Raw genomic sequence first — 91,696 nt, forward strand, 5'->3', positions numbered from 1 at the left:
GACAAAACTGCCGATCGCCATCGCCGCTGAGAACGACCGGTAACGCTAAAACCGCCCATTCTTGGTGTAGCGAAGAGCCCGCGCGGCGGCCCGGTTCGGCCTGAACGCCGGAAGAAGCCTAGCGGCTCGGTCTCAACCCAGAGTACACTCCGAGTGGATGTCGGCCCCAACCACCGATCGCGCGATCGACGCTAGATGGGGATGGTGGGTGAAGAAGAGGACCTGCGTCGATCTAGCGAGCTCCGCCAGCACTCGAAAACCCGCTTCGGACCGGTCGTCGTCGAAGTTGACGAAGAGATCGTCGGCTAGGAACGGCAGGCGCACGCCCGCTGCGACAGACTGCTCGACGGCGGCTAGGCGCAAGGCGAGGAACAGCTGGTCGGTGGTTCCCTCGCTCATGGCGCCGACTTCGACGACGGTCCTGCCGTCGTTACGGACTCCTAGGAGTCGCGGCGAGGCGGCGTCGCTGTCGATCCGCAGCGCCGCGTAACGTCCGATCGTCAGGATCGAGAAGAGCTCCGAGGCGCGGAGCAGCATCGGATCCTGGTGTTGCTCGCGATATCGCTCGATCGCCCAACGCAGCGTCACCGCCTGGGCCCGCTTCAGGATGTATTGCTCGGAAAGGACCGCCAGCTCTGCGCGGGCCTGACCCGCGTCCGTGGCAGCGTCGATGGCGCTCTCTCCCTCCTGCTCGAGATTGGCGAACGCCCTCCGTGCATCGCCGAGCCGGCCCGCCGCGGCATCCACCTCGGCGTTTAAGTCCGCCAGTTGGGATGCGAGCGTCTGCGTCTTGGCCGCTAGGCCGTCCGGATCGACGCCGTCGAGGGATCCGAGGAGTTCCGCAAGACCCTTGCCGTCGCCTGCCGATGTGATCGCCGTCTCAGCATCCGCGACCGCCCCCCGGAGTGCTCTGACCGCGCGAGATCGCGCGATGGCGGCCGCGAGCTCGTCGACGCCTTCCGAACCCGTCTCCTCCATCAGGCTCCTGAGGGAATCCATGGCCGCCGCTAACCTCGCATCCTCGGCCGCCACCTCTTCATTGCGGGCCCCCATTGTGGCCTTCAGTGCGTCGATGACTTTGGCCGTGGCGCGCGCGGAGGTCAGGCGGCTCCGTAGCGCGGTCAGCCGCTCCTCCGGATTTTCGGACACGGCGATGCCGAGGGTGTCGGCGGCCGCGTGGACCCTGGCGCCGTGGTCGGCCGCGTCCCTTTCCATCCCGTCGAGCCGTCCCTGCAGGTCCGATAGCGCCTCGATCTCGACGCGCAACTCCTCGAGTATGTCGAGCGCGGCGGTCGCGTTCCCGAGCTCGAGGTCGAGGCCGGTCTGTTCGAGCTGCTGGCGCCACTGGGCTTCACGGTCGGCCGCCGCGTCCTCGAGTCGCTTCCTGCGTCGACCGAGTGTGTCGGCGTCCTGCTCGATACGCGCCGCGGCGGCCTCGTCGAGCCGTCTCTGCTGCTCGGCCGCCTCGAGGTCGGCCCGCAGTCGCTCGGCGATCGCCAGGATGGGCGCGATCTCGTAGGCATCTGGCGGCGTGGCGCCTTCGGGGAGACATGATGCGAGTGCCTGTCGCACCTTGGCCCGGCGGACGTCGGCCGCCCCGGCCTCCGCCATCGCCGCGACGGATGCGGCGTACGCCGCCTCGGAGACGTCCCTCGCGGCGTTCCAGGCGACAAGGCGCGTCGGCTCCATCTCGACATGGCCCGCCGCCTCCAGCCTCTCCCGCCAGGCGCTTCGTTTGGTGTCGACGCGCTCCTCTGCGCCCTTCGCGCGGAGCTCCGCCTGCTCCGCATCAAGCATGAGCTTCACGACCCGGTTCTGCATGTCGGCGAGCCGGCTCGACTCGTCGGCCGCCGCGAACCGCAGGTCACTGAGCTGGTCCGCCTCTGCCAGGGTGGCTTCGAAGACGGTGACAGCTTCGTGCGGCGCGGCGACTGGCGCCTCGGCCAGGATGTGGTCGCGGAGCGGGCGCCAGTGTTCGTTGCGGGCGGTCCGCGCGCTCTGGATCTCCTCCGCGGAGACCGCGTTCCCGGAGGCGAGCTGTTCCATTTGGAGGGATAGGGCCGCGGCTTCATCCCGGGCGCGGCCGGCCTCGGTGGTCTCCCGCTCGGCTTCGGCCGAGAGGTTCGCCATCGCCGTCCGCGCTTCATCGATCTCCGCCTGTCCGATTCGGGGGAGCTCCAGGAGCGTCGCGGCGCCGCCGCTCCACGGCGCCAGCCGCGAAAGCGACTGTGCCAAGGTCGTCGAGGCTGTGTCGGCCGCCCTCCGCAGGGACTGGCAGCGGGCGTCGATGTCGGCACCGAGCGCGCGCGCGGCGTCGACGGCGGCGATGACCGGTCCCAGGTCCCTATTCGGATCATCGTCGGCCTTGCGCGGGATACCCGAGGCCGCCCTCCGCCGCTCGTCGAGCTCCTCCTCGCTCTGCGCGATTTGAGCGAGCGCCGACCTGTCCTCGACGTGCGAGAGCGCGAGTTCGCGCAGCCTCGCGCTGGCGATCCGTGACGGTGGATCGGCGGCCAGCGCGCCAGCCTCCTCCCGTAGGCGTTCGATCCGGCCCGTCCGCGTAGCGTGCTCGGTCCTGAGCCGGACCATGTCGCTGCTCGCCTTCGCGACCGCCCCCGAGGCGCTCACGAGCGCGTCGACGAGATCCGCCTGAGCCATTATTGCCTCGTCCGCCACAAGCGCGTCCACACGCTCGGCCGCTTCCTCAGCCAGCTTCGCCGCGGCGGCCTTCGCGCGGCCCGCGGACGCGGCCTCGGCCATCGCGGCTTCCGCGGCCTCCTCGCGCTGCGCAGCCAGCTCGATGGTCGCACCGTGTGCCTCGATGGCGGCCTGGTGTTCCGCCCGCAGGCGCGCCGACGGCGCGATCCGGCGGATCCGTTCCGCGCGGCTCATCTCGGCGAGCAGCTCGTCGCGCCGACGTTGGGCCTCGTCCAACGCGGCCTGCGCGGTCGCCACCGCCGCCCTCGCGTCGGTCCAGATCCTCGGTCGGAGCGACCTGTCGCGGATGGAACGCAGGCCCGCCTCAAGTTCGCGCTGGGCGACGGTGAAGGAGCGTCTGTTGGACGCGCGTGGACCCCAGATGGCGTCCGCTTCCTCCTCCAGCCGCGCCAGCTCGTCCGAGACTCCGGTCAGGCCGGAGCCGGCCGCAAACAGCGCCCGGCCAAGGTCGTTGCGGGCCTCGACCATGGCCTTGCCGCCGGCCCTCAGGCCCTCCTGGTCGAGGCTGAACGAGAGGCCGAAGGTCTCCCTCGTCTGTCCCCTGAGCATCGCGAGGAGCGCGCCCTCGTCGATCGGCCGGTCGTCCGGACCCAGGAGCGAGGCGTTTGGGGCCTTCTTGCGGCGGCAGGCGAGCGTGGCCCCCTCGTCCTCAAGCACGGCGCCGACCCGCAGTAGCGAGTAGTCGTACATGAAGTTGTAGGGCGATCGGACTGGGAAGCCGAACAAGAGATCCGACACCGCGGCGAGCGACGTGGTCTTGCCGGCCTCGTTCGCGCCGTAGATGACGTGCAGGTCCGGTTGGCCGTTGCGGAACGAGAGCGTGCAGTCCTCAAAGTGGCCGTAGCGCTCGAGCGACAGGTTTACGAAGCGCACCTACGCGTCCCCAGTTAGGCGCGACCGCAGCGCGAGTGTCGCCGTCTGGAGCACCGCCGTCCAGTCCCCGTCGCCCGCGGATCGCCGCAGGCCCTCGTCGTCGGCGTCGTCCGGCGACTGGCCGATCGCGGTCTGCGTGGCGAGCATGAACGGGGCGAGGTCCTCGGCGAGGAGGGCGGCGAGCTCCGGGTCGGTAGCCGCTTGTCCGATGAGGGACGACAAGTCGTCCCCAATCCGGATCTGCTGCGGTTGCGCGGGCGGCCCGACCAGCACTTTCACCCTTTCGATGAACAGGTCCGGCGATATCGACGCGGCGACCGCGCGCGCGTCGTCGCGGATCGATGACACGCCGTCGTGAAATGCGCCGACGTCCGCCGTCTCGCCGGTGAGCGACACGCGTGCGACGAGAGGCAGGCCTGCCGCATCGGCCTGCCAAGTGGAGAGGAGCGATGCGCGCATGAGCGAGGCCACCGCGTCCGTAGTCGCCCCGGTGCAGTCGACCTCGACGTGCGCCCAGCGGAGTACGTCCAGTTCGACATGCTCGATGGTGACGATCTGGGCGTCCTCCACCGTCACTATCACCGCGCCCTTAGGCCCGGTCTCGCGGATCGTGCGTCCCTGAGTGTTACCCGGGAAGACGACGTATGGGTCTTCTGAGACGACCTCGTGCTCGTGGACGTGACCGAGCGCCCAGTAGTCGTAGTGCTTGGACCTGAGGTCCTCCAGGCTGCACGGGGCGTACGCGGCATGGCCCTGGCGGCCGGCTAGCGCGGTGTGGAGCACGCCAATGTTGAAGTGGTGCTCGACCACGTCGGGATAGGCGAGGACGAGGTTGTCGGTAACGGCCGGCGTTGCGAAGCTCTGGCCGTGCACCGCGACGGCGAACTCCGGCAGGACATGAGTCTCCGGGCGCCTCGTCCCGAACAGCTTGACGTTGTCGGGCCAAGGGATGCTGCGCGTTAGCACCGACTCCGCGTCGTGGTTTCCGGACAAAAGGAAGACCGGGACGTCAGCCTGGGCGAGCCGACCCATCGCCCGCGCGAAGTAGAGGCCGGTTCCCATGTCCTTCCAGTCACCGTCGAACAGGTCGCCGGCGATCACCACGAAGTCGACCTCCTCGTCGAGGGCCCGCTGGATGAGGTTGTCGAATGCCGCCCGTGTCGCACCTCGGATGTCTTCTTCCGGAAGTCCCTCGTATCTCGACAGGCCGCGCAGCGGGCTATCGAGGTGAATGTCGGCGGCATGCAGGAAACGGAAGTCTGTAATGGCTCACCCCCATGCGTCGGCCGCGCATTCTTCATCATCACATCGCGCGCGCCAACATGCAGCACAGTTTTGATGCTGACAACTCGGCGTCATTGCACGCGCTCCTATGAGCAAACGTTGTCGATAGCTCTCAGATCTTCAGTCTGTGTTGCCATCATTCCTCGGCGCCCTCCGGCGGAATGCCCCAAGCTTTCGACGGCCGGGAGGTATCAGGTGCAGAGGCCCTTCAGCCGTTTTAGGTGGTTCCCGTCGACGTGTTCCATCATGGCGAAGAGCGCAGCGGCCGCTCCCCGCGTTTCCTCAAGGGTCATCGTCGAGAAGGTTAACAGGTCGTCGAGGTTGTCGGAGTGGGATTCGACCTGGGTGAGCCGTTCAAGCGCCGCCAGCCTCTCCCTGTCGAGATCCGGATAGTCGGCGCACAGTTTGTTGAGCTGGCCGGGCAGTCCTCCGCCACCCGGACTCTTGAAGGCGAGGAACACGTCGAGCACACGGCGGATCACGTTGGGCATCATGTAGCCGTGGTCGTCGTAAGCGTCGGGCTGCTCGACGAAACGCAGCACATGGCTGAAGAGAAAGTGGTATTCCGAGTCGTACTCGCGGAGCAGCTTCGACATCTCGCCTATCTTGGATGAGCGTCGGCGCTCTCCCTCAGGAATCGCGACGTCTATATAGAGAAACGTGGCGGTCGGATCCTTGCCGGCCGGAGGCCGTGCCTTGCCCTTCCAGGCCTTTCTAAACTCGTTCATGCACTGGAGATTGTGCGTGAGGACGAAGACCTGCGCGGCCTTCTCGAGCCTCGTCCTCACGAGGGAGCAGGCAAAGTTCAGCGCCTTGGTGTCGAGGCTCGAGACCGGGTCGTCCACCACCACGATGACGTCCTTGAGTTTCCGGTTGTCCGCCTCGATGGAGGAGATGAAGTAGGAGATCGCGATGGCTGTCTTCTCGCCCTCGCTCGGCGCGCCGGTGATCGGAGTACCATGGCGGTGCAGTTCATAGCCTTCGTCGACTGGATTAATGGTCAGCTCGCCGTGGCCAAGGTAGGCTGCGATCAGCTTGTTAATGACGGCGGCCGCGGGGCCGTGCGTCCGGATGCGCTGGCGCAGCTCGCTTGCCTTGTCCCGTAGGGCCGCGAGCGCATCGGTCTCGACCTTCAGGCTGGCGGCGGCGTCGCTGACGTCCTTCGCATTCTTGGCGTATTCCTCGCGGCAGTCGATGATGAAATGGCGGCGGATGGACGTCTCCGCATCCTCCTTCCGCTTCGCGAAGTCGGCGACTCCCTGGTTGTGCGCCGCGATCGTTTCGTTGACGCTCGCGACGCTAGCCGCCAGGTTCTTGGCTGTGGCGAGCACATCCGCCTCGGCGGCGACGTCCTTCATGTCCGCGGGAGAGGCGGGCCTCTCCAGCTTTGCGGACAGCACACCTTGCAGCGTGCGCAACTGCTCCGCCACCTGGCGCGCGTTCTTTGACGCATCCAGCCTCAGGTCCCTGAAGCCGGGCCGCAGTTCGCTGGCCAGGTCGTCAACCGCTGGCAGCTGGGCGGCCAGTTGGCTGATTGACTCTAGGAGACCGTCGAGACGTTCGGCAGTTCTTTTCAGGCGGGCTACGAACTGGTCTACCCTGTCGTCGAGCGCCGCCGCCAGCAAGGCGCGGCGTTCCACCGGGATCTCGTGCCCGCACAGAAGGCAGTCGGCCAGCCCGTGGGTAGCGTGGTATTCGTGGCCGTGCTTCAGCCAGAGGAGCATGTCAGGGTGCCGCTGCACCTCCTCGAGCGCCACCGTTGCGAGCGACTGGCCGCAGACCTCGGCGATGAAGCGGTAGGCGGTATCGATCGTGGCCTTGTCGAACGAAAGCGGGTCGAGGCGGGGCATCGGCTCGTCGAGCCTGCGGGTGTCCTCCGCGGCCTTGAGCTCATCATCCGTCAGCCTCGGTCCATCATAATCCTTCCACGTGTCGAAGTCCCGGGCGAGCGCCGGCGCCTCGTACTTGCGGCTACCCAGATGGAGGCGCGATGCGACCGACTTGGCGCGTTCGCGCTTGTAGCTGGCGAAGGTCTTGTCCGCAGCCCTCTCGGTTGTGGCCGCCTCCCCGATCTTCGCTTCTGCCTTGAGGATGTCGCCTTCAATTCTCGTCAGCTCGGCTGCGGCTTCCGCCTGGTCCGCGCCGATGTAGAACACCGGCCTCGCGCGCCCGGCGGCCCATTGAAGGTTTTGCTCGATGTAGTCCGAATTGAACACGAGCATTCGTTGCTCGAGCCCTTTAAGATTGATCGGGCACCCGAAAGCCCTTCCGTCGTCCAACGTCACCTCGAACGTGCCGCCCTGTGGGAGCTTCGCGTGCGGTTCGCCCGATTCGAGGCTCGCGAACATCCGCGACAGCGTGCTCTTTCCCGAGCCGTTGAACCCGTAGATCAGGTTGTAACGCCGAAAGTTCAGAGACGGGGTACGCGCGCCGCGATCGGCGTAGATCCCCATGCCATGCAGCGACTTGATGTTCGTGAGGATCCCCATTGCGGGAGTTCATTCCCCGCCGCGATTATTGTCAATCTCGAAGCGACCGTATGACCGATTGCAGTTGAGTCCGCGTCGCCGGCCGCAAGCTTCCCGAGACGGGGTGCACTGACTGCCGCTTCGTTGGCGAACGGTCGACTTGAGGCACCCTGCTGACCATCCGCTTCGGGGGAGCCAAACGGCAGCTTCTTGTCAGGAAAAGACGTTGGCGGTGGCTAATCGGGCGACCGAGTCTGGTCGACGATCGCCATTCCGACAGCGTGGCAGGTAGCGTCAATGGACTCGCTGAGCAGCGAACACTATCCTTGGCCGCAATGCTCCACCTCCACTGCACCAAGAAACTGCTAGATCGGATCAAACCCGAGATCGCTGAGCCAGGACAAAGCGACACCGCCCTGGGCAATTGGTATGCCACGGTGATGTTCTGGAAGCCGCAAGTCGCTTTGCTGGTTTCTGAGCGCACGCTGCTTCCCGTGCTTATGCCACTGGCCCCAGCGGCCACGCTCGCTCGAAGATTCCCTGCGCAATTGGCGCTGGTTCTGAAGGCGCACGGCGTCCCTTCTGAATTCATCGCGCAAGAAGTCTGGCGGATGGACAAGGTCCAATACGCAAAAACTGCGAACCGGAGCGTCGTGGGCATCCTCAATGAGTTCGTTAAGCAGGCCGAATTCTGGCTGGCCGCCTATGCCTATGAAAAGGGCGATGATGACGATCTCCTGGCGATTTCCGCCAAGCTAGCAGAGACGCCTTGTAGCCCGCTATACAAGGGCGCGATTTCGCCGGACAGAGCCCTTCATGAACTCGTGAGAGCTGGTGCTCGGGCATAGTCCGCTGACCGTTCACTAAGTGCAGCAGTCAGGCAGCACTCGACCGTCCGCACGGGGTTTATGCGATCAGGGGGGATCGATTGGCAAATCGACGATGCGGAAAACAGCCCCAGATCCGGCATCACGGACAAGGTCAACGCGCTGGCCATCCCAGTGATAGTCGAGGTGGCGCCCCTGCAAAGGATTTGACGCGCAGTCAGGGAAGAAGAGGGCAACGCATTCGCCGCCTAGGTTCCGAATGCTCGGATATACAATGCCATCGGATCCCGCCCCCCTCAGGTCCGCAGCGAGAGCTTGAGACGCAGCGTAGCTGTCAGGATCCAGCGCTGGAGCCGTTTCCGCCGCTCGAGATCGGAGATCATGAAGGCCTGCTTCGACTGACATGACAATTTCCCGGAATTGCGAGGTCCAGCCCGGCGCCTCTCGGGTTCGCGCCATGAAGTGGGCATGGTGGTGGATCGTCTCGAACAGTGCGGTTTCGAACCGATCGCCAACGTAGAGCACGCCGTAGCTGCCATCGGTAAAGCGGCTTGGCCGGTCGGTGCTGACGTGGGTGAACGGCACCATGAGGTAGGATGCCCCGTTTCCGCCGACGCGTCGGTCGACCGGAACCAGGTCAAGATTGCCAATCGTCGCCATGATGCGGGGATTGGTCTTCTGCTCTGCCGAGATCAGCAGCGGCCAGTCGGCTGGATCAGCAATGTCTTCGAACAGATCGATTGGCGGAAAGGCGCTGCGGATGATCCTGACAGCGCCCTTCCACTCAACTCGAGAAACGGGGATATCTGCCGCTCCGCTCACCAGCCACCGCGCTCAGCGTCGAGATAGCGACGCACCCGCATAATGTCGGTGAGTTCGCCCCCGAGCATCACGTCGAGCGCACTGGCTCCACCGAACGCATTGTTGGCCAACCTGATCCAGGAATAGCCACGGGTTGCCTCCGAGAAGATGATCCGAAGCGCCTTGTGGATGCCCATGAGGTTGGAGAGACGCGCACGCCCATCACGCGAAACGCGCCCGGGGCCTTCGGCTTTCCATCGCCGATAGGAACGCACCGGCATGTCGAGCAGGGTTGCTGCCTGCTCGTCGGTCAGTTCCCATTTGCCGAACAGATTGAGGACTGCCCGGAACATGGCAGCTGCCTCGTCCTGGGTAATCGGATCGGGCCGGAAGGCGGTAACAGCAGTGTCAACGGGTTGCAGAGCCAGCATGGCATTTCTCCGTATGGCATCATATATCCTTGATAATGCCATTTGGCAATGGATTACGCAGATGATACCAATCTAGCGATCACGCCCGCTGCGCCCTCGATCGGCACGAAGAGGCGCGTCTGGTAAAGGATGACCTCCGTAAAGCAGCCTTGAGCCTTGTACCAATCGAGGCGAGCCGCACTCCATCCGGCCAGCTCAATTCGCTGTGAGCCATTGACCAGGCTGCGCTTGACCATTAGCTGCTCACGGCCGGTGAACTCCATGGCTCGGCCAGTCGCCAAGACGGTCTGGACGATGTCTTCGGCGGAGAGCGATTGCTCGCGTTCCAGACCCAGCGCCCGGCACAGTTCCGGAACACAATGGACAGGAACCTCCCGGCCGAGGAGCGAGCGGCCATCCGCCGCCGAGATACGACTGACCCTCACGAAATCCGAAGGGAGCTTGTCCCAGACCGGCAGTAGGAGGCCCGTCGCAAGATAGAGGCGCTCGCGCTTGTGGCTAGTCCGCGCTTCCTCGACCTCGGCTGCCCAGGCTTCGCGAAAAGCGTCGATGGAGATATCCTCCCAGCTGCTCTCAGTGAGCTGATCCTCGGTGATATGGCTGCGCTTCAGCGGGCGCAGTAATTCGAAGCGGGCCACGCGCGTACCGTCATCGGCAAGGATGCTTCGGGCGGGCACCAGCAAGGCGACCCGACTTGAGCGGGCGTTCCGAACCGGCCGCTGTCGCTGGCCATTAAGGCCGTGAAGCTCCTCGAGCCGCTTCAGCGTGAGCGGCTTCAGGGCTCGGGCAATTTCCAGTTCCAGCAGATGGGTGGTCGCGCCCGATGCCGGATCGGTGCGCAGCAACGTGTCCGACAGGACCGCGAAGTCCTCGACTGCGATCGTCTCGAGGCCGAGATCGATTGTGCCGGCCTGCCGGGCGGCATCGATGCGCGCTTCGACCAGACCCATGAACTCGTCGAAGATGGCGTTCTGCAGGGCGATAGGAAGTGCAAGGATGCGATTGAGCCAACGCTGGATCGACGGCAGGTCATCGACCATTGAACCGTCGGGTGCTTCGATCCGAAGGCCCGTCAGCTCCTGAAAACGTCCGAGGCTTACCGCTTCGAGCTTTCCCGTGAACAACAGGCCGAACCAGCGATGGAGCGCCTCCTTGGCATAGATGCTTTCGAGATTGTCGGCCGGATCGAACAGGTTCTGGCCGCCAGTCTGGCGCTGCCCGCGCGTCAGAGCGCCAAGACTGTCCAGACGCCGCGCGATCGTTGAGATGAACCGGCGCTCGCCACGCACATCGGTCGTCACGGGCCTGAACAGCGGGGCTGATGCCTGGTTGGTGCGATTGGTCCGGCCAAGCCCCTGGATCGCGGCGTCAGCTCGCCAGCCCGGCTCGAGCAGGAAGTGGACGCGGCGGGCCTGGTTCCTGGCGGCAAGATCAGCATGGTAGCTGCGCCCCGTTCCCCCGGCGTCGGAAAAGACCAGGATCCGCTTCTCTCCATCCATGAAGGCCTGAGTTTCCGCGACGTTGGCGCGTGGCGAGCGGGATTGGAGTTGCTGACGACCATCGCGGCCGACGATCAGCCGACGCGTCCGGCCAGTGACTTCCGCCACCTGATCAACGCCGAAGCGTTCGATGATGGCATCAAGTGCAGTGGCGATGGGCGGCAAGGCGCAGAGCTGCTCAATCATCCGGTCGCGCGCGGCAAGTGCGGAGCGGCAGAGCACCGGTGCGCCTTGCTCATCACTCATCGGCTCGGAGCGAGGATTACCGTTTTCGTCGGTGAACACTGCCATCAGGCGAACAGGAAAGCTCCTGGCGAGATAGTCGATCACATATTCTTTGCAGTCGCAGTTTATGTCGAGCGTGGCGGCGGGAGGCGCAGGTTTCCTTCGGTTTTCCATGATTTCACTCCAGATAATTGCCTGACAAGGTTGAATGCTGGGGCCGTTAGGATTGTCGGCACCGCTGGAATGGTGCAGGTTGTAGAAAATCCCCGAGGCAGTCGTTCGTCGCTTTCAATCGAGGTCCCGATGCAAGGCTGTCCGCCATGGAGATCTGCCATGCCGAACAAACTGCCCAAGCGCCCCATTATCGTTTTTCTCGCAGGGATTTTTCTGGGCTTGCCCGGCGTCGCAGGCGCAGTGACATTGACGTCATTAAAAGGCATGGATCTCGAAGGAAGCTATGGCTCGTATGCGCCGCGTGGCGATTGCTCTCGAGGGGCGAGCCTTGAGATCAACGAAACCGGCTTTACTTTCAAAGCGTCTGGTCAGACTGTAAAAAGCACCCGGTTTGAGTACGCGGCTTCGTTTCTTGGCCCGACCTATGAAGGCGTTAGCGCGGTCTTTTTTCCTTTTCCTGTCAATGCCAACGATTTCGGACGCGTGATCTTGACGGTCAATGACGACGAAAAGCGAGGCGTAGTCCGCCTTGAAGCAGACGTCGCGCCTGGACAGCGCCTGGATCCGTTCAAGTCAGCGCTCGTGTCGCAATCCCCACTGCTCTTGTGCAAGGGGTCTGGGCCGGCATCTGCTGCTTCAAAAGCACCTCTGCAAGCAAGGCCAGTCTTGGGAAAACCGACGCCGCTAGCCTGGACCAATCTTGCGAGTTCCATAGGAAAATTCCAAAGTGATTCCGATCCCAACGGAATAGATCTTTTGACAAGTGGTCCGATAGCTGACGCGATACGTTCGCGTTTGGGCCGCAAAATAGACCTGCTGGCCAGCAATCTTTCGGCGATATCCGGTCTCCAACGACAAGGATCTCTCTATTGGGTTACGGGAAATGCGCCGCATCAAGGCGGTGTAGAGCAAGCCTATGTTTTGCTTGATGCAAATCGCCGTGCTGTTCAAATTGGCCTTTGGGAAAAGGGAAAGTTGACGGTCTATGCGCCTCAAGGAGGCCGCTTGCCCGTGCCCCAGGACATTGCTCGCCTGCTTATGGACAGCCCACCTGAGGACGCAGTGCCGCTGCCTGGGACTGCTTGGGAGGTCGTGCCGGTCCAAGGTCGCGCCCCAATGGCCTATGTCGATGTAGCTGCTTCGCCAAACATCAAGTCGTTTAGCCTGTTTTGTGAAGGCAACCGCCCCATGATGGCCATGCTCCTTAACAAGCCCGCGACGGTGCCGCGCGTTACGGTTACATGGAATTTTGCTGGTCGATTAATTGACATTCCGACCGGCCGCGCGAACGCTCAGAGCACGTTTTGGCAGGCCAACCTCACTGGTTCCCAACTCATTCCGATGCTTCTCCGTCAAAACGGTTCGGTTATGCTACGCATCAACGGCCGCCTCGAAGGCGAAGCTTTGTTGGCGGGAGCGCCACTGGCGCTTCGAACTGCGATGCGGACCTGTGTCAAATTTTGACATGACCTCCTGCACGTATTTCCTGAAGCATTGATAGTAGATCGTCGCTTTGCGGCTTGAAGCGCCCGGGCCTGATGGCGGGTGCGCCGTGAGCCGCGAGGATTTGCAGCTTCTCCTCGGGATCGGCGCGCAAATAGGTCTCGGTGCTCTGGATGCTGGCGTGGCCGAGCCACAATGCAACCTTGCGAATGTCCCCGGTCGCCGCGAGCGTGTGCATCGCACAGGAATGCCGCAGCACGTGCGGCGTAACCCGCTTGCCAAGGATCGACGGCTGCTTCGTTGCCGCGGTCTTGACGTGCTCGGCCAAACGGAACGCAAATCCGTCGCGGGTCATGGGCTGCCCGTTGGCATTGAGGAATATCTCGGCAGCTTGCGCGTCGGGCCGTATCGCAAGCCACGCGCGCAATACGAACTGGGTCTCTTTCCAGAGCGGCAGGACCCGTTCACGCCGACCCTTGCCCATGATGTGCACGGTGGACAGGGAGCGGTCCGGGAAATCGCGCAGCTGCAGCGTTACGAGTTCCGACACTCTCAGCCCGCCGGCATAGGCCAGATGCAGCATCGCGCGATCGCGGGTGCCAAGGCGTGTCCGGGGATCCGGGGCATCGAGCAAAGCCTTGATCTCGGCCCGGTCGAGGTAGTCGATCAGCGCCTTGTCGGTCTTCTTGGTCGGGATCGATCTGACGCGGAGGGCCAGATCCAGGCAGGCCGGAATCCGATACTCGATGTACCGGAAGAAGGACCGGATCGCGGCGAGCCTGCCATTGCGGGTCCGCACACAGCTGCCGCGCCCGGTCTCGACATGGTCCAGGAAAGCCATGATCATGTCGGGGCCGAGATCCTCGATCTCAAGATCGGTCGGCCGACGCTTCAGCCGATCGGCAGCGAACTGAACGAGGAGGACGAAGCAGTTGGCATAAGTCTTCACTGTGTGCGGGCTGACAGCACGTTCGCGTGGCAGATGCTCACGCAGGTATGCCGAGAGATGCGGAGCGAGCGCCGTCATGCCGCCTCTCCCCGGTAAAGCTGCTCGCTCGCAGCCGCAATGTCGCGCAGCAGCACCGGAGTGGCCTCGAGATACCAGTACGTGTTGGCGACCGACGCGTGCCCCAGATAGACACTGAGACCGGCCATGTGGTGAGCGATGGCCTCCCTGTCAGGTGGGCAGGACTCAAGGGAACGGACAGCGAAGGTGTGCCGCAGATCGTGGAGTCGCATGCCCGCCGTACCGGTTGGTCCACGATATCCGAGCTGCCGGGCCAATCTGACGAACACGACGTGGGCGCGCACCTTGTGCGGTGCCCGTCCCCGGATAGTGACGAACAGGTCGTTGCCCCTGGCCGCGTGCTTCTCGCGGAGGGCGAGATAGGCTTCGAGTGCTTGGCGCGTCGATGGCTGCAAGGCAATCAGCCGCTGCTTGCCAAACTTGCCGTTGCGGACGATCAGGCCATCCTCGACCAGATCTTTGCATTGTAATGCGAGGGCCTCGGAAATCCGGAGACCTGTCGCCGCCAGCAGCCCGAACAGGTAATGGTACGTGTGTGGGCTGATCGTGCCTTGGGGTGGAACGTCCAATGCAGCAGTCATGATCGCCCGCACCTGGTCCGGCTCAATGATGGTCGGCGTCGGGCGTGGCCGCTTGCCCCGACCGAAGACGCCGGCAGGCGGAACTTCGTGGCCTGAATCTTCGGCGTGAGCGAAAAGGCTGAAGTTACGTGCGGTGTCGAACCTCCGGCGGGCCACATATTGTGAGCTCGACGTATGGCACCAGTCGTAGATGCGCTGGACCTGAGTGTGCCGATCGCCGAAACCCCCGGCGTAGGCGGCGTACAGGCGCAGCATGCGTTCCTGTTCAGAGAACTTCAGCCCGAGGCTGCGATGCAGCGCCACGTATCTGGAAATGTGGATGTTCAGCATGACTGTTCTCCCGGCCAGGGCTGCGCGATCTTCATGAGCATCGGCAGATCGACCTTGGCGTAGATGGCAGTGGTCTCGGGCGAGCTGTGACGCAGGATGGTCCCGACGGACTCCAGGCCTGCGCCCGCGCGCAGCAGGTTGGTGGCAAGCGAATGCCGGAATATGTGCGACCCGGTCGGCACTCCTTCGATCCCACCGCGGTCGCGCGTACGAGCGACGATGCCCGCTATCTCAGCGGACGAGCGGAATGGCCGAAACGGTGCTTGTGCACGCAGGAACAGATGCTCTTCGGCGGCCTTCGGGCGGGCTGCCGCAAGATATGCCAGGATCGCGTCGCCAACATCCTGCGGCAATGGCAGGCGGTCCGGTCGACGCGTCTTGCCCTTGACCGTCAGGTGGCCGGATCGCCAGTCGATGTCGTCGAGACGCATGTTCTGAATATCGGCAGCCCGCAGGCCGAGCCTGGCGAGCAGGAGAATGATGGCCTTGTCCCGGACTTCCACCGGACGATCTGTCGGACAGGCCGCAATGATCCTCTCGATCGTTGCCGGGTCGACGTGGCGCGGCAGCGTCGAAAGGCGGTAGCGCTGTACTGATGGAACTGCATGCAACAATGCCGGCCGGCACTCGCCACGCACGACCAGAAACCGGATGTAGCTCCTCATTATCGTGACGAGCAGCGATGCCGACCCCGGCGTCTCCTTGCTTCGTCGTTGGAATGCGCTCCTGAGTCCGGCGGCATCCCATTGCGAAGGCTCGCCCAGCATTGGCATGAGCCGTCTGATATCGGTCCGGTAGCGCCGAATCGTCTCGTCCGTGGCGCCGCGGTGTTGCTTGAGCCATGCCAAGTAAGCCGACATGTGCGGGTCATCGTCCGCCACCGGTTCAACCAATGGGATGGCGCCCCGGCCTCGCAGGAACTCGACGAAGTGCCGTGCGCATCGCCGCCGCCGCTTGGTGCCCGTTGCGACCAACTTGCCCCGCTTGCGCCAGACCGGGCATCGGCAATCATGCGCTGCATAGTGGTCGATGATCGTGTCATCGATATCGATCCATTGGCGCCGCGCCATGCGAAGCCAGGCCACGAAATGCTCGGCCTCGGACCGATAGGCCTGTGCCGGTCCCTCGGCAAGTTGCAGGCGATCGATCGCATCGGAATAGTCGGCGAGGTGCCGTGGCAGATCGTCGATCCCGTCGTCGACTTCGACGTAGCCTTGATCTTCCAGGAACCGGACGAAGCGCCTGACCCTTGCTGCTTGGTCAGCCTTGTAGTGCGCTTGCTGCGCCGAATACCGGTGGCACCGGCACCCATGCTTTTCGAACCGCCGGACAGCCCGATCGTCAATCGTGCGGATGGCGATCCTATGCAGGCCCAGCCAATGCAGGAAATGGCGGACCGCCGCGCCATACAGAACCGCACAGCCTGACTTCTCGTCGAGCGACTGAGAGGAGAGGAATGTGGTGAGAAGGGTGCCGTGACTGGGCGGGTCTTCGACCCGGAGCGGGGCCGCTCGAAACGGCAATGATGATCTTGATCGCATGTTGGTTCCTTCGACTTGTTGAGGTCGAGGGAACCGTAATTATCTGGAGTGAAATCATGGAAAACCGAAGGAAACCTGCGCCTCCCGCCACCACGCTCGACATAAACTGCGACTGCAAAGAATATGTGTAATGTTGAGCTCAACATTAGACATATTCCCGAGGGGACAGGTCGATCTCCAGCGCTTCGCGTTCCTCGTCCGAGAGGTCGGCAAGCCGGCGGTCGAGCATGGCTTCTGCCGTCGAGACCAGCTGGACGACAACAGCCTGCCCATCGGCAATCGCCGCATCGATCGCGGGCAATAGGCTTGGGAGCTTCATCGACAGAAGCAGCTGCGCGAAGAAGCGCTGCTTGGTTCCCTCGAAGATCGACAGCGCTGCGGACTTGGCACCGGAGTTGAGCGTCCCCCCGGTCTCGCTGTCGACGATCCGAGTGGCCTCAAGCGCTTCGCGCAGGTTGGCGTGGATGATCGCCCAAGCCTCGGCATAGGCATCGTAGACCGCGATCTGATCCTTGGTCAGGCAATGCTCGAGGATTTCATACTCGACGCCGGCGAACGAAAGGGCCCGGGCCGTGTAGATGCCGAGTGATTTGAGATCCCGCGCGACCAGTTCCATTGCTGCAATTCCGCCATCGCGAATGTCGGCAACGAAGGCCTCGCGATTGGCAAAGGCGGTCTCCGGGCCCCAGAGTCCGAGGCGCGTCGCATAGGCCAAGTTGTTGACGTCGGACGCTCCGGTTGCCGAGGCGTAGAGCACCCTTGCCCGGGGCAGGAGGTTTTGCAGGCGCACCCCGGCGATGCCTTGCTCCGATCCCTTGACCTTGCCCCGCGATCCTTCCCCGCCGGCAGCGTTGGCCATGGCGTGCGCTTCGTCGAACACGATCACTCCGTTGAAATCGTCACCGGCCCAGGCGAGGATCTGATCGAGGCGGGTCGCGTCGTTTCGACCCGAACGCAGGGTCGGATAGTCGAACTGGGTCTTCCGCGTGAACCGGCGCATGTTCATGTCTTCGATCATGCGCTGACGCAGCGAAGTGGCGGGGGCATCGGACAGAACGGTGGTCATGGTACGACTCCTTGGTTGAAAGGAGCCGCGATCGTCTGCCTACTTCGCCCAGACCTCAACTTACGCTCAGGCCGCCGATCACTGGCCAGACCTCAAAACAAGCGCCACTCCCGCGCCAGCGGGTTCGTACAAGTCCCACTGCCGGTCCGTTGCAGCAGGCATCCAAAATCCTCGTCAACCGCCTGACGAGAATGCCATATTGATGACTTTACCGCCCTCTCGGATCATATCGAGGTGGTCGCTCCACCACTGCGCCATGCGGACACGTTCCTCCCAGTGCTTGCCGCGGTGGTAAACGCCACGGACTGCATTACTATCACCGTGAGCCAATCCTCGTTCGATCGCGTCCGGGTTCCAAAGGCCGCTTTCGTTCAGCATAGTGGATGCGGTGGCCCGCAGCCCATGAGCGGTGACCTCATCCTTGGTGAAGCCCATCCGGCGAAAGGCGGCATTCAAGGTGTTTTCGCTCATCGGTCGAACAGACGCACGGGCCGAGGGGAACACATACCCTTGGGTGCCGACCATCTCGGCGAGCTCTTTCAGGTAGCCAATTACCTGCTTTGAAAGCGGCACGGCATGAGGGCGCCGGGACTTCATCTTGCCTTCAGGGATCCTCCACACACCTTCTTCCAGGTCGATCTCCTTCCACTCGGCGTGCCGTAGCTCGCCAGGCCGGACAAAGACGTGGGGAGCGATCAGAAGGGCATATCGGGTGATGAAGTTGCCAGTGTAGTCCTGGATCGCTCGTAGCAGCCCGCCAAGCTCCTTGGGTTCGAGAATCGCGGCGTAGTGCTTTGCCTTTGGCGTGATCAGTGCCCCACGAAGCATTGATGTAGGGTCGCCTTTGCAGCGCGTGGTGGCAACGCCATACCGGAATACGCGGCTCGCAAACGACCGGGTCTTCTTCGCAGTCTCGTGCTTACCCTTGGCCTCGAGCCGCTTGAGAGGAGCGAGCACTTCAAACGGCTCGATCTCGTCGATCGGTCGGCTGCCAATCGCGTCCACCAGCTGCTCGAGAAAGAAGTTGGCCTTCACGATGGTGGCATCTGCCCTGCCACTCTGCACCATCATCTGATCGATGTACTCCCGCGCCACTGCCTCGAAGGTCTGGGCGGAGAGGAATTCGGCGCGAATCTTCTGCTTACGCTTCTCCATCGCCGGGTCGCCGCCTGAAGCGATCTTGTGCCGCGCCTCATAGGCTGTCTGCCTTGCCTGCTTGAGGCTGATCTCGGGGTAGGCACCGATCGACAGCTTCTTTTCGACCGGGCCGATCCGGTAGCGGAATCGCCACAGTTTGCCGCCGGCTGGGGAGACCTCGATGTACAATCCGCGGTCGTCAGCAACCTTGTAAGGCTTGTCCTTTGGCTTGAGTGCTCGAAGCCGAGTCTCGGTCAGCGGCATGTGCGGGCCTTTTCCCGATGTGGTTTTCGCAAAGGCCCGCAAAAGGCCCGCAAAAATGTGCGGAACCCCCGAGAAAAGGCGGGACGATCCGGCACGATCCAAGGGCCAATTCCCTTGGATTTCTGCGGGTTTAATACACTTTTTGGGATGTTCCGAGAAGAACAAATGGTGCCCAGAAGAGGACTCGAACCTCCACGACCTTGCGATCGCCAGCACCTGAAGCTGGTGCGTCTACCAATTCCGCCATCTGGGCACGGGGTAGGAGCGCGCAACTAGCCGCTGGCCTTGGGGCTGTCAACGCAGGAAAGCGGATAATTTTTGTGGCTTGGGCAAAAAGCCGGGTTATGGGCGATCAAGCCCTTTGCCTGACAGGATGCCCCGCCATGACCCATGCCGATTTCGTGCCGCCCGCCCTGTTTACCCGGCCTGACGGGGTGCGCCTTGCCTATCGTCAGCGGGGTGGCGCGGGGCCGACGATCGTCTTTTTGCCGGGATATATGTCCGACATGGAAGGGGGCAAGGCGATCGCGCTCGACGCTTGGGCGGCGCGCAGCGGGCGCGCGATGTTGCGGCTGGACTATGCCGGGTGCGGGGCCAGCGACGGGCGGTTCGAGGATGGCACGCTGGCCAGTTGGCGGGACGATGTGCTGTTGCTGGTCGATGCGCTGGTCGAAGGGCCGATGGTGCTGGTGGGATCGTCCATGGGCGGCTGGCTGGCATTGCTGGTGGCGCTGACGCGGCCAGAGCGGATGGCGGGATTTGTGGGCATCGCCGCAGCGCCCGATTTTACCGACTGGGGCTTTACCGAGGCGGACAAGGCGTTGCTGATGACCGAGGGGCGGATCGAGGAGCCAACGCCCTATAGTGACCAGCCCTATGTGACGACGCGGGACTTCTGGGAATCGGGGCAGGCGTTGCGGCTGTTGGGCGGACCGATCGCCATCGGCTGCCCGGTGCGGTTGCTGCACGGGCAGTGCGACGATGATGTACCCTGGGAAACGGCCCTGCGGATTGCGGCGCAGGCGCGTTCATCCGATGTGCAGACGCTGCTGGTTAAGGACGGCGACCACCGCCTTTCCCGCGACAGCGACATCGCCCTGCTGATCCGCACCGTCGCCAGCCTGCTGGATAGTCTCTGATGCCCTTTTTCCTGCCGCTCCTGTTCCTTGCGCAAGGCTATGACCCGGAAATCGAGGCGGTGATGAACCGCAGCCGGAAGGAGAAGCAGGAAGCAGCGGCGGCTGCGACTGCTGCGGCCCCCAAGCCAGCAGCGGCGCGGGAGGATGGACGGATTCCGGTTCCGGCCAAATATGCCGCGCCTTTTCAGGCCTGCCTGGATCAGGCGATCGAAGCGCCCGATGCAGGCGTCGCCTTTGCCCAGAAGTGGCGGATCGACGGCGGCAGTTTCTATGCGCGGCATTGCATGGGCTTTGCCTATGCCCGCGCCGAGCGCTGGGGCCCTGCGATCGTCGCGTTCGAGCAGGCTGCCGAGGAGGCGGAACGTAGCGCCGAAATGGCGCAGAGCGCGCGGCTGTGGGCGCAGGCGGGCAATGCGGCGCTGGCCAGTGGCGATCCGGCCAAGGCGCGGCAGGATTTCGATGCGGCGCTGGCGCGGGGGCTGCCGGATGGACTTGAGAAAGGCGAAGTGCATCTCGATCGGGCGCGGGCGCTGGTGGCGCTGGGCGATACGGCAGCGGCACGGGAATCGCTGGATGTGGCGCTCGGCCAGGCCCCAGGAGACCCGCTCGGCTGGCTGCTGTCGGCGACACTGGCGCGGCGGTCGGGCGAGATGGCCTTGGCGCAGGCGCATATTGCCCGTGCCGTGCAACTGTCGCCTGACGATGCGTCGGTGGCGCTGGAGGAAGGCAATATCGCGGTGCTGACACAGCATGACGATGTCGCGCGCTCAGCCTGGCAGCGCGCGGTCAGGCTGGCGCCGACGACAGCGGCGGGGAAGGCAGCGGCGGACAATCTGTCGCGATTGCCCGCCGCGGGCGCGGTTAAACCGACACTGAACTAGACATATGCAATGATTTTTACCGATATATATCTAAGCTATTGTTATTTAAGGTAAAAATCAACCGTTGTGACGACACGGACCTTTTTGTAGGGCGTATCGCTCGATCCGTCGCCGCCTTCGCCGTCGCGTGCGTCGATCGAGAAATAGCCCTGGGTCGCGCTTTTGATGCCGCCGACGCTGGTGCCGCTGTCCTTTGCGAATTGTTCGGCAGCGTTGCGCGCATCCTTGGTGGCGGCGGCGACCATCGGGGGTTTGAGGTCGTTCAATTTGGTGAAGCTGTAGCGCATGCCCGACCCTTCCTGCAGCGTCACGCCGCGGCGGACCAGGTCGAACTGTTGCGCGACGGCGCGCTGTGCGCGGGCGATGTCGGTGGTGCGCAGCAGCATCCGCTGGGTAATGGTGATGTTGTTGACGCCATTGTTGAGATACTGGTTCACGCCAGCGCCGACCGGGGTGAGGGCGTCAGGCTTGAAGCCCAGACTGGCAAAATAGGCTTTGAGTTCGCGCGTGTTGTTGTCGATTTCGGCGCGCACCGTAGGCAGGTCGAAGCCGGTCGCCGAATAGCTGATCGACCAGGTGGCAAGGTCCGCCGTCACATCCTTTTCGGCAAGGCCGCGCACGGTGACAGAGCGGTCCGCTGCCTTGGCCCGTTTCAGCCCGTCGCCCAGCAGATAGCCGCCGCTCATGACGCCCAGCGCCAGCAACGCGGCACTGCCCAGCAAAACCTTGTCCCGCAATTCCAATGCCATAATGCTTTCCTCTTCCTTCGGGGGATGCGCGACCTTATCTATAGGGTTGTCGTGCCAGAACTGAGATGAAACGTTGCTTTATGGCGACGAACGGAGTGACCCTTGCCCAAATATCTGCATAGCATGATCCGCGTGACCGACATCGACAAAAGCATCGCCTTTTTCGACCTGCTGGGTCTGAAAGAGGTCAAGCGGTTCGATAGCGAACAGGGGCGCTTCACATTGGTCTTTCTCGCCGCGCCGGGCGATGAGGAGGCGCAGGTTGAATTGACCTATAACTGGCCCCCGACCGACGGTAGCCAGCCGGAAAGCTATGATGGCGGGCGCAATTTCGGCCATCTCGCCTATCGGGTCGAGAATATATACGAGACCTGCCAGCGTTTCCTGGACGCGGGCGTGACGATCAACCGGCCACCGCGCGACGGGCATATGGCTTTCGTGCGATCGCCGGACGGCATTTCGATCGAACTGTTGCAGGACGGGCGGCTGGACCCGGCCGAACCCTGGGCGTCGATGCCCAATGTCGGTACATGGTAAGCGCGATGCTGGACGTGGTCCGCATTCCGGTGCTGAGCGACAATTATGTCTGGCTGATGCATGACGCAGCAAGTGGCGAGACGGTGGTGATCGACCCTGCCGTCGCTGATCCGGTTCTGGCAGCGGCGCAGGCGCGCGGCTGGACCATCGGACAGATATGGAACACCCACTGGCATGGCGATCATGTCGGCGGCAATGCGGCGATCAAGGCGGCCACGGGTTGCACGATTACCGGCCCGGCGGCGGAGGCGGACAAGATCGGCACGCTCGACCGGATGGTGGGAGAAGGCGATGAGGTGCGGATCGGGGCCCATGTCGCGACCGTGATGGAAGTGCCAGCCCACACCGCAGGGCATATCGCCTATCATTTGGCCGACGAGCATATCGCCTTTGTCGGCGATACGCTGTTCGCGATGGGCTGCGGTCGCCTGTTCGAGGGGACAGCGGCGCAGATGTTCGCGAACATGGCGCGGCTGGCGGCCCTGCCCGACGAGACGCGCGTTTATTGCGCGCATGAATATACGCTCTCCAACGGACGTTTCGCGCTGGGCGTGGAACCGGACAATGCGGCGCTGGCTGCACGGATGGTAGAAGTGGAGGCTGCGCGGGTGCGTGGCGAGGCGACCGTGCCGACGACGATCGGACTGGAGCGGGCGACCAACATCTTCATGCGGGCACGGAACGTTGATGAGTTGGCGCAGCGGCGTGCGGCGAAGGATGCGGCCTGACGGATTCTGCGCTATGTTGCCGTCTTTGGGGGCAGAGAAAGAGGAGAGCCATGATGCGTGCATGGATATGCCTGACGCCCATGCTACTGGCCGCCTGCACCGGTAGCTACGAACCCACCCCCCTGACCCAGAAGCAGGCGACAAAGCTGGAAGAGGAGCTGGCCGGCAAGGTTGCAGGCGAAAAGGTCAGCTGCATCGACCAACAGCCGCAGACCAACCTGACGGTGATCAGCAACAATGTACTGCTCTATCGTGTGAACAAGCGGCTCATCTACAAGAATGAGCTGATGGGCAGTTGCAACGGCCTGACCTTTGGTGACACGCTGATCGTGCGCGTTTTCGGGACGCAATTGTGCCGGGGCGATCTGGCCGCCAGCGCCAATTTGATGTCGGGGATGACGACGGGCAGTTGCGCACTGGGGGATTTCATACCCTATCGCACGCCCGGCAAGTGAGCGGCTGCCCTTATCGTCGTTTGACGGCAGCCGCTTCGCGGGCGAGCCTTTTGTCCAGATTCGAACGCGCAGCAGCGGCGTAGCGGGCGCAAGCCTTGCTATCGATCAAAGGGGCAGTTCCCGCGAGGCGATCGTAAAGAGCGCTGGCGGACGGATGTGGCGTGATGAGCAGGTCGCAGGGGAGCGCCGCGACCTTGGCAATGGTCGCGCGCAGGCGCGCGACATGGGCGGGGTGATCGGCAAAGCGATACCCGTCCGCCGATACTGCGCTCAGACTGTCGGCATATACGATCCTGCGGCAATTTTTTCCGGCGCAGGCGGTCCATGACCAGCTGGTGCCGCCCGGCGAATGGCCCGGCGTCAGATGGGCGGTCAGGCGGAGCGGCCCCAGCGTGACGGCTTCCCCATCCCTGACGATGCGCCCGACGCGCGCGCCGGTAAAGGCATCGAGGCCGCCGCGTTGCGGATCGTCGCGGGCGGGGGTGCCGCTTTCCAGCATCGGCCGGGCGGCCGCCGACGCGATCAGGGAGGCGCCGGTGCGCTGCTGAAGGGCGTGCAGCCCGCCGGCATGATCGACATGCTCATGGGTGGAGAGCAGATATTTAACATCCCTGGGGCGAACGCCCAGCCGCTCGATATTGGCGATGATGGTAGGGACAGCCTGCGCAGTGGCCCCGTCGATCAATATATGGCCCTTCGCCCCGGTGATGAGCAGTACCGTGATGCCGCAACTGCCTACGTCATAGACATTGGCGAAGATGCGGACGGGCGGGGCGGGATCGCTCCAGCCATCCTTGCCCGCGCACTGGCGCTGATGCTCGGCCATGCTGGCCGGGCCGGATGGCGTTGCGGCGTGCAATGGCGCGCTGGCGACCATCGCGGCCAAGATCGGCACAGGCAGAGCTTTCAATCCTTCATGCCTTGTACAGCGCGTCCATCCGATCGGCATAGCGTTTGCGGATGACATGGCGGCGGATCTTCATCGACGGGGTCATTTCCTCATTGTCGATGGTGAAGGGTTCGTCGGCCAGGATGAAGCGGCGGACCCGTTCGATCACAGACAGGTCGGCATTGACCCGGTCCACTGCCGCGCGCAGCGCCGCCATATAGGCCGGATTGGCCTGCGCGTCGGCAGGCACGACGCCATTGGCCTGCGCCCATTCGCGGGTCCATTCGGCGTCCGGCACGATCAGGCCGACCAGATAGGGGCGACGGTCGCCATGCACCATCGCCTGACCGATTTCATTCTGGAGCGTCAGCATCCCTTCGATCTTTTGCGGAGAGACATTGTCGCCCTTGTCATTGACGATCAGGTCTTTTTTGCGGTCGGTGATGCGAATGCGCCCCTTCGCATCGAATTCGCCAATATCTCCGGTGTGAAGCCAGCCATTCTTCAGCACTTTTTCGGTTTCGGCCGGGTTGCGCCAATAGCCGTGCATGACCAGTTCGCCGCGCACGAGGATTTCGCCATCGTCCGCGATCTTGACCTCCACCCCTTTGAGTGGTGGCCCGACCGTGTCCATGGCGATGCCCGCGCTGGGCCGGTTGCAGCTGACCACGGGACCGGCTTCGGTCTGGCCATAGCCCTGGAGCAGGGTGAGGCCCATCGCATCGAAGAACAGGCCGACATCGGGGTTGAGCGGCGCGCCGCCCGACACGAGCGCCTTGAGCCTGCCGCCGAAGCGGGCGCGGATCTTGGGAAGAAGCGTGCGGGCAAGCAGGGCTTTTAGCGGCAGGTCGAGGACGGAGGCCTTGCCCTGCTGCTCCTTTGCGCCAATGCGCAGCGCCTGCGCCATCAGCCAGGTCGGGAATTTGCCCTGCTTCTCGATCGACTTGATGATGCGGGCGCGCAGCACTTCGAACAGGCGGGGGACGACGACCATGATGGTGGGCCGGGTTTCCTCGATATTGCTGGCGAGTTTTTCCAACCCTTCCGCATAGTAGATTTGCCCGCCCAGCAGCATGGGCAGGAACTGCCCGCCGCTATGTTCATAGGCATGGGAGAGGGGGAGGAAGGAGAGGAATGTCTCCTCGCCCCAGCCGAAATCCTCCGCAACGATGGTGCCAGCGCCTTCGGCATTGAGCAGGATCGCGCCATGATGCTGCATCACCCCGCGCGGCGCGCCGCCGGTGCCGCTGGTATAGATGATGCAGGCCTGATCGTGACGGGTTGCGGTCTGGGCGGCGGCGCAGGCGGCAACGTCGGTGGGGTGGGCGGCGATCAGATCGTCCCACAGATGGCAGGTCGCCTGCCCCTGTGCGCCGCGCAACGGCTCCATACCGATGACGAAGCTGGCCTGTGAGCGGACGACGGCAGGCATCAGCGCCTGAGCCAGCTTGGCGGTCGAGACGATGACGGCGCGGGCGCCGCTGTCGGTCAGGATATGCTGGTGATCGCGCGTGGTGTTGGTGGTGTAGGTCGGCACGGTGATGCAGCCCGCCGCCATGATCGCCAGGTCGGCGATGCAGAATTCGGGCCGATTCTCGCTGACCAGCATGACCGGGTCGCCGGGCTTGAGGCCCAGGGATTTGAGCGCGGTGGACAGGGCGGCGACCCGGCGGGCGACCTCATTCCAGCTGAGCGGATGCCATGTTCCGCCGCTCTTGCGCCACAGAAAGGGGGTGTCGCCGCGCTCTGCGGCGCGCGTGAAGAACATGGTGACAAGGTTGGGAAATGTCTCGATGGCCCTCAAGGCTCGACTCCTGCGGTTCCGACGCATCTGGCGCGCGCCTGATCTTGGCCATGGCTATAGCCCCGCCATGCCGTAGCGGCCATGCTTTTCTCAGTCGAACAGCCCGTTTTGGACGTCCTGCGGCGGGTTGAGGCCCAGATGCTTCCAACCCGGACCGTTGAGGCAACGGCCACGCGCGGTACGGGCGATGAGGCCAAGCTGGATGAGATAAGGCTCGATCACTTCCTCGATCGTGTCGCGCGCTTCGGACAGGCCGGCGGCAAGGGTTTCGACGCCCACCGGGCCACCCCGATAAATGTCGGCGATCATCATCAGATAGCGGCGATCCATCAGGTCAAGGCCCAGATCATCGACATCCAGCCGCCGAAGCGAGGCGTCGGCGACCTTGGCATCGACGGCGGGGACGCCAGCGACATTGGCGAAATCGCGCACCCGGCGCAGCAACCGCCCGGCGATGCGCGGGGTGCCGCGCGACCGGCGGGCAATCTCCACAGCGCCGTCGGGGGTGATGGCAAGGTCGAGCAAGCGGGCGGCGCGGCGCACCACCAGTTCCAGTTCGGGCACGGTGTAGAATTGCAGGCGCACCGGGATGCCGAAGCGATCGCGCAGGGGGGTGGTGAGCAACCCCTGCCGCGTGGTCGCGCCGACCAGGGTGAAGGGCGGCAGGTCGATGCGGACCGATCGGGCGGACGGGCCTTCGCCGATCATCAGGTCGAGCGCGCGGTCCTCCATCGCGGGGTAGAGGACTTCCTCCACCGCCGGGTTGAGGCGATGGATTTCGTCCACGAACAGGACGTCGCCTTCGTCGAGGTTGGTGAGCAGGGCAGCCAGATCGCCGGACTTGGCGATGACCGGGCCGGACGTGGCGCGAAAGCCCACGCCCATTTCCTTGGCGACGATCTGTGCCAGCGTGGTCTTGCCAAGGCCGGGCGGGCCGAAGAAGAGCACATGGTCCAGCGCCTCGCCCCGCGACTTCGCAGCCTCGATAAAGACACGCAGATTGCCGCGCGCGGCTTCCTGCCCGATAAATTCGTCGAGCGATTTCGGGCGCAGCGCGGCGTCGACATCCTCGACGCGGCGAGTGGGGGCGAGCAGGCGGTCTTCGGTCATGGGCGACCCTCACCAACTTCGTCATGCTGAACTTGTTTCAGCATCCATCGTGCGTCAATTGTGGATGGACCGGCGGCAAGCCGAGGTTGACCGCCAGATCGACCCAATCGGGATTTTCCGATTCGATGAGATTGATCTTCCATTGTCGATGCCAGCGCTTTAGCTGCTTCTCGCGCAGGATGGCCTGCTCCATCGTATCGCAAGCCTCGAAGCGAACGAGGCGATGGACGCCATATCGGCTGGTGAAGCCCGCCAGTGCATCCGTTCTGTGTTGCATCAGCCGACCGATCAGGTTGGACGTCACGCCGATGTAGAGCGTGCCGTTGGGCTGGCTGGCGAGGATATAGACGCATGGTTGCTTCATCGACACCCCCCTTCGGCTTGTGCGGCCCAATGGATGCTGAAACAAGTTCAGCATGACGGGTGTGTAACCGCATCACTTCGCGGCCTTCCGCAGCGCGAGCCGCACGAGCGCATCGAGGCTGGCGTCGTCGCCCAGTTCGGCTTCGGCAGACGCGACGGCGGTGCTGGCCTCATGGGGTTTGAAGCCGAGATTCTGGAGCGCAGAGAGCGCGTCGGCGGCGAAGCTGCCGGTCGGCAGCATGGCGACGCCGCCCGCGTCGATCGGGCCACCAGCCGGGGTTGCGCCGATCTTGTCCTTCAATTCATTGACGATGCGCTGGGCGAGTTTGGGGCCGACGCCGTTCGCGCGCGCGATCATCGCCTTGTCCCCCATGGCGACGGCGCGGTGCAGTTCGAGCGGTTCGAGCGCGGACAGGATCGCCAGAGCCACCCGCGATCCCACGCCCTGCACATGGGTGAGCAGCCGATACCAGTCGCGCTCCTCTGCGCGCGCGAAGCCGACGAGGCGGATCGAATCTGCCGCGACCAGCATTTCGGTGTGGATCGTCACCGCTTCGCCGATGCTGCCCAGCGCCGCGAGCGTGCGCGATGAGGCGCCGACCAGATAGCCCACGCCGCCCACATCGATGATGGCATGGTCCAGCCCGGTGCTGTCGAGCCGTCCTTTCAATTTCGCGATCATGTCCGCTGCCCCATGGTCATGATCTGTTCTTTACAGGCTCCCGCGCGCGGCGCCAGCGTAAAAGCGCGGCACCTTTTGCGCGCCCATGCGTAGTGCAGCGCGACACCTATCTTCCAAGGACGCGACAATGCTTATGACCGCACCAATGCTGGGCCCAAAGGATTTTGAATATCCATCGATCATGCTGTCGGGGGTGGTCGACCATGGCATGTATCTGCATTTCAAGAACTGCCTGTCGAACGCGCCGCAGCAGGGGTTAGTGGTGGTGGAAATTTCCACCCTGGGCGGCGACCCGGAAATTGCCCGGTTGATGGGCGAGGATATTCGTTTCCATTCCGACCTTTATCCTGAACGGCGGCTGGTATTTCTGGGGCGAACCGCAGTCTATTCGGCGGGGGCGACCTTCATGAGCTTTTTCGCCACCGAAAATCGCTATGTGACGCGCGGTACCCGGATCATGATCCATGAGCGGCTGATCACGAAGAATATCCAGCTGTCAGGGCCGCTTTCCACCTGCATCGCGACGTTGAAGGCGACGCTGAACGAGATTGAATCGTCGATCGCGATCCAGAATGAAGGGTTCCAGAATCTGATCCTGGGATCGGATATCAGCATGGAGGAATTGCTCCAGAAAGCGCCTGAAAACTGGTATCTCGAGGCCAATGAAGCACAGGCGCGCGGACTGATCGCCGCCGTGCTATGACGGGCGCATGAGCCGCACGATTTCCCGCCAGCCCATCTTCCCCTGGCGTTATGGCATGTTCCTGGCGCTGCTGGTGACGGCAGCGCCGCTTGGCCTCTGGCTGCGCTGGCATGAAGCGGTGATGGCGGGTTTCGACATCGCCGCGCTGGCCTTCATGGTGTCGGTCGTGCCGTTGATCCGTGCCGATCCTGCCGCCATCCGGCGCAAGGCGCAGGCGAATGACGCCAATCGCGAGTTGATGCTGTTGCTGACCGGGATCGTCAGCCTGGTCATATTGGTCGCGGTCGGCGTGGCCGTGAGCCAGCATGGCGGGCCCAAGGCCTGGGTGGTCACGTTGCTGCTGGCGACGTTGCTGGTCGCCTGGCTATTTTCCAACCTCATTTACGCGATGCATTACGCCCATATCTTCTATCGGGCGGACAAGGGCGGCGGCGACTGCGCCGGGCTGGATTTTCCGGACACGAAGGAGCCGGGCTATTGGGATTTTCTGTATTTCGCTTTCACGCTGGGCATGACGTTCCAGACGTCCGACATATCCATCACTGACAGCGGCGTGCGGCGCACCGTATTGTTTCAGTGCCTTGCCGCCTTCCTGTTCAACCTTGGCATATTGGCCTTTACCATCAACGTGCTGGGCGGCTGAGCCAAATTCAAATCCGGCCCATCAGGCGGCCGTGTCGATCGGGCCGCGTCGCCCCTGCGACTGGCTTTGCTTGGCGGAGCGGGGCGCCGAATCGTCCAGTCCCATATGCCGTACCGTCCTCCACCATTCGGGCAATATCGGCTTGAGCACCGAAAGGCTGCCGCTGCGGGGCGCGGCGTACCAGTCGTCACCGACACGCTGGAAACGCCAGACCGGATCGCAGTTGAGCGGCACACGCTCAAACACGGGTTGACCATTGGCGCTGCCAAGGGCCGGGACTTCCTTCAACTGGGCAGGGACGTTGCGCACGCTGCCATCGGGAAATCGCACCGCAATCGTCATCTCCTGTCTCCATTGCCGAAGCTTAGGTTGAGATAACGCACTGAGATAAAAAGGGTTCATGACCTTGCTGCAGGTTAAGATGATTCCTGTCGGCCGACGCGCGCCATGCCTTTCACCGCTTGCTTACCCTTTTGCGCTAGAGCAGCGACCATGCGCGATTCCGTCGATCCCTGCCCCAAATCCGCCGTCAGCCACGGCGTGGGCATCGCTGGCCTTGTCGGCCTTGGCCTCTGGACGCTGGTGGCGCGCCATTATGGCATGGACGGCCCCAATGCCGGGCTGGCCGCGGTCGTCGCCTGCGGCCTGCCAATGGTGCTGTGGTCGCTGATGGTGGACAAGGTGCATCGCAACGCATCGACCGGCATCGACTGGCGTGGCCCGGCGCGTCCCGTGCGCGAGGTGCTGGACATCAGCATCGTCAAGATTGCGGGATTGTGGGCGACCTGGCTTGCCATCGCGATCTGCTATTGCATCGCGCGCTGGTACTGGAACGGCAACTACCGATTTTCGATGGATCTGTTCACCGCTGCTGCGCCCTGGCTGCTCGCTTTGTCCATCCCCTACATCATCTGGATCGACCGGCGGCTGGTGCACCCCAAGGACGCTAGTTACAGTTTTGGCCAATGGGTGATCGGCGGCGCGGCGGGCGCGCCCGACATGCGCCAGGTCGCCCACCATGCCCGCGCCTGGACGGTGAAGGGCTTTTTCCTGGCTTTCATGGTCTCCATCGTGCCCGGCAATTTCGCCAATGTCGTCGACTGGCGGATCGAGGAGGCCTTCGCCAATCCCGTGGCGATGGCCGGTTTCCTGATTGCGTTCATGTTCATGATCGACGTGTGCCTTGCCACGGTCGGCTATATTCTGACCTTCAAGCCGCTGGATTCGCATATCCGCACCGCCAACCCCTATCTGGCGGGCTGGGTCGCGGCGTTGATCTGCTATCCGCCGTTCGTGCTGATGGGGGGCGGGGGACCGCTTGATTATCATGCGGGCGGGGCGGAATGGGACTATTGGACGCAAGGGTCGGGCGTGCTGCAATGGGCGCTGGGTGGATGGCTGGTGCTGCTGACCGGCATCTATGCCTGGGCGACGGTGGCGTTCGGCCTGCGCTTTTCCAACCTGACCCATCGCGGCATCCTGACGCACGGTCCCTATCGCTGGACCCGGCACCCGGCCTATCTGGCGAAAAATCTGTTCTGGTGGTTTTCGGCGCTGCCTTTTCTGAGCGTGTCCGGGTCCATGACCGACATAGTGCGCAATTGCGCGATGCTGGCGCTCACCAACGCGGTCTATTACTGGCGCGCCCGGACGGAAGAACAGCATCTGTCCGCCGACCCCGACTATCGCGCCTATAGCGACTGGATGGAACGCAACGCGCCGGTGCCGCGCATCTTTGCGTGGGTGACGGGACGCAAGCGCCCCGCCGCCACAGTGATTCAGGCAGCCGAATAAGCAGCCCTTATCGAGCGATCAGAAGCTTTCTTCCGCATAGACTTTGCTGACGTCGCCGCCCCATTCGCCATGATAGCGGTCCAGCAGCCGTTCGGCGTGGGTCTTGCCGGACGACACGACCTCTTCCAGATCGGACAGATAGCCGGTTTCATTGTCGCCTGCCGTATTGAGACGGGCGCGGGCGGCGAGGCCTGAACGCGCAATGTCGAGCGCGGGACGGGCGATGTCGCGCAGCGTGCGGCCCTTGCCGACCGGCGCATCGAGGCCGAGGCGCGGCACGGAATCGCGCAATATCTGGCGATCTTCCATGCTCCAGTCCTTGACCAGATCCCAGGCGGCGTCGAGCGCGCCCTGATCATAGAGCAGGCCGACCCACAGCGCGGGCAGGGCGCAGATACGGCCCCAGGGTCCGCCATCGGCGCCGCGCATTTCAAGGAAGCTTTTGAGCCGCACTTCGGGAAAGGCGGTGGAAAGATGATCCTCCCAATCCTTCTCCGTGGGCTTTTCGCCCGGCAGGACCGACAGTTCGCCGTTCAGGAAATCGCGGAACGACAGGCCCGAAGCGTCGATATATTTGCCGTCGCGATAGACGAAATACATCGGCACATCGAGCGCATAGTCGGCATAGCGTTCATAGCCAAAGCCGTCTTCGAACACGAAGGGCAACATGCCGGTGCGCTTGGGGTCGGTGTCCGACCAGATATGGCTGCGGTAGGAGAGGAAGCCGTTGGGCTTGCCTTCGGTAAAGGGCGAATTGGCGAACAGCGCGGTGCCGAGCGGTTGCAGGGCGAGGGAGACGCGGAACTTCTTGGCCATGTCCGCTTCGCTGCCATAGTCCAGATTGGTCTGGATGGTGCAGGTGCGCAGCATCATGTCCAGCCCCATGGAGCCGACGCGCGGCATGTGCCGCAGCATGATTTCATACCGGCCCTTGGGCATGATCGGCAGGTCTGCGCGCGTCTTGTCGGGCCACATGCCCAGGCCCAGAAAGCCCAGGCCCAGCATGTCGCCGACATATTTCACCTGTTCCAGATGGCGGCCGGTTTCGGCGCAGGTCTGGTGAATATTGTCGAGCGGCGCGCCGGACAGTTCGAGCTGCCCGGCCGGTTCCAGGCTGATCGTGCCGTCGGCGCCGGACAGGGCGATGATATTCTCACCCTCGAACACCGGGTTCCAGCCATAACGGGTCAGGCCGATCAGCAGCGTGTGGATGCCGCCCTTTTCCTCATAGGAAGGGGCGTGATGATCCCTGCGGTTATAGACGAATTTCTCGTGCTCCGTGCCGATGCGCCAGCGATCCTTGGGCTTTTCGCCCTTGGCAAAGGCCGCGATCAACTGGTCGCGGCTTTCGATGACGGGATCTTCACCCGCTGAGTCGGTTCTGGTGCTCATGCCCCGCCCTTAATGCTTCCCCTCGGCCGGTCAAACAGCGACTGGCGTTGATCAGATAGGGCCTGTCTATAAACGGTTCAATCCAATAGCGAAATGAAACTTAGTGCCAGTCCCCGTTCAGCGTCATCCACGCGGCCGTTGCGGCGATGGCAGCGGTTTCGGCGCGCAGGATGCGGGGACCGAGCGAAACCGCCACGGCGCGCGGGTGGGCGCGGATCGCTTCGCGTTCGGCAGGATCGAATCCGCCCTCCGGCCCGATCAGGAAAGCGGCGGGACCGGGGTGGGCGGCAAAGGCCGCGGCCAGCGGTGCGCCGCCGGTTTCATCGGCAAAGAATAGGTGACGGTCCTGCGGCCAGTCGCGCAGCAACGCATCGAGCTTCACCATCGCGGCAAGATACGGCAGGCTGGTGCGGCCGCATTGTTCGGCGGCCTCGACCAGATGGGCGTGCAAACGATCCAGATTGAGCTTGTCCACCACGGCGCGGCGAGTGAGGACCGGCTGGAGCTTGGCCACGCCCAGTTCGCACGCCTTTTCCGCGATCAAATCTATCCGGCCCTTCTTGATCGGGGCGCAGCAGAGCCAGAAATCCGGGACGGATTCGGGCGGTCGCGTCTGGCGGATGCATTCCAATATCAGGTCGCGCTTGCGGATGTCGCGGGCGCGGGCGGCCCATTCGCCCGACCGGCCGTCGAACAGCAGGACGATATCGTCGGGCTTCACCCGCATGACGCTGATCAGATAATGGGCCGGATTGCCATCGACAGGCACCGACACGCCATCCCCCAACTGGGTTTCGACATGCAGACGCGGCGCGCTTTGCGGCGGCCAGGCGGGAGTTGCGGTCATGATGCGCTTTCCGTTCGACGAAACTTGCCCGGAGGCTATGGGAGTCTTTAGAGAAGAACGGGGCTTCGACAAGTCGGCCCGAATGGAGTGCGTCAGTTGAGCCAGACCATCGTTCCCGACAGCCAGGCGCGTGGGCTGCTGGCGCGGCTACCGGACACCCCGCGCGCGCTGGTGCAGATGGCGCGGTTCGACCGGCCCATCGGCTGGTGGCTGCTCTTCTGGCCGGGGGCCTGGGCGGTGGCGCTGGCGGGGGGCGGCTTTGCGCGCTGGCCGCTGATACTCTGGCTGTTGGCGGGGAGCATCGCGATGCGCGGCGCTGGCTGCGTATTCAACGATATCGTCGATCGCGATCTCGACCGCAAAGTGGCGCGCACGGCGGCGCGCCCGCTGGCGAGCGGCACGATGACGCTGCGCACGGCCTGGCTGTGGCTGGTCGCGCTATGTCTGGTCGGGCTGATCGTGCTGCTGCAATTGCGCCTCTATGCGCAGGTCGTCGCGCTGGCGTCGCTGGCGCTGGTCGCGGCCTATCCCTTCATGAAACGGATCACCGGCTGGCCGCAAGTCTGGCTTGGCCTCGTCTTTTCATGGGCGGCGCTGGTCGGGTGGAGCGAAGTGATGGGCGCGCTGACGCTGCCGGGAATTTCACTCTATGCCGGAACCATTTTCTGGGTTGTGGGCTATGACACGATCTACGCGCTGCAGGACCGGGAGGACGACGCGCTGATCGGCATTGGTTCCAGCGCCCTATCCATGGGGCGGCACGTCCGGCTGGGCGTGGCGCTCTGCTATCTGTGCGCGCTCGGCCTGTGGAGCGGGGCGATCTGGCAGGTGCGGCCCCAGATGCTGGCGCTGGCCGCATTGCTGCCGGTGGCGGTGCATCTGCTGTGGCAGGTCGCCACCCTGCGCGAGGATGGTCTCGATCCACTCGTCAAATTCCGATCCAACCGCTTTGCCGGACTGCTGATGTTTCTGGGATGCCTAGTGGTCGGCAGCGCATGAGCGCGCCAATTGCCGGCCCCGTCGCCGGAGAGGATTGCTGGCAGATCGCACGGGCAACGCGCGCCAGCACGATCATCGACGCCGATGCCTATTTCCGCCATGCCCGTGCGGCGATGCTCAAGGCGAAACGGCGGATCATGCTGATCGGCTGGGATTTCGATGCCGCGATCAGCCTGGTGCGCGAGGATGAGGTCCATGATGGCGCGCCGGTGGTGATCGGCGATTTCATCAGCTGGCTGGTGGACCGTACGCCGGATCTGGAAATCTTTCTGCTGCGCTGGGATGTCGGCGCGATGAAGTCGATGGTGCGGCCGACCAACCTGTTCACGACGCTCAAATGGATGGCCCATCCGCGCGTGACGGTGAAGCTGGACAGTCATCATCCGCCCGCTGCCTCCCACCATCAGAAGATCGTGGTGATTGACGATTGCTTCGCCTTTTGCGGCGGCATCGACATGACCGGCGACCGATGGGACACGCGCCATCATCGCGATGAAGAACCGGGTCGGCTGCATCCGGACGGGTCGCCCTATGGCCCCTGGCACGATGCGACCACGGCGCTGACCGGACCTGTCGCCGCGGCGCTGGGGGAACATGCCCGCAATCGCTGGGTCGGGGCGGGCGGCGATGCGCTGGCACCGGTCGAGGGGGTGGAAGATTGCTGGCCCGACCATCTGCCGGTGCAATTCACCGATGTCGATGTCGCCATTTCCCGCTCTGCGCCCAAAATGGACGATCAGGAGGAACTGATCGAGATCGAGCGGCTCTATTGCCACCAGATCGCAGCGGCGCAGCGTTGCATCTACGCCGAAAGCCAATATTTCGCGTCGCGCCGCATTGCCGAAGCGATCGCCAATCGGCTGGACGAAGCGGACGGGCCGGACATCGTCATCATCAATCCGACCCAGGCGGACGGCTGGCTGGAGCAGCAGGCGATGGATTCGGCGCGGGCGCGTCTGTTCGAGGCTTTGAAGGCGCGCGACGTCCACGGGCGGCTGCGCATCTATCATCCCTTCACGACGCGTGGCGTTCCCATCTATGTCCACGCCAAGATCCTGATCGTCGATGATCGACTGATCCGGGTCGGTTCATCCAACATGAACAACCGCTCGATGCGGCTGGACACCGAATGCGACGTGACGATCGATACCGCGCTGCCCGCCAATGCCGGCTGGCAGGACAGGATCAGGGCGATCCGCGACGATCTGATCGCCGAGCATCTCGACCTGCCGGTGGAGCGGGTGGCGCGCGTCGTCGCGCAGCGCGGGCTGGTCGCGGGGATAGAGGAAATGCGCCAGAAGCCCGGCCGGACGCTGCGCCCCTATGAGACGCCGGATCTGAATGACGTACAGGCGTGGCTGGCCGACCATGAGGTGCTGGACCCCGAAGGACCGGACGAAATGTTCGAGCCGATCAGCGAACGCGGCCTGTTCCGGCGGATGAAGGGCTGGTTAGGGCGGGTTAAGGATTAAAGGCCGAGCGCCTTGCGCAGTTCGGCGTTGATCCGGCTTTGCCAGCCCGGCCCAGTGGCGCGGAAACCGTCCAGTACGGCAGCGTCGAGGCGAAGGGTTACCTGTTGTTTGGGGGCGTCCGATTTGGGGCGGCCGGGACGGGTCAGCGTGCCAGTGGCGGGGCGGATAACCCTATCGCCGATGCGAAATTCCGCTCGGTCAAATATCTCCTCCGTCCATTCGGGAATGTCATCATCATCCCAATCTGCGGGCAAAGGCTTTCTGCTCTCGGTCATTGCATTTCCTCATGGAGATGACCCGGATTCCACCATCAACCGGCGTCCAGACCACCGTAATTAGCCTGTCGTTCATCAGGCCATAAGTCTGAAAACGCGGCTCAACATAGTCATATCTATCGTCCTCCACCGTGTAGGACGGACCGTCAAAAACCTGCGCGGCATCAGCGAAATCCAATCCCCGTTCCTGTAGGGTTTTCAATCGCTTTGCCGGATCGAAGCTCAATTCCATTTTCATGCCCCTAGAACGTAGTTACGCGACGCGCTCCAGGGTGGACAAAAACGCTTTGCCATTTTGCATAACTACAGAAATTCGTCAAGAATTTTTGTAACTACAAAAATCACTCGGCCGCCAGCAAGGCTTCGGCGCTCTGAAGGTTGACCGAAACGAGGCGGCTGACGCCGCGTTCGACCATGGTGACGCCGAAGAGGCGGTGCATCCGCGCCATGCTGACGGCATTATGGGTGACGATGAGGTAGCGGGTCTGGGTCTGGGCGACCATGGCGTCGAGCAGGTCGCAGAAACGTTCGACATTGGCGTCGTCCAGCGGTGCGTCGACTTCGTCGAGCACGCAGATCGGCGCGGGATTGGTCAGGAACAGGCCGAAGATCAGCGCCACGGCGGTCAAAGCCTGTTCCCCGCCCGACAGCAGGGTAAGCGCAGCCAGCTTCTTGCCCGGCGGCTGGGCCATGATCTCAAGCCCCGATTCCAGCGGATCGTCACTGTCGATCAACTCCAGATGCGCCTGACCGCCATTGAACAGGGTGGTGAAGAGGCGGCGGAAATGGGCGTCGACCGCCTCGAACGCGGCGAGCAGGCGCTGGCGGCCTTCGCGGTTGAGGCTACCGATCGAGCCGCGCAGGCGATGGATCGCCTGGGTCAGTTCCTCGCTTTCGGCGCGGCTGCTGGCCTGCACCTGCTCCAGTTCCTCCAGTTCCTGCGCCGCGACGAGATTGACCGGGCCAATCCGCTCGCGATCGGCCGTGAAGCGGTCATGGTCGGCCTGTTCGGTCTGGGCGAGGCGGATGTCGGCGCTGGCAAAGCCCAGCTTTTCGGGCAGGAGGGGGGGTGGGCATTCGAAACGTTCGCCCGACAGCCGATTGGTTTCGATCCGCCGATCATCCGCGGATTCGGCGCGGGCCGTGGCGGTGGCGCGCGCTTCGCGGGCAGCGGCGAACAATTCGCCAGCCTGTGCGGATCGCTGCTCGGCCTGGCGCAAGGCGGCTTCGGCGTCCTGCTCGGCATGGCGGGCAGCATCGGCGGCGGCGGTCAACGTCGTGCCCTGATCGTCCAGCGCGGCGATGGCCTGCGCCAGCGCGTCGGGCTGGCCCGCGATGGCGGCGCGTTCGGTGGCTATCTCGTCGCCGCGTGCGACCATCGAGGCGATGCGTTTGGCCGCTTCGCCCGCGCGGGCGCGCCAGCCCTTGATCTCCGCATCGGCAGCGGCTTGCCGTTCGCGGTCGCTCGACAGGGCACGGTCGGCCAGGGCCTGATCGGCCTGTAGCTGGCTGACGATGGCGCGCGCCTTTTCGCTCGCCTGCGCCAGCGTGGCGACCAGAGTGCGCGTGTGCGCGCCGTCGGGCATGGCGGCGCGGGCTGATTGCGCGCTGTCATGATCGGCGCGGGCGGCATCGGCATCGCGCCGCGCCTCGGCCAGTCGCTCCTCAATCCCTTCGCGCCGCCCGGCCAGCCGTTCGAGCGCAGTGGTCGCCTCGTCTGCGCTGCGCAGCGCGATCCGCAAGTTCTGATCGGCCTGGGCAAGCTGGGTGCGGCCGCTGGCGAGGGCTTCGCTGGCAGCCTGTTCGCGCGCCTTGGCCTGCTGCTGGTCGGTGCTGGCGGCATCGACCTGCGCCTGGACGGCGGGGCGGTTCGCGGCGATCGCCTCCAGCCGGTTGAGCCGGATCAATCGTTCCGCCGCCGCAGCCCCGCCTTCCATCGCCACATAGCCGTCCCAGCGGCGCAACTGGCCATCGCGCGTGACGAGGCGCTGGCCCACGGCAAGGGGCTGGCCCTCATCCCTGTCGGAGACCGCAATCTGGGCCAGACGGCGGGCGAGTTCGGGCGGGGCGGTGACATGGGCGGCGAGTGGCGCGCAGCCGTCGGGCAGTATGGGGTCGTTCGTCAGCGATGGCGCGCCGGCCCAGCGGCGCTTGCCGTCGGGGGCGATCGGCGCTTCCAGATCGTCGCCCAGCGCGGCGGCCAAAGCGCGTTCATAGCCCGGCGCAGCCTTGAGCTGATCGAGCGCACGGGTACGACCGCCGGGACCGCTGTCTACCGCGCGTTTGAGCGCAGCCGCTTCGCTGTCGAGCGCGGCGAGTGCGGCGCGCGCGGCGGAAAGTGCGCCTTCGGCAGAGGCACGTTGCTCACTTGCCGACTGACGCGCGGCTTCGGCGGCATGGATCGCGGCTTCGGCGGCATCGCGGGCGGCGCTGGCCTCTTCCTGCGCAGCGATGGCGGCGGCGCGCTGTGCTTCCAGCGGTGCGGGGTCGGGCAGGGCGGCGGCTTCGCCGCTCAAGCGCTGAACGTCGCGTTCCGCGCGCTCCAGCCGGTTGCGCGCGGCCACCAGCGCCGCTTCGGCGACGCGCAGTTCGGCCTGTTCGCCTGCCTGCTTCGCCATCGCCTTGGCCAGATCCAGTTCGGCGTCGCGGGCGCTGTCCTCGGCGCTGGCGATGCGGCTGGCGAAATCGGGGCGCAGCTTTTCGGTTTCGGCGATGCGCGCCTTCAACGTTGCGATTTCGGCGGTGAGGCGCGCGATCGCGTCGGCGGCGTCATTGGCGAGCGTGCCTTCGCGTGCGCGATCCTCGTCCAGCCGGGCGGCCTGCTGGGCCAGATCATGCAGCCGCCGCACCACGCCGTCGCGCTCGGTGCGCAGCGTGGCGAGGCGATGGCCAGCCTCACTGGCGTCATCGCGCGCGCGTTGGGCGGCGGCGCGACGCTCGGCCAGCGCGGCCAGCGCGGCTTGGGCATGCGCGGCGGCAGCGAGTTGCGCGTCCTGCGCGGCGGCGACGGCGGCCTCCGCCTCTTTCGCCTGCGCGCGGGCGGCTTCGGCGCTGGCATGGGCCTCACGCCAGCGGGCGAAAAGGGCGCGCGCTTCGGCGACCCTGATCTGATCGGACAGGCGGATATAGCGTTCGGCGGCGCGGGCCTGACGACGCAGGGCATTGGTGCGCGCGTCCATGTCGAGCAATATTTCGGCGAGCCGGGCAAGATTGGTTTCGGCCGCGCGCAGTTTCTGCTCGGCATCCTTGCGCCGGACATGCAGGCCCGCAATCCCGGCCGCTTCCTCCAGCATGGCGCGCCGTTCCTGGGGCCGGGCGGCGATGACGGCGGCGATTCGGCCCTGGCTGACCAGCGCCGGGCTATGCGGGCCGGTGGCGGCGTCGGCAAAGATCAGCGACACATCCTTTGCGCGCACGTCGCGGCCATTGGCGCGATAGGCGCTGCCTGCGCCGCGCTCGATCCGGCGGGTGACCTCCAGTTCGCCGTCCGGGCCTATATCCACGGCGGAAAAAAGCTCACCCTGTTCCTGCACCGTCAGCAGCGAGACTTCGGCAAAATCGCGTTGGGGCCGGGTCGCGGTGCCTGCGAAGATCACATCCTCCATGCCGCCGCCGCGCATGGATTTGGCGCTGGATTCGCCCATGACCCAGCGTATGGCTTCCAGCAGGTTGGACTTGCCGCAGCCATTGGGGCCGACAATGCCGGTCAGGCCGGGTTCAATGCGCAATTCGGTCGCATCGACGAAGCTTTTGAAGCCGGAAAGCTTGAGCCGCTTTATCTGCATTTCTGTTGTCTGCGCCAAGGCCGCAATGCGGCGCAGAACAAGGCCGCGCAGGGGAGGCGTGCGGCCACCCCTGCCTTCAAGCGCTCAGGCGCTGATGTCCGCCCCCCGACGCGCAATCAGATGCCTGCTTCCTTGAGCTTGGGCTGAAGCGTCGCCCAGTTGGCGACATTGTCGACCAGCACGCCGTTGATCAGGAAGCTGGGCGTGCCCGTGATCTGATACTGGCTGTTGGCTGTTTCGACGCCCTTGGCCAGCTTTTCGGCTGCCCCGGTATCGGCCAGACATTGTTTCGCCTGATCTTCGGCAATGCCGCGCTGCTTGGCGAAATCGATCAGGCCCAGCGCACCGGCCAGCCGGCCGAAACGCTGTGCCGGCGGGGCGCTCATCAATGCCTGATAGGGCTGGTCGCCCAGAGCCTGCGCCTTTTCGAACATCGCGTTCTGGTTCGCGAAAAACTGTTCGGACAGGGGATAGAAGATGTCCTTGCCGCCGCAACGGGCGAGCAGCGCGGTCGAAATGTCGATCGGGTCGCGGACATAGGTGCGGAATTCAAAGCTCATCTTGCCGGTATCGACCAGCTTCTTGATCTCCTCCGACGCTTCGACGGAAAAGTCGCGGCAATGGCTGCAGGTGTAGGAGCCATATTCCACCAGCTTCAGCTTGGCCGCCGGATTGCCCATGACGAAATAGCCCTCTGGCGTCGCCGCGATGGTTTCCGACCAGCTGGTGCCCGCTGGCGGCGCGACGGCGGCAATGGCTTCGCCCTTGGGCGCGGTCCCCTCTTCGCTCTTGCCGCAGGCGGCAAGGGTGAGGGACAGGGCGATAAGGACGACACCGGACAAGGCTTTCACGACGGGCAAGGCTCCGATTATGGGCGGGTTGACGGCTTTATTAGATCAGCGGGCGACAGGGGGCAATGCAGCCTGGAGCTTGCCCCAGTCCGATCCGGCGACCAGCGCGCCGTTGATGGTGAAGCCGGGCGTGCCGTTGATCTTCACCTTGTTCCATGCCTCGTCGGTCATCGCCATGACCTGCTTCATCGCCATGGGGCTGGCGATGCAGGCATTCAACTGGGCGGGCGTGTAGCCGCGCTTGGCCATCAGCGTGTAGAGGCCGGTTTTCTGGCCGATGTCGCGCAGCGCCGCAATCTGTTCGGTCGGCTTCACCGCGTCCCGATCATAGGCAAGCAGCTGTTCCATCCACGCATCCTGATTGGCGAACAGCGCTTCATGATTGCCCATGAAGCGCGCCGGGCCGCCGCAGCGGGCAAGCAGCGCGGCGGTCAGGTCATATTTGTCGCGCACCGCGTTGCGCACTTCGACGCTGACCTTGCCGCTTTTGACATAATCGGCCTTGAGCGGGGCGCTCGCTTCGCCGACGAAATGGGCGCAATGGCTACAGGTGTAGCTGACATATTCTACCAGCTTGGTAGGCGCGGCGGGATTGCCCATGGCATGGCCGCCGATCGCCGAGACGGTGACGCGGTCAACCCAATTGGCGGCGGGTGCGGCCAGGACGGCGACGGGGAGGGCGAGAAGGGCGAGGGAAAGCAGCTTTTTCATGAGCCAAGTCCAGTTAATGACTGGTGCTGAACGCCAGCCGAACGATTATCCGATTTTGGGCAGGCCGCTGCTGTTGGCAAGTCCCTGCGCCAGCGATTCCAGCACCGTGCGCAATTCCGGGTCGCCAATGTCGCGCAGCGAATCGCCCAGTTCGACCGGAATGGGCTTGAGATTGCGGGGCGGCGGGCGGCGCTCGGCGGGGCTGGGCATGATTTCGCCCTGTCGCATCGCCACTTTCGCCACGGCGGCATAGCCGAAAAAGCGGTTCACCCGTTCGATGATGTCCGGCACCATGTGCTGGACCATCGGCGCATGGCCGCTCATGACAGTGAGTTGCAGCGTGCCGCCAGCCTTTTGCCCGACCGGGAAGCGGATCGATTCGGGTGCGGAAATGCTGGCATAATGGCTGCCGACGATTTCCGACCAGCGGGTGACGATGCTCGACTGGACGAAGCCGAACTTGCGGAAGGCGGCGCGGCCAATGTCGGGCATCAGATCGGCGATTCGCCGCGATCCGCCGACGCGCGGCCGCTCCGCCGCAGGAATAGCGCGACTTTTCACTTTGGGTGTCGGGGGGCGTTCCGTCATGGGCCGCACCATGGCATAGCGCCGCCATGCGCGTCGAGGGTGACATGGTAAAAGACGGGGTAAAAATAGCAGCCGACCTGCTGGCCCATTATGATGTCCATGCCCGGCGCCTGCCCTGGCGCGCGCTGCCCGGCGCCAATGCGGCCGACGCCTATCGGGTCTGGCTGTCCGAAGTCATGCTGCAACAGACGACGGTGGCGGCGGTCGGCCCCTATTTCGCGAAATTCACGGCGCGCTGGCCCAGCGTAGAGGCGCTGGCGGCGGCGGACGATGCCGATCTGATGGCGGCCTGGGCGGGGCTTGGCTATTATGCCCGCGCCCGCAATCTGCTGGCCTGCGCGCGTGCGGTGGTGCGCGATCATGGCGGGCATTTCCCCGATACGGAGGAGGGACTGCGCGCCCTGCCGGGGGTGGGTGCCTATACCGCCGCTGCGGTCGCGGCGATCGCCTTTGGGCGGCGCGCGGTAGTGGTGGACGCCAATGTCGAGCGGGTGGTGGCGCGGCTGTTTGCCATCGATACGCCTTTGCCAGCGGCCCGCCCGGCGATCCGCGCGGCAGCGGATGCGATCACGCCCGATGCGCGGGCGGGGGATTTTGCGCAGGCGATGATGGACCTGGGCGCGACCATCTGCACGTCGCGCAATCCGGCGTGCGGCATCTGCCCCTTGCGGGACGATTGTGCGGCAGTGCGCACGGCTGACCCCGCCGCCTATCCGGTCAAGGCGGACAAGAAGACGCGACCCCATCGTAACGGTCATGGCTGGTGGATCGAGCGGGCGGACGGTCATGTCTGGCTGGTGCGCCGTCCGGACAAGGGGCTGCTGGGCGGAATGCGGGCGCTGCCTAGTTCCGACTGGAGCGCCGATCCCGACGCCGCGCCACCCTTTGCCGGGGACTGGCGGACGCTTGCCGAGCCGGTTGCCCATGTCTTTACCCATTTCTCACTGGCGCTGACCGTCCATACCACCCATGTGGAGCAGGATCATGTCCCGTCTGACGAGGGCGAATGGTGGCCGGTCGAACGCATTGCCGATGCGGGCCTGCCCACTTTATTCGCCCGCGCGGCGCAGGCGGTGTTGAAGGAGAAGGATGCGGATGCACGGCACTGACCCCCGGCTCGATGACCCGCCCGGCTTTGTCGGCGGCACGCTCGATCGTGTCGACCATATCCGCTCGAACCCTGCATTGCTGGCGGAGACATTTGCCGATCCGGCAGCGCGCGTGCTGGTGCTGGATGGTCTGGAGCCGGTCGAGGTCGATGGCGCGCTGGTGCTGGAGCCGATCGATGGCGGCGCGCTGGTCGAGGATCATGTGCTGCTGGGCGTCGATCCGGCGGGACGGCCGATCTTTGCTGAATTGCTGGTCGAATTGACGAGCGGTTCGGGGGCGACGCCCCGTAGCCGGGCATTGGCGGGGCAAGTGTCAGCGCAGGAACTGGCGCTTTACGGGACAGCGCGCAGTTTGCTGCATTGGCACGTGCGCCACCGCTTCTGCGCGGTGTGCGGCGGGCGGACTGCGCCGGTCAAGGCAGGCTGGGCGCGCCAGTGCGGGGCGTGTCAGGCGGAGCATTTTCCACGCGTGGACCCGGTGTCGATCATGCTGGCGGAATATGAGGGCAAGGTGCTGCTGGGCCGCCAGCATGCCTGGCCACCGGGACGCTATTCGGCGCTCGCGGGCTTTATCGAGCCGGGCGAGACGATCGAGGAAGCGGTAGCGCGCGAATTGTTCGAGGAAGCGGGCATTCGCGTCCATGACGTGCGCTATGTGATGAGCCAGCCCTGGCCCTTCCCATCGTCGTTGATGATCGCCTGCGTCGCGCAGGCAGCGGGCGACGCGCTGACGCTGGACCCGACCGAGATTGAGGACGCTTTCTGGTGCGATGCCGATGGCGTGCGCGCAGCGATGGCCGGGGAGCCGGAAGCGCCCTTCATCGCGCCGCCACGCATGGCGGTGGCATGGCACTTGCTCGACCATTGGCTGGCGGGCGTTGCCCCGCGCGAGCCAAGCGCGTAAGGCCGACCCATTGTTTTTTCGTTTCGGGAATAGCTTGCCTCCATGCTCAGCCTAGAAGAAGCCCAGTCGCGCGCGCAGGATCTGGTGAGCGCCGCGCGCAAGGCGGGGGCGGACGCAGCCGACGCCATCTATGCCTGCAATGCCTCCACCAACATATCGGTGCGGCTTGGCGCGCTGGAGGATATCGAGCGGTCGGAGGGCGAGGAGATCGGCCTGCGCGTGTTCATCGGCAACCGGTCGGCCAGCATTTCCGCGTCTGACATGAACCCCGCAACGCTCGGCACGCTGGTCGACCGGGCGGTGGCGATGGCGCGCGAAGCGCCCGAAGATCCTTATGCAGGCCTTGCCTCGCAAGACCGGCTGATGAAGAAGCGCCTGCCCGCGCTGGACCTGACCGACAGCGAGGAGCCGGAACCCGCTGCGCTGCGCGAACGCGCGATGATGGCGGAGGACGCGGCGCGCGCCGTGCCGGGCATCACCAACAGCGAGGGCGGCGGCGCGTCGAGCGGGCGTAGCCAGATTGCGCTGGCGACCAGCCATGGTTTTGCGGGCGCCTATGGCGCAACCAGCCATTCGACCTGGGCCAGCGTCCTGGCGGGCAGCGGATCGGACATGCAGCGCGACTATGCCAGTCACAGCGCGCGTCATCTGGAAGATCTAGACCAGGCCGAGGCGGTCGGCGTGCGGGCGGGCCAGCGGGCGGTGGCGCGGCTGAATCCGGTCAAGGTCGATAGCGGCGTCATGCCGGTGATTTTCGATCCGCGCATTGGTTCCAGCCTGGTGGGGCATCTGATTGGCGGCATGGTCGGCCCGGCGATTGCGCGGCGATCGAGTTTCCTGCTCGAATCGCTGGGCGAGGCGCTGTTTGACGCGAACGTCACCATCATCGACGATCCTTTGCTGGTGCGCGGGCTGCGATCGCGCCCGTTCGATGGCGAAGGGCTGCCGGTCGAACGGCGCGCGCTGATCGACAAGGGGGTACTGACCGGCTGGCTGATGGACAGTGCGTCGGCACGCCAGTTGGGACAGGAACCGACCGGCCATGCCAGCCGTGGCGGCAGCGGCGCGCCGGGGGTCAGCATCACCAACGTCCATATGGAGCCGGGCAGCATATCCCCCGGCGACCTGATGGCGGACGTGAAGCGCGGCATCTATGTCACCGAACTGATCGGCATGGGCGTCAACGGTGTCACGGGCGATTATAGCCGGGGGGCAGCTGGCTTCCTGATCGAAAATGGCGCGGTGACCAACGCGGTGTCCGAAATCACCATCGCCAGCAATTTGAAGGCGATGTTCCGTTCCCTGATACCCGCCAATGACCTGCATTTCCGCTATGCCATGAATGTGCCGACGCTACGCGTCGACGGGATGACCGTTGCCGGGGGCTGATATCGACCTGCGCGCGATCGTGGGGGCCGTGTCGGATGCGGCCGATCATGCGCTGGCGCTATGGGCGGGTGGCGAAACGCGCGTGCGCCAGTGGGAAAAAGTGCCGGGCCATCCGGTATGCGATGCCGATCTGGAAGTCGACGGCCTGCTGCGCGCCTCGCTCGGCGCGATCGATCCGGGGGCGGGATGGCTGTCGGAAGAGACGGCCGATACCGTGCATCGACTGGGCGTGTCCCGCGTGTGGGTGGTCGATCCGATCGACGGCACGCGCGACTATCTGCGCGGACGACGCGGCTGGGCGGTGTCGGTCGCGCTGGTCGAGGATGGCGCGGTGCGGCTGGGGATATTGGCCGCGCCTGCCCGCAACGAATATTGGATCGCGCAGGCCGGGCATGGGGCGACCCGCAATGGGAGGACGCTGCGCGCGGGATCCCGCACGCTTCTCACCGGCGCGCGGGTGCCAGCCGAACAATTGCCGCGTAACGACAATGATCTGGTGATGGTCGAAAAGCCCAACAGCATCGCGCTGCGCATGGCGATGGTTGCCGCCGATGAGGCTGATCTGGTCGCCACGGTGCGCTGGGGCAACGAATGGGACATAGCGGCCGCCGCGATCATCTGTCAGGAGGCCGGCGCGATGGTGACCGATGCGCTCGGCGATCCATTGCTGTTCAACCGGCCCCGGCCAACCGCCTTTGGCCTGCTATGCGCCGCGCCCGGCATCCACGCCGCCGCAACAGAAAGGCTTGCGCCGCGCGCGCGGGAGATATTGGGCGGTTAATTGCAGGCGCTGACCGTTGGCGATGTCATTTTGCCCCGCATAGAGGATGATCGCGCGGTGGACGGAACTGCTCCCCACGAACCAGAGGGCGTGTGACGCGGATCCAACGTCCAATTCAGGGGACGCTTCAGGGCCATCCTGGCGGTCTTGAACGCATTTGCAGGTGGGCAAAAGCCATCGGAAGAATTGGTCTGTGCGAGTCGTTTAACGGGATGTTTAAGACATGGGCGGTAGCCAGTTTCTATCCAGATTATCGGGGACATAGGGCTATCATGTGACGAAAAATCCGTCTGTGGACCTTATTAAAGGGGTGCTGATTCTATTCGTCATGGCAGGGCATGCCATGGAACTGACCCATCAGGCGCATCTGGCGATGTGGGTCGGGGCGGGTTTTCGCATGCCGTTGATGATCGGCATTTCGGGCTATCTGCTCAATCTCGTCCGCACGCGACATGATCCGCCAGAGCGAATTTTTGGTCGCTATGCCAATCGCATTCTGCTGCCATGGATGGTCGCGCTACTCATATATATACTGGTTAGCGGCTGGACAGTGAGTTGGACCCTGCCGATCGAGTTACTGCTGCGTCCGCCGTTTCACCTTTGGTACATACCGGTCCTGTTCTTCCTGATCCTGGTGACGCGACTGGTGCCTTTCTCGCCGCTCCAGTTGCTTGCCGTCGGGACGCCGATCAGCCTGGCGATCATGTATTGTTTTGGACTGGGGCATGGCGCGATCGGCGACAGTCTGTTGTCGCCCGACAATCGTTTCCTGCGCTTTCCTGTCTATTTCTTCTTCGGAATGCTGGTGGCGGAGCGAGGGTTGCCGAGCCGTTATCTGGGGGTGGTATTGCTGACCGGCGCGTTGGGCATGATATGGTGGAGCGCCCTCCAGGGTAGCGACAACGACTTGGCCTTCGTGCCTGCGCGGTTGCTGATGTGCCTGGGGTTGATCGCACTGTTGCCGCGCTTGTCAGCCTTACGCCTGTCGTTTGCGCCCCTCAATGCGCTGGGGCAGGACAGTTTGTTCTTCTATCTGTGGCATCCCCTTGTGATGGCGGTGTTGATGATGGCGGGAGCAGATACTCTCCCCATGTTTGTCCTGTCGCTTCTGCTGCTGGCGGTTGCCAGCAAGTTGACGGCACGCCATGCGCTGGTCCAGCGGTTCGTCGGCAGTAGAGCGGCGATGCGTTCTGCGTCAGCGCCAATCGGGCCGGACACTGTTCCGGCCCGCGCCGCTTAGACTGAGATCAGGCGCGCGTTACTAGAAAGATTCTTACAGCTTGCCATATTTGGCTTCGAAGCCGGCGATGTCGCCTGCGGCGAGATATTTGGCCTGGTCGATCCACTGGTCGCGGACCGGGCGGCCCTTGAAATTGCCGAGTTTGGCGTCGATCGCGGCGAGGTCCGTGTCGGTCCAGGCGGCGATCTGGGCGAAGCGGGTGACGCCGAGTTCGATCAGCAATGTCTTGAGCTTTGGTCCCACGCCCTTGAGGCGGAGCAGATCGTCGTCGGCTTCCGGTGCGGCCGTGGCGGCGGGTGAGACCGGCATGGGTTCCGGCGCTGGTTCGGGGGCAGTCGCGATCGGGGCTATAGGTGCTGTCGGCGCGGCCACGGGTTCGACCGGCGCGGCGATGGGGGGCGCGGGTGTCGGCTCTACCAGAGCGGCAGGCGGGGTCTGGGCGGGCGGCGTGGGTGCGATGTCTTGCGGGGCGTCCTGCGCCTTATCCTTGCCGGACAGCAGAAAGACGAGGCCGATGATCACCAGCAGCCCGATCAACAGCCACAGGCCATAGTCCATGAAAAATTCCTGCATCGCGCGCTGCCTTTCGTGATTATGCCGTGCCTATGTAAATAGGTGTCGCCCCGTACGGCAAGGCTTCATGCCTGTTCGCGGGCGACTTCGCGCCAGCCGATGTCGCGGCGGCAAAAGCCGGTGGGGAAGTCGATGGCGTCGACTGCGGCGTAAGCTGCCGCCTGCGCCGCGCCGACCGTATCGCCGGTGGCGGTCACATTGAGGACGCGGCCGCCATTGGCGACCAGCGTGCCGTTCTGATCGGCGGTTCCAGCGTGGAACACCAGTGCGCCGCCAGCCTGCGCCGCGTCGATGCCGCTGATCGCGCCGCCCTTTTCCGGGGTGCCCGGATAGCCCTTGGCAGCCATGACGATGGTGAGAGCGGTGCGATCGGCCAGCGCGACTGGTCCCTGGCTGGCCAGCGTACCCTGGGCGACGCTGAGCAGCAGGTCGACCAGATCGCCGTCGAAGCGCATCATCAGCACCTGACATTCGGGATCGCCGAAGCGGGCATTATATTCGATCAGTTTCGGCCCCTGATCGGTCAGCATCAGCCCGGCATAGAGCACGCCTGAGTAGGGCATGCCCTCGGCGGCCAAGGTGGCGACGGTCGGCCTGATGATCGTTTCGATCACCTGGGCTTCGAGTTCCGGGGTCAGGACGCGCGCCGGGCTGTAGGCGCCCATGCCCCCGGTATTCGGGCCGGTGTCGCCATCGCCCACCCGCTTGTGATCCTGCGCAGAGCCGAAGGGCAGGATGGCGGTGCCGTCGGTCAGCGCGAAGAAGCTGGCTTCCTCGCCGGTCATGAACTCTTCCAGCACCACTTCCTCGCCCGCCGCGCCGAACGCGCCGGAGAACATGGTGTCGAGCGCGTCCAGCGCTTCATCGCGCGTTTCGGCGATGATCACGCCCTTGCCCGCGGCGAGGCCATCGGCCTTTATCACCACCGGCAGCGCGAAATCGTCCAGCGCGGCAATCGCGCCATCCTTGGACGTGACGCGGACATAGGCGGCAGTCGGAATGTTCGCGCGTTTGCACAGATCCTTGGTAAAGCCCTTTGACCCTTCGAGTTGCGCAGCCTTCTTGCCGGGGCCGAATACCGGCACGCCCATGGTGCGCAGATTATCGGCGAGGCCATCGACCAGCGGCGCTTCCGGGCCGATCACGACCAGCCCGATCGAATGGCGAGTGCAGAAATCCAGCACGGCGCGGTGATCGGTCGCGGCAAGGTCGACCAATGTCGCGTGCTGGGCTATGCCGGGGTTGCCCGGCGCGGCATAGAGCGTATCGAGCCGGGGCGATTGCGCCAGCTTCCACGCCAGCGCATGTTCGCGGCCGCCGCCGCCAAGCAAAAGGATGTTCATGTCGCCCATGTCCCCGGAATATGATGCCTATGACAGTTCGGGCCGCCTGTTAGCGGAGGAACGGGCGGGCGACAACGCGCCGCCGCTGTCCGTCAGCGAATTGTCGGGGATGCTCAAGCGCACGGTGGAGGATCGTTTCGGCCATGTGCGGCTGCGCGGCGAGATTTCCGGGTTCAAGCGGGCGGCGTCCGGGCATCTCTATCTGGCGTTGAAAGACGATAATGCGGTGCTGGACGGGGTGATGTGGAAGGGCGGGGCGCAACGGCTGGCCTTTGCGCCACAGGATGGGGTGGAGGTGATCGCCACCGGCAAGCTGACCACCTATCCCGGCCGGTCGAAATATCAGATCGTGATCGATCGGATGGAGTTGGCGGGCGAAGGCGCGCTGATGGCGCTGCTGGAGAAGCTGAAAGCGAAACTCGCGGGCGAAGGGCTGTTTGCGGCGGAGCGCAAGCGGCGGCTGCCCTTCCTGCCGCGCACGATTGGCGTTGTGACATCGCCCACGGGCGCCGTCATTCGCGATATTTTGCACCGGCTGGCGGATCGCTGCCCGACCGATGTGCTGGTCTGGCCGGTGCTGGTGCAAGGGCAGGGGGCTGCCGAACAGATTGCGCGTGCGGTGCGCGGATTCAGCGCGATGGAAGCGGGCGGGCGGCTGCCGCGGCCCGATCTGGTGATCGTGGCGCGCGGCGGCGGATCGATCGAGGATCTGTGGAGCTTCAACGAGGAAATCGTCGTGCGCGCGGTCGCCGACTGTTCTATTCCGATCATTTCCGCGGTCGGGCATGAAACCGACACCACGCTGTGTGACTATGCCGCCGACATGCGCGCGCCCACGCCGACGGCGGCGGCGGAACTGGCGGTGCCGGTACGGGCGGACCTGCTGGCGATGCTGGGCGAGATGGGCTTGCGTGCCGGGCGCGCGGTACGGCGCGGGGCGGGGCAGGCCAGGGAAAGGCTGGAAATGCAGGCGCGGCTGATGCCGACGCCCGATATGCTGCTCGCCCCGCAGCGGCAACGGCTGGACCAGCTGTCCGACGCGCTGGGCAGCGGCTTGCGCCACCGGATTGCGGATGCGCGCGCGCAACTGGGGCAAGCAGGCGGGGCGCTGCGACCGGCGCTGCTTCAGCAATATCTCCAGCGGGCGAGCGAGCGGCTGGACCGTTTGCGGCCACGCCCTGACTATCTGGCGCGCGTCTATCGCGACCGGGCGACGGCGCTTGACCGGGTGTCGCGCCATTTCGCCTCGCTTGATCCCGACCTGCCGCTGGCGCGGGGCTATGCGCGGGTGATGGCCGACGGGCGGCTGGTTCAGTCGGTCGCAGCGGCGCAGGCCGCAGGCGCGGTGACGCTGCATTTCCGGGACGGGACGGTCGATGCGACGGTCGGGGATAGCGGGGCATCGCTTGAGAAGCCCGCCCCAGCCGCTATATCTGCTCCACCACGCCCGACGCGCAAACCGCGCGGGGTGGAAGAGCCGCAGAAGGATCTGTTTTCGTGAAGCGCCAGAAGGTCTGACCCATGTTGATGTCCAACAGCGATCGTGTCGCCCGGCTCCATTATATGGCCTATAGTTTCCGCGTGCTGCAGGCGGGCGATCATGTGCTGTGCGCAGTGACCGGCCAGAAGATTGCGCTTGAGGATCTGCGCTATTGGAGCATCGCGCGGCAGGAACCCTATGCCGATGCGGAAGCCTCTGCGCGGGCCGAAATCAAGGCGAATAGCGGCCGATGAGGCACTGGGCGGCGGTACTGCTGATTGCGCTGGCGGGCGTTTCCGCACCTGCCGCACCCTTGCCCGACCGCGCCGACTTCACGATCAAGGGGGCGGCGACGCAGGGTGGCGTGCTGCTGGGCACTGCCCCTGCGGGCACGGTGGCGTTGACGTTGGATGGCAAGCTGGTCCCGGTCGATGGCGATGGCCGTTTTCTGATCGCGTTCGATCGCGACGCCGGGCCGACCGGGCAACTGACCGCCCGCTTGGCCGATGGCCGCACGCTTGACCACCCGATTGCCATCGCTCCGCGTGCATGGCGGATCGAGCGGATCAATGCGCCGATGCGGCCCACCAAAAGCAGCGAGGCGTTTCTGGCGCTGCGCAAGCCGGAACTGGAACAGATCGCCGCTGCGCGGGCAGTGGTGACTGACGCCACGGGTTGGCGGCAGCGGTTCGTCTGGCCGCGAGTGGGGCGTATATCGGGCCTGTTCGGGTCGCAGCGCATCTATCAGGGGACGGCTGGCGCCTATCATGGCGGGGTCGACGTGGCCGGGGCGACCGGTGCGCCGGTCGTGGCCCCGGCCGACGGCGTGGTGATACTGGCCGCCGACAAGCCTTTCACGCTGGAAGGCAATTTGCTGATGATCGACCACGGCCATGGCCTGAACAGCGCGTTCCTGCATCTGTCGCGCGTTGATGTGAAGCTTGGCGATCATGTATCGCAGGGACAGCGTATCGGTGCGATCGGCGCGACGGGGCGGGCTACCGGCCCGCACCTTCATTGGGGAATGAAGTGGAATGACGCGCGGATCGATCCGCTCTTGCTCGCCGGGCCGATGCCCAGCGGGCAATAGCCTCGTCAGCTTATCCGCTTCATCCTTACGGCGCGACCGCCATCGACCTTGCCCATGAAACTGCCCATGGCGGCGCGTTTCAGTTCGATCGACTGGCCGACCTTGGGATCACGCGCGGTCATCGCTTCGGTCGTGATCCATTGCGCGCCGTCGTCCAGCCCGATCTGCCATTTGCCATAGCCCAGGCTGCGGACCGATGCGATCACCGCCTGGATATGGGTGACGCCTTCCTCGGCTGGCGCATCTTCCTTGTCGTCGCCACCGCCAAGGAAGGGCAATTTGGGGAAGGAGAAGCCGAACAGGGTCTTGCGCGTCTTGTTCAGTTCGCCCTTGTCCAGCACCACCACTTCATCGCGCTGCGCCGCAGCATCCATTGCGCCGACCTGCCGGTCGAAACAGGCAAGCCGTTCCGAATCAATTGTGATCGTCCGGCATTTCAAAAGGTCATTGAAAATTTCGGGTCGGGGCTGTTGCCGTTGCGGCGCAGCGGAAGATTGGGCCGCGATACAGAGCGGGACCAGCAAAAACAGTGCGCGCAAGCCCGCCATAATCGTCTCTCCATCGCGTCGGACACTTTGTTCCTCTACAATGCACCCGCCAGAGGCAAGGTCAATATGCGCCTGCGAACGCCATCCAAGCAGGAGCAACGCCACAATAGGGCTGCCTTGTTTGGTCGCGCGGCATGATTGCTGCATGGCGTAGGACCGTCGTGCAACTATATTGCTAACCACCTGTAAAACAGTCATGCCACGTTCATGTTGCATTTATGATACAGGGGCGTTCAAAAGCGGTGAATGCCCTTTTCCCCGGCTTTACAGCGCCGTTCGCCCCGCGCAGTTTCCCCCTATCCATATGGGGGGATCGCTGTCGGGCACCATGTCCCCCTGTAGGTGCATTAGAGTGGCAGGCCATCTGCCAACCTCCAGAGCAAGGGACTGGACCGTGAAGACATTTTCCAAAAGGGCACTTTTGCGTGCCAGCGTCGCACCCGCGATTCTGGGCGCGTCGCTGATCGCGACCGCCGCCATCGCGCAGGACGCGCCGCAGGCTGCCGATGCCGAAATGGGCGACACCATCATCGTTACCGGGTCGCTGATCAAGAACCCCAATCTGGCGCGTTCGACCCCGGTTACGGCGACCACCGCCGACCAGATCGAACTGAAGCAGAACAACACCGCTGAAGAAATTCTGCGTGAAATTCCGGGTATCGTTCCCAGCATCGGTTCGGCCGTCAACAACGGCAATGGCGGCGCTTCGTTCGTCAACCTGCGCGGCCTGGGTTCCAACCGCAATATCGTCCTGATCGACGGCAACCGTCTGGTGCCTGCCGAACTGAACGGCCGTTTCGACCTTAACAACATCCCGCTGGCACTGATCGACCGCGTCGATGTGCTGACCGGCGGCGCTTCCACCACTTATGGTGCGGACGCCATTTCGGGTGTCGTCAACTTCGTGACCAAGTCCGACTTTGCCGGTCTGGAAGCGAATATCGCCAACCAGCTGACCGAAGAAGCCGATGGTCATTATGTCCGCGCCGACGTGACGCTGGGCGCCAATTTCGATGATGGCCGCGGTAACGTGGTTTTCTCGGTTGGCTATCAGCAGTCCGACCCGGTCTATCAGGGCGATCGTCCGTTCTCGAATGTCTCGATCGATTCCTTCACCGGCCTTGGCGGCGGTTCGGGCACGTCGACCCCGTCGCGTTTCACCAACGTCAACACGACCGGCGCCGATTCGATCACGACCGGTTGCGGCCTCGATGGACAGCCAGCCTGTAACGCCGTGCAGGGCAACCGTCAGGTGACGGCCGCTGGTGGCGCTTTCCGCGGCACCTCTGCGTTCGATGCTTATAACTTCAACCCGTTCAACATCTTCCAGACGCCGTTTGAACGCTTCAACATGTACGGCGCGGGCCGCTACGAAGTCAGCGACGCGGTAGAAGTCTATTCGCGGGGCATCTTTTCGAAGAACACCGTCAGCACGATCATCGCGCCGTCGGGTGCCTTCGGCATTTCGGTTGTGGTTCCGCTCAGCAACCCCTATCTGTCGGCTGCCCAGCGTAATGCCTTCTGCGCCTTCGACACCACGCCTGGCGTTGGCTACACCGCCCGCTTCTCGGCGGCTGAATGCGCCGCCGCGGCGACCGCGACCAGCCCGACCGACCCGAACTATCGCACCGTCACGACGACCTTGTCGCGTCGTGCGACCGAACTGGGTCCGCGTATTTCCGACTTCACCACCACCTTCTTCGATTATCGCATCGGCGCGCGCGGTGGCATCACCGACTCGATCGACTGGGATCTGTCGGGTGGCTACGGTGAATCGGAGAACGTCCAGACCCAGCAGGGCTACTGGCTGAACTCGCGCGTCCGTCAGGCGCTTCTCGCGACCAACACCGCGACCTGCCTGACCGACACCAATGGCTGCGTCCCGCTCAACGTGTTCGGTCCCGATGGTTCGATCACGGCTGCGCAGAATGCCTATCTGACGGCCAACAGCCAGGTCACCACCAAGACCTCGCTGGCGCAGGTCAAGGGCACGGTCAGCGGTGACTTTGGCGTCGCTTCGCCCTTCGGCACCGACAGCCTGGCGTTCGCTCTGGGTGGCGAATATCGCAAATATGGCGCCAGTCAGGAATCCGATCTGCTGTCGCAGTCGGGCGATCTGGGCGGCGCCGGTGGTGCGGCACCGAACATCGACGGCGGCTATGACGTCTATGAAGCCTATGGCGAAGTCATTCTGCCGCTGGTGCAGGACAAGCCCTTCTTCCAGGATCTGACTGTGGAAGCGGGCATCCGCTAATCCGACTATTCGGTCGATGGCGGTTCGGGTTACAACACGACCACATGGAAGGTGGCCGGCAACTGGACGCCGGTTGACGGCATCAAGTTCCGCGGCAACTATTCGCGTGCCGTTCGTGCGCCGAACATCGCCGAACTGTTTGCTCCGGTGAACACCACGCTGACCAACCTGGACAGCGATCCCTGCGCCGGCGCCGCGCCGACCCAGAATGCCAACCTGGCGGCTGTCTGTATCGCCCAGGGCGCAACGGCAGCCCAGCTCGGCTCGATCATCAATGATCCGGCTGGCCAGGTGAACTCCACCGGTGGCGGTAACCTCGCCCTCGGCCCGGAAAAGTCGAACAGCTGGGGTCTGGGCGTGTCGCTCCAGCCAGCAGCCCTGCCGGGCTTCAGCCTGACGGTCGATTATTACAACATCAAGATCACGGGTGCGATCACCAACCCGACACCTGATGACGTGATTTCGGCTTGCTTCGACAACATCACCGCCGCCAGCGCTTCGGACCCGGCCTGCACCGGCATCCGCCGCGATCCGGGCACAGGCGCTCTGTTTGGTGAAGCAGCTGTCGTCGGCGGTCTGCCGCAGACGCTGTCGAACCTGGGCAAGCTGGCCACGGACGGCATCGACGTTCAGCTGAACTATCAGAAGGATGTCGGTTTCGCGAAGTGGGCGCTGAGCGCCAACGGCAACTGGACCAACAGCTCGACGTTCCAGGCGACCCCGACGTCGCTCAACCGCGAATGCGTTGGTCTCTACAGCGTCAACTGCGCCTCGATCCAGCCGGAATTCTCTTGGTCGGTGCGCAACACCCTCTCGTTTGACTCGGTCGATCTGTCGCTGCTGTGGCGCTATATCGACGGCGTGAAATATGAGGATGGCGATGCCTTCGTCGGCACGCTGAACGGCAAGGAAGTCGATTTCAACCGTATCCCGGCTGAACATTATTTCGACCTGACCAGCCGCTTCCACGTCTCTGACGAAGTCACGCTGACCATGACCGTGCAGAACCTGCTGGACAACCAGCCCAAGGTGGTTGGCAACTCGATCGGTTCGACCAGCTACAACAGCGGTAACGTCTATCCGTCGACCTACGACGCGCTGGGCCGCCGCTACACGGTCGCTGCCAAGCTGCGCTTCTGATCTTTCGATCAGTCAAGATAAGGAAAGGGGGCCGGTGGCGACACCGGCCCCCTTTTTCATGGGCGAAAGTCAGGCGGGCGAGTTAGGCGATCAATGATCGGGGCAGGTGCAGCGCAATGCCCGCATTGTCGGCCATCACCGTCGCCCAATGGACCACCTTGGCAATCTCGTCGGCATGCGCCTCCAGACCGCGCTGGGCAGCCTCGGCGCGCTGGCCGGGCGTGAAGGCCGCGCCATTTTTGGCGTCGCGGGCAAAGACCGGACCGCTTGCGATTGCGCGAACCCTCGCATCGTCCAGTTGCAGCCCGAACAGCCGCGCCAACGCAGCGAGGCTCTCGGTCGGCCTTGCGACCAGCGTTTCGCTGTCCAGCGTGGCGACCCGCGCTCCCAGTTGATCGCACAGAGTGTGGAACTGATGCTGCTGCGCCAGCCAGCCGACGGCGGCGACCTGAATATCGGTCAGTCCCAGATAGTCTGACGGGGCGATGCCCAGAGGGGCGATCATCCCTTCGCGCGCCAGCTTCTGGAACAGATCGCGCACCCACAGCCGCCCCCACATCCCTTTGCGCGCGATCGAGGCGAGATAGGGTTCGAGCGGGGCATGGAGCAGGAGGGCGCGCGCATCGGGGCGCAAGCTCATGATCGCGGGGATCAGCGGATTGATGACGTTGGAGGGCTTGACGACCACGGCCTCGCCCGGCGCAAAGGGGCGGGCCAGCAGGTGCAGGCTTGCGTCCAGCACGCGGGCAACCTCCGGCCCCTTTGCGCCGCGATGTCGCCAGCCGATCAGGTCATTGAGCAGCACCGGTTCCTTCAGACCCATCGCGACGCCCGGAATATCCATCGCGCCGGCCAGCAAGGTCGAACAGCAATAGGCCGAATGAAACAGGAAATGGATCGGCGCACGAGGCGGTACCTGCTCCATGGCGTCGCTCAGCCGCAGCACGAGCGGTGCGTCGGTCGCGCCCAGATACTCGTCGGTCAGGAAGGGGATATCGCCATGCCGCGCGCGTGGCACAAAGCGCATATGGACTGCGCCATGCCCCGGATCGTAGCGATGGGCCAGCCATTGGGCGTCGCGCACGATGTCGCGGATCGCAGGATCGGGGGAGCTCATGACGACCAGCCTTCGCATGGCTTTTCGGGTCATTCAAGCCGCAGGAGTTTCCCTTAGTTGCCCCTGCGAGCGCTTATGGTAGCGATGATGGACAGGAAGCTGGGGGGCTTTATGGACGGGGCTGTTGGTGGGTTAGTGCAGCAAGCGGCGGAGGCGCGGCGACAGGGGCGCATCACGGCGGCCGAGCAATTGCTGGGCGACGCATTGAAGCGACAGGCAGGGGAGCCGCAGGCGCTCAACCTGCTGGGGATGATCGCCCTCGACCGGCGCGATTTTGCAGCGGCCAGCGTGCATTTTCGTGGCGCGGCCGCGGCTGATCCCAAGGAGGCGGCGCTGTGGATGAACGTGGCGTCGGCAGAGCGCGGCCTTGGCGCGGCGGAGGCGGAGCGGGCGGCGCTGCAGGCGGCGATCGACATCGACCAGCGCAATTTGATGGCGCAAATCCGCATGGCGCAACTCCAGCAACGGCTGGAAGAAAGGCAAGCGGCAGCAGACAGCTGGGGCAAGGCGCTGGCGCTGTCAGCGGGACTGACCGACCTGCCGCCTGCATTGGCAGACATATTGGCGCAGGCACGGGACTTCGTTACAGCCCATCAGGCGCAATTCGCCGCTTTTGTCGAGGCGGGGGTCGCGGCCCAGTTGAAGGCATCGGACGGGGTGACGCAGCGGCGCTTTCAGGCTTGCCTGGACCGGGAGTTTGGCCGCCGGACCATCTACCAGAATCACTGTTCGGGTTTGCATTACCCCTTCCTGCCCGCCGACGAATATTTCGACCGGCAGCATTTCCCCTGGATGGACGCGCTGGAGGCAAAGACCGACGTGATCCGCGCCGAATTTCTCGCCATGGTGGACAAGCGTGGCGACGCCATCCGTCCCTATGTGCGGCAGGATGCAGGGACGCCGCAGAATAAATGGACCGCGCTTGACGGGTCGCTGGACTGGGGGGCGGCGTTCCTGTGGGAATATGGCGTACGAAACGAAGCGGTGTGCGCCGCCTGCCCGCAGACCGTCGCGGCGCTGGAGGCTTTGCCGCGCGCCGACATTCCGGGGCGGGCGCCGTCGGCCTTCTTTTCCCTGCTCAAGCCGCGCAGCCGGATTCCGGCGCATACCGGCGTCACCAATACGCGCGCGATCATTCATCTTCCACTGATCGTGCCGCAGGGCTGCTTCTTTCGCGTTGGGGGTGAAACGCGGGCATGGCAAGAAGGGGTCGCCTTCGGCTTTGACGATACGATCGATCATGAAGCCTGGAATGACAGCGATCATTTGCGGGTCGTGCTGATTTTCGACGTATGGAACCCGCATTTGTCGCTTGCGGAGCAGCAACTATTGAAGCAATTCTATGCCACGGCTGATGCGAGCAAGACGAATAACGTCCCGTCGCGCATCTGATCGACGACATGGAGGCTGGCCCATTCGGAGAGAGGGGATTCGCACTGTCGTCATTCTGGGAGAATTAGAGTGCATATGTTGAAGGCAGTGATTGCGTCCAGCCTGATCGTTCTGGCGATGCCCGCAGTGGCGCAGGACAAGGCTCCGCTGGACAAGAATGATCCCAATGCAGTGCGGTGCAAGCGGTTTCAGGTCACTGGTTCGCTGGTGAAGAAGGAACGCATCTGCAAGACCAACGCCGAATGGCGGGCGATTTCCGAGCAGCAGAACCGGGATGCCGATGACATCATCACCCGCAGCCGCGCCGGGATGAACCCCAACGGTTGAAGCACGGGAGGGGGATTGCCCCTCCCGTGCTATCGCCTCAAGCGACGCTCAAAACCAGCGCGCCGTCGCCATCTTCCACTCGGACGGTGGAGCCATCCGGCACCTCGCCGCGCAGGATCAGGTCGGCCAGCGGGTCTTGCAGGTAACGCTGGACTGCGCGCTTCAATGGCCGCGCGCCATAGACAGGGTCATAGCCGACCCGTCCCAGCCATGCCCGCGCACCGTCGGTCAGGTCGAGCATGATCTTGCGATCCTTGAGCAGCTTCTGCACGCGGGCGACCTGAATATCGACGATCGGGGCCATATGGGCGACGCCGAGGCGATGGAACAGGATGATCTCGTCCAGACGATTGAGGAATTCGGGGCGGAAATGGCCGCGAACGACCTCCATCACCTGTTCCTCGACCTTTTCGACCGGATCATCATCGCCCAGCGCCGCGATATACTGGCTGCCCAGGTTCGATGTCAGGACGATGATCGTGTTGGTGAAATCGACCGTGCGACCCTGCCCGTCGGTCAGCCGGCCATCGTCCAGCACCTGGAGCAGGATGTTGAACACGTCGCCATGGGCCTTTTCCACCTCGTCGAACAGCACGACCTGATAGGGGCGACGGCGGACGGCTTCGGTCAGCACGCCGCCTTCCTCATAGCCGACATAGCCCGGAGGCGCGCCGATCAGGCGGGCGACCGAATGTTTCTCCATGAATTCGCTCATGTCGATGCGAACCATCGCGTTTTCATCGTCGAACAGGAAACCGGCCAGCGCCTTGGTCAGCTCCGTCTTGCCGACGCCCGTGGGGCCAAGGAAGAGGAAGGAGCCAAGCGGGCGATTGGGGTCCTGCAGCCCTGCGCGGGCGCGGCGCACGGCGGTGGATACGGCCCTGACCGCGTGGGCCTGGCCAATGACGCGCTTGCCCAGCGTTTCTTCCATCGCCAGCAGCTTCTCGCGCTCGCCGGTCATCATCCGCTCGACCGGAATCCCGGTCCAGCGGGCGACGACCCCGGCAATATCCTCTGCGGTCACTTCCTCGCGCAGCATCGCGCCTTCGGACGCGGTCGCCGCTTCCGCCAGGCGCTTTTCGAGGCTGGGGATCGTGCCGTAGGACAGTTCGCTCATCTTCGCGAGGTCGCCGGCGCGCTGTGCCTGTTCCAGTTCGAGCCGGGCGGCGTCGAGCTGTTCCTTGATCTTCGCTTCGCCGGCGATCTTGTCCTTTTCCGCCTGCCAACGGGTGGTGAGCGCAGCGGATTGCTCCTCCAGATTGGCAAGATCGGTTTCCAGCGTCGCCAGCCGGTCGGCCGAGGCCTTGTCGGTTTCCTTCTTGAGCGCCTCGCGCTCGATCTTGAGCTGGATGATGCGGCGGTCGAGATTTTCAATCTCTTCGGGCTTGGATTCCACTTCCATCCGCAGGCGCGACGCGGCCTCGTCCATCAGGTCGATCGCCTTGTCGGGCAGGAAGCGGTCGGTGATGTAACGGTTGGAAAGCGTCGCGGCAGACACCAGCGCGCTGTCGGTGATCCGCACGCCATGGTGCAGTTCATATTTTTCCTTCAGGCCGCGCAGGATCGAGATGGTATCCTCGACCGTGGGTTCCCCGACGAACACGGGCTGGAAACGACGCTGGAGCGCAGGGTCTTTTTCGACATGCTTGCGATATTCGTCGAGCGTCGTCGCGCCGATGCAATGGAGTTCGCCGCGCGCCAAGGCGGGCTTGAGCAGATTGCCCGCATCCATCGCGCCTTCGGATTTGCCCGCGCCGATCAGCGTATGCATTTCATCGATGAAGAGGACGATCTGTCCTTCGGCGGCTTTGACTTCGTCCAGCACGCCCTTCAACCGTTCCTCAAATTCTCCGCGATATTTGGCGCCCGCGATCAGGCTGCCCATGTCGAGCGCCATCAGCGTGCGATCTTTCAGCGTATCGGGCACGTCGCCATTGGCGATGCGCAGCGCAAGGCCTTCGGCGATCGCGGTCTTGCCGACGCCGGGGTCGCCGATCAGCACCGGGTTGTTCTTGGTGCGGCGGGCAAGGATCTGGATGGTGCGGCGAATTTCCTCGTCCCGGCCGATGACCGGATCAAGCTTGCCGCTGCGCGCCGCTTCGGTGAGGTCGCGGGCGAATTTCTTGAGCGCATCATAGCGATCCTCAGCGCCAGCCGTGTCGGCGCTGCGGCCCTGACGCAACTGGTTGATCGCGGCGTTGAGCGCTTCGGGCTTGACCCCGGCGGCGGCGAGCGCCTTGCCCGCAGCCGTCGTGCTGGCCAGCGTCAGCGCCAGCAGCAGCCGCTCGACAGTGACGAAGCTGTCCCCGGCCTTGGTCGCGACCTGTTCGGCCGAATCCAGCACGCGCACGGCATCATTGTCGAGGCCCGGCGTCTGCTGCGCGCCGCTGCCGGAGACCGACGGCACCTTGGCCAATGCGGCATCGGTATCACGCAGCGCGATGTCGGGCGCGCCGCCTGCGGCCTTGATGAGGCCCGACGCCATGCCCTGCTCATCTTCCAGCAATGCCTTGAGCAGATGTTCCGGACTGATCCGCTGATGGCTCATGCGGATCGCGACGGTTTGCGCCGACTGGAGGAAGCCTTTGGCGCGGTCGGTGAATTTTTCGAGGTTCATGACTTACCTTCTTGAAGCCCTGGGCTCTTTATCAAACTGCGGCTCATGTGGTGTTGCCAAAAGGCCACACAAGAGGCACTACGCAATTTCCACCCAAATCCTTATCAGTCTGGCGCGCGGGCGAGGGCGTAATGGATGCGCGCGGGCCAGGCACCGAAGCGAGCAGGGGCGGGCGGCGGAGTCGGTACAGCCCTTATAGTCGATTGATCGTCGGGAACCTATCGCGACCAACCGCGCTGTCCAGCGTCATGCGTATTGCGCTGCTAAAACGCCCCGCTATTCTAGCGCCCTTCGCGGGCGCTTCGTCCTGCTGCATTTTCTCTGAGGTTGTCCATGACCCTTTCCCCCCTGTCGCGTCGCCTGTCCCTGCTGATCGGCCTGTCGGCCATGGCGCTGACCCCGATGACGCAGGCGGTGGCGCAGACCAGTGCGACCAGCGCCGCGCCAGCGCCGCTGTCCAGCCTGGTGGCTGCGGTCGATATTCCCTATGAACAGTTCACGCTGAAAAACGGCCTGCGGGTCATCGTCCATACCGACCGCAAGGCGCCGGTCGTGGCGGTTTCCGTCTGGTATCATGTCGGGTCGCGGTTCGAACCGGCGGGCAAGACCGGCTTTGCCCATTTGTTCGAACATCTGATGTTCTATGGCTCCGAAAATGCCGATGGGCCGTTTTTCGGGCGGCTGGAAGATATTGGCGCGACCGACTGGAACGGGACGACCTGGTTCGATCGCACCAATTATTTCGAGACGGTGCCCACCGGGGCGCTCGACCGGGCGCTGTTCCTGGAGTCCGACCGGATGGGGCATCTGCTGGGCGCGGTGACGCAGCTGAAGCTGGATACCCAGCGCGGGGTCGTTCAGAATGAAAAGCGCATGGGGGAAAATGAGCCCTATGGGCTGGTCGAATATGCGCAACTGGCCGCGCTGCTGCCTGAAGGGCATCCCTATCGCCATTCGACCATCGGGTCCATGGCGGACCTGAACAACGCCAGCCTGGGCGATGTGCAGGACTGGTTCAAGACGCATTATGGCCCGAACAATGCCGTGCTGGTGCTGGCGGGGGATATTGACGTGGCGACCGCGAAGAAGAAGGTCGAACGCTGGTTCGGCAATATCGTCGCCGGTCCGCCGCCGCAGGATGTGGAAGCGACCGTCCCGACGCTCGACAAGGATGTCGAGAAGGTGATGCATGACAATGTCGCGGCGACCCGTCTCTATCGCAACTGGGTGGTGCCGGGCGTCAATGGCGCGGACCTGCCCGCGATCGATCTGGCGCTGTCGGTCTTTGGCGGGCTGGCATCCTCTCGCCTCTACAACACGCTGGTCCGTGACGAGAAGGTGGCGGTAGGCGTCAAGGCCAATGTCCAGCCGTTCGAGAAGCTGAGCATTGCCGAGATCACGGTGGATGTGAAGCCGGGGACGGATGCGGTTGCGGTGGGCAAGCGGCTCGATGCGCTGCTGGCGGACTATCTGGCCAAGGGACCGACCGCCGACGAGGTACAGCGGGCCGCGACCCGGCAACTGGCGGGGACAATATCGGGGCTGGAACAGGTGGGCGGCTTTTCGGGCAAGGCGGTGACGCTGGCCGAAGGGGCGGTCTATTCCAACGACCCGGACAAATATCGCAAGGATCTGGCCGCTTATGCCGCCGCGACGCCAGCGCAGGTGGCCGAGGCCGCGCGCAAATGGCTGGGGCGACCAGTGTTCCGCCTGACGGTGGCGCCGGGCGAGCGATCGGCCGCCGACAATGCGCTGGCGGGGAATGTTCATGGGGAAGGGGCGACCCACAAGCCAGCCCATTTCCGTGATCCCGCCGCGCCCGCGCCGGCCGCGGCGACGCCGCCTGCGCCCACGAAGATTGCCGAACCGCCGATCGAGCCGGTCGCTGATCTGGATTTCCCCGCGGTCGAACATGCCAAGTTGAAGAACGGGATTGCGGTGCAGTTTGCGCGCCGGGCGACGGTGCCGGTCGTGCGTGTGTCCGTGGCGTTCGACGCGGGCAATGCGGCGGATGACCGGGCCAAGCTGGGAACCGCGGCGCTGACGACGGCGCTGCTGGACGAAGGCACGACAACGCGCAGCGCGCTGGAGATCGCGGAAGAGCAGGAGCGGCTGGGCGCGTCGGTGAGTGCGGGCAACAGCATGGACCGGACGACGGTGGGCCTGTTTGCGCTCAAGCCCAATCTGGACGCATCGCTGGGGCTGCTGGCCGATGTCGTGCGCAATCCGGCGTTTGCGCCCGGCGAGGTGGAGCGGCTGCGCGGGCAGATGCTGACCCGGATCGCGGCGGAAAAGACCGAGCCGACGGCGATCGCCCAGCGCATGTTGCCGCCGCTGCTCTATGGCAAGCTGCATCCCTATGGCATCCCCTTCACCGGGTCGGGCACCGAAAGCGGGGTCAAGGCGGTGACGCGGGCGGACCTGACCGCCTTCCACGATCGCTGGCTGCGGCCGGACAATGCGACGATCTTCGTCACGGGCGACACGAGCCTTGCTGAATTGCTGCCGCTGCTGGAAAAGCGCTTTGGCGACTGGAAGGCGCCCGCGACGTCCAAGGGCAGCAAGCTGTTCCGCATGGACCGGATGGCGCGTCCGCCGCGGATCATCCTGATCGACAAGCCGCAAAGCCCGCAGTCGATGATCCTGGCGGGCGTGCTGACAGCCAAGAAGGGGACCGACAATCCGGTCACGCTCCAGTCGGCCAATGAAGTGCTGGGCGGCAGCACGACGTCGCGCCTGACGATGGATCTGCGCGAGACGAAGGGTTGGGCCTATGGCGCGGGCACGTCGCTGCCCGGCGTCAAGGACACGATCCCGCTGCTGGTCTATGCCCCGGTCCAGACCGACAAGACGGGCGAATCGATCATTGCCGCGCGGCAGGACATCAAGGATTTCCTGACGACCAAGGGCACGACCGAGGCGGAGCGCAACCAGACGATCAACGGGCAGATATTGTCGCTGCCCGGCAGCTTCGAAACATCGTCCGACCTGCTGGGCGCGATGATGCGCAACAGCCTGATCGGGCGGGCGGACGATTTCTACGAGACGCTGCCCAATATCTATCGCGCGATGACCGCCGCCGATTTCGACAAGGCGGCGCGGGAGGCGATCAATGCCGACGGGCTGATCTGGGTCGTGGTCGGCGACGCGAAACTGGTTCGGCCGCAGCTTGACGCGGTCGGCCTGCCGGTCGAGGTGGGAACATTGGCTGATTGACCGGCATTCAGTGCGGACGGGCCTGCAAAAGCGTTCCGTCTGGACTGATTGGCGATCAATCGGGATTTGAGGGTATGCATCGTTGAATGATGCTTTGATGGAGTGATGATGATGGCAAGTGTCGATGGCGCCTATGACTGCGTGGCCAAGACGCCGATGGGCGACCAGAAGGGTGTGTTCACCGTGGTCAGCAGCGGTGACCGGTTTAACGGCACCTTTGCGGGCATGATGGGATCGCTCGACGTGGTCGATGGCAAGGTCGCGGGCAACAGCCTGACCTGGAAGATGGAAATGACGATGCCGATGCCGATGACGCTGGAGTGCGAGGCGGAAGTCAGCGGCGACGCCATCACCGGGACGATGCAGTTGGGCGCGTTCGGGGCGTCGGCCTTTACCGGCACGCGGCGGGCCTGACCCTGTGGGGTCCGGCCTGGCCGGACCCCATGAAGCCGACACTAAGCTGAACACCCATAACGACCTTGCCGGATTGTGTTTAGTTAGCTAACTAATGGACATGAAGAAGCGGGATGCCGGACGGGCTTTGTTGCATTTGCTGGGGCCAGTGGCGCGGGGGTGGCGGCAGGCTGCCGACGGGGCGCTGGCGGGGCTGGGCGTGTCCGGCAGCGCAGGCTGGTGCCTGGTGCATCTGGCCATGGAGGGCACACCGCCGCGACAGGCGGAACTGGCGCAATGGCTGGACGTCAGCGCGCCGTCGCTGGTGCGGACGCTGGATCAATTGCAGAAAGCAGGCTGGATCGAGCGCGTCGCCGATGCCGATGACGGACGGTCCAACCGGGTGGCGATGACCCCGGCGGGCAAGGCGCTGGCAAGTGAGATACAGGCGCGGCTGGACAGGCTGGGCGGCGAATTGCTGAGCGGCCTGCCGGACGGGGCGATCGAGATCGGGGCCGAACTGCTGGGGTTGATGCGGTTGCGCATCGCCGAAGACAAGCTGGCGCAGCTATTGGCCGATAGCGGCAATGATCCCGGCGTCGACGCCCGACAGTGACGCCGGACGGGCGCGCTTATCCTGCCATGCCCTGATGGCGCGGGCCCAATAAAAAAGGCCCGCCGGTCGGGGACTGGCGGGCCTTTCGATCATATTGGGCGACGGGCGATCAATATTGGATCGTCACCGTCACGGCGCGGCGGTTCTGCGCCCAGGAGGCTTCGTCCGAGCCAAGCGCGGCGGGGCGTTCCTTGCCATAGCTGACCGTGGTGATGCGGCTGGGGTCGATGCCGAGCGAGGCGAGATAGTTTTTCGCCGCATTGGCGCGGCGTTCGCCCAGCGCGATATTATAATCGCGGGTGCCGCGTTCGTCGGCATGTCCTTCGACCGTGACGCGCACGGCAGGGTTTTGTTGCAGCCAGGCGGCCTGGCTTTGCAGCGTCACCTGATCTTCCGCATCGATATCATATTGATCGAGGCCGAAGAAAATCCGGTCGGACGAGACCGACGCGACGAAATCTTCCTGGCTGCCCTTCACCGGGCCGGTGGGTCCGGTCGATCCGACCGGTTCGGTCGTGGCCGGGCCGGGCGCGGGCGGCAATTCGGCAGGCGGCTTTTTCGAGCAGGCGGCCAGCGCGATGATGGCGGTAGCCATGACCAGCGTTCTAGACAATTTCATCGGGGGTCTCCTTTGGTTGATCCGGGCACCGCCCGCCGGGACGGTGTCAGGGTCCGTGATGTTCGTTACGCTGTCAAGACGATTGGGTTCCATCCCGACCGCCAGGACCGCGCTATTTTCAGGGCAGCAGCGGTCCCCAGGCAGGGTCGGAACCACTGAGAGGCGTGGGGATGCGACGCTCGTTCACGCCGGTCAGGTCGACCTGCCACACCTGGCTCGTCCCCTGCTTGCCGGGCGACGTGCGGAAGAATTGCAGCACCCGGCCATTGGGCGACCAGGTCGGCTGTTCGTCCTGCCAGCCATTGGTCAAGATCCGCTCATTGTCGCCATTGGGCGTCATCACCGCGATCTTGAAATCGCCCGCCATCTTGGTGAAGGCGATAAGGTCGCCGCGCGGCGACCATTCGGGCGTCGCATAACGGCCGCCGCCATGGCTGATCCGGCGCTGGTTGGAGCCATCGGCGTTCATGACATAGATTTGCTGGCCGCCCGACCGGTCGCTTTCGAACACGATCTGGCTGCCGTCTGGCGAATAGCTGCCGCCCACGTCGATGCCCGGCGACGTGGTCAGGCGGATGGGGGTACCGCCGCTGGCGGGTACGCGATAAATGTCGGTATTGCCGGCAATCGCCATCGAAAAGAGGATGTTGCGCCCGTCCGGCGACCAGCGCGGGGCGAAGGTCGGGTTGTTGCTTTCGGTCACCAGCCGCTGCTGGCCCGCGCCAATGTCGTAGATATAGAGGCGCACCCGGCTGCCCAGATAGCTGACATAGAGGATGGATTTATAGTCGGGCGAGAAGCGCGGGGTGAGCGCCATCGACTGGCCATTGGTGATGAAGCGATGGTTCGCGCCGTCGCTGTCCATGATGGCGAGCCGCTTGACCCGCGCGCCCTTCGGCCCGCTTTCGGCGATATAGGCGATGCGGCTGTCGAAGAAGGGGCTTTCGCCCGAAAGGCGCGCATAGATGGCGTCGGCGCATTTATGCGCGGCGCGGCGCCAGTCGCGCGGGGCGACGACATAGCCCTGACGGGTCAGTTCCTGCTTCAGCGCCACGTCGTAGAGGTAGCAACCGACGGTGATGTCGGCTTCCCCGCCGCTGGTGCGGACGAATCCCTGCACCAGCGCCTGATAGGCGCCCCATTTGTCGAATTGCGGAAAAGTGACTTCGGCAAAGGGAATTTGCGGCAGGCCGGCGGGGCCGGACGGATCGAACAGGCCGGAGCCTTTCAGGTCCGAGGCGATGACTTCGGCGATCTTGCGGCCAAGTTCCGTGGCCGACCCGGCTGGGGTTGCGACCTCCTGCTGGGCGGGCATGGGGGGGACGGCAACCTTCACATTGCTGTCAATCTCGCCGGTCACGTCGACCGAGAGCTGGGCCATGGCAGGCAGGGCAGTAAGGGCGAGCAACGCGGCAGTCGCCACGCTCAGGCGGCGCAACAGGGAGGGTTTCATCGGTTCAGCCTCGCGTCAAAGCGGAGTGGCCGGAGCCATTTCCATTGGTCGTAAAATTCGGGCGGCATGTTGCGGAAGGGGGAGGCAAGCTTGACCGCCTGAATCGCCCGTTCGGCATGGAGTTTGGCTTGGGGCCGGTTGCTGGCGGTGACGCCGAGCTGGTCGATCACCTCCGGCGTGCCGATCACCGCGCCGCTCTTGTCGAGCCGCACCTCAAGCAGGGTGACGAGCCGGTCCGCATCCGCACCCGACGGCGGGCGCCAGTGCGGTTTCAGCTGACGGCGCAGTTCTGCGTCGAGCGCGGATTTCTGCGCCGGGCCCATGGCAGCGGCGGGTGCCGGGGCGGGCGGTTTGCGCGGCGCGTCGGCGCTGGTGTCTATACCCTTGAGGAAATCATCGCCCAGCAGCGACCCCTTGGGCTTGTCCGCCTTGCCCTGGCCCGATGCGCGTGCGGGCGTCTTTGCCGCAGGCTTGGTCGATGCCTTGGCGGCGGGCTTGGATGGCGCTGCGGCCTTGGGCTTTTCGGGCGCTGGCTTCGGCGCTGGTTTTTTTGGGGTCGCGGGCTTTTCCGGCGCGGGCTTGGGTTTGGGCGCGGCCTTGGCCACTTCCTTCTTGGGCGGGGCAGGCTTGGGCTTTGCCGGCGCGGCTTTGGGCTGCGGCTTGGGGGGCGCAGGCGTAGGTTTTGGCTGGGGCTTTGGCTGGGGTTTCGGCGGGACAGGCACTGGTTCGGGCGCGGGTTCCGGTTCCGGCGCGGGGGCGGCGTCCTGCGTCGGTCCCTGGTCTGGCGCGACGCTGGGCGGGGGCGGTTCGGCCGACAATTTGGGTGCGGTCGATTGCAGCGCGACCTCATCCACCATGGAGACTTCCATCGGCGGGGTCTTGAGCTTCAACGGGTTGGGGGTGGCCAGGAAGCCGGCCGACAGCAGCCCGAACAGCAGGACATGCCCCGCTGTCGCGACGCCAAGGCCGATTTTCTCCGTGCGCTCCATCGCTGTCTATTCCGTCCCGTCGCTGGCCGTGTCATCGGGCGAGGAAACCAGCGACACCTTGTTCAGGCCAGCCCGGTTGAGTTCGGCCATCACCCGCATGACCCGGCCATAGTCCAGCCCCTTGTCGGCGCGCAGGAAGATTTGCGGCGCGTCCGCCTTGCCCGCATTGGCCGCCACGATCTCCGCCAGGCGATCGGGCAGGTCGGCGTCGCTTACCGCATCTTCATCGACATAGGTCGCGCCGTCGCGATCGATCGACACGACGGTGGGCTTGGCGTCCTGATCCAGCCCCTTGGCACGGGTTTCGGGCAGGTTGACCGGCACGCCGGTCACGAGCAGCGGCGCTGTGACCATGAAGATGATCAGCAGCACCAGCATGACGTCGACCAGCGGCGTGACGTTGATGTCCGCCATCGGCGCGCGGCCACGGCCACGGCGGCTGGAGGGAGGGCCGGACATGGCCATTAGCGGGCGCTCCCCTTCACCGTCATGCCAGCCATCTCAGGCGTTGGCGCGCAAACGCACGAGACCCCAGCCTTCGCTGGGGTGACGGGGTGTGTGGGGTGCATCACCGCTGCGCCTCCAGTTCTCGGCTGAGGGTGGCGTAGAAGCCGTCGGCAAAGCGGGTCAGGCGCGATTCCATGCGGTTGATGCCATGGCTGAAGCGGTTATAGGCGATGACCGCCGGGATCGCCGCGAACAGACCGATCGCGGTGGCGAACAGCGCTTCGGCAATGCCCGGCGCGACCACCGCGAGCGAGCTATTCTGTTCCGCCGCGATCGCGGTGAAGGCGCGCATGATGCCCCACACAGTGCCGAACAGGCCGACGAAGGGCGCGACCGATCCGACCGTTGCCAAAATGTTGAGCCGGTCGGACAGCCGGTCAACCTCCGCCGCGATCGTGCTGGACATGGTCGTCGCCAGCCGGTCGCGCGTGCCGTCGCGGTCGATCACCTTCTGCGCGGTCGATCGACGCCATTCGGTGACGCCGGCGGCCATCACCTTGGCCGCGGGATAATCCGCCTTGCCGCGCGCTTCGTAGAAGCGGTCAATATCCTCCGCCTTCCAGAAATCCTGCTCGAAACTCTTGCTATGCTTGCTGGCGCGGCGGAGCGTCACGGAAAAGCCGATGATGATCGCCCAGGTCCAGATGCTGGCCAGCAACAGGCCCAGCATCACGCCCTTCACGACGATGTCGGCCTGAAGAAACAGGGCTAGCGGGGAAATGGTCGCGGCGTCGGCCACCGCGGCGACGTCTGGCAGGTTGAGGGTCATGGGTGGAAATCTTCCCCTTGGCAAAGGCGGCTGAAAATATCGGTCCAGGCTTTGGGTTGCCGTTGCGGGCGACCCTGCGGCGTCAACCAGGCGACCGATATGGTAGCGTCGGTCAACTGTTCTTCGGCGCGCATGACTGATTGATGAATGGCGCAGGTCGCCGCGCCCACCTGCACCACCCGGCTGACGACCATCAGGTCATCGTCCAGGCGCGCGGGGCGGCGGTAGCGGATCGTGAGGTCGGTGACGGCATAGACGCCCGTGCCACTGTCATGCGCGGCGCGCTGGTCGATGCCGGCAGCGCGCAGCATGTCGGACCGGGCGCGCTCCATATAGCGCAGATAATTGGCGTGATAGACCAGGCCCGACAGGTCGGTATCCTCAAAATAGATGCGCAGCGGGAAGTGATGCACGGCAGCGACAAAGCGTCCGGTCGCCGGCATGGGCATCTGGTCTGAAACGGGCATGAGCGGCTTTTAACCATGGCGCACCGTTCAGGCAAAGGCGGAAACGTCTGTTTCTCGCGCTGGTAGCGCATTTTGTCGCCTGTGCTTTTTGGCGCGCGCACGCCTCTGGTCCCCGGACGGCACGAAGGCTAGGGAGTGGGCGCGAGTCAGAATGTGGGAGAAGGCCAGGATGACGGATATTCAAACGGTAGGTGTGATCGGCGCAGGGCAGATGGGCGCGGGGATCGCGCAGGTTGCGGCGCAGGCGGGGTATGAGGTGATCCTGTCGGACGTCGACCTGCCGCGCGCGCAGAAGGGCCGCGACGGCATCATTCGCCTGCTCGCCAAGGGCGTGGAGAAGGGCAAGATAGCTGAGAGCGATGCGGATGAGGCGATCGCGCGGATTACCGCTGTGGGCGAGATCGCGCCGCTGGCGGGCGCGCAGCTGGTGATCGAGGCGGCGACCGAGCGTGAGGAGGTCAAGCGCGCGATCTTCACCAATGTCGGGCCGCTGCTGGCCGCTGACGCGATCCTGGCGACCAACACATCGTCCATTCCCATCACCCGCCTGGCGCAGGCCGCGCCGGATGCGGGGCGCTTTGTCGGCGTGCATTTCTTCAACCCGGTGCCGGTGATGGTGCTGGTAGAGGTCATTCGCGGCCTGGCCACGACGCCCGAAACGGTCGCGGCGGTCGAGGGCTTTGCGGGCCGGATCGGCAAGACGGTGGTGCAGGCGTTCGATGCGCCGGGCTTCGTCGTCAACCGCATATTGCTGCCGATGCTGAACGAGGCGGTGTTCGTGTTGGGCGAGGGCGTGGGCAGCGTGGTCGACATCGACATGGGGTGCAAGCTGGGCCTCAATCATCCCATGGGTCCGCTGACGCTACTGGATTTCGTCGGGCTGGATACGGCGCTGGAAATCCTCAACGTGTTCCTGAGCACGACGGGCGATCCCAAATATCGCCCGGCGCCGCTGCTGGTCAAATATGTCGAAGCGGGCTGGTATGGCCGCAAGACCGGGCGGGGATTTTACGACTATTCGGGCGCGGAGCCTGTGCCGACGCGGTGAGGGGCGTGAGGAAGGCACTGCTATAGTCGGGCTGCCTTCCTCAGGGCATCGTCTTTCATTTCTCCGTCATCCTGACGAAAGTCAGGATCCATTTGGCGCTCCGTCTGCGTGACGATCCGGCCTAGCGTCGAATGGATCCCAGCTTTCGCTGGGATGACGATGGTGGAGGGTCGGGGAGGTTATCCCGCGCCCAGTCCATGTTTCTTCATGCAATGGCGTAGCTGGTCGTAGGTCAGGCCCAGCCCCTTGGCGGTGGCGCGCTGGTTGTAGCGGTGGCGGTCGAGCGCGGCGCGGATGATGGCGGCTTCGTGCGCGTCGACGGCGGCTTTCAGGTCGCTGACGGTTTCAGTGGCGGGAGAGGGCGCTGGCGCGGGGGTGCTGTCGCCCGACGGCGCGGGCGCGCCGGGCATCAGTGGTTTGGGCTTCCAGGGGGAGGCGAAGGGATCGAAGGTCAGGCGGTCGATCGGCTTGCCCGGTTCGTCCCAGCGATAGACGGCGCGTTCCACCACATTGCGCAGTTCGCGGACATTGCCGGGCCAGCCATAGGCTTCGAGTTGCGCGGCGCAGACGGGGGAGAAGCCGGGCCATTGCGGCCAGTTGAGTTCGGCGGCCATGCGCCGCCCGAAATGGTCGGCCAGTACTGGAATATCGCCTTCCCGCGCGCGCAGGGGGGGCAGGGTGATGACTTCGAAACTCAGTCGATCGAGCAGGTCGGGGCGGAAGCGCCCGGCATCGGCGGCGGCGGGCAGATCATCATTGGTCGCCGCCACGATCCGCACGTCCACCCGCAGCGGTTTCGACGCGCCGATCCGGGTCACTTCGCCATATTCGATCACGCGCAGCAGTCTTTCCTGCGCCGCCATCGAAAGCGTACCTAATTCGTCCAGAAACAGCGTGCCGCCATCGGCTTCCTCGAACCGGCCGGGCCGGGCGCGGTTCGCGCCGGTGAACGCGCCCTGTTCATGGCCGAACAGTTCGGCTTCTATGAGGGTTTCGGGCAGGGCGGCGCAGTTCATGACGATCAGCGGTTCGCCCCAGCGCGGGGAGAGGTGATGGAGCCGCTCGGCAATCAGTTCCTTGCCGGTCCCGCGCTCGCCGATCACCAGCACCGGGCGGTTGAGTTCGGCCGCGCGGCCCGCCAGTTCGACCGCGTCGAGAAAGGCGAAGGACTGGCCGACAAATTGGGTATTTTTCTCCATGTCCCAACTTATGGTGAAATTTCCCACCTTTTGGCAAGGAATATTCTGGCACGGGCCGGGAAAAGGGCGGAAAAATGGCGAAAATCCGCGCTTTTCCGAAATTGGCACGGCCCCTGCAAAGCTACAGGCAATCCGCACAGACACAAGCGGAACGTCACGAAGGCCAAGGTTCAGGGAGTTATATCATGGAAAAGAACAACAACAGCATTCGCGAAATCGGCCAGCTGATGTCGGTCGCCGTCGCTGCGCTGCTGTTCGGATCGACCCTGATCCTGTCAGCGGTCGGCCCGGCCCGCGCCAGCGAAGCGCCCACGTCCGCCAGTCAGGCGGCCCCCATGGCCCTGTGCTATCTGGCCTGAGGTCGCCGCCCCCAAAGCATAAGATAAGGAGTGAAGTTCAGATGGGTATTTTTTCCCGCACCCGCGACATCATCGCCGCCAACGTCACCGACCTGCTCGACAAGGCCGAAGACCCGGCAAAGATGATCCGCATGATCATCCTCGAAATGGAGGAAACCCTGGTCGAGGTGCGCGCGTCCGCCGCCCGCACGATCGCCGACCAGAAGGAAATGCGCCGCCACATCGCCAAGCTGACGGCCCTGCAGGACAGCTGGACCGAGAAGGCGCAGCTGGCCTTGTCCAAGGATCGCGAGGATCTGGCCAAGGCGGCCCTGGTCGAACGCCAGAAGGCGACCGACATGGCCGAGCATCTGGCCCATGAGATCGAAACCCTGGATGAGGCGCTGAAAGCGGCCGAAGAGGATATTTCCAAGCTGCAGGGCAAGCTGCGCGAAGCCCGCGCCCGCCAGAACAGCCTAGTCACCCGGATGCAGAGCGCGGAAAACCGCCTGCGGGTGCGCGAAGCCTATGCCGGCGAGAAGGTGAACGAGGCGTTTGCACGCTTCGACATGCTCGAAAGCCGGGTCGATCTGGCCGAAGGCCGCGCCGATGCGATGGCGCTGGGCGGCACGCCCAAGACGCTGGAGGAAGAGATTGCCGAGCTGAAGTCCGCCGACAAGGTGGATGCCGATCTGGCTGCGCTCAAGGCGTCCATGAACAAGGGAGCCTGATATCATGGAGGACATATTCCTGCCCATCATGATCTGCGGCATGTTGTTCATCGGCATGCCGTGGCTGATCTTCCACTATGTCACCAAATGGAAGCAGGCGCCCAAGATCACCGACGAGGATGAGAAGCTGCTGGATGAACTCCACCTTCTCGCCCGCCGCCTGGAAGAAAGGCTGATGACGGTCGAACGGATCGTCGCCGCCGACAACCCCGATTTCCGTCCGCGCCGCCCGGCACCCGATGCCGACCTGGGCGAGGACGATTACAGCTTCGACCGGAGGAACTGAGATGACCGCCCGCCGCACCAAATTCTACCTCAACAAGGCCAATGGCAAATGGTCGGGCGTGTGCGCTGGCATCGCCGACTATAGCGGGATCGACGTCGTCTGGGTTCGTGTCGGCGCGGTGCTGATCACCCTGATGGGGGCCTTTCCCTGGACGCTGATCGCCTATTTCGCCGCCGTCTATTTCGCCGATGACAAGCCCAAGGGCCTCTATTCGGACCGGGATGACGAGAAATTCTGGCAGGGCGTGCGGACCAATCCGACCCGCTCCACCCGCGACGTCCGGTCCAAGTTCCGCGACATCGACCGCCGCCTGGCTGACATCGAAATCTACTATACCAGCCGCAACACGCGCCTGGCTGACGAGATCGACAGCCTGCGCTGAGCAGATCCGGGGCAGAATAACAGGGAGTTAAACCCATGAATTTCGGTGGACCTTTCTTTGTCCTGGCGATCATCGCCATGTCGACCCTGGGCTGGATGTTCACTACCTGGGTCCGTGCCCGCCACGGTTATCCGGTGGAAAATGAATGGACCGGCACCGTTGATCGAACGGACGGCGACGCTGGTCGAAAAATCGCCCTGTTGTCGGGTGAAAACGAAAAGCTGATGGGCCGCATCAGCCGCCTGGAGGAACGCATCGCCGTGCTGGAACGGATCGCCACCGATCCGGCCATCCGCACCGCGCGCGAAATCGAGGGGCTGCGCTGAGCGCGGTGCAAGGGAGTAGAGATCATGTTTCCATTTGCAGATTTCGCGCCGGTCGTCTTTGCCGTCGGATCGCTGGCGATCGTCGGCTGGGTGTTTACGACCTGGCTGCGCGTCAAGAACGGCTATCCGCTGGACGGCGCATGGGGGCAGGCGGTCTATCCGCAGAAGAATGAGGAAATGGTCGAGCGGGTGAAGCTGCTCAGCCAGGAAAATGCCCAGCTGCGCGCCGAAATCGGATCGATGAAGGATCGGCTGGCCGTGGTCGAGCGGATCGTCACCGACGAAAGCCACCAGCTCAATCGCGAAATCGAACGGCTGCGCAGTCCGGCCAACTGAGCGCGCGGTCAAAGGGAGAAATCATCATGAACCCGTTTGAAATGGTCGTCGCCATCATTGCGATCACCGCCATCGCCAGCGTCCTGCGCGCCAAATATGGCGTCGTGCGCCGGCACAAGGGCGAAGAATTCATCGCCCGCGGGCCGGACCCGGAAGCCGAACGGCTGCGTGCCGAGGTGAAGGCGCTGAAAGACCGCGTCGCGGTGCTGGAGCGTCTGGCGACCGATGGCACCAGCGCACTGGAACGCGAATTCGAGAAATTGCGGGACCGCGATTGAACGCGGCCCACAGCCCAGGGAGGCTATCATGCAGGACCCCGCTCTCTATCTGACGATTGCATTGGCCGGACTGGCCGGCCTTTCCATCGTGACCATGGCCACTTTGCGCGGCTGGAACGGCTGGCTGGAATTGAAGCGCGCGGAACTGGGGCATCGCGGCGAAGCGAGCGCGCCCCCGTCGGCCGCCGCGCGGATCGAGGTCGCCGACCTTAAGGAACGCATCCGCAAGCTGGAAGCGATCGCGGCGGGCGTGGATTTGTAAAAGTCCAAAAGGCAGGTTCCCCGCCGGGCAAATCCCCCTATATGGGCGGCCATGACCGATCCAAGCGCCCTGGCCGATATTTACGAAGAATATGAATTTCTGGACGCGGACGACCGTTATCGTCTGCTGATCGATCTGGGCCGGGCGCTCGAACCCATGCCCGACGCGCTCAAGACCGATGCGACGCTGGTGCGTGGCTGTTCGGCGGCTGTGTGGGTCTATCCCACTGTGCTGGACGATGGGAGGCTGCATTTCCTGGCCGACAGCAACGCCGCGATCACCAAGGGGATCATCGCGCTGGTGCTGCTGACCGTGCAGGACAAAAGTCCCGCCACTATCGGCGCTGCGGACATAGAGGGGGCGCTGGCCCCGTTCGACCTCAAGAATCAGCTGAGTTCCAACCGGACCCAGGGCATCCCCAACATGATCGCCCTGATCCGCGACACAGCGGCGCGGTACAGCGCTTAAAGGGAAACCTGCATCAAGTTGCGGCGTTGAATGTCCCGACAAGGAGATTCAGTCATGCGCCATTTCATTGCCATCGCAGCCATTGGGCTGCTCGCGGCCTGTTCGTCGGGCGACAAGGGGCCGACCCAGCGCGACACGATCGGCCAGACGTGGAAATATGAGGCCGGGTCGGGCGGCAAGCCCAAGCTGGCCTATATCGGCAGCGCCAATGCGGTGCCGACGATGACGGCGGCGGACACGTTCGCGGTCATGCTGGTCCAGCCGATGGACAATGGCGAAAAGTCGGTGACGGTGAAGCTGGTCGGCGCGCCGTTCCAGTGCGACCTGTCCGATTGCGCCGTGACCGCGACGGCCGATGGCGGTCGGCCGCTGCGCTGGAAGGGGCGGATGACCGACGCCAAGGACGGGATCGAGATATTGCCGTCGCAAAACGCCTATGAGGCGATCGCCAAGGCGCAGACGGTATCGGTCAATCTGGTGACCGGGCCGAAGGATCAGAGCGCGCCTTTTGCCTTCAACGTCGCCGGGCTGGATTTGAAGGGGTGATGCAACGACGGTTGCCTATTCACTCCTGCAACGACACGCCGGGGCTGCGCGGGTCGGCGGCGCCGATCCAGTGGCCATCGGGCGCGCGTTCGGCGGCGTTGGCTTTCAGGCCAAGGCGCGAGACGGTGACGCGGTGGCCCAGCTTCTCCAGCGGCGCCTGCATCGCTTCCAGCCCGGTGCCCTGTTCGAGCACCAGCCCGTCGCCGTTGAAGAAGACGAGGCCCATCGCGATCGAATCCTGCGCCGACATGCCCCAGTCGAAATGGGCGATCAGCGCCTTGGCCACCTGCATGATGATGGTCTTGCCGCCCGCCGCGCCGACGGTGAAGATGGGCGTCCCCTTGGCATCATAGACGATGGTGGGCGACATGGAGGAAAGGGGCCGCTTGCCCGGCCCCACGGCGTTGGCGACCGGCGCGCCGTCTTTTTCCGGCGTGAAGCTGAAATCGGTCAGTTCATTGTTGAGGATGACGCCATTGGCGACCAGCTGGCTGCCGAAAAAGCTTTCGATGGTGGATGTCCAGGCGGCGATGTCGCCATTGCGGTCGACCGCGACGAAATGGCTGGTGCCGCTTTCGGGCTGGGGCAGCGACGCGGTGCGCGGCTGCGCGCCGGGCGGGGTGCCGGGCTGATAGTCATTGAGCGCCTTGTTGAGGCGGATGCGGGCGGAGCGTTGCTTGAGATAGGTCGGGTCGATCAGGCCGCTGATCGGCACGGCGACGAAATCGGGATCGCCAAGCCATGTGCCGCGATCGGCATAGGCCAGTTGCATCGCTTCGCCGATGACGTGCCAGGAGCGCGGATCATCCTTGCCCCAAGCGCTAAGCGGAAAGCGCTCCACCATGCCCAATATCTGGAGCACGGTTATGCCGCCGCCCGATGCCGGGCCCATGCCGCACACGGTATAGACGCGATATGTCCCGCAGACCGGCTTTCGCGGCTTGGCCTGATAGGCGGCGATGTCCGCTTCGGTCATCGGCACCGGGTTTTTCGGCGCGTTGGTGACCGCCTGCGCCATCAGCCGGGCATTTTCGCCGGTGTAGAAGGCGTCCGGCCCCTCCGCCGCGATCCGTTTGAACAGTGCGGCGAGCGGCGGATTTTTGAGGATCGTGCCCATCGGCGCGGGCTTGCCGTCGATCCAGAAATATTTCTGGATTTCGGGGAAGTCGGCCCAGACCCCCGCCACCGCCTTCATCGCCGTGTCGAGCCGCTGGCGTACCTCAAATCCGTCCTCCGCCGCGCGGATCGCGGGCTGGAACAGGTCGGCCCAGGGCAGCTTGCCCCATTTCCTGTGGGCGTCCCACGCCAGGCGCAGATTGCCCGGCACGCCGACCGAATAGCCACCGGGCCAGGCGTTGCGGAAGGACAGCGGCTTGCCATCGGCGCCCATGAAGCGATCGGGCCGGGCGGCGGCGGGCGCGGTTTCGCGACCGTCGATCGATTCCAGCACACCGCTCTGCCCGTCATGATGCATCAGGAAACCGCCGCCGCCGATGCCGCTATTATGCGGTTCGACGACATTGAGCGTCAGCATCATCGCGATGGCCGCGTCCGTCGCGCTGCCGCCCTTGCGCAATATCTCCTGCCCGGCGGCAGCGGCGCGCGGATCGGCGGCGGAGACGGTGGCGTTGGTCGATACCGGCTCGCGCGCCATGGCGGGCAACGGCAGGGTGGCGATAAGGGCGATAGGGGCCAGCAGGCCGAGCGGGCGGAATCTCATGCCCGCTACCCTACGCATTGCGTTGCCTGCCGCAACCCTTTGACGATGCCAATAGCGGGCAGGCGGACTGCGCTTCATGACAATCCTGCCCTTGCAGGGGAGGTGATGGCCCTCCATCATTCGCTTCGCGAACGGTCCCCACCCCCTTGCGGGGGAGGATTTTACGGGACTGCATTGCCACAAAAAAGGCCGCGCAGTTTGCACCGCGCGGCCTTTTCGATTCGATCGGACAAGCGGACGTTTCAGTCCTTCTTGGTCGCCTGATAGCGGGCAATGGCTTCCAGCGTGATCTGCCGGGCATCCTCAGCGCCGCCCCAGGTGCCGATCCGCACCCATTTGGTCTTTTCCAAGTCCTTGTAATGGGTGAAGAAATGTTCGATCTGTTCCATCACGATGCCGGGCAGGTCATCCTTTTCGCCCACGTCGGCATAATAAGGGAAGGTCTTGTTGTCCGGCACGCAGACCAGCTTTTCGTCGCCGCCCGCTTCATCTTCCAGGTTCAGCACCGCGATCGGGCGTGCGCGGACGACCGAACCGGGGACGAAGGGCGAACGCGCGATGACGAGTGCGTCCAGCGGATCGCCATCGGGCGACAGCGTGTGCGGCACGAAGCCGTAATTGGCCGGATAGCGCATCGGCGTGTGCAGGATGCGATCCACGAACAGCGCGCCCGACGCCTTGTCGAACTCATATTTCACCGGTTCGCCGCCGACCGGAACTTCGATGATGACATTCAGGCTGTTGGGCGGATCATCGCCAACCGGAATCAGTTCGATATTCATGGATACGCCTTTTGTTACACTTGGCTTCGGGGTGTTTATGTTTTCGGTTTGAGCAGCTTGTCGAGGCTGCCCTCACCCTCTCCTGTCTTTTCGAGGCGCGGATAGCGCAGCCCGCCCGAATAATCGAGTGACAAAGTGCGGTAATATTTGTCCTTCTTTAGGATGATCTGGAACGGCGCCTTGGCCTTGATCGCCGCCTTGAACACATCGCCCGAATATTCATCGCCATTGACTGCCACGATCTTGGCACCGACCAGCAGGCCCGCCTTGAATGCCGGGCTGTCCCAGATGACGCTGCTGATTTCGCCGTCATTCTTGACGATCAGGCCGATGCCATAGCTTTGGTCGACAATCTTGTTCGCGCCTTCGGCCGCTTTGGTAATGGCATTGGGGGTGTCGCCATAGACCAGCTTATATCCGCCCATGGTAAAGCCGCCCTTGGGCGTTTCGCGCGTCGGACTGTCGACATAGGTCTGGAAGAAACCGGCCCAGTCATAGGGCGCGATGCCGTTCAGCGTGTTGATGACATCCTGCCGGTTATAGACAAGTTCGCCCCAGTCGCCCGGCTTCACGCCGAAAAAGGCCTTGGCGAATTCGTCCAGCCCCTTGGCGCCCCTGGTCTGCTTGCGGATGATCGCGTCGGCCTCCAACCAGATCATCAGCCCTTCATTATAATAGTCCTCCGACCGCTGCCAGCTGACCCAGCCCTTGGGCCGGCGGGCGGAAATGATGGGATCATGCGTCGTATCCTCCATCGGCCGCCATTGCCGACCGACCGTGGTGTCCAGCTTGGCCGCGATCTGGGCATAGGCGTCGAGCGTTTCCTGCTTGGTGAACAGGCCCGACCGCGCGCCCAGCACATAGCCCCAGAATTGCGTCTGCCCTTCATAGACCCACAGCAGATTGTCCTGCATCGGCGTGCGGAAATCGGGGGTCCATAGCAGGTCGGGGCGGCGGAACTTGCCGTCCCAGCTATGGGTGAATTCATGGGGCAGCAGGTTGCGGTCCAGCAACGCCTCGCCATCGCTCCATTTCTTGAAATAGCCCGGCTCGACCTGGTTTTCCGAGCTGCGATGATGCTCCAGGCCAATGCCGCCCATTTCGTCGGTGATGGCCAGCAGGAAATCATAATGGTCGAAATGATAGCTGCCAAACAGCGCGCCCGCTTCGTCCACCAGGCGTTTGTGCTTGGCGATCTGCTCCGGGGTGTAGACCAGTTCATCGGCATCATCGGCCACGATGTTGAGCGTGACATTGTTGCCCAGATCCACCGCCTTGAAATGCTCGCCGGCAAAGACGGGCGAATCCTGCAACGCTTCATAGTCGATCACGTCATAGGCGACGGTATCGCCGGTCCGCTTGCCCCGCAGCGCGGTCGCGGCCTGCCAGCCGGCGGGATAGGTGACGGTCGCCTGCACCGGAATCTGGCGGGTATAATAGCCCGCCGGGTAGAGCGAGACCGCTTCCCACTGGATGTTCTGCATCTTGGGCGTCACGACGACGCGGCCCTGATTGCCCGCGGTCGCGGACAGGAACTGGAACTGGGCGACGACCTGTTTCGTCCCCTGCGGCACGTCGATGACGAAGCCGTAGACGTTCAGCGGATCGCGCTTCCAGCTCAGCGGCTTGCCATCGGCGGTGAAGGTCAGGCCGTTCAGCTTTTCCAGCTGGCCGCGCGGGGCATGATTGCCCGGCAACCATTCGGGCATCAGCAGCGTCATCGGCCCACTGGTCGCGACCGGGATCGTTTCCTTCACGCGGAAGATGCGCTGGGTCGTGTCGCTGGCGTCGACCTCCAGCCTGATGGTGCCACCGGGATAGGGAATGTCCTTTGGCGCGGGGGTTGCGTCGTCGACCGGCAGGGCGGTGGGTTTGGACCGGATCGCTTCCTGGGCGGCTAGCGGGCTGGCGATGGCCAGGGAAATGCCCGTTGTCAGGCAAAGGGCGGCAGCAAGGCTGCGGATCATGAACGTCTCCGAAAATACAGGCTGGGCCGGACGGCCCTCATGCCGTCACAATGGCCTTGTCTCTTGGCCTCGTCCACCCCTTGCGCTGACCCAAATATTCATTTCACCCGGCCTGAAATGAAGCTAAAGGCCCGGCATATGGCGAAAATCGAAACCCCGCGCCCGGTTCGCGGCACGCAAGACATGTTGGGCGGCACAGCAGAAGCGTTTGCGGAACGCTTTGCGCATGTGGTCGCGACCTTTGACCGGGTGCGCAAACTTTACGGCTTTCAGCGGGTAGAGGTGCCGGTATTCGAATCCACCGCCGTTTTCGCCCGGTCGCTGGGCGAATCCACCGACGTCGTGTCGAAGGAAATGTACACGTTCGAGGATCGCGGCGGCGATTCCATCACGCTGCGCCCGGAATTTACCGCCGGGATCAGCCGCGCCTATATTACCGAGGGCTGGCAGCAATATGCGCCGCTCAAGGTGGCGACGCATGGCCCGCTGTTCCGCTACGAACGGCCGCAAAAGGGCCGCTTCCGCCAGTTTCACCAGCTCGACGCCGAAATCATCGGCGCGGCCGAGCCGGGCGCGGACGTCGAATTGCTGGTGTTCGCGGACCAGTTGCTCAAGGAACTGGGCATTGACGACGGCGTGACGCTGACGCTCAACACGCTGGGCGACGCGGCCAGCCGGGAAGCCTGGCGCGCCGCGCTGATCGCGCATTTCGAGGCGCATCGCGGGGACTTGTCGGAGGATAGCGTCGATCGGCTGGCGAAGAACCCCTTGCGCATCCTCGACAGCAAAGACCCGCGCGACCGCCCCGTCGCCGACAGCGCGCCCGACATCGACGCCTATCTGACCGACGAGGCGCGCAGCTTTTTCGAGAAGGTGACGAGCGGCCTGGATGCGGCGGGCGTCGCATGGGAACGCAATGCCCGGCTGGTCCGCGGCCTCGACTATTATCGCCATACCGCGTTCGAGTTTGTCACCGACCGGCTGGGCGCGCAAGGCACGGTGCTGGGCGGCGGACGCTATGACGGGCTGATCGAGAATCTGGGTGGCCCCGCGACGCCTGCGGTCGGCTGGGCCGCGGGGATCGAGCGGCTGGCGATGCTGGTGGATGCGCCGGAGGTGGAGCCTGCGGAGATCGCAATTGTACCGAGAGGCGACAATGCCCTTAATCTCTCTATCGAGATTTTGGCGTTGTTGCGGCAAGAAGAAATCAGAGCTGAAATGGCCTATAGTGGATCGGCTAAAAAGCGGTTTGAAAAGGCGAAAAAGGCTGGAACTTACCGGTTGCTTGATATTGAAGTTGGACCAGAGGGTATCGGCTCCCTTCTTATTCGTGACATAAACGCTAGGTCGCCGGAAAATCCCGTCTCAGCTGTTAGAAAGCGTATCAAAGCAGCGCTTGGTCGGCGCTTTGAATTTGTTGATGCTGAAGAAGAGTTCCCCCGTCCGATTGTGTTGACCGGTCGTATCTAATGCACATTTCCGCCGAACGCATTGCGCAGATCGAGGCGCGCCGGGATGAGGTGCAGGCGTCGATGACGCGGGCCGATCTGCCCGCCGATGCGTTTGTGCGCCTGTCCAAGGAATATGCCGAGATCGAGCCGGTGGCCCGCGCCGCGCATGAAGTGCGGCGTTTGCGGCAGGAACTGGCCGCGCTCGATTATATGACGGGGGGCGCGGATGCGGACGCGGACCCGCTGATGCGCGAAATGGCGCAGGAGGAGATGCAGATCCTCAAAAGCCAGTTGCCCGCCGCCGAACGGGCGCTGGCGCTGCAATTGCTGCCCCGCGATTCGGCCGATGCGCGCCCGGCCATGCTGGAAATCCGCGCCGGGACTGGTGGGGACGAGGCGGCCCTGTTCGCAGGCGACCTGTTCCGCATGTATCAGCGCTATGCCGATTCGGTCGGCTGGAAGATGGAGCTGATGTCCGCCAACCCCTCCGAAGCGGGCGGGTATAAGGAAGTCGTCGCGTCCGTCACCGGCACCGGCGTGTTTGCGAAACTGAAGTTTGAAAGCGGCGTCCACCGCGTCCAGCGCGTGCCCGTCACCGAAAGCGGCGGGCGCATCCACACATCGGCGGCGACCGTCGCGGTGCTGCCGGAGCCGGAGGAGGTCGACGTCCAGATCGCCGACAGCGACCTGAAGATCGACATATATCGGGCGTCGGGCGCTGGCGGGCAGCATGTCAACACCACCGATTCGGCGGTCCGCATCACCCATTTGCCCAGCGGTCTGGTCGTGATCCAGCAGGACGAACGGTCCCAGCACAAGAACAAGGCCAAGGCGATGCAGGTGCTGCGCGCGCGCCTCTATGAAGCCGAACGCGAACGCACCCAGAGCGAGCAGGCCGGGGCGCGCAAGGCGATGGTGGGATCGGGCGACCGTTCTGAACGCATCCGCACCTATAATTTCCCGCAAGGGCGCGTCACCGACCATCGCATCAACCTGACGCTGCATCGCCTGCCGGAAATATTGGAAGGGCCGGGGCTGGCCGAAGTGATCGACGCGCTGATTGCGGAGGATGAAGCCGCCCGGCTGGCGCAACTGGACGGGATCGGTTGAGCGGCATCGCAGGGGACGGGGGCATGGCCGACGCCCTGCGCGCCGCCACTGCCCGGATCAGCGCCGCCAGCGACACGCCGCGCCTGGACGCGGAACTGTTGATGGCCCATGCGCTGGGGCTTTCCCGCAACGCGTTGCTGCTGCGTCAGCGCGACCTGCGCGTCCCGCCCGGCTTTGCGGCGCTGACGGATCGCCGCGTCGCGGGGGAGCCGGTCGCCTATATTACGGGCTTTCGCGATTTCTGGACGATCAGCCTGGCCGTCACCCCCGACGTCCTTATCCCGCGCCCGGACAGTGAAACGCTGATCGAGGCGGCGGTCGCCCATTTCACGGCGCGCGGGCCGCGATCCATCCTCGACCTTGGCACAGGCTCCGGCGCGTTGCTGCTGGCGGCGCTGAGCGAATGGCCCGATGCTCACGGGCTGGGCGTCGACGCTTCGCCCGGCGCGTTGGCGGTCGCGCAAGGCAATGCGGAACGGCTGGGGCTGGCGGGCCGCGCGACCTTCCGCCCCGGCGACTGGGCGCAGGGCATTGACGGGCGGTTCGACCTGATCCTGATCAACCCGCCCTATATCGCGCGCAGCGTCGCGCTGGCAGGCGATGTGCTGCATGAGCCGGACAGCGCGCTGTTCGCGGGGGTTGAGGGGCTGGACGATTATCGCCGGATCGTGCCCGACCTGCCCCGCCTGATCGCGCCGGATGGCATGGCCGCGATCGAGATCGGCTATGATCAGAAGGATGCGGTTTCCGCGCTGCTGGGCGATGCGGGGCTGGCCGTCCGGGCGCTGCAAGACCTTGCCGGGCATGATCGTTGTCTGGTCGCAACCATGTCCAAAGGGACAGGCGCAATGCAATTAACGCCGTGACAAGCGGAAATTGCTTGGTTTCTTCAGCGAAAGTCTCTACATCGACAGCAGGGATGGCACTATATCGTGATATGGTTAGTTTAGGCCATTGATAGAAAAAGCCATTTTCTACGCTCCTGACAGTCATGACGGCGCTGCTGCCCGGCGCCGCTGGCATCTTGAGGCACTGGCCCTTTGAACCGGCCATGCCCTGCGGAGCCGTATCCGGCCTGATGTGCGGGCCGTGCTTGGGGATGGCGACGGAACAGAGTTTTCAGCCAATATGATGACAGCGAACGCAAGGATCATGTCTTGATCAACAACCGGCAGGCCGGTCGCCGCAATCGCGGCCGGAACAATAATAACAATGGACGTCCCAATAATGGTGGCAATCGCGGCGGGGGCGATAGCGGTAACCGCATCGACAACCGCGCGCGGGGCAATGCGGCCCAGCTTCTTGAGAAATACAAGAATATGGCGCGCGATGCCCAGATGGCGGGCGACCGGGTGAATGCGGAATATTATCTGCAATTTGCCGACCATTATTTCCGCGTCCTGGCCGACAATCGCGCCCGGCAGGAAGAGCAGCAGGCCAATCAGCCGCAGCGTCACCGCCGCCCGGACGAGAATTTCGACGAGGATGGCGACGATTTCGACGGCGTCGCCGACGGTGTCGACGAATTCCGCACCGATTCTGCCTCCTATGATCGCACCCCGCGCGAACAGCCCGACCGGGGCCAGCGGGAGTATAATGACCGCGCGCCGCGCGATCAGGATCGTGCCCCGCGCGACAATGACCGCGCCGCGCGCGATCAGGGTGATCGTCCGCAGCGCGACCAGAATCGCCGTCAGGACGAATCACGCGATAATCGCGAGGATCGCGGGCGTGACGATCGTGGGCGTGAAGATCGCGGCCCGCGCCGTGACCGTCCGCGTCGCGACCGTCCCGTCTTTGCCGAAGCGCAGCCGCAGGTCGAACAGCCCGCGCCTGCTCCTGTCGCAGCGCCGGTCGTAGAGGCTGCACCCGTCCAGCAGGCACCCGCGCCGCAGAGCGAAGAAGCGCCCCGTCCGCGCCGTGGCCGTCCGCGCAAGATCGTCGAACCGGCAGCCGCCGAAGCGACCGAGGGTCTGGACATGGCGATCCTGCCGCCCTCGATCGCGCGGGCCGACAATGACAGCGAAGCCAGCGAGGAGGCGCCCAAGAAGCGCACCCGCCGCCCCCGCGCCACGACGACGCAGGCGGCCGAATAAGCCGCTTCGCCGCATCCGGCATGAAAAAGGGGACGACGCCAGGCGCGCCGTCCCCTTTTTCATGCCCGCTTCCCAAGTCGGGCGGCTTGCGGCACAAGGCGACGACATTGTTGGGAGAGACTTGGCCCCATGACTGCCCTTCGCCTGTTCGTGCCGCTTCTATGTGCCCTCCCCATTGCCGCGCTGGCGCAGGACGCCGCCGATCCGACCGGGGCTTCGGCCCAGGGCGATGTTGCGGTCACCATCTATAATGGCGGCCAGTCGCTGGTGCAGGATGACCGGCAACTGGCGATGACGCAGGGGCGCAACCGCATCGAATTTCCCGATGTGTCGGCGCGCATCCGGCCTGAAACCGTCACCCTGTCGGGGCCGGGCATCGCGATCGTCGAACAGAATTTCGACTATGATCTGCTGTCGCCCGACAAGCTGATGGACAAGGCTGTCGGGCAGGAGGTGACGCTGGTGCGCACCAATCCGGCGACCGGCGCGGAAACGCGCGAGCGGGCCAAGATACTCGCGGCCAATGGCGGCATCGTGCTCCAGATCGGCGCGCGGATCGAGGTTCTGCGCGACGATGGCCTGCCGGTGCGGGTGATATTCGATCGGGTGCCGCCCAATTTGCGCGCCAAGCCGACCCTGTCGGTCACGGTCGATGCGGAGCGCGGTGGCACGGTGCCGACCCGCCTGTCCTACCTGACCCCCAATATGGGCTGGACCGCCGACTATGTCGCGCTGTTCGACGCCGCCAAGGGCGCGATGGACATGCAGGGCTGGGTCACGCTGACCAACAATACAGGCACGACCTTCAACAATGCGCGGACCATCCTGGTCGCGGGCAATCCCGCCAATGGGGGCGGTCGCCGCAACTGGTGGCAATCGGGCAGCGGCGCGATCGACCAGGCGGGAACGGAAAGCGGCCCGCGCGAGCGGCTGGGCGACTATTATCTCTATCCGCTGGAGCGCCGCACGACGATCGCCAACGCACAGCAGAAACAGGTGAGTTTTCTGGACGTGAAGGGCGCGCCGGCGCGGGCGACCTATGAATATCTCAACCCCTGGCTCGGCAGTTCAGCCGAACCGCTGAGTGCGTCGAGCGTGCTGAAATTCTCGACATCCAAACAGGGCGGGCTTGGCGATCAACTGCCCGCGGGCACGATCCGCGTCTATATGCGCGACGCGCGCGGCGATCCGCAATTCATCGGCGAAAACAGCATCGACCATACGCCGATGGGATCGTCGATGGCGCTGCGCACGGGCGAGGCGTTCGACGTCAAGGTCCGGCCAACGGTCGAACAGCGCATGAAAAAGGGCGGATCGCGCTGGGAAACACGGATGCGCTATACGCTGACCAACGCCCGGCCCGAAGCCATCACGATCGATCTGGCGCAGGACGGGCTGTGGGGCGACACCCGCGTCACCGCGCAGAGCGTGGAAGGGCGGCGCGTGTCGGCCGACCGGATGGAATGGAGCGTGCCGGTCCGGGCCAACGGGTCGGTCGACCTGACCGTCACTTTCGAATCGCGCTACTGAAGCGGGTCGTAGTGCGGCTTTTGCGATATTGGGCGCCTGTTCCCGCCTTCGCGGGTTGGCTTTTGGCGCTGTCTCTTTGTGCCATTGCTCCATCGGTGCAGGCCGATACCGTCATTTCCACCCGGATCGATGCCGTATCGGTCACCGTCTATCGCGCGCCGGACCGCGCGGCTGGCGCGATCGATCGTAACTGGCCGGGCGGCTATGCGCTGGTCACCGAAACCCGCACGGTCGATCTGCCGCAGGGCGAATCGGTGGTCCGGTTCGAAGGGGTGGCCGAAGGGCTGATGCCCGAAACCGCCATCCTGACCGGCATGCCGCGCGGCGTGCGGGAGAAGAATCGCGATGCGCGGCTGCTGTCGCCCGCAGGGTTGGTCGACGCCTATCTCAAGCGCCGCGTCACGCTGCGCCGCACCGACCGCGCAACCGGCAAGGTGACCGAGCAGGACGCGATACTGAGCGCCGGGCCGACCGGCGGCGTGATTGTCCGGACAGAGCAGGGCTATGAAGCGCTGGGGTGCAGCGGCCTGCCCGAAAGGATGCTCTACCCACAGGCACCCAAGGATCTGTCGCCGCGTCCGACGCTGTCGGTGATTGCGACCAGCGACCGGGCGACCCGCGCGACGTTGCAACTCACCTATCTGGCCGAAGGGTTCGACTGGTCCGCTTCCTATGTCGCCGACATGCAGGGGGATGGCAGCAGGCTGGACCTGATGGCGTGGCTGACGGTCGCCAATGGCGGCGTCACCGGCTTTGCCGACGCCCAGCTCAACGTCATTGCCGGACAGCCCCATCGCCAGCCACGCGGGGATCAGCCACGGCCCACCGGCGGCCCGCTGCGCCTGACCTGCTGGCCGATGGACATTACCAGCACCCATCCGCGCTGGAACCTGTTTCCGGTCGAGATGCCCCCGGCCATGATGGCGGACGGCGCGCAGGAGATCATGGTGACGGCGCAGCGCGCGACCGGAGCGGTCCTTTCGCCGATGGCTGTTGCCGCTCCGCCGCCGCCCGCGCCGGTCGTGGCGGAACAGGAGGATCTGGGCGATCTGAAATTCTACCGCGTGCCCGTGTCCGTGACGGTCGCCGCCAGCAGCCAGAAGCAGGTCGCGCTGCTGCGCCAGCCCGGGGTCAAGGTCGAGCGCCTTTACGCCGCGACGGTCAGCGGAGCATTGGACGCGGCCGAATCCCGGCCGATGACGCTGCGGTTGCGGCTACAGAATCGCAAGGATGATGGCCTTGGCCTGCCCATGCCGTCAGGGCGCGTCGCGGTTTTCGAGCAGGTGGACGATATGCGCCTGCTGGCTGGGGAGGCGGACATTGGCGACAAGGCGGAAGGTGAACGGATCGACTATGACCTCGCTGAAAGCGCGGACGTCCGCATCGCGGTGCGGCCGACGGGGTCGACGCGCGAGCGCCAGGACTGGACGATCGCGCTCAGCAACGCCCGGCCGTTCGATGTGACCGCCGAAGTCACCATCCCGCACGACATAGAGCCCCGCCCGAAGGACATGGAGCGGCGCGGCAATGCATGGATCTGGCGAGTCACAGTCCCCGCCAATGGCAAGGCCGACCTGACCTATACGCGGCGTTTGCCGCGCTGAGCTTTCAGGCGTCGGGCAGGGGCCGGGGCCGGTGATTTTCGTCCAGCGCGACGAAGGTGAACAGCCCGCTGGTCAGGTCCACCTGCTCCTCCTGCGGTCCGCGAACCGCCACCACGTCGATGCGGATGGCGACCGACGTGCGGCCTCGCCGCTCCTCATGGGCGTAGACCGACACGACATCCCCCAGCAATATGGGGGTGATGAACTTCATGCTTTCGATCGCCACGGTCGCAACCGCGCCCTGCGCGATCCGATGGGCGATGATGCCGCCCGCAATGTCCATCTGGCTGAGTACCCAGCCGCCGAAAATATGGCCATTGGCGTTGATGTCCGCCAACTGCGGCATCACGCGCAACACGACATCACCGCGCGTCTTGGTCATGCTCTGGCACCTCATCCTTGATCCGGTCGATTACCTGTTCATCATGCCCGGTGCCGCTGGACAGGAAAACCAGCGCCATCAGGCCGGTTCCCAGCATGAAGGTCAACCATACGCCCAAAATCGTGGCGATGATCATGTGGATCGGCATCGGCCCGGCCCATAGCCGCAGGAAGATGAGCGAAGCCGCCACGCAGGCCGCGCCCCCCGCAGCCATCCACAGCATGATGCGGCGAAACCGCGTCCATGCGGCTGCGGCAATTTGTGGATCGTCGAGGGCTTGTTTGCGTGTCATCTCTTTTCTTTGGCTTACGAAAATGTGATCATCAAGCATTGAGACATAATGTCCAGGAAAGGAGAGCGGTCATGACCATCGCGGCGATATTGGAGGGCAAGGGGCGTGACGTCATCCAGGTGCGATCGACCGACAGCGTGCTGTCCGTCGTGACGCTGCTGGCGGAACAGCGGATCGGCTGCGTACCGGTGGTGGATGACGGGCAGGTGGTCGGGATATTTTCCGAGCGCGACCTGGTCTATCGCGTCGCGACCGAAGGCGCGGCGGCGCTGGAGCGTCCGGTTGCGGAAGTGATGACCGCCCCTGCCATCACCATCGACGACGACACGCCGGTCATGGCGGGCCTGTCGCTGATGACAAAGCGGCGCATCCGCCACCTGCCGGTCGTCGTCGGCGGCGAATTGATCGGGCTGATTTCGATCGGTGATCTCGTCAAGTTCCGCATCGACCGGATCGAGGCGGAAGCGGCTGCCTTGCGCGACTATATCCAGACCGCCTGAAAGACCGGCTCGACACGCGCTCTTGCGCGCCTGTCGAGCCACATTCTCAGGCGGGCGCCTGAACCGGCGGCGCGCGGCGAATCACCAGCGCGACCAGTTCCATCAGCGTGCCCCGCGCGCACAGCATCAACGCGGCGAGGAAGGCTATGCCCCCCGTCGGCACCAGCACGGCGAGTCGCACCGGCGCAGCCAGCGGCGGCAGGATGCGATCGACCGCCAGCACGACGCCGGCCATCAGGATCGCGCAGCCCAGCCCCGGCGCGGCGGCCCGCACCAGATCGATCAGGCGCAGGCCCATCGGCGCTCCGGCCAGCCGCGCCGTCACGATCGTCAGGATCGGAAACGCGCCGAGCCACGCCCAGGCAAGGCCGATCGCGCCGAAGGAGATGCCGATCAGGAAGGCGACCGGCATCAGCACCGCGCCGACGCCCGCGATTCGCGCGGTCGTGCCGGGGCGGCCCAGCGCATTGCTGACCGGCGCGAACATCACCTGCAACGTCATGAACGGCATGGCCAGCGCCAGCACCGCGACGAAGGGGGCCATCTCCAGCCATTTCGCCCCGAACAATGTTTCGACCAAAGGCTCTGCGGTCACGGCCATGCCCAGATAGACCGGGCAGGATATGAGCAGCAGCAGCCGCACCGCCTTGCAAAAGGACCAGGCGACGCGCGATGGGTCTTTCTGCATCCGCGCATAGGCGGGAAAGGCGACGTCGTTGAGCGGCGGGATGAATTTGCTGACGAAAATCTGGGTCAGGAACAGCGCTTCGGCATAAAGGCCCAGCTGGTGCGGCTCCAGCACGCGCCCGCCGATGAAAATATCCGCCTGGCTCTGGATGATCCAGAAAAGCTGGCCGCCAAGCAGCGAAGCGCCATAGGCGACCATCGCGCCAGTGCCGCGAAAATCGAATGTGGGAATCGGCCGGAACCCGGTCGCCAGCACATAGCCCAGCCCCTTGACCCAGAAGCCCGCGATCGGCGCGAACACCAATGTCCATACGCCCCAGCCCGACAGCGCGCCGACCAGCGCCACGGCGGCGGAGGCGATGGCCGCGATCAGGTTGACCAGGGCAGGCCGCTTGAAATCGAGCGCCCGTCCCATGATCGCTTCGGGAATCGAGATGAAGGGGGTGGAGAGGTAGAGCAAAGCCTGCACCCGCAGCAGGTCGGCGACCATCGGCTGGTCGTAATAATCCGCCGCGATCGGGGCGATTCCCAGCTGGAGCAAGGCCAGGCTGCCATTGAGCAGCAGCATGATGGTGAAGGCTTGCCGCAGGCGGTGCGAATCCAGCTTGTCCGACTGCACCAGTGCGCTGACCAGCCCATAGCCGTTGAGGAAGGTGGCGAAATTCAAGATCACCTGGGTCATCGCAAACAGGCCGTAATCGCTCGGATCGAGCAGGCGGATGACCGCCAGCGTCACCACCCAGCTCATCATCTGCGACACGATCTGACTTCCCGAACGCCAGAAAATCGCGCTTCTTATGCGTGCGCCAAACCCCGCGTCGTTCGCGTCGGCATCCTGCAAACTCATAGTCTCGATCACCCATGGCCATGATGGCCGTCCGCCCCGTCTAGCCTCCAAACGCCAAAAATTTCTGAAATAAAATTGCAAAAAGCATTTGACGGGTCGGCAGGTCGGG

The 91,696-nt window shown here is 64.3% G+C and carries 86 protein-coding genes, 1 tRNA gene and 2 pseudogenes; 44 read left to right on the plus strand and 45 right to left on the minus strand.

What is annotated here, in order from left to right; all coding sequences use genetic code 11:
* Positions 1-132 precede the first annotated feature (132 nt).
* From SX1_RS13495 to SX1_RS13505, 3 genes are all read right to left on the minus strand, one after another.
* A complete protein-coding gene (locus SX1_RS13495; protein ID WP_019053417.1) occupies positions 133-3,591 on the minus strand; it encodes an ATP-binding protein in 3,459 nt (1,152 codons plus the stop codon).
* Positions 3,592-4,839, minus strand: coding sequence for a metallophosphoesterase family protein (locus SX1_RS13500; protein ID WP_043145702.1), 1,248 nt, complete (start codon positions 4,837-4,839; stop codon positions 3,592-3,594).
* Positions 4,840-5,066: 227 nt separating this feature from the next.
* On the minus strand, positions 5,067-7,364 hold the full coding sequence (locus SX1_RS13505; protein WP_019053419.1) for an ATP-binding protein: 2,298 nt from the start codon (positions 7,362-7,364) through the stop codon (positions 5,067-5,069).
* A 314-nt stretch (positions 7,365-7,678) separates the two neighbouring features.
* Between SX1_RS13505 and SX1_RS13510 the strand changes: the two genes are divergently transcribed.
* Positions 7,679-8,191 carry a DUF6933 domain-containing protein gene (locus tag SX1_RS13510; RefSeq protein WP_019053420.1) on the plus strand — a complete coding sequence of 171 codons (513 nt, stop codon included), beginning with the start codon at positions 7,679-7,681 and terminating at the stop codon, positions 8,189-8,191.
* A gap of 66 nt (positions 8,192-8,257) precedes the next feature.
* On the opposite strand, the gene SX1_RS13515 is transcribed toward SX1_RS13510, so the two are convergent.
* Genes SX1_RS13515 through SX1_RS13525 form a run of 3 tightly spaced genes read right to left on the minus strand, consistent with a single transcriptional unit; the run spans position 8,258 to position 11,147 of the window.
* Positions 8,258-8,992, minus strand: coding sequence for an RES family NAD+ phosphorylase (locus tag SX1_RS13515; protein WP_019053421.1), 735 nt, complete (start codon positions 8,990-8,992; stop codon positions 8,258-8,260).
* Positions 8,989-9,402, minus strand: coding sequence for an MbcA/ParS/Xre antitoxin family protein (locus SX1_RS13520; protein ID WP_019053422.1), 414 nt, complete (start codon positions 9,400-9,402; stop codon positions 8,989-8,991). The genes SX1_RS13515 and SX1_RS13520 overlap by 4 nt, the downstream gene beginning before the upstream one ends.
* A gap of 53 nt (positions 9,403-9,455) precedes the next feature.
* Positions 9,456-11,147, minus strand: a complete 1,692-nt coding sequence (locus SX1_RS13525) for a strawberry notch C-terminal domain-containing protein (protein WP_255209764.1) — start codon at positions 11,145-11,147, stop codon at positions 9,456-9,458.
* 312 nt (positions 11,148-11,459) lie between these two features.
* Here SX1_RS13525 and SX1_RS22665 point away from each other — a divergent pair, with 312 nt between their 5' ends.
* Positions 11,460-12,764: an Ivy family c-type lysozyme inhibitor gene (locus SX1_RS22665; RefSeq protein WP_082737013.1), complete on the plus strand. Its 1,305-nt coding sequence runs from the start codon at positions 11,460-11,462 to the stop codon at positions 12,762-12,764.
* Here the strand turns inward: SX1_RS22665 and SX1_RS13535 are convergent.
* From SX1_RS13535 to SX1_RS13560, 6 genes and pseudogenes are all read right to left on the minus strand, one after another.
* Entirely contained in the window at positions 12,754-13,770 is a 1,017-nt protein-coding gene (locus SX1_RS13535) for a tyrosine-type recombinase/integrase (RefSeq protein WP_019053426.1), read from the minus strand. The two genes, SX1_RS22665 and SX1_RS13535, sit on opposite strands and share 11 nt — an antisense overlap.
* A complete protein-coding gene (locus tag SX1_RS13540) occupies positions 13,767-14,681 on the minus strand; it encodes a tyrosine-type recombinase/integrase (RefSeq protein ID WP_019053427.1) in 915 nt (304 codons plus the stop codon). Before SX1_RS13540 ends, SX1_RS13535 begins: the two co-directional genes overlap by 4 nt.
* Complete coding sequence (locus tag SX1_RS13545) at positions 14,675-16,222, minus strand: tyrosine-type recombinase/integrase (RefSeq protein ID WP_026149763.1); 1,548 nt, start codon at positions 16,220-16,222, stop codon at positions 14,675-14,677. Before SX1_RS13545 ends, SX1_RS13540 begins: the two co-directional genes overlap by 7 nt.
* 145 nt (positions 16,223-16,367) lie before the next feature.
* A pseudogene (locus SX1_RS13550) lies at positions 16,368-17,189 on the minus strand (strawberry notch-like NTP hydrolase domain-containing protein); the annotation flags it as partial.
* 273 nt (positions 17,190-17,462) lie between these two features.
* Positions 17,463-18,689, minus strand: a complete 1,227-nt coding sequence (locus SX1_RS13555) for a tyrosine-type recombinase/integrase (protein WP_019053431.1) — start codon at positions 18,687-18,689, stop codon at positions 17,463-17,465.
* Between the two features lie 166 nt (positions 18,690-18,855).
* A tRNA-Leu gene (locus SX1_RS13560) sits at positions 18,856-18,942 on the minus strand.
* 130 nt (positions 18,943-19,072) lie between these two features.
* Between SX1_RS13560 and SX1_RS13565 the strand changes: the two genes are divergently transcribed.
* Positions 19,073-19,828, plus strand: coding sequence for an alpha/beta fold hydrolase (locus tag SX1_RS13565; protein WP_019053432.1), 756 nt, complete (start codon positions 19,073-19,075; stop codon positions 19,826-19,828).
* Positions 19,828-20,709, plus strand: a complete 882-nt coding sequence (locus SX1_RS13570) for a tetratricopeptide repeat protein (RefSeq protein ID WP_019053433.1) — start codon at positions 19,828-19,830, stop codon at positions 20,707-20,709. The genes SX1_RS13565 and SX1_RS13570 overlap by 1 nt, the downstream gene beginning before the upstream one ends.
* 41 nt (positions 20,710-20,750) lie before the next feature.
* Here the strand turns inward: SX1_RS13570 and SX1_RS13575 are convergent, their stop codons facing one another.
* Positions 20,751-21,458 (minus strand): SIMPL domain-containing protein, encoded by a 708-nt coding sequence (locus SX1_RS13575; RefSeq protein WP_017182923.1) that lies wholly within the window; start codon positions 21,456-21,458, stop codon positions 20,751-20,753.
* Between the two features lie 102 nt (positions 21,459-21,560).
* Between SX1_RS13575 and SX1_RS13580 the strand changes: the two genes are divergently transcribed.
* From SX1_RS13580 to SX1_RS13590, 3 genes are read left to right on the plus strand one after another with little or no spacing between them, the layout of a single operon-like run.
* Positions 21,561-21,995 carry a VOC family protein gene (locus tag SX1_RS13580; RefSeq protein WP_019053434.1) on the plus strand — a complete coding sequence of 145 codons (435 nt, stop codon included), beginning with the start codon at positions 21,561-21,563 and terminating at the stop codon, positions 21,993-21,995.
* Between the two features lie 5 nt (positions 21,996-22,000).
* Positions 22,001-22,723, plus strand: coding sequence for a hydroxyacylglutathione hydrolase (gloB, locus tag SX1_RS13585; RefSeq protein ID WP_019053435.1), 723 nt, complete (start codon positions 22,001-22,003; stop codon positions 22,721-22,723).
* Between the two features lie 53 nt (positions 22,724-22,776).
* Positions 22,777-23,178: a hypothetical protein gene (locus SX1_RS13590; RefSeq protein WP_026002348.1), complete on the plus strand. Its 402-nt coding sequence runs from the start codon at positions 22,777-22,779 to the stop codon at positions 23,176-23,178.
* Positions 23,179-23,188: 10 nt separating this feature from the next.
* On the opposite strand, the gene bla is transcribed toward SX1_RS13590, so the two are convergent.
* The 5 genes from bla to ruvA form a co-directional block, all read right to left on the minus strand.
* A complete protein-coding gene (gene bla, locus SX1_RS13595) occupies positions 23,189-24,073 on the minus strand; it encodes a subclass B3 metallo-beta-lactamase (RefSeq protein ID WP_019053436.1) in 885 nt (294 codons plus the stop codon).
* A 19-nt stretch (positions 24,074-24,092) separates the two neighbouring features.
* Positions 24,093-25,835: an AMP-dependent synthetase/ligase gene (locus SX1_RS13600; RefSeq protein ID WP_019053437.1), complete on the minus strand. Its 1,743-nt coding sequence runs from the start codon at positions 25,833-25,835 to the stop codon at positions 24,093-24,095.
* A 126-nt stretch (positions 25,836-25,961) separates the two neighbouring features.
* Positions 25,962-26,981 carry a Holliday junction branch migration DNA helicase RuvB gene (gene ruvB / locus SX1_RS13605; protein WP_019053438.1) on the minus strand — a complete coding sequence of 340 codons (1,020 nt, stop codon included), beginning with the start codon at positions 26,979-26,981 and terminating at the stop codon, positions 25,962-25,964.
* 37 nt (positions 26,982-27,018) lie between these two features.
* Complete coding sequence (locus SX1_RS13610) at positions 27,019-27,345, minus strand: GIY-YIG nuclease family protein (protein ID WP_019053439.1); 327 nt, start codon at positions 27,343-27,345, stop codon at positions 27,019-27,021.
* 72 nt (positions 27,346-27,417) lie between these two features.
* On the minus strand, positions 27,418-28,026 hold the full coding sequence (gene ruvA, locus SX1_RS13615) for a Holliday junction branch migration protein RuvA (protein ID WP_017182931.1): 609 nt from the start codon (positions 28,024-28,026) through the stop codon (positions 27,418-27,420).
* A gap of 127 nt (positions 28,027-28,153) precedes the next feature.
* On the opposite strand from ruvA, the gene SX1_RS13620 reads away from it, so the two are divergent.
* Both SX1_RS13620 and SX1_RS13625 read left to right on the plus strand, forming a co-directional pair.
* Positions 28,154-28,729 (plus strand): peptidase S14, encoded by a 576-nt coding sequence (locus SX1_RS13620; protein ID WP_026002350.1) that lies wholly within the window; start codon positions 28,154-28,156, stop codon positions 28,727-28,729.
* A gap of 7 nt (positions 28,730-28,736) precedes the next feature.
* Positions 28,737-29,372, plus strand: a complete 636-nt coding sequence (locus SX1_RS13625; RefSeq protein WP_019053440.1) for a DUF1345 domain-containing protein — start codon at positions 28,737-28,739, stop codon at positions 29,370-29,372.
* A 21-nt stretch (positions 29,373-29,393) separates the two neighbouring features.
* On the opposite strand, the gene SX1_RS13630 is transcribed toward SX1_RS13625, so the two are convergent.
* Complete coding sequence (locus SX1_RS13630; protein ID WP_019053441.1) at positions 29,394-29,714, minus strand: hypothetical protein; 321 nt, start codon at positions 29,712-29,714, stop codon at positions 29,394-29,396.
* A gap of 150 nt (positions 29,715-29,864) precedes the next feature.
* Between SX1_RS13630 and SX1_RS13635 the strand changes: the two genes are divergently transcribed.
* On the plus strand, positions 29,865-31,166 hold the full coding sequence (locus SX1_RS13635; RefSeq protein ID WP_019053442.1) for a methyltransferase family protein: 1,302 nt from the start codon (positions 29,865-29,867) through the stop codon (positions 31,164-31,166).
* Positions 31,167-31,184: 18 nt separating this feature from the next.
* Here the strand turns inward: SX1_RS13635 and SX1_RS13640 are convergent, their stop codons facing one another.
* Both SX1_RS13640 and SX1_RS13645 read right to left on the minus strand, forming a co-directional pair.
* Positions 31,185-32,558: a glutamate--cysteine ligase gene (locus SX1_RS13640; protein ID WP_019053443.1), complete on the minus strand. Its 1,374-nt coding sequence runs from the start codon at positions 32,556-32,558 to the stop codon at positions 31,185-31,187.
* Positions 32,559-32,658: 100 nt separating this feature from the next.
* Complete coding sequence (locus SX1_RS13645) at positions 32,659-33,405, minus strand: 16S rRNA (uracil(1498)-N(3))-methyltransferase (protein WP_019053444.1); 747 nt, start codon at positions 33,403-33,405, stop codon at positions 32,659-32,661.
* Positions 33,406-33,501: 96 nt separating this feature from the next.
* Between SX1_RS13645 and ubiA the strand changes: the two genes are divergently transcribed.
* Positions 33,502-34,404: a 4-hydroxybenzoate octaprenyltransferase gene (ubiA, locus tag SX1_RS13650; protein ID WP_019053446.1), complete on the plus strand. Its 903-nt coding sequence runs from the start codon at positions 33,502-33,504 to the stop codon at positions 34,402-34,404.
* Entirely contained in the window at positions 34,401-35,876 is a 1,476-nt protein-coding gene (locus SX1_RS13655; protein ID WP_019053447.1) for a phospholipase D-like domain-containing protein, read from the plus strand. Before ubiA ends, SX1_RS13655 begins: the two co-directional genes overlap by 4 nt.
* On the opposite strand, the gene SX1_RS13660 is transcribed toward SX1_RS13655, so the two are convergent.
* From SX1_RS13660 to SX1_RS13685, 6 genes are all read right to left on the minus strand, one after another.
* Complete coding sequence (locus tag SX1_RS13660; RefSeq protein WP_017182940.1) at positions 35,873-36,130, minus strand: BrnA antitoxin family protein; 258 nt, start codon at positions 36,128-36,130, stop codon at positions 35,873-35,875. The genes SX1_RS13655 and SX1_RS13660 overlap by 4 nt on opposite strands.
* Complete coding sequence (locus SX1_RS13665) at positions 36,111-36,383, minus strand: BrnT family toxin (RefSeq protein ID WP_017182941.1); 273 nt, start codon at positions 36,381-36,383, stop codon at positions 36,111-36,113. The genes SX1_RS13660 and SX1_RS13665 overlap by 20 nt, the downstream gene beginning before the upstream one ends.
* 109 nt (positions 36,384-36,492) lie before the next feature.
* Entirely contained in the window at positions 36,493-39,936 is a 3,444-nt protein-coding gene (locus SX1_RS13670) for a chromosome segregation SMC family protein (protein ID WP_019053448.1), read from the minus strand.
* A 116-nt stretch (positions 39,937-40,052) separates the two neighbouring features.
* Positions 40,053-40,787, minus strand: coding sequence for a thioredoxin domain-containing protein (locus tag SX1_RS13675; RefSeq protein WP_026149766.1), 735 nt, complete (start codon positions 40,785-40,787; stop codon positions 40,053-40,055).
* 45 nt (positions 40,788-40,832) lie between these two features.
* The gene (locus SX1_RS13680) at positions 40,833-41,498 is read right to left on the minus strand and encodes a thioredoxin domain-containing protein (protein WP_017182944.1); all 666 of its coding nucleotides are present in this window, start codon (positions 41,496-41,498) and stop codon (positions 40,833-40,835) included.
* A 45-nt stretch (positions 41,499-41,543) separates the two neighbouring features.
* Positions 41,544-42,086: a DUF721 domain-containing protein gene (locus tag SX1_RS13685; protein ID WP_026002354.1), complete on the minus strand. Its 543-nt coding sequence runs from the start codon at positions 42,084-42,086 to the stop codon at positions 41,544-41,546.
* Between the two features lie 26 nt (positions 42,087-42,112).
* On the opposite strand from SX1_RS13685, the gene SX1_RS13690 reads away from it, so the two are divergent.
* The 5 genes from SX1_RS13690 (at position 42,113) to SX1_RS22670 (ending at position 47,509) form a co-directional block, all read left to right on the plus strand.
* Complete coding sequence (locus SX1_RS13690) at positions 42,113-43,195, plus strand: A/G-specific adenine glycosylase (protein WP_019053450.1); 1,083 nt, start codon at positions 42,113-42,115, stop codon at positions 43,193-43,195.
* Positions 43,182-44,099 carry an NAD(+) diphosphatase gene (gene nudC / locus SX1_RS13695; RefSeq protein WP_026149767.1) on the plus strand — a complete coding sequence of 306 codons (918 nt, stop codon included), beginning with the start codon at positions 43,182-43,184 and terminating at the stop codon, positions 44,097-44,099. The genes SX1_RS13690 and nudC overlap by 14 nt, the downstream gene beginning before the upstream one ends.
* 42 nt (positions 44,100-44,141) lie before the next feature.
* A complete protein-coding gene (locus SX1_RS13700; protein WP_019053452.1) occupies positions 44,142-45,488 on the plus strand; it encodes a TldD/PmbA family protein in 1,347 nt (448 codons plus the stop codon).
* The gene (locus tag SX1_RS13705) at positions 45,475-46,269 is read left to right on the plus strand and encodes a 3'(2'),5'-bisphosphate nucleotidase CysQ (RefSeq protein ID WP_017182949.1); all 795 of its coding nucleotides are present in this window, start codon (positions 45,475-45,477) and stop codon (positions 46,267-46,269) included. Before SX1_RS13700 ends, SX1_RS13705 begins: the two co-directional genes overlap by 14 nt.
* 274 nt (positions 46,270-46,543) lie before the next feature.
* Complete coding sequence (locus SX1_RS22670) at positions 46,544-47,509, plus strand: acyltransferase family protein (RefSeq protein ID WP_255209762.1); 966 nt, start codon at positions 46,544-46,546, stop codon at positions 47,507-47,509.
* 33 nt (positions 47,510-47,542) lie between these two features.
* Here the strand turns inward: SX1_RS22670 and SX1_RS13715 are convergent, their stop codons facing one another.
* Together SX1_RS13715 and purD are read right to left on the minus strand one after the other, a co-directional pair.
* Complete coding sequence (locus SX1_RS13715) at positions 47,543-48,082, minus strand: helix-hairpin-helix domain-containing protein (protein WP_019053454.1); 540 nt, start codon at positions 48,080-48,082, stop codon at positions 47,543-47,545.
* Positions 48,083-48,147: 65 nt separating this feature from the next.
* Complete coding sequence (gene purD, locus SX1_RS13720; protein ID WP_019053455.1) at positions 48,148-49,425, minus strand: phosphoribosylamine--glycine ligase; 1,278 nt, start codon at positions 49,423-49,425, stop codon at positions 48,148-48,150.
* A 7-nt stretch (positions 49,426-49,432) separates the two neighbouring features.
* On the opposite strand from purD, the gene xseA reads away from it, so the two are divergent.
* The 3 genes from xseA to SX1_RS13735 are packed head-to-tail and all read left to right on the plus strand — an operon-like array spanning position 49,433 to position 51,995.
* Entirely contained in the window at positions 49,433-50,926 is a 1,494-nt protein-coding gene (xseA, locus tag SX1_RS13725; protein WP_026149768.1) for an exodeoxyribonuclease VII large subunit, read from the plus strand.
* A gap of 20 nt (positions 50,927-50,946) precedes the next feature.
* Positions 50,947-51,159: a DUF2093 domain-containing protein gene (locus SX1_RS13730; protein WP_019053457.1), complete on the plus strand. Its 213-nt coding sequence runs from the start codon at positions 50,947-50,949 to the stop codon at positions 51,157-51,159.
* Positions 51,156-51,995 carry a M23 family metallopeptidase gene (locus SX1_RS13735; protein WP_019053458.1) on the plus strand — a complete coding sequence of 280 codons (840 nt, stop codon included), beginning with the start codon at positions 51,156-51,158 and terminating at the stop codon, positions 51,993-51,995. Before SX1_RS13730 ends, SX1_RS13735 begins: the two co-directional genes overlap by 4 nt.
* A gap of 5 nt (positions 51,996-52,000) precedes the next feature.
* Here the strand turns inward: SX1_RS13735 and SX1_RS13740 are convergent, their stop codons facing one another.
* A complete protein-coding gene (locus SX1_RS13740) occupies positions 52,001-52,543 on the minus strand; it encodes a hypothetical protein (RefSeq protein WP_017182956.1) in 543 nt (180 codons plus the stop codon).
* A gap of 394 nt (positions 52,544-52,937) precedes the next feature.
* Here SX1_RS13740 and SX1_RS22675 point away from each other — a divergent pair.
* Positions 52,938-55,937 (plus strand): annotated as a pseudogene (locus SX1_RS22675) (TonB-dependent receptor domain-containing protein).
* 82 nt (positions 55,938-56,019) lie between these two features.
* Here the strand turns inward: SX1_RS22675 and SX1_RS13750 are convergent.
* Positions 56,020-57,054, minus strand: coding sequence for a hypothetical protein (locus SX1_RS13750; RefSeq protein WP_019053461.1), 1,035 nt, complete (start codon positions 57,052-57,054; stop codon positions 56,020-56,022).
* Positions 57,055-57,165: 111 nt separating this feature from the next.
* Here SX1_RS13750 and SX1_RS13755 point away from each other — a divergent pair, with 111 nt between their 5' ends.
* Both SX1_RS13755 and SX1_RS13760 read left to right on the plus strand, forming a co-directional pair.
* Positions 57,166-58,446, plus strand: coding sequence for an aspartyl/asparaginyl beta-hydroxylase domain-containing protein (locus SX1_RS13755; protein ID WP_255209763.1), 1,281 nt, complete (start codon positions 57,166-57,168; stop codon positions 58,444-58,446).
* A 75-nt stretch (positions 58,447-58,521) separates the two neighbouring features.
* Positions 58,522-58,773 carry a hypothetical protein gene (locus SX1_RS13760; protein ID WP_017182960.1) on the plus strand — a complete coding sequence of 84 codons (252 nt, stop codon included), beginning with the start codon at positions 58,522-58,524 and terminating at the stop codon, positions 58,771-58,773.
* Between the two features lie 37 nt (positions 58,774-58,810).
* Here the strand turns inward: SX1_RS13760 and clpB are convergent, their stop codons facing one another.
* Entirely contained in the window at positions 58,811-61,390 is a 2,580-nt protein-coding gene (clpB, locus tag SX1_RS13765) for an ATP-dependent chaperone ClpB (protein WP_017182961.1), read from the minus strand.
* Positions 61,391-61,723: 333 nt separating this feature from the next.
* Here clpB and SX1_RS13770 point away from each other — a divergent pair, with 333 nt between their 5' ends.
* The 3 genes from SX1_RS13770 (at position 61,724) to SX1_RS13780 (ending at position 65,615) form a co-directional block, all read left to right on the plus strand.
* Positions 61,724-64,606: a M16 family metallopeptidase gene (locus SX1_RS13770; protein WP_019053463.1), complete on the plus strand. Its 2,883-nt coding sequence runs from the start codon at positions 61,724-61,726 to the stop codon at positions 64,604-64,606.
* 111 nt (positions 64,607-64,717) lie between these two features.
* Positions 64,718-65,020: a hypothetical protein gene (locus SX1_RS13775; RefSeq protein ID WP_026002359.1), complete on the plus strand. Its 303-nt coding sequence runs from the start codon at positions 64,718-64,720 to the stop codon at positions 65,018-65,020.
* A 100-nt stretch (positions 65,021-65,120) separates the two neighbouring features.
* The gene (locus SX1_RS13780; protein ID WP_043145709.1) at positions 65,121-65,615 is read left to right on the plus strand and encodes a MarR family winged helix-turn-helix transcriptional regulator; all 495 of its coding nucleotides are present in this window, start codon (positions 65,121-65,123) and stop codon (positions 65,613-65,615) included.
* Between the two features lie 109 nt (positions 65,616-65,724).
* Here SX1_RS13780 and pal read toward each other — a convergent pair whose 3' ends face one another.
* From pal to SX1_RS13810, 6 genes are all read right to left on the minus strand, one after another.
* Complete coding sequence (gene pal / locus SX1_RS13785; protein WP_026149769.1) at positions 65,725-66,234, minus strand: peptidoglycan-associated lipoprotein Pal; 510 nt, start codon at positions 66,232-66,234, stop codon at positions 65,725-65,727.
* Between the two features lie 118 nt (positions 66,235-66,352).
* Positions 66,353-67,687 carry a Tol-Pal system beta propeller repeat protein TolB gene (tolB, locus tag SX1_RS13790; protein ID WP_019053466.1) on the minus strand — a complete coding sequence of 445 codons (1,335 nt, stop codon included), beginning with the start codon at positions 67,685-67,687 and terminating at the stop codon, positions 66,353-66,355.
* Positions 67,684-68,676 (minus strand): cell envelope integrity protein TolA, encoded by a 993-nt coding sequence (gene tolA, locus SX1_RS13795; RefSeq protein ID WP_019053467.1) that lies wholly within the window; start codon positions 68,674-68,676, stop codon positions 67,684-67,686. Before tolA ends, tolB begins: the two co-directional genes overlap by 4 nt.
* 6 nt (positions 68,677-68,682) lie before the next feature.
* Complete coding sequence (gene tolR, locus SX1_RS13800) at positions 68,683-69,141, minus strand: protein TolR (protein WP_017182968.1); 459 nt, start codon at positions 69,139-69,141, stop codon at positions 68,683-68,685.
* Positions 69,142-69,244: 103 nt separating this feature from the next.
* Complete coding sequence (gene tolQ, locus SX1_RS13805; RefSeq protein ID WP_017182969.1) at positions 69,245-69,952, minus strand: protein TolQ; 708 nt, start codon at positions 69,950-69,952, stop codon at positions 69,245-69,247.
* On the minus strand, positions 69,949-70,419 hold the full coding sequence (locus tag SX1_RS13810; RefSeq protein ID WP_019053468.1) for a YbgC/FadM family acyl-CoA thioesterase: 471 nt from the start codon (positions 70,417-70,419) through the stop codon (positions 69,949-69,951). Before SX1_RS13810 ends, tolQ begins: the two co-directional genes overlap by 4 nt.
* Before the next feature lie 169 nt (positions 70,420-70,588).
* Here SX1_RS13810 and SX1_RS13815 point away from each other — a divergent pair, with 169 nt between their 5' ends.
* A complete protein-coding gene (locus tag SX1_RS13815) occupies positions 70,589-71,467 on the plus strand; it encodes a 3-hydroxyacyl-CoA dehydrogenase NAD-binding domain-containing protein (protein ID WP_026149770.1) in 879 nt (292 codons plus the stop codon).
* 179 nt (positions 71,468-71,646) lie between these two features.
* On the opposite strand, the gene pspF is transcribed toward SX1_RS13815, so the two are convergent.
* Positions 71,647-72,666, minus strand: coding sequence for a phage shock protein operon transcriptional activator (pspF, locus tag SX1_RS13820; RefSeq protein WP_019053470.1), 1,020 nt, complete (start codon positions 72,664-72,666; stop codon positions 71,647-71,649).
* A gap of 185 nt (positions 72,667-72,851) precedes the next feature.
* On the opposite strand from pspF, the gene SX1_RS24525 reads away from it, so the two are divergent.
* Genes SX1_RS24525 through SX1_RS13870 form a run of 10 tightly spaced genes read left to right on the plus strand, consistent with a single transcriptional unit; the run spans position 72,852 to position 76,619 of the window.
* Entirely contained in the window at positions 72,852-73,025 is a 174-nt protein-coding gene (locus SX1_RS24525) for a hypothetical protein (RefSeq protein WP_167539642.1), read from the plus strand.
* A gap of 41 nt (positions 73,026-73,066) precedes the next feature.
* Positions 73,067-73,735 (plus strand): phage shock protein PspA, encoded by a 669-nt coding sequence (pspA, locus tag SX1_RS13830; RefSeq protein WP_017182975.1) that lies wholly within the window; start codon positions 73,067-73,069, stop codon positions 73,733-73,735.
* A gap of 4 nt (positions 73,736-73,739) precedes the next feature.
* Complete coding sequence (pspB, locus tag SX1_RS13835) at positions 73,740-74,021, plus strand: envelope stress response membrane protein PspB (protein WP_019053472.1); 282 nt, start codon at positions 73,740-73,742, stop codon at positions 74,019-74,021.
* 1 nt (position 74,022) lies between these two features.
* Positions 74,023-74,403, plus strand: a complete 381-nt coding sequence (pspC, locus tag SX1_RS13840) for an envelope stress response membrane protein PspC (protein WP_006953513.1) — start codon at positions 74,023-74,025, stop codon at positions 74,401-74,403.
* 35 nt (positions 74,404-74,438) lie between these two features.
* Positions 74,439-74,729 (plus strand): hypothetical protein, encoded by a 291-nt coding sequence (locus SX1_RS13845; RefSeq protein ID WP_017182978.1) that lies wholly within the window; start codon positions 74,439-74,441, stop codon positions 74,727-74,729.
* A 24-nt stretch (positions 74,730-74,753) separates the two neighbouring features.
* Positions 74,754-75,065, plus strand: coding sequence for a hypothetical protein (locus SX1_RS13850; RefSeq protein ID WP_017182979.1), 312 nt, complete (start codon positions 74,754-74,756; stop codon positions 75,063-75,065).
* Between the two features lie 26 nt (positions 75,066-75,091).
* Positions 75,092-75,343, plus strand: coding sequence for a hypothetical protein (locus SX1_RS13855; RefSeq protein ID WP_017182980.1), 252 nt, complete (start codon positions 75,092-75,094; stop codon positions 75,341-75,343).
* Positions 75,344-75,371: 28 nt separating this feature from the next.
* Positions 75,372-75,605 (plus strand): hypothetical protein, encoded by a 234-nt coding sequence (locus SX1_RS13860; protein ID WP_017182981.1) that lies wholly within the window; start codon positions 75,372-75,374, stop codon positions 75,603-75,605.
* A gap of 51 nt (positions 75,606-75,656) precedes the next feature.
* Positions 75,657-76,073: a SufE family protein gene (locus SX1_RS13865; protein ID WP_017182982.1), complete on the plus strand. Its 417-nt coding sequence runs from the start codon at positions 75,657-75,659 to the stop codon at positions 76,071-76,073.
* Positions 76,074-76,127: 54 nt separating this feature from the next.
* Positions 76,128-76,619, plus strand: coding sequence for a hypothetical protein (locus tag SX1_RS13870; protein ID WP_019053473.1), 492 nt, complete (start codon positions 76,128-76,130; stop codon positions 76,617-76,619).
* A 19-nt stretch (positions 76,620-76,638) separates the two neighbouring features.
* On the opposite strand, the gene ggt is transcribed toward SX1_RS13870, so the two are convergent.
* The 3 genes from ggt to SX1_RS13885 all read right to left on the minus strand — a co-directional run bounded on the left by ggt (position 76,639) and on the right by SX1_RS13885 (position 81,088).
* Positions 76,639-78,339, minus strand: coding sequence for a gamma-glutamyltransferase (gene ggt, locus SX1_RS13875; RefSeq protein WP_019053474.1), 1,701 nt, complete (start codon positions 78,337-78,339; stop codon positions 76,639-76,641).
* Positions 78,340-78,581: 242 nt separating this feature from the next.
* The gene (gene ppa, locus SX1_RS13880) at positions 78,582-79,121 is read right to left on the minus strand and encodes an inorganic diphosphatase (protein ID WP_017182985.1); all 540 of its coding nucleotides are present in this window, start codon (positions 79,119-79,121) and stop codon (positions 78,582-78,584) included.
* 35 nt (positions 79,122-79,156) lie between these two features.
* Positions 79,157-81,088 (minus strand): M61 family metallopeptidase, encoded by a 1,932-nt coding sequence (locus SX1_RS13885; RefSeq protein ID WP_019053475.1) that lies wholly within the window; start codon positions 81,086-81,088, stop codon positions 79,157-79,159.
* Positions 81,089-81,226: 138 nt separating this feature from the next.
* Here SX1_RS13885 and hisS point away from each other — a divergent pair, with 138 nt between their 5' ends.
* The 6 genes from hisS (at position 81,227) to SX1_RS13915 (ending at position 88,879) form a co-directional block, all read left to right on the plus strand.
* Positions 81,227-82,558, plus strand: a complete 1,332-nt coding sequence (gene hisS, locus SX1_RS13890) for a histidine--tRNA ligase (protein ID WP_019053476.1) — start codon at positions 81,227-81,229, stop codon at positions 82,556-82,558.
* A complete protein-coding gene (prfA, locus tag SX1_RS13895; RefSeq protein ID WP_017182988.1) occupies positions 82,558-83,649 on the plus strand; it encodes a peptide chain release factor 1 in 1,092 nt (363 codons plus the stop codon). The genes hisS and prfA overlap by 1 nt, the downstream gene beginning before the upstream one ends.
* A 23-nt stretch (positions 83,650-83,672) precedes the next feature.
* Entirely contained in the window at positions 83,673-84,515 is an 843-nt protein-coding gene (prmC, locus tag SX1_RS13900; protein WP_019053477.1) for a peptide chain release factor N(5)-glutamine methyltransferase, read from the plus strand.
* Between the two features lie 291 nt (positions 84,516-84,806).
* On the plus strand, positions 84,807-85,745 hold the full coding sequence (locus SX1_RS13905; protein ID WP_019053479.1) for a DUF4167 domain-containing protein: 939 nt from the start codon (positions 84,807-84,809) through the stop codon (positions 85,743-85,745).
* A 129-nt stretch (positions 85,746-85,874) separates the two neighbouring features.
* Positions 85,875-87,275: a DUF4139 domain-containing protein gene (locus SX1_RS13910; protein ID WP_019053480.1), complete on the plus strand. Its 1,401-nt coding sequence runs from the start codon at positions 85,875-85,877 to the stop codon at positions 87,273-87,275.
* A 95-nt stretch (positions 87,276-87,370) separates the two neighbouring features.
* On the plus strand, positions 87,371-88,879 hold the full coding sequence (locus tag SX1_RS13915) for a DUF4139 domain-containing protein (RefSeq protein WP_019053481.1): 1,509 nt from the start codon (positions 87,371-87,373) through the stop codon (positions 88,877-88,879).
* A gap of 4 nt (positions 88,880-88,883) precedes the next feature.
* On the opposite strand, the gene SX1_RS13920 is transcribed toward SX1_RS13915, so the two are convergent.
* Together SX1_RS13920 and SX1_RS13925 are read right to left on the minus strand one after the other, a co-directional pair.
* Positions 88,884-89,261, minus strand: coding sequence for an acyl-CoA thioesterase (locus SX1_RS13920; protein ID WP_019053482.1), 378 nt, complete (start codon positions 89,259-89,261; stop codon positions 88,884-88,886).
* Positions 89,242-89,553: a hypothetical protein gene (locus SX1_RS13925; protein WP_019053483.1), complete on the minus strand. Its 312-nt coding sequence runs from the start codon at positions 89,551-89,553 to the stop codon at positions 89,242-89,244. The genes SX1_RS13920 and SX1_RS13925 overlap by 20 nt, the downstream gene beginning before the upstream one ends.
* Before the next feature lie 71 nt (positions 89,554-89,624).
* On the opposite strand from SX1_RS13925, the gene SX1_RS13930 reads away from it, so the two are divergent.
* Positions 89,625-90,053, plus strand: a complete 429-nt coding sequence (locus SX1_RS13930) for a CBS domain-containing protein (RefSeq protein WP_017182995.1) — start codon at positions 89,625-89,627, stop codon at positions 90,051-90,053.
* A gap of 46 nt (positions 90,054-90,099) precedes the next feature.
* Here SX1_RS13930 and SX1_RS13935 read toward each other — a convergent pair whose 3' ends face one another.
* Positions 90,100-91,587 (minus strand): lipopolysaccharide biosynthesis protein, encoded by a 1,488-nt coding sequence (locus SX1_RS13935; RefSeq protein ID WP_019053484.1) that lies wholly within the window; start codon positions 91,585-91,587, stop codon positions 90,100-90,102.
* Between the last annotated feature and the right edge of the window lie 109 nt (positions 91,588-91,696).

This window comes from Sphingobium xenophagum NBRC 107872, assembly GCF_000367345.1.
GTDB classification, from domain to species: domain Bacteria; phylum Pseudomonadota; class Alphaproteobacteria; order Sphingomonadales; family Sphingomonadaceae; genus Sphingobium; species Sphingobium xenophagum.

What these genes read in the sequence shown, in the direction of transcription:
- SX1_RS13565 (WP_019053432.1), top strand. Translation starts at nt 19,073, where the DNA reads ATGACCCATGCCGATTTCGTGCCGCCCGCCCTGTTTACCCGGCCTGAC.
- SX1_RS13740 (WP_017182956.1), bottom strand. Translation starts at nt 52,543, where the DNA reads ATGGCGGGCTTGCGCGCACTGTTTTTGCTGGTCCCGCTCTGTATCGCG.
- SX1_RS13885 (WP_019053475.1), bottom strand. Translation starts at nt 81,088, where the DNA reads ATGATCCGCAGCCTTGCTGCCGCCCTTTGCCTGACAACGGGCATTTCC.
- clpB (WP_017182961.1), bottom strand. Translation starts at nt 61,390, where the DNA reads ATGAACCTCGAAAAATTCACCGACCGCGCCAAAGGCTTCCTCCAGTCG.
- SX1_RS13770 (WP_019053463.1), top strand. Translation starts at nt 61,724, where the DNA reads ATGACCCTTTCCCCCCTGTCGCGTCGCCTGTCCCTGCTGATCGGCCTG.
- SX1_RS13870 (WP_019053473.1), top strand. Translation starts at nt 76,128, where the DNA reads ATGCGCCATTTCATTGCCATCGCAGCCATTGGGCTGCTCGCGGCCTGT.
- SX1_RS13670 (WP_019053448.1), bottom strand. Translation starts at nt 39,936, where the DNA reads ATGCAGATAAAGCGGCTCAAGCTTTCCGGCTTCAAAAGCTTCGTCGAT.
- SX1_RS13635 (WP_019053442.1), top strand. Translation starts at nt 29,865, where the DNA reads ATGCGCGATTCCGTCGATCCCTGCCCCAAATCCGCCGTCAGCCACGGC.
- SX1_RS13735 (WP_019053458.1), top strand. Translation starts at nt 51,156, where the DNA reads ATGAGGCACTGGGCGGCGGTACTGCTGATTGCGCTGGCGGGCGTTTCC.
- SX1_RS13520 (WP_019053422.1), bottom strand. Translation starts at nt 9,402, where the DNA reads ATGCTGGCTCTGCAACCCGTTGACACTGCTGTTACCGCCTTCCGGCCC.
- SX1_RS13925 (WP_019053483.1), bottom strand. Translation starts at nt 89,553, where the DNA reads ATGACACGCAAACAAGCCCTCGACGATCCACAAATTGCCGCAGCCGCA.
- SX1_RS13590 (WP_026002348.1), top strand. Translation starts at nt 22,777, where the DNA reads ATGCGTGCATGGATATGCCTGACGCCCATGCTACTGGCCGCCTGCACC.
- SX1_RS13715 (WP_019053454.1), bottom strand. Translation starts at nt 48,082, where the DNA reads ATGCAGGAATTTTTCATGGACTATGGCCTGTGGCTGTTGATCGGGCTG.
- SX1_RS13910 (WP_019053480.1), top strand. Translation starts at nt 85,875, where the DNA reads ATGACTGCCCTTCGCCTGTTCGTGCCGCTTCTATGTGCCCTCCCCATT.
- SX1_RS13505 (WP_019053419.1), bottom strand. Translation starts at nt 7,364, where the DNA reads ATGGGGATCCTCACGAACATCAAGTCGCTGCATGGCATGGGGATCTAC.
- SX1_RS24525 (WP_167539642.1), top strand. Translation starts at nt 72,852, where the DNA reads ATGGAAAAGAACAACAACAGCATTCGCGAAATCGGCCAGCTGATGTCG.
- pspC (WP_006953513.1), top strand. Translation starts at nt 74,023, where the DNA reads ATGACCGCCCGCCGCACCAAATTCTACCTCAACAAGGCCAATGGCAAA.
- nudC (WP_026149767.1), top strand. Translation starts at nt 43,182, where the DNA reads ATGCACGGCACTGACCCCCGGCTCGATGACCCGCCCGGCTTTGTCGGC.
- SX1_RS13510 (WP_019053420.1), top strand. Translation starts at nt 7,679, where the DNA reads ATGCTCCACCTCCACTGCACCAAGAAACTGCTAGATCGGATCAAACCC.
- pal (WP_026149769.1), bottom strand. Translation starts at nt 66,234, where the DNA reads ATGAAATTGTCTAGAACGCTGGTCATGGCTACCGCCATCATCGCGCTG.
- pspF (WP_019053470.1), bottom strand. Translation starts at nt 72,666, where the DNA reads ATGGAGAAAAATACCCAATTTGTCGGCCAGTCCTTCGCCTTTCTCGAC.
- SX1_RS13865 (WP_017182982.1), top strand. Translation starts at nt 75,657, where the DNA reads ATGACCGATCCAAGCGCCCTGGCCGATATTTACGAAGAATATGAATTT.
- SX1_RS13680 (WP_017182944.1), bottom strand. Translation starts at nt 41,498, where the DNA reads ATGAAAAAGCTGCTTTCCCTCGCCCTTCTCGCCCTCCCCGTCGCCGTC.
- SX1_RS13625 (WP_019053440.1), top strand. Translation starts at nt 28,737, where the DNA reads ATGAGCCGCACGATTTCCCGCCAGCCCATCTTCCCCTGGCGTTATGGC.
- SX1_RS13845 (WP_017182978.1), top strand. Translation starts at nt 74,439, where the DNA reads ATGAATTTCGGTGGACCTTTCTTTGTCCTGGCGATCATCGCCATGTCG.
- SX1_RS13540 (WP_019053427.1), bottom strand. Translation starts at nt 14,681, where the DNA reads ATGCTGAACATCCACATTTCCAGATACGTGGCGCTGCATCGCAGCCTC.
- SX1_RS13620 (WP_026002350.1), top strand. Translation starts at nt 28,154, where the DNA reads ATGCTTATGACCGCACCAATGCTGGGCCCAAAGGATTTTGAATATCCA.
- SX1_RS13920 (WP_019053482.1), bottom strand. Translation starts at nt 89,261, where the DNA reads ATGACCAAGACGCGCGGTGATGTCGTGTTGCGCGTGATGCCGCAGTTG.
- SX1_RS13855 (WP_017182980.1), top strand. Translation starts at nt 75,092, where the DNA reads ATGAACCCGTTTGAAATGGTCGTCGCCATCATTGCGATCACCGCCATC.
- SX1_RS13640 (WP_019053443.1), bottom strand. Translation starts at nt 32,558, where the DNA reads ATGAGCACCAGAACCGACTCAGCGGGTGAAGATCCCGTCATCGAAAGC.
- SX1_RS13525 (WP_255209764.1), bottom strand. Translation starts at nt 11,147, where the DNA reads ATGAGTGATGAGCAAGGCGCACCGGTGCTCTGCCGCTCCGCACTTGCC.
- ruvA (WP_017182931.1), bottom strand. Translation starts at nt 28,026, where the DNA reads ATGATCGCGAAATTGAAAGGACGGCTCGACAGCACCGGGCTGGACCAT.
- SX1_RS13730 (WP_019053457.1), top strand. Translation starts at nt 50,947, where the DNA reads ATGTTGATGTCCAACAGCGATCGTGTCGCCCGGCTCCATTATATGGCC.
- SX1_RS13700 (WP_019053452.1), top strand. Translation starts at nt 44,142, where the DNA reads ATGCTCAGCCTAGAAGAAGCCCAGTCGCGCGCGCAGGATCTGGTGAGC.
- SX1_RS13775 (WP_026002359.1), top strand. Translation starts at nt 64,718, where the DNA reads ATGGCAAGTGTCGATGGCGCCTATGACTGCGTGGCCAAGACGCCGATG.
- SX1_RS13685 (WP_026002354.1), bottom strand. Translation starts at nt 42,086, where the DNA reads ATGACGGAACGCCCCCCGACACCCAAAGTGAAAAGTCGCGCTATTCCT.
- SX1_RS13850 (WP_017182979.1), top strand. Translation starts at nt 74,754, where the DNA reads ATGTTTCCATTTGCAGATTTCGCGCCGGTCGTCTTTGCCGTCGGATCG.
- SX1_RS13760 (WP_017182960.1), top strand. Translation starts at nt 58,522, where the DNA reads ATGTTGAAGGCAGTGATTGCGTCCAGCCTGATCGTTCTGGCGATGCCC.
- tolQ (WP_017182969.1), bottom strand. Translation starts at nt 69,952, where the DNA reads ATGACCCTCAACCTGCCAGACGTCGCCGCGGTGGCCGACGCCGCGACC.
- SX1_RS13780 (WP_043145709.1), top strand. Translation starts at nt 65,121, where the DNA reads ATGAAGAAGCGGGATGCCGGACGGGCTTTGTTGCATTTGCTGGGGCCA.
- SX1_RS13665 (WP_017182941.1), bottom strand. Translation starts at nt 36,383, where the DNA reads ATGGAATTGAGCTTCGATCCGGCAAAGCGATTGAAAACCCTACAGGAA.
- SX1_RS13655 (WP_019053447.1), top strand. Translation starts at nt 34,401, where the DNA reads ATGAGCGCGCCAATTGCCGGCCCCGTCGCCGGAGAGGATTGCTGGCAG.
- ruvB (WP_019053438.1), bottom strand. Translation starts at nt 26,981, where the DNA reads ATGACCGAAGACCGCCTGCTCGCCCCCACTCGCCGCGTCGAGGATGTC.
- xseA (WP_026149768.1), top strand. Translation starts at nt 49,433, where the DNA reads ATGTCCCCGGAATATGATGCCTATGACAGTTCGGGCCGCCTGTTAGCG.
- hisS (WP_019053476.1), top strand. Translation starts at nt 81,227, where the DNA reads ATGGCGAAAATCGAAACCCCGCGCCCGGTTCGCGGCACGCAAGACATG.
- tolA (WP_019053467.1), bottom strand. Translation starts at nt 68,676, where the DNA reads ATGGAGCGCACGGAGAAAATCGGCCTTGGCGTCGCGACAGCGGGGCAT.
- SX1_RS13860 (WP_017182981.1), top strand. Translation starts at nt 75,372, where the DNA reads ATGCAGGACCCCGCTCTCTATCTGACGATTGCATTGGCCGGACTGGCC.
- SX1_RS13930 (WP_017182995.1), top strand. Translation starts at nt 89,625, where the DNA reads ATGACCATCGCGGCGATATTGGAGGGCAAGGGGCGTGACGTCATCCAG.
- SX1_RS13630 (WP_019053441.1), bottom strand. Translation starts at nt 29,714, where the DNA reads ATGACGATTGCGGTGCGATTTCCCGATGGCAGCGTGCGCAACGTCCCT.
- ggt (WP_019053474.1), bottom strand. Translation starts at nt 78,339, where the DNA reads ATGAGATTCCGCCCGCTCGGCCTGCTGGCCCCTATCGCCCTTATCGCC.
- SX1_RS13750 (WP_019053461.1), bottom strand. Translation starts at nt 57,054, where the DNA reads ATGAGCTCCCCCGATCCTGCGATCCGCGACATCGTGCGCGACGCCCAA.
- pspB (WP_019053472.1), top strand. Translation starts at nt 73,740, where the DNA reads ATGGAGGACATATTCCTGCCCATCATGATCTGCGGCATGTTGTTCATC.
- pspA (WP_017182975.1), top strand. Translation starts at nt 73,067, where the DNA reads ATGGGTATTTTTTCCCGCACCCGCGACATCATCGCCGCCAACGTCACC.
- SX1_RS13755 (WP_255209763.1), top strand. Translation starts at nt 57,166, where the DNA reads ATGGACGGGGCTGTTGGTGGGTTAGTGCAGCAAGCGGCGGAGGCGCGG.
- SX1_RS13545 (WP_026149763.1), bottom strand. Translation starts at nt 16,222, where the DNA reads ATGCGATCAAGATCATCATTGCCGTTTCGAGCGGCCCCGCTCCGGGTC.
- SX1_RS13600 (WP_019053437.1), bottom strand. Translation starts at nt 25,835, where the DNA reads ATGTTCTTCACGCGCGCCGCAGAGCGCGGCGACACCCCCTTTCTGTGG.
- prmC (WP_019053477.1), top strand. Translation starts at nt 83,673, where the DNA reads ATGGCCGACGCCCTGCGCGCCGCCACTGCCCGGATCAGCGCCGCCAGC.
- SX1_RS13645 (WP_019053444.1), bottom strand. Translation starts at nt 33,405, where the DNA reads ATGACCGCAACTCCCGCCTGGCCGCCGCAAAGCGCGCCGCGTCTGCAT.
- SX1_RS13570 (WP_019053433.1), top strand. Translation starts at nt 19,828, where the DNA reads ATGCCCTTTTTCCTGCCGCTCCTGTTCCTTGCGCAAGGCTATGACCCG.
- tolR (WP_017182968.1), bottom strand. Translation starts at nt 69,141, where the DNA reads ATGGCCATGTCCGGCCCTCCCTCCAGCCGCCGTGGCCGTGGCCGCGCG.
- SX1_RS13610 (WP_019053439.1), bottom strand. Translation starts at nt 27,345, where the DNA reads ATGAAGCAACCATGCGTCTATATCCTCGCCAGCCAGCCCAACGGCACG.
- prfA (WP_017182988.1), top strand. Translation starts at nt 82,558, where the DNA reads ATGCACATTTCCGCCGAACGCATTGCGCAGATCGAGGCGCGCCGGGAT.
- SX1_RS13810 (WP_019053468.1), bottom strand. Translation starts at nt 70,419, where the DNA reads ATGCCCGTTTCAGACCAGATGCCCATGCCGGCGACCGGACGCTTTGTC.
- SX1_RS13575 (WP_017182923.1), bottom strand. Translation starts at nt 21,458, where the DNA reads ATGGCATTGGAATTGCGGGACAAGGTTTTGCTGGGCAGTGCCGCGTTG.
- SX1_RS22665 (WP_082737013.1), top strand. Translation starts at nt 11,460, where the DNA reads ATGCCGAACAAACTGCCCAAGCGCCCCATTATCGTTTTTCTCGCAGGG.
- SX1_RS13935 (WP_019053484.1), bottom strand. Translation starts at nt 91,587, where the DNA reads ATGAGTTTGCAGGATGCCGACGCGAACGACGCGGGGTTTGGCGCACGC.
- SX1_RS13535 (WP_019053426.1), bottom strand. Translation starts at nt 13,770, where the DNA reads ATGACGGCGCTCGCTCCGCATCTCTCGGCATACCTGCGTGAGCATCTG.
- purD (WP_019053455.1), bottom strand. Translation starts at nt 49,425, where the DNA reads ATGAACATCCTTTTGCTTGGCGGCGGCGGCCGCGAACATGCGCTGGCG.
- SX1_RS13555 (WP_019053431.1), bottom strand. Translation starts at nt 18,689, where the DNA reads ATGCCGCTGACCGAGACTCGGCTTCGAGCACTCAAGCCAAAGGACAAG.
- tolB (WP_019053466.1), bottom strand. Translation starts at nt 67,687, where the DNA reads ATGAAACCCTCCCTGTTGCGCCGCCTGAGCGTGGCGACTGCCGCGTTG.
- SX1_RS13690 (WP_019053450.1), top strand. Translation starts at nt 42,113, where the DNA reads ATGCGCGTCGAGGGTGACATGGTAAAAGACGGGGTAAAAATAGCAGCC.
- gloB (WP_019053435.1), top strand. Translation starts at nt 22,001, where the DNA reads ATGCTGGACGTGGTCCGCATTCCGGTGCTGAGCGACAATTATGTCTGG.
- ppa (WP_017182985.1), bottom strand. Translation starts at nt 79,121, where the DNA reads ATGAATATCGAACTGATTCCGGTTGGCGATGATCCGCCCAACAGCCTG.
- SX1_RS13815 (WP_026149770.1), top strand. Translation starts at nt 70,589, where the DNA reads ATGACGGATATTCAAACGGTAGGTGTGATCGGCGCAGGGCAGATGGGC.